Genomic DNA, 115343 nt, shown 5'->3' with positions numbered 1-115343 from the left:
CCGAGACCCGCAACGAGATCGTCATCGAGGGGTGGATCGACGACTCCGGTGCCGGCTCTGGCTCCGGCGACGACAGCACCGACTCCGACGCTGGTGACCCGGACGCCGGTTGGCGGGAGTATGCGTTCAAGGGCAAACCCGGTGACGTGCACCGGCGCGGTCCTATCATCGCGCCCTATCACCTGCGACTCGACTGGCTGATGTGGTTCGCCGCTCTCGGCGACTATCGGCAGTCCTGGTTCACCGAACTGGTGCGCAAGATCGGCGCTGGTGACGTGCAGATCCGCCGCCTCATGGGCACCGACCCCTTCGACGGCGCGACCCCGGAGCTCATCCGCGTCCGCGTCTTCACCTACCGCTACGCCGCCCGCGCCGAGCGCCGGGAGGCCGCAGCCGCCGGCCGGCCCCGACCGTGGTGGGTGCGCACGGACCCGCGCATCCTCATCCGCCCCATCGACCTGCGGAAGGGCTGAGCCGGCGGTCGGGGATCCTTCCGGAGCGCCGCCTCGGCGAGGGTCAGTCCACGCCGAGAGCCAACAGAACGATGAGGACGACGTTGAGTGCGATGATGAGCGCCGAGGCGGCCGCCGCGATGATCGTGATCCATCGCGCGTTCGCGAATTCGCCCATCACCCGGCGACTGTTCGTGAGCCTGACCAGTGGAATCATCGCGAACGGGATGCCGAGGCTGAGCACGACCTGGCTGAGCACGAGCGCCCAGGTCGGGTCGACGCCGATGGCGAGAACGATGAGCGCGGGGATCATCGTGAACGCGCGCTGCCACACGATCGGGATGTTCACCCGCAGCAGGCCCTGCATGATCGACGCACCCGCATAGGATCCGACGGCGCTCGAGGCCAGCCCCGAGGCGAGGAGTCCGATGCCGAAGAAGAGGCCTACGACCTCGCCGAGGTTGGCCGTGACGACCGCGTGGGCACCTTCGATGGTGTCGGTGCCGGTCTGGCCGCGCAGCGCTGCGGCGGCCAGCAGCAGCATCGCGATGTTCACGGATCCGGCGACGACGAGGGAGAGCACGACATCCCAGCGGCTGGCGCGCAGCAGCTGCCCGGTCGAGGCGGTCGCATTGTCACGATGACGATCGACCGACAACGCCGAATGGAGGTAGATCGCGTGGGGCATGACGGTAGCGCCGAGCATGCTCGCGGCCAGCACCACGGAGTTCGTGCCTTCGAGCCGTGGCACGATTCCACCTGCGGCTTGCCCCCAATTCACATCCCCGACGAACAGGCCTGCTAGAAAGCCGATGGCGATGATGACCAGGAATCCGATGATGACGAATTCGAAGGGACGCTGACCGCGAGTGGATTGGATCGACAGCAGGAACAGCGACACCACCCCGACGATGAGTCCGCCGAGCAGGAGCGGCAAGTCGAAGAGGATCTTCAGTGCGATCGCGCCGCCGATGACTTCGGCGAGATCGGTGGCGATGGCGACGACCTCGGCCTGCCCCCAGTATGCGAGGCGGGACCTCTTCCGAAGGCGATCACCGAGGATGCCCGACAGCGACTGCCCGGAGACGAGTCCGAGCTTCGAAGACAGGTATTGGACGAGAACGGCGATGAGGTTCGCTGCCACGAGCACCCAGACGAGGAGGTATCCGTACTCCGCACCGGCGGTGAGGTTGGCCGCGACGTTGCCCGGATCGACATACGCGATGGCCGCAACGAAAGCAGGACCGAGAAGGACTGCAGTGGAGATCTTCTTCCGGCCATGCTTCTTCAGTCCACGTTCGCGGGTGCGCACCGATGCTGAGGGGTCGACATTCATAAAGTTAAGGTACATTAACTTTCCTGTAGAAGGCAACACGACACCGGGCCTGGAAAGTGAACACGGAAGGACTTAAGGTTCGAGCATGGCCAGTGAACACGTTCAGCTGAGGTCCGGCAAGCGCCGGCAGACCGAGGATCGGATCATCGGTGCCGCCGCCGAGCTGTTCCTCGACCGCGGCTTCAAATCCACAACCGTTCGGGCGATCGCCAAGGCCGCGGAGGTGTCGGTGGGCCGAGTGATGGCGGTCGGTGACAAGGACGCCATCCTCGTCCGGTGCTTCGATCGGTGGATCGGGCAGCTGCAGGACGGGACCTACACACCATCGCCTCGGCGAGAGAGCCTGTCGGAGCGAGGGAGCTCGACGGCCGCAGGTTCGGTCGGAATGAGGGCCGGCGCTGGGGCAAGCCCCAGGGACACGGGCCCGTCCCGACCATCCTCGGCGGTGCAGCGTCATCTGCTCGAACTCTTCTTGCCCTTCCTCGAGTTCTTCGCCGAGCACGAGGACCTGTCACGGGACTACGCTGCGGCGATGATGCGGGTCAAGGGCGAGCCCGAGGCATTCAACACCCTCGCTGTGGATCTGCAGAGCCGGCTGAGCGAATCGCTGGTCTCGATCGGGATCAACGAGGACAATGCGCGGGCCAGCGCCGCAGCACTCTACGACTCGTACCTGGGCATCCTCTTCCGGTGGGCGGCGACGACGATGAGCCGCGACGACGCCGTCGAAGCGATGCTGGCCAGCATCGTTTTCCACACTCGCGTCAGAAGCTCGCTGTGAGGGATGCACGATGATCCTGCTGCCCGAACCGGTCTGGCCGGTCATCGTCCTCGCGGTCATCGTCTTCGGCGACGGCCTGCTCACCTTCCGTCCCCCGCGGGCGATCGCCGCCTGCCTCGACGGGGTCGGCTTCCCGCGGGAGTGGTGGTGGGTACTCGCCGTCGTGAAGTTCCTCGCCGCGGCCGGACTGGTGACGGGGATCTGGATTCCCGGGCTCGGCGCAGCAGCCGCGGCGGGCCTCGTCGTCTACTTCCTCTGCGCCGCTGCCGCTCACCTGCGAGCGAGGTATGTCGGTCGGGATTTCTGGCTCAATTGTCTGGGAATGCTCGTCATCTGCATCGCGGTGCTCGCGTTCTGCTTCCTCTGAATATCCCATGTCTCAGTCCGGAGAATTCTTCTCCCACATCCCGCACCTCGATCCCGTTTTGGCCTAGAGTCGAAGTACGGCACCGGCGCCTCCTTCGGCGCTGAGCCGTCCGGCAGAATTGCTGACCTGCTCGGTGATGGTGCCGAGCCACCCGGCAGAGGAGTGTGGACATGCCCGAATATGCCGACAGCAGTCGCACGCGCGACGAGACTCCCCATGAACGCCACGAGCGATGGGCCTGGATCCATGAGACGGCGGCGATGACCGGGTGGGATTTCTCCCCACTGGCCGGCCGCCTCGTCGCCGATGATCCGCCGTGGGACTTCGATCAGATCTGCCTCGATGCGATGGCCGAGTCGAGCAGATGCCTCGACATGGGCACGGGAGGCGGCGAGCGCCTCAGCGAACTCATCGATCGGCTCGACGAGGCCAGGCCTCCCGGCGAACCGTCGCCGACGATCTCCGCGGCCGAAGGGTGGGAGCCCAATGTTCCCCTGGCCGCCTCGACGCTGCAGGACTATGGCGTCGAGGTCACCCGGTACGACAGTGAGCATCACCCGGAGATGCCGTGGGGCGACGGTGAGTTCGACCTCGTGACGAATCGACACGAAAGCTATGACCTCGCCGAAGTGGCCCGTGTCCTCTCCCCGGGCGGGCTGTTCCTCACCCAGCAGGTCGACGGCACGGAGGCGCAGGAGTTCCGCGACCTCTTCGGCGGCGGGGTGGGCGATCTGCACCAGCAGCTCGAGCCGTGCGTCAGCGACGCCGAGAGTCAGGGTCTGTCGATCGAGGCGGCTCGCAAATGGCAGGGTACGATGCGCTTCACCGACGTCGAGGCGGTCATCGAATACCTCGCCTATATTCCGTGGGACGTTCCCGGGTTCGCCGTCAGGTCCAACCTCGATGTCCTCAGACGCCTGGCCGAATCGAGTGAGCCGATCACCGTCACCCAGAAGAGATTCCTCATCGTCGCCCACAAGCCCTGACTCGCGCTGCCTGCAGGGTGGTTTTCCCGACCCCACTCTTGGGATAGCAGGGTGGGGCGCCGCCTTTCTGCGACGATAGCGTCGAAGCATGACTTCGACGGACTTCTCGTACCCCCAGCCCACCGACGATGAGCTCGCGGCACAGCAGCCCCGAGTCCCCGCCCCTCCTGTCCATCCCGTCTATGCCTCGCCGCGGCCCGACGATCTGGCTGATGCGCACAACGGCGTCAACACTCGAATGGATGGCGCCGCCTCGGTGAAGTCGCCGGCGCTGGGCAAGGTGGCCGTGGCGCTCTCGATCGTCGCCATGGCCCTGAGCCTGGCCGCCTCGGTGATCCTGGGCGTGACCGTCGGGCCGTCCGAGGCCGCGTCCGGCTACTACTTCACGGACACACCGGATTGGTATCAGACCCTGGCGACCGTTCTCGTCGGAGTCCAGGGCCTGTGCACCTGCTTAGGTCTCACAGGCATCATCCTCGGCATCACGGCCGCGGTCACCGGGCGGGGCCGAACACCCGGCATCATCGCAATCGCAGTCGCAGCGATCGCTCCGTTCGTCTCCTTCGGCACTTTCGTCGCGCTGAGCTTCATCGCCGCCTGAGCGCCCGGCACTCCCCCGTCCCACCCACCGATAAACGGGTTGAGCGTCGAGGCACGCGTGTGCGCATGCGTTTCTCGGCACTCAACCCGTTTATCGGCGATCTGTCCGAATTCCGAACCATTTGTTGACACCACCTCTCCCACGTTGCACGATTGAACAAATCGATTTGGCCGCTGAGTTTCAGGCCGATCACGATGTGCCTCGAGGAGCAGTGCCATGCCCGCAACACCTGATCCGGACAAGTCCGACAGCACGGACACCGACGCATCCGGCACAGCCGTCCACCCTGTTGATCAGCTGCGGCCGATCCGCAATCTCATCCCGTTCGCCATCCAGCACGTGCTCGTCATGGTGGCGACCCCGATCTCGTCGGTGTTCCTCATCGCCACCGCACTGGGGCTGGACGCGCAGACCACCTCGGCGGTGCTGTCGGCGGTCTTCGTCTTCTCCGGTCTCGGGTCGATCCTGCAGTCGGTGGGTGTGTGGAAGATCGGCGTGCGACTGCCGTTCGTCATGCTCCCGGGCGGGGCCGCGACGATCCTGTTCATCACGATCGCGCAGGGCACCGATGTCGAGACCGCGGTCGGAGCAGTGCTGCTCACGGGAGTCTTCTACATCCTCGCGGTGACGCTGTTCGTCAAGGTGCTCAAGTTCTTCCCGCCGCTGGTCATCGGCATCATGGTCATCGTCATCGGCATCAACCTCGTTCAGGTCACCGGCAAACTCATGGTCGGCGAACCGGACTCACCGGACTTCGGCGACCCGCAGAACCTGCTGCTCGGCCTCATCACCATCCTCATCACCATCGCGTGCTTCCGGTTCTTCCGCGGAATGCTCGGCAAACTCTCCGTGGCCGTCGGGCTCGTCGGCGGCACCATCGTCGGCGCGTTCATGGGCGCGACCGACTTCTCCGGTCAGACCGACGGCCCGCTGTTCGCCGTGCCGACTCTCTTCCCTTTCGGTTCGCCGAAGTTCGATCTCATCGCCGCGATCCCCATGCTGCTGTGGGCGCTCGCATCGATGGCCGAGGCGACCGGACAGACGATCATCAACGGTGAGATCGTCGGCAGGAAGGTCGAACCCCACCGTGCGGTCCCCCGCCTCATCCGCTCCGACGGCATCATCACCATCCTCGGCGGCCTCTTCGGCACCCCCGCGATGGTCACCAGCGGCGAGAACGTCGGCATCGTCCGCGCCTCCGGTGTGCGCAGCCGCTACGTCACCGCGATCGCCGGCATCCTCCTCATCCTCATCGGGCTCAGCCCCGTCGCCCGCATCCTCAACGGAGTGCCTTCGGCCGTCGTCGGCGGCACCGCGGTGGTCGTCTTCGCCATCATCGCCGTCCTCGGCATCCAGATGCTTGCGAAGATCGATTTCAATCAGACGGGCAACCTCATCACCGCGACCGTCGGCCTGGCCGCCGGCCTCATGCCGGTGCTCCTTCCCGGAATGTACTCGAAGCTGCCGCAGACGGCATCGTCCCTGCTGGGAAGCGGTGTCGCCATGGCCGCGTTCGTCTCGGTGCTGCTCAACCTGCTCTTCCACCACACCGGCAAGCGCAACCGTCACCCGAAGGCCCGGACACCGATCGCCGACCCGAGCAAGCTCGACCAGCGACCGGCCGACTACCGGATCTGAGGTTCGGGATTGAGCCGGATCCCCGGCCTGAGTATCCTGCTCAGTCCCTGCTCCGGTCCGGTGATCGGCCGGCCGTCGAATCCCTGACGACGAGAACCGGACCGAATGAACCCGCCGAGGCGGCCGACCCCGTGTCGACCGTCGCGGCGGGTTTCACGTCGCCGCCGACCACGGCAGCGGATTCCGTGTCGCCCTCCAGGACAGCGTTCGGATTCGATGAGTGGCCGCCGTCGAGCACGGTCACGAGCATCTCGACCGCCGCACTCGAGATCGCCTCGAGGCCGAGGTCGACGGCGGTCAGCGGCGGAATGCTCGTGCGTGCGCGCAGACCGTCGTAGCGGGTGGCGATGAGCAGGTCGCCGCCGACCGTTCGACCGGATTCCTGTGCGGCTCTCACAGCGCCGGTGGCAAAGGTGTCGATGGGCGCGAGGACCGCATCGATGTCCGGATGTGCGGCCAACATCTCCTCGGCGGCGACGAAGGCTCCGTCTTCTCCGGAGGTCTCGTCCGCCTCGGCGATCAGCGGTGTGAATCCGCGGGCCGCAGCGGTCTCGGTGTAGACCTCACGGGCCGCGATCTGTGCTCCGCGCCGGCTGCGGCTGACCAGCAGCGCCGGCTGCTTAGCTCCCTGGTCGAGAAGGTGGTCGAGCAGCAGCTGAGCGGTTGTTCGGTGGTGGAGATCGATGCTCCACCTGCTGTCGGCTCCGGCGGGCACCGCTGCTCCTGTGGGCGCCGCCGAATCATTCGAACTCGGCCCGTCGATCGTGACGTAGGGGATGCCGCGGTCACGCAGCGCCTCGGCGAGGGAGTCGTCGACGGTCGGCTCCAGGAGGATCGCACCGTCGATGTCGAGCAGATCGACGGGGTCGGCCGCCTCGGTGGGCGGGGCGAGGACGAAGACGTAGCCTTCGAGCAGCGCAGTGCGCGCACATCCCATGGCCAGTTCGGTGAAGAATCCCAGCTGAGAGGGCCCGGCGGAGACAGCCGCGGGCATCGAGGACAGCAGGGCGAGAGTCTGCGACTTGCCCGAGCGCAGACTTCTGGCGCGGGCGCTGGGCCGATAGTTCAGACGTTCGGCAACCTCTTTGACCTTCGCCCGGGTGTCGGCATTGACCTTGCCCTGACCGCTGAGCGCATGGGACACCGTCGTCCGCGACACTCCGGCCTCACGCGCCACATCGGCGATCGTGACGCGGTGCGCGCGCGGGAGCTCGGTCATGGAATCACCCTACTTCACACAGCGGCGGGAGGCGGGCCGACAGAACCCAGGTCGCAATCGGACATTTCTCAGCCCGGAAAGTATCCGATGCTGACCCATATCTGCCGCGCCCGGCCCTCACGCCTGGACGATAACGATGATGCCGGAGACGATGGCGAAACCGAGGACGATATAGCGCAGCACCGGCCCGTCGAGGCGGTGGTGGACGTAGCGGGAGACGAACGAACCGACCGCGAGGAACGGCAGCATCCATGCCGTCGTGATCATCGTGTCCGCGGAGACCTGCCCGCTGAAGGCGAGCACGATGAGCGAGATGATCTCGCCGACGAGGAAGCACACGGCCACCGTCGACCGCAGCTCCGGCCCGGGGCTGTGCTGATAGGCCAGTGCATAGGGCGGACCGCCGATGCCGGTCGAGGTCTCCGTGACTCCGGTGACGAGCCCGACCGTCGCGAGCACCGGCTTGTTCGGCGTGAACTTCGGCGCCAGCAGCGCGACGACCGCGGCGATGAGTGTCGACCAGCCGATGAGCAGAGCGAGCTGGTGCAGGTTGACGATGACGAGGATCCACAGACCCGCGAACGTGCCGGCGAACCGTCCGACGCTGATCCATTTCACGCCGGTCCAGTCGATGTGTTCGCGTTCTCGCGCGGCGATGTAGAAGTTGAGCGGAATCATCAGCACGAGCAGCATCACCGGTATGAGGCTCGGATCGATGAACGTCACGACCGGGGCGAGGATCATCGCGAACCCCATCCCCGTCGATCCCTGCACGAACGCGGAGATGAGGACGACCGCGGCGATGATCGCGAAGGCGAGCATCGTCATCAGAGGTCACCCCTCGCCGAGGCGGTCCCGCCGTTGCGCGGAGCGTTCACCGAGGTGGGGCGGTCGTTGAACGACGCGGCTCCGTGTTCGACCATCCACCGTGCCCGATGGTCGGCCGCGTTCGGGTCGATGCGGGTGATCGGCGAGTTCTCCACGACTCGGCGGGAGACGTCCTTCGCTCGTTCGAGGAAAGCACGGCCGTCCCAGTCGACGGGCCAGCCGTGTTCGAGGCGCAGCTTGCCGTCGACGATGACCGCTTCGGTCTGGTCGCGGTTGGCCAGGCGGACGAGTTCCCACGGCACGTCCCAGGAGGGCACGAATTCCGGGGTGTCGATGTTGAGGACGAGCAGGTCGGCACGGGCACCGGGCGAGATCTCACCGATCTGCCCACCGAGTCCGACAGCGTCGGCGCCGCCGCGCAGACCCTGTTCGAGCCAGGTCCAGCCCCCGCCGGCCGAGGAGTCGATGACCTCCATGCCGCCGGTGAGGCGCTGCGCGGTCTCGGCCGCGTCGAGGAGTCGGAAGGCATCAGAACGGGTGCCGTCGGTGCCGAGCCCGATGCGCATTCCCAGCTCGTGCATGAGCAGTGCGGGCGCCACGGCGTTGCCCTTCCACGAACTCGCGACCGGGTTGTACGCGATCGCGCCTCCGGAGTCGCGGAGCAGCCGGATCTCGCGCGGAGTCAGCAGGGTGGCGTGCGCGGCCAGCAGCTCTGGACCGAGCGCCCCGAGGCGGGCGAGACGTTCGAGCGGGCGCTCACCACCCAAGATGAGGGAGCGTTCGACGGCGACGATGTGTTCGTTGAGGTGGGTCTGGAAGGGCACTCCAGCGTCCCGGGCCATCTGCGTGATCGCCACAAGTGCTTCGTCGGAGGCGACCTCGGGAATGGACACAGCCAGGGAGGGGTGGACGAGGGACTGTGCGCCCCACCGGCTCAGGTGGCGTTCGGCGGCGGCGACCACCTCGGCGAGGGTCGAGGTGCGCACTCCCCCACCCAGGTCGTTGCAGATGACGCCGAGCACGCAGCGCAGTCCGACATCGGTGGTGACGTCGGAGATCGCGGAGACATCGACGCTGGAGCGGGTGCCGGCGTCGGTGACGGTGGTGAAGCCGCCGCGCAGGGATTCCCAGGCGGCCAGCCGGGTGGCGACGTCGATGGCGTCGGCGTCCATGTTCGACTCCATCGGCACCCACACGCGTTGGAAGATCTCGGAGGGTTCGCCGAAGACGAGGGACTTGCCGAAGGTCTGGGTCAGGTGGTGGTGGGCATCGATGAACCCGGGCATGAGCAGGCGTCCGGGCAGATCGATGCGGACAGGTTCGGTGACTGCCCGGTCGCCCTCGGGATTCGGATCGGCGGCGTTCGCGTCGTGCAGCAGCGATGGGGCCGTGGCGGCCACCTCGGCGAGGGGACCGACGGCGAGGATCCGACCGTCGTCGACGAGCACCGCATGGCCGGCCTGCGCGCCTTCGGGCAGGAGCACTTTCTCCGGGACGAGGAGGGCAGGGGCCTGGTGGAGGCTGCGCAGCTGAGTCATGGGGTCCTTCGCGTTTCGAGGGCAGGGCCAAATCGATTTGGCTACGTTCAGTCTACGGTTGTCGGACGGTCCGGGTCAACGATTTTCCGGGGCGGATCGGCGTCTAGAATGAGGGGATGACGACGTTCCCGCTCTCCCCCGCCTCGGCGGATCATGGGCACCTGCACTGCGGGTATTTCGAGCGCGGGGAATGCCGCTCCTGCGCCCTCATCGAGACCCCTTATGGGCAGCAGATCACGGACAAGGAGACCTGGTGCCGAGAGATCCTCGCCGAGGCGGCTCCGCGAGTGTGGCTGCCGACCTTTTCCGGCGGGGTGCGGGACTTCAGGAACCGAGCGAAGCTCGCGGTCGGTGGGGAGTCCGGACAGGTGACCCTGGGCATCCTCGACCAGGAGTTCCACGGCGTCGATCTGCGTGACTGCGGAATTCAGGCCCCGGCGATCCGTGCGGTGATCCCGGTGCTTGCGGACTTCCTCGATGCCACCGGACTCGAGCCCTATGATGTCTCTGCCCGCCGCGGTGAGCTGAAGTTCGTCCATGTCACGGCGGCACCGTCGGGTGAGCTGATGATCCGCTTCGTCGTGCGCACCCAGCACGGTCTGGACGTGATGCGGTCGCGGAAGGATCGGCTGTTTGCGCTCGTCCCGGACGCGTCCGTGGTGTCGGTGAATCTGCTGCCCGAACACAAGGCCGTGCTCGAGGGCAGTCGCGAGGAGATGCTCCGCGGCGAATCGCTGCGGATGGATCTCGATCGGGTCGACCTACATCTGCGGCCGCAGTCCTTCTTCCAGACCAATACCGCTGTCGCCATCGGGCTCTACGGCCAAGTCGCCGAGTGGGTGGAGACTGTCGGCGCTTCGGACTTGTGGGATCTCTACTGCGGTGTCGGCGGGTTCGCGCTGCACTGTGCGGGGCCGTCACGTCGGGTCACCGGGGTCGAGGTGAGCGAGCAGGCGATCGAGTCGGCAAAGGTCAGCGCCGCCGAGCTCGGAATCGATGCCCAATTCCTCGCCGGCGACGCGACTGAGTTCGCCGAGGCTCACCTGGCGGACGCAGCCGATGCGACCGGTTCGGTCGACGCGACAGCGACTGCCGGTGCAATGGAACCGGCCGACCCTGCCGACGTCGAACGGCCGGACTGCGTGATCGTCAATCCGCCTCGGCGAGGGATCGGTGCACGGCTGTCGGCGGCGTTGGAGAACTCCGGTGTCGAGCACATCGTCTACTCGAGCTGCAATCCCGTGTCTCTGGCGAAGGACCTCGCGCGGATGCCCGCCTATGAGGTCGTCCAGGCGCGGATCTTCGACATGTTCCCGCATACAAAGCACCTCGAAGTCGCGGTCCTGCTCCAGCGGCGGTGACTAGTTACCTCACTAGGTTCAGTAAGCCATACCCATAGCAGACCGGACGTCAGCCAGCGTCTCTTCTGCGATGACGTTTGCGCGCTCATTTCCCTCTGCAAGTATGCGATCAATGACTGTCGGGTCCGCCTCGAGCTCCCGACGACGCTCACGATGGTCTGAGAGAAATTCAGTCACTGCCTCTGTGGCCAAAGCCTTGAGCGCGCCGGCACCGGAATCACCTACCTGCGAAGCAACATCTTCCGGCTGGGCGCCAGTGCAGACTGCCGTGGTCGCCAAGAGTGCAGATACCCCCGGCCGCGACACCGGTTCGTAGGTAATCTGTCGTTGAGAATCTGTCTGAGCCTTGCGGATGACTGCGGCTGTCTCATCTGCGCTCATTCCCAAGGAGATGGCGTTTCCGTAGCTCTTCGACATCTTTCTTCCGTCGAGTCCAGGCAGTTCGGGAGTGTGCGTCAACATTGCTTCTGGTTCGCGGAAGACTTCGCCATATCGTTCGTTGAATCGACGTGCGATTGTGCGGGTGATTTCGACGTGCGGCAGATTGTCCTTGCCTACCGGAACCAGATTGCCCTTGCAGAAGAGGATGTCCGCAGCCTGGTGAACTGGGTAGGTCAGCAGCAGTCCGCTCAGGGGGCGTTCCGAGGCTGCCAGTTCTGCCTTCACAGTTGGATTGCGCCGAAGTTCGCTGTCCGAGGCCAGACTGAGGAAGGGCAGAAGGAGCTGGTTGAGGGCAGGGACTGCCGAGTGAGTGAAGATCGTCGTCCGCTCAGGGTCGATACCAGCCGCGACGTAGTCCATAATCGCCTCGCGGACGTTGCTCTTCACATTCGCCGAGGTGTCCCTGTCCGTGATCACCTGATAGTCGGCAAGAACGACGAAGGTCTCGACCCCTAGGTTCTGAAGGTTGACTCGTTCGAGGATCGAGCCGAAGAGATGGCCGAGATGAAGCGGGCCCGTCGGGCGCTCGCCCGTGAGCATCCGGTACGTTTCCGGGTGCGTTTCGACTTCGCCGCGAAGCGTCGACATCCGTGCGAGGGTGGCGGCATAGGAATCCATGTGTGATCTCCCGATTGTGCTGTTATGCGGTCAGATTGGCACGGGTCGCACGGAGAGATTCCACAGAAGTTGCGGGCTGCCATGCAGCCCGCGGGTATGCGTCAGTCGGCTGCTGTGAGGAGCAGCCACCACCAGTTGAGTCCGGAAATGCGCATGGTCTCACCATACCGCTTAGAGAAGTCACCTAGAGCACAAGTGCACGGCCGACAGCGTGAATGCGCACGTAAGTCGAACCCTGAAGGTGCCTTACCCCCAGACTGCGCTCGCGAAAGTTGTTCCGCCTCGGTCTCACGGCTTGTATGCTCGTTTGCGATGACCGGACAGGCGAACAGCCGCTCACGGATCGGTGACCCGGTCGACAGCTGAGCCGCAGAGGCTACGAGCGTTCTGCTCGCGGCCCTCCACATGATGAAGCCGTTTTCCCAATTCTCGGTTCGCCATGCTCGACAACTCATCGGGTGATGAGCGAACCACAACCCTTTCGAAAAGGACGCCATCATGTCAGCAATGTTCAACCACACCATCGTCGCCGCAGCCGATCCAGCCGCCTCGGCGCAGTTCTATGTCGATATCCTCGAGGCCGAACACACCCAATCATGGGGGCCGTTCGCCAACATCATGCTCTCCGGCGGAGTCATGCTCCAGTTCGCCACTCCCCCGCCGGAATTCGACATTCTGCCCGTGCACATGGCCTTCCTCTGCTCGGAAGACCACTTTGATCGAGCTGTTGACCTGCTGAAACAGCGCGATCTCGACTACTGGGCGGACCCACAGCGCACTCGCCCGCAGGAGACGAACACCGAACACGGGGGTCGCGGGGTGTATTTCCTCGACCCGTCGGGAATGTATCTCGAGCTCATCACCCGCCCCTATCTCTGAGCACTCACGGCCCTCGCCGATCGCGAGAAGACTCACACTCTGCCGTTTCCGACCTCATCCATGTGGTGAATCGGCGACAAGCGCATAGACTCGTCAGTCGCACGGCCCCACGAACGACCCAGTTCGCGGGGCCTGTTGCGTAATCTGCCGATCCCACCTGCCGAACCGACGATCGCTCATACCTGCCACCGAGGCGGCCACGAGCACGGAGACCACGATGACGATGCTGAACTCACCCGCCCCCGAACCCGCCAGCAGCACTGCCGGCGGTTCCGACCGCTCAACTGCGTCCACCCCCTCGGGCGGGTCGGACGACCCTCCCCCTACCGCCGGGGCCGGGTCCGAACCCAACCGGGTCGGGACGGTCTTCGTCTGCGCGGTCGCCCTCGTCATAGCCTTCATGGTGTGGGCGGCGATCGCACCCGCTGCCCTGTCTGACATCATGACGCGGGCGATGACCGCGGTGTCCACCGGTTTCGGTTGGATCTACCTCGTCGTTCCGTTCGCCGCGATCGCGATGCTGGTGTGGTTCGCCGCCAGCCGCTTCGGTCGCCTCCGCCTCGGCTCTCAGGACTCCCGTCCCGAATACCGAACCATCACCTGGCTCGCGATGATCCTCGCGGCAGTTATGGGAATCGGCCTGGTCAGCTACGGGGTGGCCGAACCCATGTCGCATTTCATGGTCCCACCCCACGGACTGGCCGAGCCCGAGACCATGGACGCGGCGATTCGCGCGATGCAGTTCTCCTACCTCGACTGGGGATTCCAGGCCTGGGCGATCTTCGGCGTCTTCGGACTGGCGATCGGCTATTCCACTCACCGGATGGGTCGACCGGCACTCGTGTCCACGATGCTGCGCCCCGTGCTCGGTCGCTTCGTCGATGGGTGGGTCGGCAGCTTCATCGACATCCTCACGATCATCGCCACGTTGTTCGGAACGACGACGTCCTTGGGCCTCGGCGCCTCACAGATCGGCGAGGGACTCAACACAGTCCTCGGCGTCGATTCCACCATCATCCTGCAGATCATCGTCATCACCGTGCTCACACTCCTCTTCACGGGCTCCGCCCTGACCGGAGTGAGCCGCGGCATCAAGTACATCTCCCAGATCACACTGACCATGGCGACCCTGCTCGGGCTCTTCGTCTTCATCACCGGCCCCAGCGGCTTCGTCTCCAACCTGTTCGTCCGGTCAGTGGGCGCATTCGCCGGGGACTTCATCGAGCTCAGCTTCATGACGCCCACCAGCGCCGAGGACAGCGAATGGATGCTCGGCTGGACCTACTTCATGATGGCCTGGTGGCTCTCCTGGAGCGCTTTCGTCGGCATCTTCCTGGCCAAGATCTCGAAGGGCCGGACCATCCGGGAATTCGTCGCCGGAGTTCTGCTCGTGCCCAGCGCCGTGTTCTTCATCTGGTTCACCGTGATGGGCGGTTCGGCAATCAAATTCGACATGGACGGGGCAGGAATCGGTGAGGCCACTCAGGACAACCTCGACACTGCCTTCTTCAGCCTCCTCGACCAGCTGCCGCTGTCAATGCTGGCTTCGGTCTTCACGATCATCATGGTCATCCTGTTCTTCGTCTCCTCCGCGGACTCGAACACCTTCGTCCTCAGCTCACTGTCCTCGCGAGGGTCGTTCGCTCCCCGACGCCCGGTCATCGCGACCTGGGGCTTCCTCACCGGAGGCTGCGCGGTTGTACTGCTCCTCGTCGGCGGACTGCAGGCTCTGCAGCAGGCGGCGATGCTCTCGGCGGTTCCATTCACCGTCATCGTGGTCGTCCTCGGCATCGCACTGATCAAGGAACTGCGCAGTGACCACCAGATCGTCGAGGAGGTCGCCCGCGAACGACGAGTGCTGGGCCCACGTTCCTGAGCCGGCGCTCATGCGTCACGTCGACTCGGCGAGAACTCAGGCACTCAGGCAAGCCAGAGCAGCACCCTCACCGCAGCTTGGCGGTCACCTCGGCGGCGGCGGCCTTGACCTGGTCGACGATCGGATCGGTGTCCTCGGGCAGGGTCTCGGTGACGAACGAGAGGCCGATGGCCGCGATCGGGCGACCCAACACGTCGAACACCGGTGCCGCGAGCGTCGAGATCCCGGGCGTGACTTCGCCGTGTTCGATCGCGGTGCCGGTCCGTCGCTCCTGAGCGAGCACCGCATTGAGCGCCTTCACCGAGGTCGGGCCCTTGCCCGTGCGCGTAACGAACTCGGTCTCTGACTGCAGCATCGCGAGCACCTCGGACTTCGGCAGCTGAGCGAGGATCGCCCGCCCGGTCGCCGTGAGGTAGCTGGGCATGCGCACACCGGTGGCGGTGATGACCGCGACGGATTTCAGGGACTGCTCCTTGAGCACGTACTCCGTCTCCCAGCCGCGGATCACGGCCAACTGCGCAGTCGTCGCAGTATCCTCGGCGAGCTGCCGGACGATCGGCTGCGCCAACCGCTGCAAGGGGTTCGTCCGCAGGTAGGACGCCCCGAGCTCGTGCACGCCGGCTCCGAGCACATACCCGGATTCGGTGCGCGCCACGAGCCCGAGCTCCTCCAACACGGCGAGGATGTCATACGCACTCGACCGCGGGATCTCGAGCGACCGGACCAGGGCGCCGGCCGTGATCGATCGGTTCGACGAGGCCATATGCCGCAGGATCGCGATCGCCCGCCGCAGTGCGGGAACCTCAGCCACGACTCAGCCCTCCATCTCCAACGCGGCGAAAGCCTGCGCGTAGAGTTCGGCGATATCGCCGAGCTCGGTGTGCACTCCGTCGCGCACGCGGACCTTGCCGCCGCTGACGGTCAGATGCACATCGCTCGCGCTGGCCGTGAGGATGATCTGCTCGTCCAGCGACCCCATGGTGCGAATACTGTCGTTGCGCACGGCCACGAAGTCACAGGCCTTCCCCACCTCGAGCCCGCCGACGGGCAGGTCGAGGCTGCGCGCCCCGCCCGCGGTGAGCGCGGTGATGAGTTCGGCCGGTGAGAACCGTCCGCGCTGACCGGAGCGCAGCCGTTCCCCGGCTTCGAGTCCCTGGGTCTCCCGCAGGGCATCGAGGACGACGTGCTGATCGGAGCCCAGCGAGATCACTGCTCCGGCATCGGCGAGTTCACGGGCTGGTCCGATGCCGTCGGCGAGGTCCGCCTCGGTGCAGGGGCACATGACGATCGTCGACCGGGAGCCGCCGAGGATCGCGATGTCCTCCTCGCTCAGGTGGGTAGCGTGGACGGCCGAGAGCCGGTCGTCGACGACCCCCGAGCGCGCGAGAACCTCGGTCGGGGTGGCTCCGTACGCCTCCTGGGAGGCTTCGTTCTCCGCCGGCTGCTCGGACAGGTGGACGTGCACGGGCCCGGACAGTTCGGTGAACCGCTGCAGATTTGCCGCCGGGACCGCACGAATCGAATGGATCGCGGCTCCCACGTGGACGAAGCTCTCACCTGGGGTCTCAACGGGAAATTCGTCGGCAAAGGCGCCGATGAGGCCGGCATGCCGGTCCATGTATCCGTCGATCGTGCCGTCGCCGAATCGGGCCTGTTCGGCCGAGAGTTCGGAGTCGATGCCGCCGGTGAGGTAGCAGGTGTCGAGCAGTCGGATGCGGATCCCCGCCGAGGCGGCCGCCCGTGCCAGCGCTCGTTCCATTGCGTGGGCGCGGTGTCCGGCATCGTCGCTCGCGTCCCCGCGGGGACGCTCGGTGCCGGCTTCGGCGTCCCCGCGGGGACGCTCGGTGCCGTACGGCGTTCCGTCCTGCGCGTGGTGGACGTAGTGGAATTCGCCCACCGAGGTGTAGCCGCCGGCGAGCATCTCGGCGAACACTGCGCGCGCCACGGTCTCGTAGGCCTGCGGGTCGAGTTTCGCGGCGACGGAGTACATGACTTCGCGCCAGGTCCAGAACGTGCCGCCGTCACCATGAGTGCGGCCGCGCAACATCCGGTGGAAGGCGTGCGAGTGCGCGTTGACTCCGCCGGGCAGGACGAACCCGGACACCGCCTCGGCGTCGGATGGTGCGGTGTCGATCCCGGTCTCGACGGCGGTGAGAGTTCCTGTGTCATCGGCGCTCAGCAGGACTCCGTGAGCAACGGCTCCGTCGATCCAGGCGGATTCGCACCAGTAGCGGGTGCTCATTGCGCACCTCCTGTCGTCGGGCCTGCCGCATTGCCGTCGACCAGGGCGTTCTCGATGCCGAGTTCGCGGGCGAGCACCTTGACGAGCGCATCGACTCCGGCCCTCTGGTCGTCGACCTCGCAGGCCTCTTCGGGAGCGTGGGAGACGCCGGTCGGGTTGCGGACGTAGAGCATCGCCGAAGGCACATGGGGTGCGAGGATGCCCGCATCGTGGCCGGCGCCCGAGGGCAGCAGCGGCGCGTCCGGCAACACCGAGGTCAAGCGGGAGTTGAGATCGGCGGTGAAGTGAGTCGTCGGCGAGTAGGACTCCTGCGAGATCGTCACCTCGACACCTGAATCGGAGCCATGGTCCTGGGCGCGGTGGCTGATCGCCTCGAGCACCTGCTTGACGACCGCGTCGTCAGGGTGGCGGATGTCGAGCCAGAAACTCATGGACGAGGCAATGACGTTCGTCCCGCCCGGGTGGATGAGAGTGCGCCCCACGGTCGCCACGGCGCTCGCGTCAGTGGCGGCCGCTAGGGTCGGGATATCCCCGATCACGCGGGAAGCTGCGACCACCGGGTCGGCGCGATGGCTCATCGGCGTCGTACCGGCGTGGTTGCCCTGGCCGGAGAAGGCGAAGTGCCAGCGACCGTGGCCGATGATCGAGGAGCCGATGGCGACGGCCTGATCGGTGTTGATCAGACCGATGCCCTGTTCGACATGGAGTTCGATGAAGGAACCGATTCCGGCCAGCCGAGACTGGTCACGCCCGATCCGATCCGGATCGAGGCCATAGCCACGGGCGACGTCGGCGAAGGAGTCACCGGCGGCGTCCTTGAGACCGAGTGCACGGTCAGCGTCGATGGCACCGGTGAGCAGCCGCGAACCGAGGCAGGCGACGCCGAAGCGTGAACCTTCTTCCTCGGGGAACACAGCCAGCCCGAAGGGCCGGGTGGACTGTTCGAGTGCGCCGGAGTCCTTGAGAACGTCGAAGGCCGCCAGCGCCGAGGCGACGCCGAGGGGGCCGTCGAACTCACCACCCCCGGGCACGGAGTCGAGGTGGGATCCGGTAACGACCGCGTTCGCACCCTGCGGGGTGGCCCATGCCCAAGTGATGCCGTTGGCGTCGATCTCGGTATCGAGACCGCGGCGGGCCGCCTCGGCGAGGAACCACTCACGCAGGTCCCGTTCGGTGTCCGAGAATCCGGGCCGCTGGTAGCCCGGACCGAGGGTGTCGCGGCCGGTGTCCTCGATCTGGCTCAGCAGCGAGACGACATCGCTCATTAACAGTTCACTCCGTTCGAAATCGGTCGGGTCCGGTGATGTGTCGGCTCCGGTGCGGACGAGCCGCGGACCGCGGGGCGCGGGGCCAACCGATATGCGTGATCGGCCCGGCCCGGTGTCAGTCCTGGTGGGTGGTGGCTGCTGAGGTGCCCGAAGCCTCGGCGGCGGCTTCGAGGTTACCCAGCGCAGTGAACTCGGGATCGTTGACGGCCGGTCCGCCGTCTTCCGGCTGCCAGGTTCCGGCGGCGGAGGTGACGGTGTGGGTCAGCGGTGCGACCGACTCGGCGGTTGCGACCAGCGTTCCGTCCTTGACCTTCGCGATGGTTTCGGCGAGTTCGGGCGAGAGGAACCGGTCAGGGCCTGGTCCGGGAACGGTCTCACGGATCTTCGCGATCACGGCTCCGGTCACCGGTGCCGGTGCGGCGTCGCGCATATCGCAGGCACGGGAAGCTGCGTAGAGTTCGATGCCGACGACGGAGGCGAGGTTGTCGACGACCTTGCGCAGTTTGCGTGCGGCCGACCACCCCATGGACACGTGGTCTTCCTGCATGGCCGAGGACGGGATCGAGTCGACCGAGGCCGGTGTCGCGCCCCGCTTGGCCTCGGAGACCATGGCCGCCTGCGTGTAGTGGGCGATCATCAGTCCCGAATCGACGCCGGCGTCATCGGCGAGGAATGGAGTGAGGTTCTGGTTGCGGGCGACATCCATCATCCGGTCGGTGCGGCGTTCGGACATCGAGGCGACGTCGGCAGCGACGATGGCGAGGAAGTCCAACGCGTGGGCCAGTGGTGCGCCGTGGAAGTTGCCGTTCGATGACACCATTCCATTGGTGAGCACGACGGGGTTGTCGATGGCGGCGCGCAGTTCGCGTTCGGCGACCTGGGTGGCGAAGGCGACGGCGTCACGCGCGGCGCCGTTGACCTGCGGGGCGCAGCGCATCGAATAAGCGTCCTGGACGAGGTGGGTGGAGTCGCGGTGGCTGGCGGTGATGCCCGAGTCCTTGAGCGAGGCGAGCATGTTCGCTGCCGAGGCGGCCTGACCGTCGTGCGGGCGCAGTGCGTAGTGGAGCTCGGGGGCGAAGACGGCGTCGGTGCCGAAGAGCCCTTCGATGCTCATGGCCGCCGAAACGTCGACGGCAGTGAGCAGGTTCTCCAAGTCGGTCAGGGCCATGATGAGCATGCCGAGCATGCCGTCGGTGCCGTTGACGAGCGCGAGGCCTTCCTTCTCGGCCAATGTCACCGGGGTGATTCCGGCGGCAGCGAGGATCTCAACGGCTGGCCCGGCCACTCCGTCGGGCCCTTCGGCCACGCCTTCGCCCATGACGACGAGGGCACACGCCGACAGGGGCGCGAGATCGCCGGAGCAGCCGAGCGAGCCGTACTCGTGGACGACGGGAGTGATACCGGCGTTGAGCAGGTCGACGTAGGTCTGGAGGACTTCGGCGCGGACGCCGGCCCGACCGGTGGCGAGTGTCCGGGCGCGCAGCAACATGAGGGCGCGCACGACCTCGCGTTCGACGGGTTTACCGACGCCGGCGGCGTGGGAGCGGATGAGGGACTTCTGCAGCTGGGTGCGCAGTTCGGCGGGGATGTGGCGCTGCGCGAGCGCGCCGAATCCGGTCGAGACTCCGTAGACGGGCTTCTCCGCCTGAGCGAGGGCGTCAATGGCCTCGCGGTACTTGTTCACCCGGGCCAGGGTGGCTTCGGACAGGGAGACCTTCGCGTCGTTGCGGGCGACGTCGACCACCTCGGCGAAGGTCAGCGTATCGGGGTCGAGATCGATGAATGTGGTCATGAAGAGCCTTTCCTTGTGTTCGTCGTGGATGAAGTTCAGTCGCGGGGTCGATTGTCGACGATGAGCTCACCGCCGGAGTAGACGCGTTCGACCAGCTGCACACCGGGCCGGTAAGCCAGGTGCCGGTAGCTGGGTGCGTCGAGGATGGCCAGGTCGGCGCGGGCCCCCACTCCGAGGTGGCCGACATCGGTGCGCTGCAGGGCGTTGGCCCCGCCCGCTGTAGCTGCCCACACCGCCTGTTCGACGGTGAAGTGCATGTCCCGGACGCCGATGGCGATGACGAACGGCATGCTGTTGGAGAACCCTGACCCGGGATTGCAGTCGCTGGCGATCGCCAGCGACACCCCCGCGTCGACGTAGCGGCGGGCGTCGGGGTAGGGCTGGCGGGTGGAGAATTCGATGCTCGGCAGCAGGGTGACGACGGTGCCCGCCTCGGCGAGGACGGCGAGGTCCTCATCAGAGGCGAAGGTGGCGTGGTCGACGGACACGCAACCGAGTTCCGCGCCGAGCTTGAGCGCCCCGCCCTCGGTGAGCTGATTGGCGTGCAGCCGCGGTTTCATTCCGACGGCCTTTCCGGCTTCGATGATCCGCCGGGTCTGGACCTCGGTGAAGGCACCGGTTTCGCAGAACACGTCGATCCACTTCGCCTTACCTTCGGCCGCCGGGATGATCTCGTCGATGACGAGGTCGACGTAGCGTTCCGGCTCGTCCTTGAACTCCGGCGGGACGACGTGCGCGGCGATGAGGGTCGATTCCTCGGTGTGTCGATTGATGATGTCGAGGGCCCGGATCTCGTCGGGCACGGTCAGCCCGTAACCGGACTTGATCTCGAACGTCGTCGTTCCCTGCCGCTTGGCCTGATCGAGCAGGTGGACGAGGTTCGCCTCGAGCTCAGTCGCGGTGGCGGCTCGGGTCGCGGCCACGGTAGTGGCGATGCCCCCGGCCGAGTACTTCTGCCCGGCCATCCGGGCCGCGAATTCCTCGGACCGATCGCCGGCGAAGATGAGGTGGTTGTGGCTGTCGACGAAGCCGGGGATGACGGCTTTCCCACCGAGGTCGATCGTCTCAAGTCCGCCGAGGTCATTCGCCGAGGTGACTTCCCCGTTGGCGATGTCATCGTCGTTGAGGCCGGCGGTGCCGGTCTGGTCCTCGTGTGCAGCGAGCGCGGTGTCCGCCTGTGCGGACGGTCCCGACCAGATCACCCGACCGGCGTCGACGAGCAGAGCGGCGTCAGCGATCACGTCGAGTTCGCCGAGACGGTCGAGATCATTGACGACGAGTTCGCTGATCCCGGTGAATAGCTGCATGACGGTCGGCCCTTTCCGATCAAGTGTGGTTCAGTCCCAGTATGGACTGTCGGCGAACGGCAGTGAACGGCCCAGAAAGATATTCGTCCGATATTTCGGACAAAAATTCATGCGTTCCTGTCGGAACGGTCACCCTCGCTGTCGGGCACCGGAAGCACCTGACACCTGGGCAAAGTCGTGACCCGAAGGCTAGCCTGGCTCATATCCATCCCGATCAACGGATCGCGGAACACGGACCCGACCACCGAACACACGGATACGATCATCGGACTACGGATGAAGGAGACGAACGATGACCACTGACAGCCACCTCGGCGAGGGATATTCCACCCGATCGCTGGCCGGACGGACGATCATCATGAGCGGCGGCAGCCGTGGAATCGGACTGGCGATCGCTCTGCGCGCAGCCCAGGACGGGGCGAATATCGCGCTGCTGGCGAAGACCGCGGAACCCCATCCGAAGCTCGAGGGCACGGTCTACACTGCGGCCGAGCAGATCGAGGCGGCCGGCGGCAAGGCCCTGCCGATCATCGGTGACGTCCGCAGCGACGAATCCGTCGCCGAGGCGGTCGCGAAGACCGTTGAGGCCTTCGGGGGGATCGACATCGTCGTCAACAATGCCAGCGCTATCGACCTCTCCCCAGTCGAGGACCTGCCGATGAAGAAGTTCGATCTCATGAACTCGATCAACGCACGTGGCTCCTACCTTCTGGCCAAAACGGCCCTGCCGCACCTCCGAGCCTCGGACGCCGCGCATGTGCTCACGCTCTCCCCGCCGCTCAACCTCAATCCGGCATGGGCGGGCAGACACCTGGGTTACACGATGGCGAAGTACGGGATGTCGCTGGTCACGCTCGGGCTGGCCGAGGAGCAGCGCGAGGCCGGAGTCGCGGCGAACAGCCTGTGGCCACGGACGACGATCGCAACGGCCGCTGTGAACAACCTCCTCGGCGGCGAACAGCTCATGGCGCGCAGCCGCAAGCCCGAGATCATGGCCGAGGCGGCATGGGTGATCCTTACCAGCGGCCCCCGCGAGGTCACCGGCAATTTCTTCATCGACGACGAGGTGTTGGCGGCTCAAGGTGTCACGGACCTCTCGGCTTACGCCCATGATGCGTCGAAGCGCGGCTCCGTCGGTCACGGGCCCAACGACCTCGAGCTCGACCTCTTCCTCGACGAGTAGAGTTCGCGGCGCAGCCGATTACTCGCGGTCGACAATTCCCCGCGGCACACAAAAAGTCGAGCAGCACTGTTTCAAAACTGTGCTGCCCGACTTTTTTCGAGCTATTCAGCAGCCGGCCGCTCGACGCAACGCCGCGAACTGCTTACTGTGCGGCGGATTCCTCGTCGCGCTTGTCGAGCTCGGGGATCATCGGCACGCGCTGACCACGCTCGGCTGCGACTTCGGAGGCGCGCTCGTAGCCGGCGTCGACGTGGCGGATGACGCCCATGCCCGGGTCGTTGGTGAGCAGGCGGGCGAGCTTCTTCGCGGCCAGTTCGGTGCCGTCGGCCACGGAGACCTGGCCGGCGTGGATGGAGCGGCCGATGCCGACGCCGCCGCCGTGGTGGATGGAGACCCAGGTGGCGCCCGAGGAGGTGTTGACCAGGGCGTTGAGCAGCGGCCAGTCGGCCACGGCGTCCGTGCCGTCGAGCATGGATTCGGTCTCACGGTAGGGGCTGGCGACGGAACCGGAGTCGAGGTGGTCACGGCCGATGACGATCGGGGCCGAGATCTTGCCTTCGGCGACGAGCTGGTTGAATAGCAGGCCAGCCTGATGGCGTTCCTTGTAGCCGAGCCAGCAGATGCGGGCGGGCAGTCCTTCGAACTCGACGTATTCGTTGGCGGCGTCGAGCCAGGTGTGGAGGTGTTCGTTCTCCGGGAAGAGTTCCTTCAGCGCCTGATCGGTGACCTCGATGTCCTTCGGGTCGCCGGACAGGGCCACCCAGCGGAAGGGGCCGAGTCCTTCGCAGAAGAGGGGACGGATGTAGGCGGGGACGAAGCCGGGGAATTCGAAGGCGCGGTCGTAGCCGGCCTTGCGGGCTTCGTCGCGGATCGAGTTGCCGTAGTCGAAGACCTCGGCGCCGCGGTCCTGAAATTCGACCATGGCCTTCACGTGCTTGGCCATGGATTCTTCGGCGCGGATGGTGAACTTCTCGGCGTCCTGTTCGGCTTCGTCGTGCCATTCGTCGACGCTCACGCCGATCGGCAGGTAGGACAGCGGGTCGTGGGCGGAGGTCTGGTCGGTGACGATGTCGACTTCGGCGGCCTCGGGGCGGTCGAGGATGAGCGGGAGGATCTCGGCGGCGTTGCCGACGAGTCCGACCGACAGTGCCTGCTTGTTCTTCTTCGCTTCGATGACCTTGGCCAGTGCGGTGTCGAGGTCGGTTTCGACCTCGTCGAGGTAGCGCTTGCCCTTGCGGCGGTCGAGGCGGGTCTTGTCGACGTCGATGATGAGGCAGACGCCGCCGTTGAGGGTCACGGACAGCGGCTGGGCTCCGCCCATGCCGCCGCAGCCGGCGGTGATGGTCAGGGTGCCGGCCAGGGTGCCGTCGAAGCGCTTGCGGGCGATGGCGCCGAAGGTTTCGTAAGTGCCCTGGAGGATGCCCTGAGTGGCGATGTAGATCCAGGATCCGGCGGTCATCTGGCCGTACATCATCAGGCCCTCGGCCTCGAGCTCGCGGAAGTGCTCCCAGTTGGCCCAGTCGCCGACGAGGTTGGAGTTCGCGATGAGCACTCGAGGCGCCCATTCGTGGGTGCGCATGACGCCGACCGGTTTGCCGGACTGGATGAGGAGGGTCTCGTCGTCCTCGAGGTCGTCGAGGGTGCGCACGATTGCGTCATATGCTTCCCAGGAGCGGGCGGCGCGGCCGGTGCCGCCGTAGACGACGAGGTCTTCGGGACGTTCGGCGACCTCGGGGTCGAGGTTGTTCATGAGCATGCGCTTGGGTGCTTCGGTCTGCCAGGACTTCGCGGTGATCTCGGTTCCGCGGTCGGCGCGGATGACGCGGGACGGGTCGTGCTGGGTGAACGACGGCTTGGTGGTCATGGGATTCTCCTTGTCGCTGTGTCCGACGAGGCGGATGCTTGGCTGCCGCTTCGCCGTCGCGCCGAGGTGTGGGCTCCCCTGCGCTGTCGGCTCTGACTACACCATCCATTCTGACGACTGGAGCAGAATGCGGAAGTGGCCCGCATCAAGTTCCGTCCGACATTTCGGACATAGATGAATCGATGCCGGGTTCGCCGCTCCCCGAGACTCACGCAGCACTGATCGGTTCCACGCGCCACCCACACAGATTTCCCACCGAGGCAGCCCCGGCAGTTTCGTTCAGATCCTCGCCGACTCCTCGACAGCCGCGTGCGGGTGCCCTTCGACCTCCGCGCCATACTGCCCTTCGCCATCGTCCCCGCCGGCGACCTCCGCAACCGGCTGCACCGGCGAGATCCGGTAGCTGGCCGGAGTCCGGGCGAGCTTGATCGGCGAGGCAACTCCGCGGTAGCCGTCGCCCATCTCCACGACCATCTCACGGTGCGCGGTATGCGGGTGTTCGACCACCTCGGCGGCGTCGAGGATTGGGCCGGCAGGAACGCCGATGCTCATGAGCTCCTCGGACAGCTTCTCCGCCGAGGTCTCAGCCATGAGCGCTTCGAGCTCAGTGCGCAGCGCATCCCGGTTACCCAGGCGGGCGGCATTGTCGACGAACCGCGGGTCCTCGGCGAGCCCCGGAGCACCGAGGTGGCCGACGAGCTTGGCGAACTGTCCGTCGTTCCCAGCAGTGATGAACACCTGCCCGGACCCGGTCGCGAAGGCCGAATACGGGGCGATGTTCGGATGATCGTTGCCGGAGAGCTTCGGCGCACCTCCACCGCCGAAGAAGTTCGGCAGGTGCGGGTGCATCACGGAGATCCCGCAGTCGAAGAGCGTCGTCTCGACCCGCTGTCCGCGCCCGGACGACACGCGTTCCTGCAGCGCCATGAGCACGCCGATGGACGCGTTGAGTCCGGTGACCATGTCGACGGCGGGCATGCCGATGCGCATCGGCCCGGTCGATTCGTCGCCGTTGACCGACATCAGCCCGGACATCGCCTGGATGATCGCGTCGTACCCGGGCCGCCCGCCCAGCGGTCCGTCGTCACCGAAGCCGGTGATGGACGCGTGCACGAGACGCGGGTAGCGATTCGGAATATCCGAAACAGGGTCGAGCCCCCATTTCGCCAACGTCCCGGTCTTGAAGTTCTCGACGAGGACGTCGGCACCGGCCAGCAGCCCATGCAGCGCCTCCTGCCCCTCAACGGTGCGCAGATCGAGAGTCATCATCCGCTTGTTCCGGTTGATCCCAGCGAAGTAGCTCGACACCTCGGGCGCCACGAACGGCGGCCCCCACGTGCGCGTATCGTCCCCTGCCGGCGGCTCGACCTTGATGACCTCAGCCCCGTGATCAGCGAGGATCTGCGTGCAGTAAGGCCCGCCGAGGATGCGCGAGAGATCGACGACCGTGATCCCGGCGAGTGATCCCGCGCTCACTGCCCGCTCCCTCCGGAACGCGCAGTTCCATCCTCGGCGGACTGAGCTGCTCCACCTTCGCCGAGGAGGTCCTCCACAGCCGCGAACGCTTCGTCCCGACCCATGCCGGAGCCCTCGATGAGGGCGTCGAGAACCGCGTCATCTTCGACGATGGGGACGAGCGGGTTCTGCGGCATGAGTTTGTGGCGCAGCACCAGCGCAGCGATGACGATGCGCGACCAATCGCCGCGGCCGTCTCCGATCTGCGCACCTTCGGAGGCCATGATGGAAGCGCAGACGAGGTTGTACGTCGCGGTCGCGAGCTGGCGCACCCGCGCCTGCTCAACTCCTTCGGGAGTGTTTTCGAGCGCGTGCAGCAGCGTCGAACTCAGCGACTGGATCTGTGCTCGGAACGCGGTCGGGAGGTCGGCCGCCTCGGCGATGAGGGTCTCCAGATGCAGAAACAGCGGCTTGAGCGTTCCCGCCCGGTGGGCGGCACGAATGACGTCGAGGGCGACGATGTTCGAGGTGCCCTCCCAGATCGATCCGAGCTGCGAGTCGCGGAAGACGCGGGCGTCACCGTACTCCTCGATGTAGCCGACGCCGCCGCGGATCTCCATCGCATCGGCGGTGACCTTGCGGGCGTCGCGGGTGGCGCGGAACTTGATGAGCGGAGTGAGGATGCGCAGCACCGAGGCGGCTTCGGCGTCACCGGCATCGGCGCGGGCGAACACGGCGGCGGTGTGCAGGGAGATCGACAGCGCCTGTTCCGTCGTCGTCATGATCTTCGCGAGCTGGCGACGCTGCAGGGGCAGCTTGCTCAGGGTCGAGCCGAATGCCTCCCGATTGCGGCAGACGAACTTCGACTCCGCGAAGGCGCGGCGCATGAGACCGGCCGCGCGCACGGCGTTCGACAGGCGCGAGGAGTTGACCATATCGGCCATCTGCACGAAGCCGCGCCCGATGTCGCCGACGAGGTAGGCGGTCGCTCCTTGGAGGCTCATCTCGCCGCTGGGCATCGATTTGGTGCCGAGTTTGTCCTTGAGGCGGACGATCCGCATGGAGTTCGGCGAACCGTCTTCGAGAGTGCGAGGCAGGAGGAAGAGTCCGATGCCCTTGATTCCGGGCTTGGCTCCTTCGGGGCGGGCGAGGACCATGGCGAGGTCGGCATCGGCGTTCGAGCAGAACCACTTCTCGCCGGTCAGCGCCCAGGTACCGTCGCCGTTGTCGACGGCCGTGGTCGTCGCCCGGCCGACGTCAGAGCCGGCGTCCTGTTCGGTCATGAACATCGCACCCTGAGTCAGGGTGTCGACGTCGGTGCTGGTCAGTCCGTCGATGAAGCGGTCGACGAGTTCGGGTGAACCGTACTTGCGCAGAGTGCGGGTGAGCGAGTCGGTCATGTTCACCGGGCACAGCAATCCGAATTCCGCCTGCGTGAAGAGGTAGACGAATAGGTATTTGACGATCGGAGGCATCGGTTCGTCCCAGCCGAGGACGCCGGGCCGGTGGCTCATCGCGGCCAGGCCGAGTTCGCCGAAAGCGACTTCCTGAAGGCGACGGTACGCGGGGTGGATCTCGATCGACTGCTGGTCGGCGCCATTGCGGGTGCGGTGTTTGAGAACCGGAGGATTGACGTCGGCTTCGTGGGCAAGGTCGTCGAGCTCTCCGCCGAGGCGAGGCCCGAGGTCCTCGAACACCGGACGCAGATGCGCGAGCAGCTTCTCGTCGAGATAGAGCGGCAGCAGGTCGTTCAGCGACCGGTCGTCGGCGAATCGGTCGATGCCGTAGCTGTCCGGCACGGGTGTCATGGTCGTATCGGGCGACGGGATAGTCTCACGCAAGATAATCTCCTTTGATGGTTACTTCGACGGTACGCCCGAGAATCTGCGGCTGACAAAGATATTTCTCTTATCTCTGATAATCTTCAGTTATGGCAGAACCAAGCCTCAAACGCCTCCAGTACTTCATCGCCCTGGCTGAGCACGGCAAATTCCAACTCGCAGCCGATGCCGTCAACATCTCGCAGCCAGCATTGAGCGCCGAACTCAAACGGCTCGAGGACTTCGTCGGCAAACCGCTGTTCCACCGCAGTCCAGTGACGAAGCTGACTGCGGCAGGAGAGGCGCTGCTGCCCTATGCGAAGTCCGCCGTCGGCGCCGCCCACCGATTCAACGAGTACGCGGTAGCCGTGAACACCGGGGCTCCGACCTCGATCTCGATCGGCACCGTGGCCACGTTCCTCCACCGCGGCCTGCCGCAGACGATCACGGATTTCTCCGCCGAGCATCCGAACATCCTCGTCACCACGGAGGAAGCCACCTCGGCGGCGCAGTCGAACATGCTGCTCGGCCACGATATCGACATCGCCTGCGGGCACATGCCCCTCCAACACCCCGACCTCGCATGCACTCCGGCGGCCAGGGAGTCCTTCTGGCTGTGCGCTCCCGCCGAGTCACCGATCACCACCATCGCCGAGGCCGTCGACTCCCCGTTCGTCATCTTTCGCAAGAGTGCGTCCCCGATCTACCACGACAACGTCGTGGGAATCTGCCGCACGCACGGCTTCGAACCGCAGATCCACCATCAGACGGCCAGCTGGTCAGCCGCCGTCGAGATGGTGGCACACGGTCTCGGCGTCTCGCTCGTCCCTTCGCCGGTGGCACTGAGCTACCGCAGCGATGAGCGACTGACCTTCACGCGGGTCGGCACTCGCCCGAATGCCCCACAGGCCTGGATCACCGTCCGTAGGGAGGACCAGTCGTCGCTCATCGGCGACCTCGCCCTCGACCTCGTCGCCGCCTCGGAGTCCATGGCCGACCCCGTCGGCGACTGAGTGTCGCCTCGGCAAGGGATTCCCACGGCGAGCGCACCTGCGAGCGCAACTCGGCACTCTGATACTCGGAGGGGAACAATCTCTCCAAGATTCTTTCACGCGGCATCAGACACAGTTATCTCTGATCCGGATTACGCATCGGTAATCCCAGAAAATCAAGGACAGCCGGCTTCAATATCACCGCGGGTTATACAGGTATAACGAGAAAGTCTTTGCCGTGGCATCAGTGAGCAACTTACTGTGAACAAGCACCCATGCCACGTCAACGACGCTGGGCATCGGTAGGCGCAATGACGCTCCACCTGAGAGGAATCGCATGTCTGACTCGGTCAACACCGCGAAACGAGCCCGGAAAGCCGGAATCGCATCATTCATCGGAACCACCATCGAGTGGTACGACTTCTACATCTACGGCACCGCCTCGGCGCTGGTGTTCGGTCACGTATTCTTCCCCGACACCCTGCCGGCCGGCGTCGGCACTCTGCTCTCCTTTGTCACACTGTGGGCCGGCTTCCTGGCACGTCCGCTCGGCGGAATCATCTTCGGTCACTTCGGTGACAAGTACGGCCGGAAGAAGACGCTCGTCGTCACCCTTGTGATGATGGGCGCGGCATCGTTCCTCGTCGGCCTGCTGCCGGGATACGCGACCATCGGCATCGCCGCGCCGATCATCCTCACCTGCCTGCGCATCCTGCAGGGCATCGCCGTCGGTGGCGAATGGGGCGGCTCCGTGCTCATCGCCAGTGAGAACGCGCCGAAGGGCAAGGGGGTCCTGTACTCGGCCTTCGCCCAGCAGGGATCTCCGGCAGGAAACCTCATCTCCTCGGGCATGTTCTTCGCCCTCGCGCTTCTGCCGACCCCGCAGTTCCTGCTCTACGGCTGGAGGATTGCATTCCTCGCTTCGATCTTCCTCATCGTCATCGGCCTCGTCATCCGCCTCAAGCTCGAAGAGCCGGAGAACATGAAGGTCGTGAAGAAGAAGGACGCCGTCGTCAAGGTTCCCGCCATCGAGGCGATCAAGAAGCACTGGGTGCTCATCCTCCTCGGCGCCGGTTCGCTGCCGCTCATTCAGGTCACCTATCTCAAGACGACGTTCGCCACTGCCTGGGCCACGGACACCACCCACCCCTGGGCGTACAGTTCGTCGACGTTCCTCGGCGTCGTCACGCTCGCCCTCGTCGTGCAGTTCATCGTCCAGCCGTTCGGCGCGGTCATCCTCGACCGGGTCAAGGACATGCGCAAGGCGATCGTCTGGATCATCGTTCCGGAGTTCGTCCTCATGCCGCTCATGTTCTTCGCGATCGAACTGGGCCATCCCGGGATCGCCCTCGCAGCCATGGCCGCCGCAACTGTTCCGCACTCGCTGTTCTACGCCGGCATCGGCGGAATCATCGCCCGGGCGTTCCCCACTCGGGTCCGGTACACGGGAATCTCGCTGGCCTACCAGCTGTGCTCGATGACCGTGGGCGGCGGCACTGCGGCGGCCGCGCAATGGATGTACAACAGTTCGGATTCCATCATTCCGGTGGCGATCCTCAGCGCCAGCTATGCGCTCGTCTCCCTCATCTGCACCCTCATCCTGCTGAACAAGACCGGATGGAGGGCGAGCGAGAACTCGAAGGCCGAGGCCGCCGACGAGGCAGAGTTCGCCGAGGCTCTCGCCGCTGAGAAGGTGGAAGCAGCTGAGGCCGCATCTGACGAAGGCGCTCCAACGGACGGGCCTGGCACGAGCGACACAGCACCAAATGCCGACGCCACGAGCACGGATTCCAAGCCTGTTCCACCACGCATGCCCGTCACCCCCTGAGGTCTCTGAGGCCCCGACCTCAGCCCCTCTGGGACCCAGCCTCTACGACAATGCGGCCCCGAGTTCACTGCGAACTCGGGGCCGCATCACGTTGCATGGTCTAGGTGTATGAAGCCAGGACGTTGTCCCTGGGCGCAACCAGCCGAAGAAGGGAAACTGCGACCAGCAACGCCGTTGCTGTCGCGACGACAGCCACCAAAACAGGCCCAAGCGAACCCGGCATAACGCCGAGTGCGGCAGCAGCGAGGACTGGACCTGCCGCCGCACCGACGTTGAGCGCCGCTGTCGCGTACGACCCCGCCATAGTGGGCGCACCCGCCGCCGCATAGAGCACTCGCGTGATCAGCGTGCTCCCAACAGCGAACCCCAACACACCCTGAGCGAAAACGAGCCCGAGCAGGGCAACGGGGTTCGTCGCGAATATTGCCAACGCAAACCACCCGAGCACTAGAACACTTCCACCGCCTACGATGACGATTCGGGGCCGGGCATCCGAGAACCGTCCTGCAACGGTGACTCCGATGAAGGAGCCAGCGCCGAAAAGCATAAGCGCCCCTGACACCCACCACTGGCTCAGGCCGGCAGTATCAGTAACGATCGGGGCCAGGAAAGTCAGCGCGGAGAAAGTTCCGGCATTCACCAAGGCAGCGAGCAGCATCGTTAAGACCAGGCGTGGAGAGGCCAGCTGCGACAGCTCCGCCCGCAGCGAAGTAGAAGACGGCTCTTCCCGAGAGGCTTCGTCAGACTGATGGGTGAAACCCGCAGCAATGCCGACCGCAGCGGGGACGCACAGTAAAGCGATCGCCCAGAACGTCGACTGCCAACCGAGCGCCGTCCCCAGCAGAGCACCCGCCGGGACGCCGGCAACGGTTGCGACAGTGGTGCCCGCAAGCAGGACCGCCACGGCCCGACCTTTGGCATCCGGTGTCACGAGTTTCGTCGCCGCCCCCAGCGCAACCGCCAAGAAGCCCGCATTGACAACCGCAGCGATCACGCGAGTAATGAACAAGACAGTGAAGTCTGGTGAGATTGCTCCGACGACGTGGGACAGCGCGAACACGATCACGCATCCCAAAAGTGTCGCTTTCGCAGGGAGGCGACGAGTGAGAGCGGCCATCGCAGGTGCGCCGATCACCATACCTGCGGCGAATGCCGAGGTCAGAAGACCAGCAGTCCCCACGGAAACGCCGAAGGTTGTGGCAATGTCGGGCACGAGGCCAGCGAGCATGAATTCGGAAGTACCCATAGCGAAGACCGCCAGGGCAAGAAGATAAAGAACAAAAGGCATCGAGATAACTCCGAAGTGAGAGTACGAACAAAAGAACGTCTCGTCACCACGGTCAGCGCCCAAAAACTCCCGAAGGTCGTGCTGCGGGCAACACCGGACAGCAGAGTTAGGGGATCAGCGGAGGTGAGGGGCTGACGGCGTGACCGACAGCCCCTGAGTGTCCGATTCGGGGCTCGACATACGGCTCATCGTACCCGTCTGCGCCGCACCTCCCAAGAAGCATCAAAGACCGCATCGCCAGCAACTTCTAGGTACTGTCCACTCTGGACTGCCCACGTTCCTCGGTGAGCAATCCAGAGAAAGACGTACCGATTCAGCCGACTCCGGTCCCACCTACCGCAGGTAGAGCCGGACCGTATCGATCTCGTCGCGGAGTAAGCGGACTTCCTCGGCCGTCGGCGCCTGAGTCTGCTGGACATCCTCGGCGACGGCGAGGTCCCAACCGGTCGCCTCCTGCACCTGTTCGACCGTGACCCCGGGGTGCACCTCTGTGAGTTCGAGCTCGCCGAGGCGCTCACGTCGCCGCAGGATCCCCAACGGGGTGATGACGGTGGAGACGCCGAATCCGGGCGGCTGGATGAAGTCCGGCTGCTCAGCCGCGCGCACCGGCGAGGCGGAGGTCGTGAAGTCGAGTTCGGCGGGCAGCGCGGCCGGGTCATGGCGGCGGAGGACGACGAAGACCTCTCCTGCGTTGGCCATGATGTCCGCAGCCCCTCCGGAACCGGGCAGGCGCACCTTCGGCGAATCCCAGTCGCCGATGACCGTGGTGTTCAGCGAACCGTACCGGTCGACCTGAGCGGCTCCGAGGAAGCCGACGTCGACGTTCCCACCTTGGAGGACGTATCCGAACAGGGCATGCATGTTCACGACCGCCTCGGCGCCGGAGACGACGACGGAGTCCGCGATACCCTCGGCCATCGATTCCGGGTGCGCGCCGGCGACCCCGGATTCGTAGATGAGCTGGATGCCAGGATTGACCGTGCGGTGCGCCAGGTCGACGGCCAGCGTCGGCAGACCGACCCCGGCGAAGACGGTGCGGCTACGGGCGAGCATCTTCGCGGCCGCGCAGACGATGAGTTCGGTTTCGGTGAATTCCTTCGCCGAGGTGGTGCTCATTTCACGGTCCCTTCGTTGAGTAAGGCGCGGCGACCGTAATCGACTGTGCCGGAGGGGCGTGGAGCCACGCGCAGGCTCAACAGCCGGTCGGCGCCGATCGCCTGGAGGTATTCAGCATGGTCGTGGGTGCCGCGGACATGGGTGTCGAGCCATTCCCGGAGCCGAGCCGGGTCCTTCGAAATCGGCGTCCATTCGCGGTAGAAGGCGTTGTCACGGTCATAGGATCCCTGCACATAGGAGGGGTGTGCTCCGGTCGGGACCTCACAGACGGCGTCGACGGCGTGAGCCGGGATGAGGGTGCGGTTCGGGTCTGAGCGGACGACCTCGTCGTCGACGATCTCCTCGACGGTGACGATGACATGCTTCGCTGCGTAGACGGCTTCCTGCTGCGTGCCGGTGATGCCCCAGATCTGCACGTTTCCGTGCCGGTCGGCCCGCTGAGCATGGACGATCGTGACGTCAGGGTTGAGCGGCGGGACCACGTAGGTCTTCTTCCCCGAGTACGGGTCGACGACGGAGCGGATGTCCGGGTTGATGCCGGGGATATCCGAACCGACGAAGGAGCCGATCGGAGCGAAGGGCAACCTGGCGGCGCCGGCGTGATAGCGCAGGGTCATCGCGTGATGCGAGTACTCTTCGACCTCGAGCGGACGCGGGTCGGCGGATTGGATGCGACGCCGCACCTCGTAGAGGCTTCCGGCCGAACCGGAGGCGAAGAACGAGCAGACGAGGCGATCGACGCAGTCGGCGGCGATCATCATGTCGCTGAGCAGATCGGGGGTGAGCCGGCAGAAGGTGAGCCCGGAGATTCCCTGCCGGATGATCTCGTGCCCGGCGGCGAACGGGATAAGGTGGGAGAACCCCTCGAGCGCCACCGTGGCTCCGTCCTTGACGTAACGCTCAATGGCTTCAGGCAAACTGACGACTGTGTCACTATCCATGGTTCGCAGGCTATAGCAATTACCCAAATCTGCAAAATAGCCCTACCATTATTACTTTTTCATGCAATAATTAAGCCACTCGCCCAGCGGCCGCCTGACACAGGAGAATATTTTGGAGCTGCAGCAGATCCGCGCCTTCGTCGCCGTCGCCGAAGAACTCCACTTCGGTCGTGCCGCCGAACGCCTCGGCATGGCCCAGCCTCCGCTGAGCCGCACCATCCGGTCCCTGGAGACCGAGCTCGGAGCCTCACTGTTCCAGCGCACGACCCGTTCGGTCAGCCTCTCCCCCGCCGGTGAAGCCCTGCTCGAGCCGGCCAAGCACATGCTCGCCACTCAGCAGGCCGCCGTCGAATCCGTCCACCGCTCTTCCAGCGGTGAGGTCGGTCGCGTGCGCTTCGGCTACTCACATCCGTCCTCGCGCGACCTGGCCGCCACCCTCGTGGCGGCCTCACACGAACGCAATCCGGGCATCACTTTCCAGCTCGAGTCGACGGTCTATGCCGACGAAGGCCTCGAGCGGATCATGGACGGCACTCTCGACCTCGCGCTGGTCCGGTGGCGTCGGCGACCCCCGCTCATCGCCGGCCGCCCCGTGGCGATCGAGCGTCCATGTGTCGCCTTGCCGAGCTCTCACCGCCTGGCGAAGCGGAAGAAGATCGGCGTCAAGGAACTCGCCGACGAACCCTTTGTCCTCCTGCCCGCACGACCGAATTCGAACCTGCGCGAGACCGCCATGCGCCTGTGCCTCGACGCCGGGTTCAGCCCGCGCACCGTCCAGGAGGCCCCCGACTCGCAGTCGATCTCCGCGCTCGTGGCCGCCGGGATGGGCGTGACGATTACGTTCGATTCCGTCGCCGCCGGCTACGACTCGCGGATCGCCGCGGTTCCGCTCGATCTCCCGAACGAAGCCACCCAGCTCCACCTCGCCTACCGACTCGATCAGCAGGACGCCGCCCTGAACACGGTGCTCGATGTCGCCGAGGCGGTACTGCCGACCGTCCGCTGAGCGGCCTGGCCGCCGCAAGCCGGCCAGGCTGGCGAATCTTGCGAATCGAATCCAGCGACCCCGCATACCGTCACCGAGGCGACCCACCCACCAGTGCCGCGCCGTCACTATGAGGCCCATTCATTGAGACGCACCCTTGTCAGGCGCAATCCATTCGGATATGTTCATAAATGGGAAAGTATTAATACCAAATTCGGCAGTGATGCCGATCGTGTCGACGTTCCGGCCCCACAAGCGGGACGGTGCGACCGCAACCAAAGGGAGACTCCGTGTCCGAAGACATCGTCATCTGCGAACCTCTCCGCTCCCCCGTGGGCGGATTCGGCGGACAGTTCAAGGACGTTCCGCACGAGGAGCTCGGCCGTCAGGTCCTGAAAGCTCTGCTGGAGAAGACCGACCTGCCGGGTGAAGCCATTGAGGATGTCGTCCTCGGCAACTGCTATCCGCACATGGAGACCCCGGCGATCGGCCGCGTCGTCGCCCTCAACGCGGGACTGCCGATCACCGTTCCGGGCCGTCAGGTCGACCGTCGCTGCGGCTCCGGCCTGCAGGCGATCGCCGACGCCCACGCGATGATCTCAGCCGGTTTCGCGGACCTCGTCGTCGCCGGCGGCGTCGAGTCGATGAGCCGCGCACCGTTCTTCAATGAGGAGATCCGCTGGGGCATCAGGGGCGGCAACGTCGAGCTCAAAGACGGCCTCGTCCGCGGCCGCCTCACCGCCGGCGGCAATGACTACCCGGTGCCGGGCGGAATGATCGAAACCGCGGAGAACCTGCGTCGGGAGTACAAGATCTCGCGGGAGGACCAGGACGTCTACGCCGTTGAATCGCATCGTCGTGCCGCCTCGGCGACTGAGGAAGGGAAGTTCGCCGACGAGATCGTGCCGATCACGCTGCCGGCCACCCGGAAGACCCCTGAACAGGTCATCACGACCGATGAGCACATCCGTCCCGGATCGACGGTCGAGAAGCTCGCGAAGCTCAAGCCGATGCTCGGGAAGTCCGACGATGAGGCCACGGTGACCGCCGGCAATGCCTCGGGTCAGAACGATGGTGCCGCCCTGTGCATCGTCACCACCGCAGCCAAGGCCGCCGAGCTGGGTCTGCGGGTCTTCGCCCGCATGCGCAGCTGGGCCGTGGCCGGTGTGCCGCCGAAAACCATGGGCATCGGCCCGGTCCCGGCGACCGCGAAGGCACTGCAGCGCGCGGGTCTCGAACTCGTCGATATCGACCTCATCGAACTCAACGAGGCATTCGCGGCGCAGGTGCTCGCCTGCACGACCGAATGGAAGCTGTCCGAATCCGACTTCGCCGAGCGTCTCAACGTCAACGGCTCGGGCATCTCACTGGGCCACCCGGTCGGCGCGACCGGTGGGCGCATCCTCGCGACCCTGCTGCGGGAGATGGATCGCCGCGAATCGCGCTACGGCCTCGAGACCATGTGCATCGGCGGCGGTCAGGGCATGGCTGCGGTCTTCGAACGCGTGGCCTGACAGGACGGCCTCGCCTGAGGCTGATCGACTCGAGGAGCCAGCAGCTCACCGCAGGCCGAGTGAAGGGCCGTCCGCGTCTGTCGCGGGCGGCCCTTCACGCCGACTCAGGCCACCCCAGGGACGGACCGCCCGTCAGCGCTCGATCCAGTCCGACACCTCGGACGAAATCCGCGGAGACCCCGTTGTCTTCGCCCAGGTCAGCGCCGAGGATGAGGAACATGAACGCAACGAAGCAGCTGCTGACCGGGGTTCGGGTCGCCGATTTCTCCCGAGTCCTCGCCGGTCCCTACGCCACGGCGATGCTCGCCGATCAGGGCGCCGAGGTCATCAAGATCGAGATGCCCGGCCACGGGGACGATTCCCGACATCTCGGACCCTTCACAGATTCCGGGTCGACTTACTTCACCGGACTCAACCGCGGAAAGCGCTCGATCGAGGCCGATCTCAAGGACCCGGAAGACCACGCTCGACTGCTCGATCTCATCGCGAGCTGCGATGTCGTCGTCGAGAACTTCCGGCCCGGCGTCGCCGCGAAGCTCGGCCTGTCCTATGAGAACCTCAAGGCCGTCAAACCCGATATCGTTTACGCGTCGATCTCCGGCTTCGGACAGCACGGCACCCAAGCCAAACGCCCCGCCTACGACACGGTCATCCAGGCCCTGAGCGGCCTCATGGCCTCGACCGGCTTCCCCGACGGCTCCCCCACCCGAGTCGGCGAATCCATCGCCGACGTCTCCGCCGGAGTCTTCGCCGCCTTCGGCATCTCCTCGGCGCTCTTCCACCGCCAGACGACCGGCGAAGGTGCCCATATCGACATTCCGATGCTCGACGTCATGCTCGCCATGCAGCCGACGAACGCCTCCCTCCACTCCGCTGGATCCGCCCCCACCCGGGTCGGCAACCGCCACCCCGTCTCGGCACCGTTCGACACCTATCGCGCCGCCGACGGACTCCTCGTCATCGCCGTGGCCAACGACCGGCTCTTCGGTACTCTTGCCCAGACCCTCGGCAAGCCGGAGCTGGCCACCGATCCGCGCTTCGCCACCGACGCTCATCGGTCGGACAACGACGACGCGCTGCGCATCGAGATCGAAGAATTCACCACCGGGCGCACCGTGACCGAGCTGTGCGAGATCTTCGATGCCGCCGGAATCCCGAACTCCCCCGTCCTCGATTTCGCCGAGGCGGTCACCGGCCCCATCGGCTCCGATCGCGATCTCACTGCCACCGATCCCCGATCCGGGCACGCCTTCCTCGGCCACCCGCTCCTTGTCGACGGCACCCGCCCGGCGTCCGCGCTTCCGGCGCCCCGCCTCGGCGAACACAACGCCGACTTCGCCGCACCCACCGACGCACGCTGACCTGACCGGCTGGCCTCAACCTCGCCGAGGCGGCGCACTCCGCACGAATCCCCTGGCCTCTCAGTCAGGATTCCCCGATCCTCCTGGTCGGGACCCCGTCCAATTCCATCGAACCGATCCCCATTGCAAAGGAGCACTCTTATGGCCTTCGACATCACCGCCGATGAACAGGAACTCGTCGACGCCGTCGTCTCGATCAGCAAGGACGTCCTCGTCCCACAGGCCGCGGCCGCCGACGCGAACGAACGCGTCTCCGACGAAACCCTGAAGACCCTCGCCGAGGTGGGGGTCATGGGGCTCAACCTGCCCGAGGAATTCGGCGGGCCCGGCGTCGGTTCGGTGGCGATGAGCCAGATGGTCGCCGCCATCACCGAGGCGTGCGCATCGACCGCGTCGATCGTCACCGCACAGTTCCTCGCCACCGACTCGATCCTCCTCGGCGGCACCGATGCCCAACGCGAAGCGTGGCTGCCACGTACCGCTGCCGGCGAGGTCATCGGCGCTTTCGGGCTCACCGAGCCGGGTGCCGGTTCGAACCCGGCGGAGATGTCGACGAAGGCCACACGGGTCGACGGTGGTTGGCATCTCAAGGGCACGAAGTGCTTCATCACCAACGCCGGCTTCGCGGACTTCATCGTCGTCTACGCGAAGACCGACGTCGATGCTGGCCACAAGGGAATCAGCGCATTCATCGTCGACACGAAGGCCGCCTCGGCGGGGTTGGATTTCAATCCCCCGGAGAAGACGATGGGTCTGCGCGGCAGCCCTGTCTATGAGTTCGTCATCGACACCGTTGTCCCCGAGGATGCTCTGCTCGGCGTCGAAGGTGAAGGCTTCACAACAGCCATGCGCGTGCTCGACCGCGGACGCATCGAAGTTGCGGCAATGAGTCTGGGAATCGGCAAGGCCGCACTCGACGCTGCCGTGGATTGGGCTGGCGAACGCAAGATCAGCGGAAAGCCGCTCAACCGGCTCCAGGGCATCGCTTTCAAGCTCGCGGATATGTACACGAAGTACCGATCGGCATGGCTTCTGACGATGGACGCCGCCGAACAGCGCGACGCCGAGGTGGACTTCACTCGGTCATCGGCTACGGCGAAGCTCGCCGCCTCTGAGGCCGCCGCATTCATCGCCGACGAAGCACTGCAGATCCACGGCGGATACGGTTTTACCCGCGACTTCCCGCTGGAGCGCTATGTCCGCGATGCGCGGATTTACCGCATCTACGAAGGCTCATCGGAAATCCAGCGGACGATCATTGCACGCTCGCTGTCGAAGTGAGCGCTGGCTGGGTCGCAGGTCTGCGCTGAAGCTAGGGGCCACCTCGGCGATATTCCGATATCTCGGACAGAAAGTGTGATCCAGACCTCGTCGAGTGTTGCGCGTAGTGCCACACTGAACCAGGTCCATCAGTTCAAAGGAGACAATCATGGCTAGTACGACCAATTCGGGGATCGAGAAGCGGTCCATCGAGATGGTGCCTGACGCCGAGCGTCACGGAACGCCACGTTCCCAGTTCACTCTGTGGTTCGGCGCCAACACTCAGATCACCGCGATCGTCGACGGGGCTCTGGCCGTCGTCTTCGGTGCCGACGCGCTGTGGGCCATCATCGGCCTGCTCATCGGCAACATCATCGGCGGAATCGTCATGGCACTGCACTCCGCGCAGGGACCGCAGCTCGGCCTGCCGCAGATGATCTCCTCGCGTGCTCAGTTCGGCATCATCGGCGCGATCATCCCGCTCGTGCTCGTCGTGCTCATGTACATCGGCTTCGCCTCGACCGGTGCGGTCCTGTCCGGCCAGGCCGTCAACCTCATCATCGGAGTCCAGACCCCATGGGTCGGCATCGTCATCTTCGGTGCGCTCACCGCCCTGGTGGCCCTGCTGGGGTATAAGTACATCCACGTGCTCGGTCGGATCTCCTCGGTGACGGGCCTACTCGGGTTCCTGTTCATCACCTACTGCGTGCTCACACAGGTCGACGTCCCCGGTCTGATCTCGGGCTCGTCGTTCGCCTTCCCCGCCTTCCTCTCCGCAATCGCCCTGTCCGTGGGCTGGCAGCTGACCTACGGCCCCTATGTCGCCGACTATTCGCGATACCTGCCACGATCGACCCCAGCTTCGAAGACCTTCTGGTTCACCTTCGGCGGATCGGTCATCGGTTCGCAGTGGTCGATGACCCTGGGTGCGCTCATCGGAGCCGCCGCCATGACGGAATCCGGCAACCTGTTCGTCGAGAATCAGGTCGCCTATGTCGGCGACATCGTCGGCGGAGGGGTGTTCGCACTCCTCATCTTCATCGTCATCCTGCTGGGCAAGCTCACGGTCAACACGCTCAACGCCTACGGCGCGTTCATGTGCACGCTGACGATCCTCACCTCGTTCGGCAACAAGGCGACGATCCGTCGCTGGACCCGCGCGGTCTTCGTCATCGGCATCGTCACGCTCACCGTGCTCGTTGCGCTGCTGGCCTCGGCGGACTTCCTCGCGAACTTCAAGAACTTCGTACTCGCCCTGCTCATGGTCTTCACCCCATGGAGCATCATCAACCTCACCGACTACTACCTGATCTCGAAGGACCGCTTCGACATTCCCGCGTTCTATGACCGCAACGGCCGCTACGGCGCATGGAACTGGCGGGCGCTGGCGTCCTACGGAATCGGCGTCGTCGTCCAGATCCCGTTCCTTGCACAGTCCTTCTACACCGGACCGATGGTCGCAAAGCTCGGCGGCGCGGACATCTCGTGGCTCGTCGGCATCGTCGTCACCTTCGTCCTCTATTACGTGCTCATCCGCAACCGGGGAGTCGCCCCGAAGGAGACGATCTACCCCACCCTCGAGGAACTCGAGCGCAAGTGACCCTCACCCGCACCGAGGCGGCCCCGCCCTTTCCGGGCAGCTGACCTCGGCAGGGTGGCTCCACTCCTTCAACGGCCGCCGGTCGGCAGCAAACGCTGCCGACCGGCGGCCGTTGTCGTGTGTCCTGGAGAAGGATCAGCCCGCACGAAACACCGACTGTTTCCACATCGCCCAGGCGGCAAAGACCGTCCTCGGCAAAAGAGTTACCAATCAGTTCTACTATCGAGTAACGTGTGTGGTGCCCGTCACAATAAGGGCGTCCGATGAAGAGCATCCGCTGCCGACGACACCCCTGTCGCAGCGGTTCGCTCGCGGTCGCGGCCCGTTTCACCACGGCCCGCACCGACTCCACTGTCCCGCACCTTCTCACCGCCGAGAGACATGGCAGAACAGGACCACCGCCTATGAGCACGCCCAACACAGCACAGACCAGCACAGCACTGCCGACCACAACGTCACACAGTCCGCGTCGTCGCATTCAGGCCCTCAGCGCCGCAGCGATCGCCGGCCTCGCACTCACTCTGTGCACGACGACCGCGCCGGCCCAGGCCGCCGACATCGTCCCACAGACCGAATCCGAAGCCGAACAGTTCCTCGACGACCGTGCGGCTGAGGACCCGAGCACGCTCGACCGCGATTCCGTCCCCGAGGACATCAGCGTCGAACAGGCGAAGAAGGCTGTCGAGAGTTCCGATGAACTCACCACTGCCGACGTCGAATATGCCGCCGCACAGGAGGACCTTCCGGCCTCCGGAGTCCCCGAAGATTTCTATGAGACTCCGGACTCGCTTCCCAGTGAAGACGGTGCAGTGCTCAAGCAGGCCGACTCGGAGTTCTACCTCGATCCCGTGAAACTCATCAAGCATGACGCGAAATCGACGACGTTCATGTACAAAACCACCGACGAGCAAGGCACCGCCCGAGCCGCCACCGCCACTCTGCTCACCCCGAACGGCGCGAGCGGCCACGCCGAGGATGCCGTCGTCATCTCTCCGGGCACCCAGGGCATCGCCGACAAGTGCGCTCCCAGCCGGCAAATGGGCATGGGCACCGAATACGAAGGAATCTCCGTCGCCTCTGCCCTGGCCGCGAAGCATCCGGTTGTCGTCGTCGACTACATGGGCCTCGGCACTGAAGGCACCCATCACTACGTCAACCGCGTCGAAGAGGGACGCTCTGTCCTCGACGCGGCACGCGCAGTTCAGCAGGTCGACGGAAGCGAGATCGACGAGGAGACCCAGCTCCAACTGCGCGGATACTCGCAGGGCGGCCACGCCACGACGGCTGCTCTGGAGCTCCAGAAGGAATGGGCTCCCGAGCTCAACGTCGTCTCAGCTTCGGCCGGCGCCGTGCCGACCGATCTGTATAAGACCGTTTCCGACCTCTCGAGCGTCTATACGGCATTCGCGCTCTACGGCGTCGCCGGGTTCGCGGATCAGACCGGGGTCGATACGTCGGACTTCCTCAACGAGGAGGGACAGAAGGTAGTCGAAGAAACCTCGAACCAGTGCACCATCGAAGCGCTGCTCTCGACTGCCTTCACCGATGCGAAGACGCTGACGAAGAACGGTGAGTCATTCCAGGAGATCGTCGATGCGAACTTCACGGACGTCGCCGAAAAGCAGCGTCTGGGCAAGGCTGAAGTGCCTGATATTCCGCTGCTGGTCAACCACAGCCGCCTCGACGACGTCATCTCATTCGATCAGGGCAAGGAGCTCGCGTCGACCTGGTGCCGCGCCGGACACAAGGTCGCGTTCGAGGACAACCTCGGCCCCACACACATCGGCGGCTACGTCGCCGCGCTGCCCCGGGTCGAGACCTTCACCAGTCGCACTTTCGCGGGCAAAGCTCCCCTCGACAGCTGCTGGAGACTGTAACCTCCCAACTCGCCGAGGCGGCTGACTTCACGGAAGTAACCCCGCACCGAGGCGGCCCATCAGAATAGGATCACGTTTCCGAATGACGTGGCCCCAACCTCGCCGAGGCGGTCCACCCTTAACGGGTGGGCCGCCTCGGCGATATTCACATCATTTTCGCACGGCTCGCACCACTCACATCACGTACGAGAGGATCATTGACACGAGGGTCGCGACGACGACGGAGTTGAAGGCGAACGCGACGATGACGTTCGCGCGCACCAGGCGCCAGGCCTTCCTCGTCACGGCGCGGCCGGGCAGTGCGGCTGTCATCGTCGAAGACAGCGCGGAAAAGGTCAGGTAGTCGCCGAACTCGCGCGGGTCCTCCATGTCGAACTCGATCTGGCGTCCCTCAGCGCTGCCACCACCGCTGAGGTCGAGACGCATGAAATCGAGCGCGAACGAATACACCAGCACCGCCCACGAGGCGATGACGTTCACAATGCCGAGGCCTGCTGAGATGACGACGTTGCCGTCCGTGTCAGAGGTGACGAGGAAGATGTTGAGGAGGAACGCGAAGTAGGCGGCCATCGTCGCCCACGAGACCGCACCTCCCATGCCGAACCACTTCGACCACCACCTGCGGCGGTTCGCCATCGCCCACCGGGAATGGACGATGAGCTCGGTCTCGTCGAGGTCTCTCAGCCCTGCGTGGGTCCACAGCAGATAGGTCAGCGCGAAGAGCGGCCAGAAGACGAGGAAGAGATTGAACACCTCGAAAGGCAGGGCCAGCGGTGCCGCCACGGTCGCGCCCGAACCCAGCGGATCGAAGTCGAATCCGAGCACGAGGATGCCGCTGACGATGAGCGCCGGAACCCCCGCGATATTCGCACGCATATCGTCGGAGAGCGTGATCATCTGACTGTGCGTGGGTCTCATCGGCCCGGCTCCGGTTCGTTCGACGCGGCTGTTTCGAGTTCAGCCTAGTCGAGAGCGTGTACGCTTCGACCGATTTCCGAGCCAGACCGGCCGGGGTCCGGGCCAGACCATACGGGGCCCGAGTCAGACCAGCCGAGAGGCGAAGGCGAACAGATCGCGGTCGCCACCGGGGCGGCCGACCAGCTGCACCGCCTGTGGCCCTTCCCCAGATCCGGCTCCGGGCATCGGGATCGTCAATGCCGGCCAGCCGAGCACGTTGAACGGCATCGAATAGCGCATGAACTTCGCCGCCGTTCCGGAATCGATCTCGTCCCAGCGGACCACCGGGCCGTCGATGGCGGGAGTGAGCAGGAAATCCGCGGCGCCGAAGACCGTGAGTGATCGCTCGCGCAGTTCGGCGAGCGCTTCCACCTGCCTCCGGTATTCGGCCTCGCCGAGGTTCCTGCCGGACTCGATCTTCTTGGCCACGCCGGGTTGATAGTCTGCAGAGTGCTTCGCGAAGAGGTCCTTGTGGACCTCGAATGCCTCATAGAGGCGGATGAAGTCGTAGATCGGTGCAAGGTCGTCGAGGAGTTCGCCCATGACCTGCCCATTCGCCGAGGTGATCGTGAGTTCCGGAACCGACATGAGCAGGTCTCTCGCCCGGTCATCGCCATCAGGGAGGAGACTGACATCAATCGTCCGTTCGCCGCTGCCGGTGAGGTCGAACGCCTCACCTCGGCCAGGCGCCTCGCCGGAATCGTCCCCCGCGATCACGTCGAAGGCAGTGGTCAGCACGCCGAGGTCGGAGGCGAAGAGTCCGACGGTGTCGAAGGCAGGCGACAGCGGGAAGACTCCGTCGACGGGCACGAGGCCGAAGGTCGGTTTGAAACCGAACACGCCCTGGCAGGCTGCCGGCACGCGTACGGACCCGGCGGTGTCCGTGCCCAGCGCAAGTGGCACGGCACCTGCGGCGACGAGCGCGGCCGATCCGGAGCTCGAACCGGCGGTGCACAATGCCGGATCGACGGGGTTGATGACGCGACCGAATGCGGATTCGTCGCCGAGGATTCCGTAGGAGTATTCCTGACAGTTCGTCTTCGCGACCGGGATCGCGCCGGCAGCTTCGAGTCGGTCCACGACCGGCGCCGAGGCGGCCGCCGGGGCATCGCTGCGCACCGCCGATCCCATAGTCGTCGGGTAGCCGACCAGGTCGATGACGTCCTTGACCGCGAAGGGAATCCCTTCCAATCGCCGAGGCGGTTGCCCGGAATCCCTGCGATCGTTCGCTTCCGCGGTGAGGGCATTCGCACGGTCGACGGTCATCGCTGTGACGGCGTTGAACTGCGTTCCGGCACGCTCCACCTCGGCGATGGTGTGCTCATCCATCGGATGAGTCTGTCCGCTCGTCGGCTGCGACTGTCCGTCGGTCATCTGTCTGCTCCTGCTCACACGGCTACGGTCTCATTCTCATCGTCGACGTCGACGATCACTGCCGTCAGGTTAGTCGTGATTGCGATCGGTTAGGCGCAAGTCCGGCCCACGGGCGCAGCTGCTCGATCGCGGCGGCGACTGCGAAGGCGGCGCGGTCGTCATAAGGATGGCCAATGACCTGCACACCGGTGGGGATGCCGCAGTCCGCCATTCCCGAGGGCACGTTAACGATCGGCACGCGATTGCAGATATTGAACGGCATCGTCATATGCGCCTGCCAGTAGTGCTCGAGGCGGACGCCGGCCGTTCCACCGGAGCCAGCGATTGCACCGTCAGCTCCGCGTTCGCGGCCGACACCGTCGGTGCCGATCGTGATCCCGTCGAGATAGCTCGCATCGGCCTCCAGCCCCGCCACCGCCGAGGTGGGCGCCAAGAGCACATCGAATCCGTCTATGGCGGCTGCCAGTTCTGCCTGGATCTGTGCTTCCATGACGAGACCGTCATAGAACGTGCGGCGGGCGGCGACCGCCTCGGCGTCGGCCATGAATCGCAGCGTGTAATCGGCCAGGGTGTCCTCATGGCCGCGGGTGTCCGCGCGCATGGCGGGTGCGAGCAGGTGCCCGAAGTGCGTGAACGCGGTTTCGAAGATCCGCTCGGCCGTCCATGGCAGTTCGATCTCCTCGACGCGCGCCCCTGCCGATTCCAGCGCCGAGGCGACCGCGCGGGTATTCGCTTCGATGTCCTTCCCGACGGGAAAGTCCCCCAAGCGCACGCACAGTGCGACCTTGCGTCCGCGGAGTCGGTCGACCGCCGCGGCGGGGTCGAAGCCATCGAGGAAGCCGGGCGAGGCGATCGTCGCGTGATCGCTCGGATCGACGCCGACCATGACTTTGGCGAGCAGGGCGGCATCAGCGACGGTGCGCGCCATCGGCCCGTCCCCGCGGTACCAGTCGGCGGCCAAAGGCTGTGCGCCGGGGATCCGACCGTATGGGGCTTTGAACCCGACGGTGCCGGTGAACGCCGCGGGCAGCCTCGTCGATCCGGCGATGTCCGAGGCAGTGGCGAGAGGCGCGAAACCGGAGGCGAGAGCAGAACCTGATCCGCCCGAGGATCCTCCCGCAGAGAGGTCGGGGTTCCAGGGGTTGCGGGTCACGCCCCACATCGGCGAGTGCGTGATCGTCGCGCAGCTGAACTCAGGAGAGGTCGCCCTGGCGTGGATGTACCCGCCTGCGGAGCGGATACGCGAGACGATCGCGGCATCGTGTTCGGCGATGGTGTCGCGTTCGTGCAGCAGACCTTGGGTCAGGCCGCGGCCGGCGATCGCGTGCTTCTCCTTGGCGATCACGGGAAGTCCGAGCAGCGGACGGGCGGCGGCCGCCTCGGCGAGGTCATCGTCGGTGGCGTTCGTGTAGAACGTCTCGGCTTCCCGCGCCGAGGTGACCGCCTCTTCGACGACTTCGGTGACCGCATTGATGCGCTCATCTTCCGCGGTGATGCGGCCGATGAGAGCCTCCAGGTAGTCGACCGGGGAGAGCTCCTTGGAGCGGAAGGCGGCGAGCGCCTCGGTGGCCGACAGCGCCCAGGGTTCTGTCGTGGGGCTGGTCGGGACTGCGGCCGAGGCGGCGACGCTGGGGCGCGGGTCGACGTTGCTCATGCGCGCACCTCGGCGACGGAGGAACCGACCCAGACGGCACCGTCACGGACATCGGCGAGCTCACCGCGGACGAGTTCACCGGCCACCGAAGTGAGCACGCGGACGCCGCGGAGCATGTCGTCGTCGGTGGTGAACTCGCGCTCGCAGTGGGAGACGCCGTCGACGCTGGGCACGAACATCATCACGGCGGGCACGCGGTGATTCATCGCCACGGAATCGTGGCCGGCCATCGTCTCGAGACGTCGGATGCTCAGGCCTTCGTTGGCCACTGCCTTCTCGGCGAGTTCGACGCCTTCGGTCGGGAAGTGGCGCTTGTCGCGGATGTCGAAGTCACGGGCGTTGATGGTGATGTCGTGGGCACGGGCGATCTCGGCGATCTGCGTCTTCAGCGAGTTGCGGGCGGCTTGGACGATGTCGGGATCGGAGGATCGGAGGTCGGCGACCATGTGGACGCGGCGAGGGACGACGATCGGCGAGTTCGGTTCGACGACGTGCTGCCCGACCGAGGACACGAGGGCTTCTTCCTCGAACTCGCTGACCACCTCGGCGACGGCGAGGACGACCTTGGCCGCGGCGACGAGCGCGTCGTGGCGGTCGGCCATGGCTGTGGCCCCGGTGTGGGACTGTTCGCCGAGGACGTCGATGTCGAGCTTCTGCGTGTACCAGCTGGACTCGACGACGCCGATGTCCGTGGCTTCGCGTTCGAGGATTCGGCCCTGTTCGATGTGGATCTCGGCGTAGGTGATCGCCTCGGGCGGGGTGTCGGTGCCGGCATAGCCGATGGCTCGCAGCGCCTCTGCGACGGTGGTGCCTTCGAGGTCGGCGACGGAGAGCATCTCATCGAGGTCGAAGAGCCCGGCGTAGACGGAGCTGCCCATGATCGACGGGGCGAAGCGACCGCCTTCTTCGTTGAACCAGTTGACGACGGCGAGGTTGAAGGCGGGTTTCAGGCCAGATTCGGCGAGTTCCTCTTTGACGCGCAGGGCCGCGAAGAGGGCGGCGATGACTCCGTAGGCTCCGTCGAAGCGACCGCCGAGCGGCTGCGAGTCGAGGTGGGAACCGACGAGGACGTACGGGGCATCGGGAACGAACTCGAGGCACGCGAACATGTTCCCGATCGCATCGACGCGCACGTCGAAGCCTTTGTCCGTCGCCCACCCGCGCATCCAGTCGCGCGCCTGCTTGTCTTCGACCGTCAGCGCCTGCCGGTCGACGCCGTTGTTGTCGGTGGCACCGATGGTGGCGAGGAAGTGGAAGTCTGCGAGGAAGGCTGCGTCGGAGGATGGGGGTGCCTGTTGGTTCATTGCTGATCGCTTCTCTCATGAGGGTGGGTAGTGGTTTGCATGGGTCTGGGGCGCGGGTGGGGCTCGCACATCGCTTTTCGTTCAGTTCATCGCTTTTCATCCCGATGATCTGTACAGAATGTGATGTGAAAGTGGACGAAACTCGATGTCAATGCAGGCTCACCCCAGCCGTCCGCGGGTCTCGGGGAGGCGCGTGACGAAGATGAGGACGAGGCACACGGCGGCCGCAGCAGCCATGTAATAGCCGGGCGCGGTGTTGACGCCGGTGATGTCGACGAGCCACGTGCCCACGAACGGAGCCGTTCCGCCGAGCGCCGCGTAGGAGATGTTGTAGCTGATGGCCGCCGAGGTGAACCGCGTCTTCGTCGAGAAGCGCTCGCAGAAGAAGGTGTAGCAGCCGCCGCCGTAGCAGCAGAGCGCGAGGACGAAGATCGTCTGCCCGAGGAATGCCAGCCCCATATGTCCGCTGGTGACCAGCCCGAATGCCGGCACCGAGGTGACCGCGAGCAGGATCGCACCCGCGATGAGCATGGGCCGACGTCCGAATCGATCACCGAGGTGGCCGGCGATGGGCAGGAAGATCGTGTAGCTGGCCATGGCGATCGCGTTTGTCAGCAGCGACTGTTCGCGACTGAGGTCGCCCGTGGTCTGGATGTAGGTGACGAAGTACGCCGAGAGCATATAGAAGCCGAGCGCGGTGACGCCGAGGACGAAGAAGACCTGGAGCATTCCGACCCAGTTCTCGCGGAAGCTTTCGCGGATCGGGCTGAACTCCTTGGGCCGTTCGGCAGCGGTCTTCTTGAACAGCTCGGATTCGTCGGTCTTCGACCGGATCCACAGTCCGACGGCCGACAACGGCAGCGCCAGGAGGAACGGCACGCGCCAGCCCCATGAGTCGAATGAGGCGTCGCTCATCACCGTCGACAGCAGGAGGATGAGGCCGCCGGCGAACACCGAGGGCAGGGCGGTCGCAGCCAGAGTGATGTTGATCCACAGTCCGCGCTTGGCAATCGGAGCGTGCTCGTAGACGAAGGACGGTCCGCCGACGGATTCACCGCCGGCAGAGAAGCCCTGGCCGAGTCGGGCGAGGATGAGCAGGATCGGCGCGAACCACCCGACCGTGTCGAAACCGGGGAGGATGCCGATGAGGGCTGTGCAGGCTCCGACGAGGAAGATCGTGATGGTCAGGGTCTGTCGCCTGCCCACCTTGTCGCCGAGAGCTCCGAAGAAGAGTCCGCCGAGGGGGCGCATGACGAAGGCGACTCCGAAGGTCGCGAAGATGACCAGCAGACCGGTGATCCGGTCGCCGTCGGGGAAGAAGTACTCGGACAGGATCACCGCCGATAGACCGTACAACGTGAAGTCGTAGAACTCGACGAACTGGCCGATGCTGCCGCCCAGGAGCACCTTCCGCTGCATCTTCGTCGACGTGGTTCGCTGCTCGGTCGGGGCTGTGATGGACATCCGGGATCTCCTTAGGGCGCGGGGATGATTTCCACCATCTTTGCGATCCACAACACATTAGTCCAACAGATACTTTTGAAACTGGTCATGAGGAAAATCGATGAGAGGCCGAGGTGGCACCTCTCCGCGTAAGCCCCTGACCTCGGCGGCGGACCGCTTCCCCACCGACCGCCTTCCCCAGCACCAGCGCAGTCCTCGGCCCGCGGTTCGGGTCCTTCTGTCCGCTTCAGCCGCCTAGGTCCCGAGGATCTCCAAGGTCAGCTCGCAGAAGGCTCGCGCACGCTTGCTCAGCCTCAGCTCTTTCGGCCAGACGATGGCAAGGTCGATGCTCGGGAAGTCGTCCAGCAGCGGAACGTCCACCGTCTTCGATCCGATGTACGTTCCCGAGGACACGCTCTGGCTCAGCAGCGAGTACCCGTGCCCCATCGCCACGAACGACCGCACGGTTTCGTAGCCAGCAAAGGTGTGCCGCACGATCGGCTCGACGCCCGCGATCCGGAAGAGCTCGTCATAGTATTGAGTGCTGAACGGCAGATCCAGTTGGATGTAGTTTTCATCTGCGAGCTCTCGCAGGTGGATTGGTCGCGGCCGTTTCCCACCCCCGCCGAGGTGGTGATCGAGTGAGACGAGGACGTGCGGCTTCACGACGTCAATGAGGAAGCGATCGAAGCGATCGGTCATTCCCAGCGTGTAAGTCAGTGCGAGATCGCAGTCGCCGGCGATGACAGCGGCTTGCAGCTCCTGAAGGTTCGCCTCGAGGTAGTTGATCCGAACATCCGGGTAGCGCTTCTCGAATTCGCTGTGGATGAGCGGCAGGCGGGTGGGCGCGATCGGCGAGAAGACTCCGACAGTGAGGTCTCCACTGAGACGACGTGAGAGGCCCAACGCAGTCTCGCCGAGGTTGTCGGAGGCTTCGAGGAAAGGTGTGACCTCTGAGAGGAATCGCTTCCCGGCAGGCGAGAGCACCACCGAACGATTGCGCTGTCGGATGAAAAGGTCGAGACCGATGGTCCGCTCGAGCTGGGCCATCGCCGTCGAGATCGCCGACTGAGTGACGTTGAGCTGCTTCGCCGCCTCGGTCATGTTCTCCCGCCTGGCGACCTCCTGGAAGTAGCGCAGCTGCACCAGGGTGAAATCAAGGGCCATAGCTTCCCATCATCTCACTCGCAGCGATCCGCGTGCAGATCCAACCGCGCCGAGGCGGTTCTGTTCGAGCACTACCGACCGACCGTTCCCAGACGGCAGGCTGCAACCCTTCCCAGAAGGCAGGCTAGAACTCTTCCCGGCCGGCAGGCATCGCACAGACCATCCACTTCTACCGGGTCGGATCCAGTTCCGAGAATTCTCCCGACACTTCAGTCGTCACCGATCCCGAGTCAATGCCGACGAGTAAAGTGCCCTGAAACTGATCGAACTCCCAATAAACCACTCAAAAGCGTCCTTCACATTCAGCATGTCATTTCCAGTCGAATCTTTTTCGAAGATTCTATTGTCTTCTATTCTCTGACTGCCTACAATTGAGCTAAGAGACCTTCAATGACGAACGGAACTCAACAGCGATGACCTTCACCCCCGACCGCAAGCGACGCAAGTCAGGAAAGCGCGACCGCCGCGCCGCCGCTGACTCGCGCGGTGGGGCGAGCAGAAGACCGCCGACGAACATCACACCGGCAGACCTCGTGGGCACCTCTTCTCAGAATGCCCACGCACCCGAGGACACCGCGCAAGCACAACCCGAAGAAACATCGGACCCCGCAACACTGGCCGAACAACTCAAGGCGGCCGGGCTCGACCTCAGCGGCCACCACTTCGCCGAGGTGTTCGAGGCCCTTGACCCAGTTTCGACCGACGATGACGCAGCCATTGACAATGCGCCGATAGCCGACGACGAACAAATGGACGAAGACACGTCGGCTCTCGATGCCGGACAACCAAGCAAAACCGTCACGACCGCCAGCAGAGATAATTCGAGAGATACCGTCGATCCGGCGAAATCCACAGGGCTCGATCCGAACGCCAAGACTGACTCGACCGCACATGCAGACCCGACCTCATTGTTCGAAACAACCGAGCAGATCAGCTCAACCACGCAGCCCGCCTCCGCTGATCCTGCCAGCCCGGCCAACACAAGCGCCTCTGTCGCCGCTGAGCCTGAGGCTGGAACTGATTCTCAACGACCAACCTCGCTGCACCCGATCCTCACCGACGCCGCCTGGAACGACCTGGTTGCGAGCGCTCCCGAAATCACCGACTCGATCGCCTCCCTGACCGGACTGGTCGGAGGTCTTCGTGCATTCGACCGGCCGATGGGACCGAACGAGGCCCTGCAGGTTATCGATGGGGCCGAGGCGCTGCGTCGACTCAGTGAATCTCTGTCCACCCTGGCACTGGCCGTCTACGAACGCGTCGGCACGCCTAAGGACAGTGGTGCCAAGTCGACCAAGGCGCTCATCCAGGAACGCCTCAACCTCTCAGGGCGAGAAGCGAACCGCCGGGCAAGGCTCGCAGAGAATCTCGGCGGACGAGTCGCACTCGACGGACAACCCCTTGAGCCCGAACACCCGCTCGTCGCCGAGCAGCTCCACCTCGGCACCCTACCCGCGGAGCACCTCACCGTCATCGAAGACTGCCTCAAGGCACTGCCCGCGTGGGTGGACCACGAGACGAAGTCCCGTGTGGAGACCGACCTCGTGAAGTACGCGAAATCGGTGACTGTGAGCGAGCTCCGCGACATCTTCCGTCGGATGCTCGCTCTCATCGACCCCGATGGTGCCGAGCCGCTCGACCCCAGCGATCGTTCCGCCTACTTCATCACTGCCCGGCCCAAGCGCAATGGAGACTGGAGACTGGAAGGCATCCTCGATCCCATGGCGGGATCCGAACTGCACGGACTGCTGACCTCCAGGATTCAATCCGCGAAAGGCACCACATCGACAATCGCAGAACCCACCGACTCCGAGGCGGACGAAGGCGAGCGCGAAGACGCTCCCTCACTCGCCCCAAACGCCGGGCCAGACCAGACTCCCGGTAGTGGCGGCCTCGGCCAGACCTTCGACGAGCAACGGTTCGAACCTCTCGATGCCGTCCTTACCGGAGATCGTTTCGATGCACCTCCATGGGCTGTCATCGAGGCCACCGGAGACAACGAAGCCGAATCCGCGGATCCCGCTGCCAACCGTGCCGTTCCTGCCGGTCACGGGGTCCGCGCCAATGGTTCGGCCGTCGATCTCATGAGCGAGCAGCCCAGTGCGAAGGCCTGGATCTACGAACGTTTCGCCACTCTCATTTCGCGCATCAGCATGAAGGAAGCCGCCAAAGGTTCGCCTTACGCCCTGGTCGTCACAGCAAAAGCGTCCGACATTGCCAACGGCATCGGCGAAGCCACCACAGGCTCCGGCGACCGCTTCCCGATGGGCGACGTCGCTCGGCGCGGCCTCGATGGCACCGTCTTCTTCCACCTGATGGACGAAAAGGCTCGCACGGTGGAAGTCTGCACGGAACAGCGCTTCGCAAACAAGAAGCAGACCGCAATCGTCACCGCCAGGGATCGCGGATGCGTGTTCCCCGGTTGCGATGCACCGGCGGGGTGGTGCGACGTGAACCATGTTGTGCCGCACGCCCTGGGCGGCAAGACCGACATCAACAACATGTGCCTGCTGTGTTCCTTCCACCACCACCTTATGGACCGCTCCGACTGGGAAGTCTTCATGCTCGGCGACGGACGGCCGGCATGGCGACCGCCCGAAAGCACCGACCCTGCTCGCATCCCGATCCTGCACTCACGATTCATCACAGACGACATCATCGACGGCCTCTTCGGGACGTAGCGGCGCATGGCCATTCAATGGCGCCGCTGTGCCTCCATTCTGAAGTGAGCGCGAGTGGCCTTGTCGCGGCTGCCTTCACCCCACCGGACTCGTGCTTACGCGCTGGTCAGAGCGCAGGCGGCACAGCGATCGGCCCGAAAACGGTCCTCGCCGGTCAGAGACCAGACGCGGCATAAAGGATTCTCAGACGGGTGCAAATAGACTGGCCCCATGCACCTCGGCCCAGTGACTTCCAGCGCGACCGCGATTCCGCACGACATCTCGGCGGCAATCCCCAGTCCTTCCATCTCTAGCTTCCAACTCGGACCGCTGACGATCCACTTCTATGCGCTGTGCATCCTGGTGGGCATCATCATCGCCATTGTGCTGACGAACCGCCGCCTGACCAAGCGCGGTGTCGAGGACTGGCAGGTGCTCGACATCGCGACTCTGGCCGTACCGATGGCCATCGTCTTCGCCCGCATCTACCACGTCATCACGCACTACACCGATTACTTCGGCCCCGGCCGCAACCCGTGGAACCCGTTCGAACCCGGCTCGGTATGGGCGATCTGGGAGGGCGGCATCGCGATCTTCGGTTCGCTCATCGGCGGCACGTTGGGCGCGTGGATCATGTGCCGCCGCCTCGGCCTCAAACTCATCACTCTGCTCGATGCCCTGGCACCGGGTCTCATCCTCGCTCAGGCCTGCGGGCGCTTCGGCAACTGGTTCAATCAGGAGCTCTTCGGCCTGCCCACCACGTTGCCTTGGGGACTCGAGATCGATCCCGGCAACCCGGCAATCCCACTGGGCACTCCCCCCGGCACCCTATTCCATCCGACGTTCCTCTACGAGGTCATCTGGAACAGCCTCGGCGCTCTTGTCCTGCTCTACCTCGGCCGCAAGGTCTTCTTCCAGTGGGGACGCCTCTTCGCTGTCTATCTCATGTGGTACGGCGCCGGTCGCATCGTCTGGGAGTCAATCCGCCTCGACCCGAGCTTCGTCATCCTCGGCCTGCGTACGAACGTCTGGGGTGCAATCGGCGCCGTCGCGCTCGGTGCGCTGATCATGATCGTGCAGTGGAAACGCCATCCCGAACCCGAGGAATCGCCCTTCCTCCCCGGACAAGAACCCGAACCTGCGAAGGACTGACGGCACCCCTCGCCGAGGCGGCTCCCCTGCCCCGTCGTCTCGCGCGGTTCCCTTCCTTGACCGGACGATCCACTCTTTCTCCGGAAACGACCGGTCACCGATCACAGGCGACCAGGGCTGAGGTTCACTCAAGCTGAAATGCTGTCCCAGCCGAGGCAGGAGGGGCGGCACCCGCCGACTATCTACTGCAAAGTAACGTAGTCGTCATGCACTTCTTCCGTATGCTCCTGCACCTCTTCAGGTCCAAGCAGCGCTCTGCCCGCGACATTTGGGACACGTATTTCCTCCCCATGCGCGTCCACCTCGGCGAGATCGACATCTTCATGCATCTCAACAACGGCAAGTACCTGTCGATCATGGACCTGGGACGACTCGACATGATGGTGCGCAGCGGAGCATGGCAGGCGATGCGTGAGCGCGGGTGGACCGGCGTCGTCAGCGCCGAGACCATCAGCTTCCGCAAATCACTGAAACTCTGGCAGCGCTACAACCTCGAGACCAAGGTCTGCGGAATCGACGAGCGCACCGTGTTCTTCGAACAGCGCATGGTCGTCGACGGCGAGATCTTCGCCCGAGCCTATGTCGCCACTCGCCTGATCTCCGATGACCGGCCGCTCACCAGGGACGACCTCATCGAGGCCTTCGGGATGCCGGAGAACGAACCTGTGCTGCCGGAGTGGATCCACGATTGGCGCCGTGACAACGCGCTGCCGAGCACCCGCCGGCCTGCCTGGAGCAGCTGGACATAACTGAGCCGTCGTCTGGGCCGAGCTGTGGTCGGCACTGCACCGTGGTCCGCGTTGAGTTGCGGTCGGCACGGCGCCGCGACCCGGGCAGAGCCGTGGCCAGGACGGCGCCGCGGTCGACACCGAGCCGTGGTCGCGACGGCGCCGCAGCCCGGTACCACTGCGAGCAACCCCGCCGCACGAACTACCGCCCCGCCTCGATCCACTCCTTGAGGCGGCCGAGACCGGTTGTGATCGCGGTTTCGTCGATACCCGAATAGGCCAGTCGAATGTACGACCGGTCCTCACCGGGCTGCGGTGAACCGAAGTGCTCGCGAGTGCAGAATGAGACACCAGTGGCATGCAGTGCCTCGGTAGTGAAGTCCGCCAGGGTCGCGATTCCCTTCGCCTCCATCGCCTCGGTGACATCGGGGAAGACGTAGAACGTCGAGCCCGGCGTCGCCACGGACATGCCGGGAATCTCGTTGATGAGCCGGCACGTGGCATCACGCCTCTTGCGCAGCACCTCCAGCATCTGGCCGACCGGCCCCTGCGGTCCGCGCAACGCAGCGATCCCTGCCCACTGCACGTACTGGTTCGTGCAGGATTCGTCGTTGGTGTTCATCAGCGAGATCGCTTCGGCAACCTCCTTCGGTGCCACCGCGCAGCCGAGCCGCGAACCTGTCATCGCATACTTCTTCGAGAATGTGTAGAGGATGACGGTGCGGTCCCGCATTCCCGGCAGCGCGGCGATCGACTGGGACTTCCCGCGATAGCGCATCTCGAAGTACGCCTCGTCGGAGAGCACCCACAGGTCGAATTCCTGCGCGATCGCGGCGATGGCCTCACGCTCGCCCGGAGTCGATTCGGCGGAGATCGGGTTCTGCAGGTCGTTGTAGATGATGGCAGTGGTGTTCTCGTCGATCGATGCCCGCAGTTGGTCGAGGTCGATGGCGAAGCCGTCGGAGGTCGGAACATATCGGTAGGGCAGGGCCGTACCGCCGAGATATTCGATCTGGGATTCGTAGATCGGGAAGCCCGGATTCGGGTAGAGCACGCCTTCACCGGGGTTCATCACCGCTTGGAGGAATTTCGTGATCACGGGCTTGCCTCCGGTGGTCACGACCACCTCGGCGGGGTCGATCGTCATTCCGCGCCGCGAGCCGAGGTCATCGGCGAGCGCCTCCCGCAGTTCGGGGATCCCCGGTCCCGGGCAGTAGCCGGTCTTGCCGTCGCGGATGGCCTGCTCCATCGCCTCGACGATATGCCCGGCCAAGGGGAAGTTCAGGTCGCCGAGGTGGAACGGGAATACCTCGTTGCCCTTCGCCTTCCAATCGGCAGCGGCCTGGGCCACGCGGAAAGCGGTCTCGGTGCCGAGGTTGTCCAAGCGGCGAGCAGTCTTCATCGTCGACTCCTTCTTCGGGGTCCATCTCTTCGGGGCAGTGCTGAGGTGTCGGTGCTGAGGTGCCCGTGGGTGCTGCGCAAGGAGGGACGGAACCGTCCCGGGGCACGGTGCGCACCGGTTCACTCACGATAGAGCACCTGACCAGGGATTGTCAGCGGTGTCCGAGATTCATCCGACGGCGAGCGCGCTGCGTCCGGCAAGCAGACACCACAGACCGATGCCGAGGAACACCGGAGCGCCGAGGATGCCGCACCAGAAACTCGGCGCCGCGGTCCCGCGCGGCAGGATGAACGCCACCACCGCGACGATGGTCAGCAGCAGCCCCGCCAAATGAAGGACGGGCTGGCCGAAGACGACGGCGAGCGCGAAGAAGTGGATGCCGACGATCGCTAGGATGAGCGGAGCGATGTTCTCGGTCTGGCCGGCGCGGATGAGGAAGAAGCTCACCACCGCGGCGATGACGACCTCGGCCCAGAACACGATGAGGTAGAGCGTGAATGCGACGGTCCCGGTGGCTTGAATTCCAGCAGTCGTTGCAACACCCAACTTTCTACTGAGGTTCCAGTAAAGCACGGAGTCGTTCTGCCGGTGTATCCCAATCAAGTGTTTTCCGTGGTCGAGCATTGAGTTCTGCAGCCACGTTCTTAAGTTCCTCGGGAGCATGCGGGGACAGATCGGTACCCTTGGGAAAGTACTGGCGCAGGAGCCCGTTGGTATTCTCGTTACTCCCACGCTGCCAGGGACTCCCAGGGTCACAGAAGTAGACGTCCATGTTGGTTGCGGTACGAAACGCGACGTGTCCAGACATTTCCGCTCCCTGGTCCCACGTCAATGATCGCCGCAGAGTTTGGGGGAGTTCGCTGACGGTCTTCACGAGACCGTCTCGGACCGTTTCAGCAGTGTGGTCGTGGTCAAGATGGACAAGAGTTACGAACCGGCTGGATCGCTCGACGAGTGTTCCAATCGCGGATCTACTCTTCGTGCCGATGATGAGATCGCCCTCCCAATGCCCCGGTACGACACGGTCATCGGCCTCAGAAGGACGCTCGCCGATCGAGACCATCTCATCGACAAAACGCTCCGTCCTGTGTGCTGGATCTCGTCGGGGCTTGCGTACTGCCCGCCCGCGACGCATCAGCGCTGCGATCTCGCGTTTGAGGCCACCATGGCCCTGGACGTAGATCGACTGGTAGATCGTTTCCGTACACACACGCATTCCCTCGTCATCGGGGAAGTCTTTGACTAGCCGGTGGCTGATCTGTTCTGGTGACCATTTCTTGCCCAGCTTGCCCTGAATGTAGGAGCGCCGAACGATGTCGCATCCCTGCATCCATGTCTGCCAACGTATATGTTGGCAGACATGGAGTCACGGACCGGCGACCACGACACGGCGACGCCCGCCCCGGCCACCGACGATCAGGCCCGGGCCGCCCAGGCGCGCATCGCCGACGCTCTGGCCCAGATCGGCTTCGTGCTGCCCGGCACCATCACCGAGCGGATGAGGCGCTGCGGCAAGCCCAACTGCCGTTGCGCCCAGGACACGACCGCGCTGCACGGGCCCTACATCCAGTGGACCCGCACCGTCGCGGGCAAGACCGTCACCAAGCAGCTCAGCGCCGAGCAGTGGGCCGCTACCGGCCCTGGTTCGACGACGCCCGCCAGCTACGCCAGCTCCTCGCCCGCCTCGAAGCCCTCTCTCTGGGCGCGATCCATCAGGCCGAGGGGTGGGGGGCCAAAAGCTAACCCAGAAGTGCGGAACGCGAGGATTAACAGGAGTTCTCTTCGATTAAAAGGCAACACGATTAAAAGGCAACACGCCGGGCCCCGCCCACACCCCTCACAAGGCCGGACTTTGAAAAAGCCCTCAAAGCATCGGCGACAATCATTCGGCAGGGCATCAATCCGTCGAAGCGCGGTGTCTCACATTGGGACACACATGATATTCACCACACTCCTAAGATGAATCCATGCTACAGGCGAGCCCCACCCTCGGGATGCCCGCACACACCGGCGGGGAACGAGTCCCAGGCCCCGCCCTCACCGGAAGGACGTCATCATGACCGACACCACCACCCAGGACGCCCTGCGCGACCTCTACACCGACTGGTCCGCACTCATGGCAGCCAACCCGGAGATGCCCATACGTCTGTTTCGTTCGATCTTCGACGAATGGCACCAGCCCACCGTGGAGCCGGAGGACGTGACGTATCGTGAAGAGACCGTCGGGGGCGTACCGGGGATCTGGTGCCTGCCCACGGGTGCCGACGAGGCGCAGGTGCTGCTATTCACCCACGGCGGCGGGTTCTCCGTCGGTTCCGCATCCAGCCACCGCAAGCTGGCCGGACATGTGGCCAAGACTCTGGGCGCCGCCAGCTTCGTGCTGGACTACCGCCGCGCCCCCGAGCATCAGCACCCGGCCCAGGTCGAGGACGGCGTGGCCGTCTTCGACGCCCTCGTCGCCTCCGGCCGCCAACCTCAGGACATCACCACGATCGGTGACTCTGCCGGCGGCAACCTGGCGATCACCATCGCCCTGTCTCTCAAGGAGCGGGGTAAACCCGCCCCTGGCCAAGTCATCGCCTTCTCCCCATGGGTCGACATGGAAAACAAGGGCGAGACCCTCAAGACCAACAACGAGACCGATGCGCTTATCACCCCCGAGCTGCTGGCCGGCATGATCACCGGAGTCCTCGGGGACACCATCGATCCCGCCACCCCATTGGCCAACCCGCTCTACGCCGACTTCGACGGCTTCCCCCGTCTGTACATGAACGCCGGCAGCGCCGAGGCCCTCGTGGACAACGCCACCCGGATAGAGGAGCGTGCACGTGCCGCTGGCGTCGACGTGACCCTGTCCGTCGTCGAGGGCCAGCAGCATGTCTTCCCGTTCCTCGCCGGCCGCTCCGCCGTCGCGGACCAGGAACTTGCCCGCATCAAGGACTGGTACGCCCAGGGCCGCTGAGCCCCTTATCGTAACCTCGAGCAGACCACCCACCGGAGGAATCACTATGACCACCCAGAACCAACCCGAGACTCAGCTGGACCCACAGGTCGCCGATGCCATCGTGATCGGCGCCGGCTTCGGTGGCATCTACGCCGCCCACAAGCTGGCCAACGAACTCGGCTTGTCCGTGATCGGCTTCGACAAGGCCGACGGGCCCGGCGGAACCTGGTATTGGAACCGCTACCCGGGCGCCCTATCCGACACCGAGAGCCCCCTGTACCGCTTCTCCTTCGACCAGGAGATGCTGCAGGAGGACACCTGGGAGCACAACTACCTGACCCAGCCGGAGATCCTGTCCTATCTCGAGCGCGTGATGGACCGCTTCGACCTGCGCCGGCATTTCCGGTTCGGCGCCCAGAACGAGGTTACCTCGACCGTCTACCGGGACGAGTCGGGCCTGTGGGAGGTCACCACCGCGCGTGGTGACGTCTACCGCGCCCGGTACGTGGTCAATGCCGTGGGCCTGCTCTCCTCGGTGAACATGCCCCAGATCCCGGGCTTGGACACCTTCGCCGGCGAGGTGCTCCACACGGGTGCCTGGCCCGAAAGCCATGACTTGGCCGGCAAGCGCGTCGGAGTCGTCGGCTCCGGGTCGACCGGAAACCAGGTGGTCACCGCCGTCGCTCCTCAGGCCGCGCATCTGACCCACTTCATCCGCACCCCTCAGTACTCGGTGCCGACGGGCAAGCGGCGCGTGTCCGAGCAGGAGCTGACAGAGGTGAAGGACCACTATGACGAGATCTGGGCCCAGGCAAAGAACTCCTCCGTGGCCTTCGGCTTCGAGGAGCCCACCACCCCGGCCCTGTCCGTCTCCGAGGAGGAGCGTAACCGCGTCTACGAGGAGGCCTGGCAGCGAGGCGGAGGCTTCCGTTTCATGTTCGGCACCTTCGGTGACATTGCCACGGACGTGGAGGCCAACGAGACGGCTGCCGTGTTCATCCGCTCCAAGATCACGCAGATCGTCAAGGACCCGGAGAAAGCCCGCAAGCTGACCCCGCATGACCTCTATGCCCGCCGCCCGCAGTGCGACAGCGGCTTCTTCGAGGCCTTCAACCGGGACACTGTCGACGTCGTGGCACTGAAGGAGACCCCGTTCCAGGAGATCACGCCGCAGGGCGTGGTGACGGAAGACGGTAAGCTCCACGAGCTGGACGTGTTGATCTTCGCCACCGGTTTCGACGCGGTGGACGGCAACTACCGCCGGATGGAGATCCGCGGCCGCAACGGCCTGGAGCTCAACGAACACTGGCAGGGCCAGCCGAGCAGCTACCTGGGCGTGTCCACAGCCCACTTCCCCAACTGGTTCATGGTACTGGGCCCGAACGGTCCGTTCACCAACCTGGTGCCGAGCATCGAGACCCAGGTGGACTGGATCAATGACCTGGTGAAGCAGGCCGAGGACCACAACCTCAAGGCCATCGAGCCCACGGCGGAAGCCGAGGAGGAATGGGGCCAGATGTGCACAGAGATCGCCAACATGACGGTCTTCACCAAGGTGGACTCGTGGATCTTCGGCGCCAACATCCCGGGCAAGAAGCCTTCGGTGCTGTTCTACCTGGGTGGCCTCAGGAACTATCGCGACGTGCTGCAGGACATCCGGGAGAACGGCTACCGCGGATTCCGGCTGGAGCCCTCGTATATCCCGGCCGGTGCCTGACCGCCTGCCCTGGGGCAGGGCCGGGCCACGGGTGCCGCGGCCCGGACACCACACATCAGAGTGAATCGCCCCGGGGATAATAGAGGCAGGGAGATTGGAAGAAGGAGATTCTCTCTTGCCAGTGAAATACACCGACGAACTCAAGGCTCGTGCCGTCGAGCTCGTCATCCATGCCCAGGCCGATCCGGACACCGCGAACGGAGCGATCACCCGTGTCGCGAACGAGCTCGGCCTGAGTAAAGAGACCCTGCGAGTCTGGGTACGTAAGCACAAGGATTCCGGCAAAGCCACCCCGGCCGAGTCGGTCGACTTGGAAGTGGAGAACCGTCGGCTGCGGGCTGAGTTGGCTGAAGCGAAGCGGACCAATGAGATTCTGAAGAGAGCGTCGGCTTTCTTCGCGGCGGAGCTCGACCGCCCATCGAAGTGATCGTCGCCTTCATCGACGACAATCGTCACGAGTTCGGAGTCGAGCCAATCGTGCGCGCCCTGTCCGGGACTGCGGCACGGATTGCTGTGAGCTCGTATTACGCCTACAAGAAGCGTCAACCATCAGACCGGGCTCGTAGGGACCAGGCGCTGATGGTCGTCATCCAGGATGTCTATGAGGCGAACTACTCGTGTTACGGGGTGCGGAAGATGTGGAGGGCGATCAACCGCGAGTACGCCGACCGGTTCGGCCCTGTTGCTCGGTGCACGGTAGAGCGGTTGATGCGCCAGTTAGGCATCGACGGAATCCGGCGGAAGCGGAAGCGTCCGAAGACGGCCTCAGCACGTGCTGAGGAGTGTCCGGATGATCTCGTCGAACGTGAGTTCGCAGCACCGGCACCCAACTGTTTGTGGGTCGCGGACATCACCTATGTTCCGACGTCTGCTGGGTGGGTGTACACGACGTTCATCCTCGATGTCTTCCACCGGGAGATCGTCGGCTGGCAGGTGACGAACCATATGCGGGAGTCACTGGCCAGGGACGCTCTGACGATGGCTCTGGCTGCGAAATATCGGGCCGGTGAAGACGTCTCCGGGCTCGTCCACCACTCGGATCGCGGGGTGCAATTCCGGTCGATTCGCTATGGGGAGACCCTCGCCGAGTCCGAGGTCGTGGCATCGGTGGGGTCGCGTGGAGACTCGTACGATAACGCCATGGCTGAGGCGCTGAACTCGGTCTACAAGGCAGAGCTCATCGACCGGAAGGTGTGGTCGGGATTGATTGAGGTGATGGCGGAGACATCGAAGTGGGTGGCTTGGTACAACCAGTCCAGGTTGCATTCAGCGATTGACTACCGACCGCCGACCGAGGTTCATTCTGAATGGATCAACCAGTCCGCGACAGAGTCCGCGGCTGCTTAGGAAACCAAGAATAGGAGCCTCTACGAAACCCGGGGCTTGACAGAGGAGGGGGGCGTCATCACCGTGATGGCGCCCCGTTCAACCGCAGAAGGAGGACCTGGATGGGTGTCTACACGACCACCAATCCGGCCACGGGGCAAACCGTGGCGACGTATGAGGAGATCTCGGACGCCGAGCTGCAGGATGTGCTGGGCCGCAGCCACGCGGCTTACCAGTCCTGGTGCGTCACGGACCTGGCCGAGCGCCGGGCCGTTCTGGCCCGGGCGGCTGAGCTCCACCGGGAGCGGGCCGAGGAGCTGGCATCTCTGCTGACCCTGGAGATGGGCAAGCCCATCAAGCAGGCCCTGGCGGAGGTAGCCCTCGTGGCGTCGATCTACCAGTACTACGCTGACCACGTCGAGGAGTTCATGGCTGACGAGCGGTTGCCGATCTCCGGGCGGGGCACCGCGGTGGTGCGCACCGAGCCGATCGGTCCGCTGGTCGGGATCATGCCCTGGAACTTCCCGTACTATCAGGTGGCCCGGTTCGCGGCCCCGAACATCGCCCTGGGCAACACCATCGTGCTTAAGCACGCCCGCAACTGCCCGCAGTCCGCGCTGGCCACCGAGCGGGTCCTCATCGAGGCCGACCTGCCGGCGGGCGTGTACCAGAACGCGTTCATCTCCTCGGAGCAGGTCGCGGATGCGATCGCCGATGACCGCGTCCGGGGAGTGTCCCTGACCGGGTCAGAGAAGGCCGGGGCAGCCGTCGCCGAGGTCGCCGGGCGCAACCTGAAGAAGTGCGTGCTGGAGCTCGGCGGCTCGGACCCGATGATCGTCCTGGCTGACGCGAACCTGGATATTGCGGCGAAGGCCGCCGCCGGCAACCGGCTGTTCAATGCCGGCCAGGCCTGCACCGCCTCCAAGCGGTTCCTGGTCCACGCCAGCGTGTATGACGCGTTCGTGGAGAAGCTGACGGTGGCCATGTCCGCCTACGATCCGGCTGACCCGACGAGCCAGGACGCCTTGATGGGCCCGCTGTCCTCGGCCGAGGCGGCCCGGGAGATCGACGAGCTGGTGAGCGCCGCCGTCGGGCAGGGCGCTCAGGTGCTGCTGGCCGGTGGGACGGCCGAGGGCCAGGGGGCCTTCTACCGGCCCACCCTGCTGGCCGGGGTCACCCCCGAGATGAACCTGTACCGGGAGGAGGTCTTTGGCCCGGCCGGCGTCATCTACCGGTTCGAGACCGTCGACGAGGCCATCGAGGTGGCCAACGACTCGCCCTACGGGCTGGCCGCCAGCGTGTTCACCGAGGACATGGACCAGGCCCAGTACGTAACCGAGGCCCTGGAGACAGGCATGGTGTGGATCAACGACACCTCCAAGAGCTCCCCGGAGCTGCCCTTCGGTGGGGTGAAGAAATCCGGCTTCGGCCGGGAACTCTCCCGCTACGGGTTCAACGAGTTCGCCAACAAGAAGCTCGTGCGCGACCCTCGAGACTGAGCTCGCGCATCCGAGGCAGCGCTGGGCACGCCGCGGGGGGGGCCTCTATGGTTTTCGTCAAGCCGCTAAACGGTGGGTGGTTCCGCCGCGGGCATTGTCTGGTTCGTGGTAAAAGGTGCCATCACGCAACATCGCGTAGAGGGTGTCGAGACGTCGGCGGGCTAGGGCGATGATGGCTTGTTTGTGGGTCTTCTTCTCGGCTCTCTTCTTGTTGTAGTAGGCCTTCGACGGCGGATGAGACAGGGAAGCGAAGGCGCTGTTGAAGAGACTGGATTTCAGTCTCTTGTTGCCGCCGCGGTTGGCGAACTCCCCACGAATCGAGGTTCCGGATCGTCGGGTGGTCGGGGCGATGCCGGCGTAGGAGGCCAAATGTCCCGGGGTTGCGAAGTCCTTGCCGATGACCTCGGTCAGTATCCGGGCTGTGGTCCTGACACCGACCCCGGGCATCGAGGTCAGGACCTGGTGAAGAGGGTGAGCCTGCACAAGTGTCTCGACTTGGGCGTAGACAGTCTCACGCTGGGTGTAGAGCCCGATGAGCTGATTGGCCAACATCGGCACGATCGTGGCCGCGGCCCCGGTGCCGGCAACGACGACCGATTGGGCGTGCAGGGCTGCGAAGATCTCCTCAGTCACCGGTGCGGCCAGTCTGGGGTTGTGCTTAGCGATCCGGCGGCGCACATGCCCAGGCCCCGCTGTTGCCAGCGCGTGCGGGGTCGGCCACCGAGACAGGGCTTCTAAGACGCCTTGGTGATGGAGCTTCGAGCCGACGGCGTGCTCCAAGCCGGGGTGGATCTGGGTGAGCAACCCACCGCAGCCGGTTCCTGGCTGCGGTGGGTTGGGTCAGCAGGTCATCATCGAACCCGGCCAACACGGCCAGCTCAGCGATCTGCTCGTCACTGACAGCGATCTGGCGCAGAGCTGTGGGCATGGTGCGGGCGGTCTCGGCGATGATGTAGGCATCGCGGGCATCGGTCTTGGCCGAGCCGGCGTGGAGGTCTGCCACCCGTCGCATCGTCAACCCTGGCAGATAGGCGACGTCCACGGCATCGGTCGCGCGTGCGACAGCCACCGGCAGGGCGCCTATGGTGGCGGGTTGGTCGACGACCAGCAGTGCCTTGCCGTGTTCGTCGGTCAGCTGTCCCAGCAGTTGATGTAGCTGGGACTCGTCGTTGGGCAACGCCTTGTCATAGACTCGCTGACCGTCGTCAGCCAGCGCAGTAGCGTGGTGTTCGGATTTGCCGACGTCTAGACCGATGAACAGCGCATAGCTATCGAGGTCGAATGCGCTCATGATTCCCTTCCGTATGAGAGTGTCTGTCACCACCGGCGGCAGGTCACCGCCGTGGTCTGTGGCCAGTCCCGGCATGCTCATCGTGGCTGGTGAGCGAGGTCGGTGGGCGGTTCATGCTCGGCATCCACGTTAGAAAACTAGCCCTTTGCCTGCTGCTCGACAGCGAGGGTGGGGCGTCGTGCCTCTACCAGCGATCCACGATCCGCCGCGACCAGTCTCTGGGTGACAACACCCCCCTGATCATTGCTGCGACTGGGGGTAAACGATCATGTCCAAAGACCGGACCGGCCAGCCCCTTCATCCTCTTGGATTCCGAGACCACCTACAAGCTAACGGGGGGCCTTCCGAGACATTTGCATTCATGAACCCTCCCGGGAAAGAATCGCTGCCGCGGAACAGAGTCCGCGGTCGTAGTTGATCATGCCGAAACCGGACACAAGGCCGGCTTTCGCTTCGGTTACTGGTGCACCCGCAGGCATATCGGTCAGCTGTCTGAGCGCTTCGACCATTCCAAGGGTGCCACCTGCAGCACCAGCTTGGCCTACGGAGAGTTGTCCCCCGGAGGTGTTGTGGGGGAAGGATCCTTCAATTGTGAATTCGTTCTGCCGAACGAAGTCGGGGCCCTCCCCTTTGGCACAGAAACCAAGATCTTCAAACTGCAGCATGGAAATTACCGGGTAGTCGTCATATGTCTGGAGGAAATCCATGTCGTCGGGCCCGAGGTCGGCCATGCCCCACAACTCGTCGGAATCCATCTGCCACCCGCCCCGGAATTGTACGGGGTCGTGCTCAAAGCTGTTGTGTCGTTCTATGGTTCCACGCAGGTGGGTATAGCCGATGTCCAAGTCGCGGGCGATTTCTTCCCGCATGACTAGGAACGCGTCGGCGCCCGAGCAAGGCATCACGCAATCGAAAAGTTTGATTGGGTCGGCAATCGGTCGGGCTTCCACATAATCCTGCAGAGTTAATGGGGTCCGGAACAGTGCGTTGGGGTTGGATAAGGCATTTGTCCGTTGGGATACGGCCAGCTTTCCAAAGTCCTCCGCGGTGGCCCCGTAAGTGCGCATGTAGTAGTCAGTCAGCAGGGCGAAGCTCGCATTCGGTCCGGCGCCTCCGTATGGGTACGCACCGTCCTGGGCAAAGCGACTGAACGTGGTCACCAGGTCCCTGAAAGAACCTGGTTGGTTCACATCAGCGGCTACACAGGCAACAACGTTGGCATCTCCTGCTTGAACGGCTCTGGCGGCCCTTCGCAGACCGACGACTCCGGAGGCACCACCTAGGGATATGCCGTCGACCCACCGCAGGGACATTCCCATATGCTGGGCCACTCCTACTGGATTGTCTGGTGCCAAGGTGAACGATGCCAGGGAGAACCCGTCGATCTGCTCTTTGGCAAGCCCTGATTGGTCGACCAGCGCCTTTAGCGCCTTGCCTATCCACCAATGTACCGGGCGGTCAGAGAATCTCTGGTAGGGGACGGTTACCGGCACTGCTACCGCCACGCCGTCATAGTTCGCTCTATGAGATGCCATAGTTGATGTGGTTTCCTTTCGGAGAGGGTCCGAGGTGCCTCAGTGGGAAGTGAGCGCGTGGCCTGTGGTGGTGCCTCACGACTTGTGAGCGCGAGGCTTGCGGATCATTTGCTTCTTTGGAGTCGACTCATCGACGATTCCAATGCTGCCATGTTCAGATGCCGGGCCGCGGCCATCGACTCGGTTTTGCCTTGAGCGAGCTCGATCAAACTCATCTGGATCTGGTTGATCTGGCGAGTGAGATCGGCAGGGTTGACGCCAATGATTCGCGCCTGGATAGTCTCGGTTTGCTGTGTCGTGAGGAGACCGGAATCGAGGACCCGGTTCCACGGGGTCGCTGGCTTGTCATAGACGCGCCGACGACGACCGTCAGCGGTAGTGGAATATCCCACAGGTTTCTTCGTCGGGGTGAAGAAATTCAGCAGCATCGATACCACCGGCCATAGTCGTCCCAACAGCTCCAGTTCCTCGCTGGTGTCATAACGCCAGTAGAACGCGTGTTTACGGACGATGTGGTTGTTCTTCGACTCCACGGTAGCCTGGTCATTCTTCTTGTAGGGACGCGAACGTGTCTGAGCAATATCGCGTTCCTGGAGCCAGTCAGCGACCTCGTGGTTGATGAATTCAGATCCGTTGTCGGAGTCGAAGATCGAGAGTGGGAACGGAAACATTTCTTGGAGGTCGCCCACTGCTTGAACGATCCATTTCGCCGCGTTGTTGCGGATCGAGGCGTTCTCGGTCCATCCGGTGACCAGGTCCGTCATCGTCAAAGTACGAACGAATTCCCCGACGAACGTTGGCCCGCAGTGGGCAACGGTATCGGCTTCGATAACTCCGGGAACTGTCGGTGGTTCGTCGCCGACCTTTGATAGTCCGATCGAGTTCCGCAGCAGTGGTGAAGGCGTCGTTGTTGTGATGCCTCGCAGGCGCATCGATTGACGTGCCGGCAACAGGTAACGATCGATGGTTGCCGGGCTCATCGATTCCAGTTCCCTGATTGTCTCGGGAGTGGCGAAGGTGTGGTCGAGGTCGCCTGCCTCGTCCAACAGCGGTAGCCACAGTGGCAGCATCACCACGAGGTACTTTCCGCACGGCATGCCCATCAGGGCCCATACATGCTCAAGCAGGGCCCGAGAGTCGTCGGAGTAGGTTTTGGGTCTCAGGCGACGTTTGTCGACTTGCTCGTTCGGGTTGGGCAGTACGGGGCCGGTGAGCATTCGTCTGGCTGTGGATCGGCCCATCCCGGTCGTCGCGATCACCTCGTCGAGGATGCGACCACGGTCGGTCTTGGATGCTTTTCGGTAGGCGGTGTGGAGCTTGTTCGTGACGTGACGCCTCGCGGTCATCGGGATCTTGCCTTCCATGTCAGGCAAGCTTCCTCCCGTTTGCTGGGAGTTACGCGCTCAAAGTCTTTGAGGCACCAACCCCACCCACGCGCTCAAAGTCACTGAGGCACGTCGGCGGGTTGACAGGTTGGTACTCGCGACGCTAATGTGTTCTACAACACATCGTACATGTGTCACAGAGTAGAACCGCCGAGCCTGAGTTCTAATCCGAAGCGCGTGGACGACGTAAGTAGCCGCTCCCGAGGAGGGGCAGCGGTGGATGAGACTCCGATCGCCGGGAAGGGGACGGGATCTTCGTCGCACACGGTCACCTGCGGCTGAACGCGGCACAGGTCGCCGAGGAGATGAACCGAGGAGATGAACGAGGAGATGAACATTGCCGTACGGAGAATCGTCCGAGCTTTCACTGCTGAGGGACGCGGTGGCATCGGTGGCCGCCGACTTCGGCCCGGAGTACTTCCTCTCAGCGGCGCGCAACGGTCAGAAGACCGACGAGCTCTGGGCTGCGCTGGCTGAGCCCGGCTTCCTCGGGGTGAGCATCCCGGAGGAGTACGGGGGCGGCGGCGGCGGGATCACCGAGTTGACGGCAGTGGTCGAGGAGACCGCGGCAGCTGGCTGCCCGCTCGTCATGCTCATGGTATCCCCCGCGATCTGCGGCACCGTCCTCGCGCGCTTCGGCTCCACCGCCCAGCGGGAGACATGGCTGCCCGGTCTCGCCGACGGCTCCATCAAGATGGCCTTCGCCGTCACCGAGCCCGACGCCGGCTCCAACACCCATGCCATCACGACGACCGCAACCTGCGGCCCCGACGGCTGGACGCTGCGCGGCACCAAGTACTACATCTCCGGCGTCGACGAGGCTGCCGGCATTCTCGTGGTGGCGGCGACGCGTGACGAGTCCGGCCAGCCGCTGGGCACCTCGCTCTTCATCGTCCCGGTGGATGCCCCCGGCCTGCAGAAGACGCTGATCCCGATGGAGATCGCTGCACCGGAGAAACAGTTCACGCTGCACTTCGACGACGTGGCCCTTCCACCCGAGGCGGTCGTCGGCGATGTGGGCGGCGGCTTCCGCTCGGTCTTCCAGGGACTCAACCCCGAGCGGATCACCGGGGCGGCCGTCGAGACCGGGATCGGGCGCTACGCCCTGGAGCAGGCGGCCCGCTACGGCCTGGAACGCTCGGTGTGGGGTGCACCGATCGGCACCCATCAGGGCCTGTCGCACCCGCTGGCCGCCGCCAAGATCGAGCTGGAGCTGGCCCGCCTGATGATGTGGAAGGCCGCCGGCCTGCACGACGCGGGGGTGGACGCCTCCGAAGCCGCCAACATGGCGAAGTACAGTGCCGCCGAGGCGGCCCTGCGGTGCGTGGACCAGGCAATCCAGATGCACGGCGGGAACGGCCTGGCCAGTGAATACGCCCTCGCCCCCTATTGGGGCCTAGCCAGGCTCTTGCGGATCGCGCCGGTGAGCCGGGAGATGGTCCTCAACCACGTGGCCCAACACTCGTTGGGCCTTCCGAAATCATACGGAGGTAGCCGCTCGTGAATCTCGCCAGCATCCAGCAGACTCTGACCGCCGAGTACTCCCCGTGGGAGCGGCTGACACTCGCCGACCGCTTCGACCGGCTCGTCGAACGCTACGCCGACCGTCCGTTGGTCATGACAGAGGCCCGCGACTGGTCCTACTCGGAGGTGTCCAAGGCCTCCGAGTCCGTGGCCGCCGGCCTCCTGGCGCTCGGCATCCGGCGCCGCGAGCACGTCGCGATGATCATGGCGAACTACCCGGAGTACATCATTATCCGGCTGGCCCTGGCGCGGATCGGTGCGGTGGCCGTGCCGCTCAACTTCGGCCTGAAGGCCGACGAGAACGCCTACCTGCTGCGGCAGTCCGACTCGGTCTGTCTCATCACCATGGACCGCTACCGGGATCAGGACTACCTGGCCCAGCTGGACGAGATCGCGCCCGGGTGGCGCTCGGGCAGTCAGGACGGGCTGCCCCGCCTGCGCGAGGTGGTCGTGCTCCCCACCGGCACGGACAGCGAGGCCGTGCCACGCACCTACGCCGACGTCGTGGAGCTGGCGGCGTCCGTGCCGCCGGAGGACGTCTGGCAGCGCCAGCAGGAGTCGGCCTTCCCGGACGAGGTTGCCGACATCCTCTTCACGTCGGGCACGACGAGCCGGCCCAAGGGTGCGATGCTGACCCATGATATGCTGTGGCGCAGCGCTATGTCTACGGCCTACGGGCGGGGCTACGAAGACGGCTGGCGGCTGTTCGTCCCGATTCCACTATACCACGTCTTCGGCTACGTGGAGGGCCTACTCGGCGCCATGATCGTCGGCGGCGCGATCATTCCGCAGGTGCAGTTCGACCCCGCGCAGGCCTTGCGGCTGATGGCGGGCAAGCAGGCCACCGAGGCGCTCTTCGTCCCCACCATCCTCCTTACGCTGCTCAAACAGCCGGAGCTGGACAGCATGGACATGCCCGCCCTCCGCTCGCTCTTCTGCGCCTCAGCCCCGGCCCCCGTGTGGCTGTGGGAGAAGGCGAAGGATGTCTTCGGGCTGGAGGAGGTGCACACCGGCTACGGAATGACCGAGGTTAGCGCCGCCACCGTGGAGACCCGGCCCGGGGACCCGGTCCAGGTGGTGTCCAGCCGCGTCGGTGCCGTCCTCCCCGGGGGGCCCGGCGGGCTCGAAGAGTTCGGCGGCGCCAACACCCAGTACAAGACGGTGGACCCGATGACCGGGGAGGACCTGCCCGAGGGCGCCGAGGGCGAGCTGGCCTGCCGCGGCAACACCGTCACGCGGGGGTACTACGCCATGCCCATCGAGACGGCCGAGGTCATCGACAAGGACGGCTGGCTGCGGACCGGCGACCTCGGCCGGATCCATCCCGACGGTCTGATCGAGCTCACCGGCCGCAGCAAGGACCTCTACAAGCTCAACGGCGAGAACATCATCCCGCGGGAGATTGAGGACATGCTCTGTACCCACGAAGCCGTGGAGCAGGCTTTCGTCGTCGGGGTCCCGGACGAGCGCAGCGGCGAGATAGGGGTCGCGTTCATCGTGCCGCGCGCCGGGGCTACGGTCGATCCGGAAGATCTACGGGGGTACGTGGGCGAACGGCTGTCCCGGCACAAGGTTCCGCACTCGGTGCTGTTCCTCTCGCCGGAGGAGCTGCCCACGACGACTTCAGGCAAGGTGCAGAAGTTCCGGTTGCGCGAACGTGCCGTGAGTTCCCTCGGCCGGTCGGCGCTGGTCGAGCAGATGACCGGTGGCGGCGGGTCAAGGGCCGGGCAGTGACGGCTGCCATGCGTGCTCCTCACTTAGCCGGCCATTGGAGCGAGGCCGGGTCATGGTCGCCGGAGCGGGTCCAGGCCGTGCAGAGTCGGCGGCTGAGGGAGCAGATGGCGTATCTCCGTCGGCACAGCGAATTCCATCGACGCAGGTCTGAGGAGAGCGGCGTCCCCCTGGAGTGCGTCGAATCGGTACCGGACCTGACCCGATTCCCGTTCACCGAGAAGCAGGAACTCCGCGAGAGCCCGGCCCAACAGCCACCGCTGGGCTGGCATCGAGCAGCAGCTGCAGAGGACACCGTCCAGATCCAAGCATCCAGCGGCACGACCGGTAGCCCCTCTTACGTGGGCCTCACCTGGTCCGACCAGCAGGTCTGGAACGAGATGGGTGCGCACGCCTTCTATGTGAACGGCCTGCACCCGGGCGACCGCTCCCTGCATGCCTTCGGAATGAACAAGGGGTTCGTCGGCGGTCTGCCTCTAGCGCAGGTCCAGTGGCAGATGGGCGTGCGCGACATCCCGATCGGGACGGAGGCCGGTGCCAAGCGGATTCTGCACGCGACAGGCCGACCAGCGGGTATCGAGCCTGATCAGGTGCCCCATCGCCCAGGGCGGTATGCAGTGGGTTGGCGGGCGGAAATCGTCTCCGCCGTCGCGGAGACCGGTGTGCTCGGTTTCATCACCGCGCTGACCCAGCCAACCCCGGAGGCTCTGGTCAAGGAGATCGCCCGCACCCGAGACATGACGGACCATCCCTTCGGCGTCAACCTCACCATCCTGCCCGCCATCAACCCAACGCGGTGTACCGGCGGGCGATCGTCGGGACCGTCGGCAACGACCCCACCGACCACGTCGAAGTCTTCCGACCCGCTGGGGTCAAGGTCATCCACAAGTGCACGAGCGTGCGCCACGCCCTCAAGGCCCAGCGCGTCGGCACTCGACGCCGTGAGCATCGACGGCTTCGAGTGCGCCGGGCACCCGGGCGAGGAAGACGTCCCGGGGCTCGTGCTCATCCCACGGGGGGCCGAGGAGCTGAGCATCCCATTCATCGCCTCCGGCGGCTTCGCCGATGCCCACGGCCTAGTGACTGCGCTGGCACTCGGCGCGGACGGCATCAACATGGGCACCCGCTTCATGGCGACCGTCGAGGCGCCGATCCGCCAACGCGTCGAGGAGCGGATCGTCGGGACGAACGAGCGCGACACAGAACTCATCTCCCGAACGCTGCGCAACACCAGTCGCGTGGCCACTAACGGCATCAGCCGCGAGGCGATCACGAGGCTCTACACGGGAGCACAGTTCGAGGAGGTGCGCGATCTCGTCGCCGGGGCCCGGGGCCCGGGGCCGTCGGGTGTACGAGGAGGGCGACCCCGAGCTGGGCATCTGGACCATGGGGCAGGTCCAAGGCCTCATCCACGACGCCCCGACCGTCTGCGGGCTCATCGAGAGGATCGCGTCCGAGGCGGCTGAGCTCATCCGGGGCCGCCTTACCGGTATGGTTGCCACGGAGTATGACCGCGTCGCAGCCGTGACAAGTTGATGGCTCGGCTGCCAAGGACATCAGATCGAACGCCTGCGCCCCGCAGCCGACGGGGGGGGGGGAGCGCACCCCCGAACCAGCTCAAGCGAAGGGAGACATGATGACGAACGTCGCCGATAACCGCGCCGGGGTCCCGATGGAAAGCCAAGACGAGGTGCTGGTCGACCGCGAGGACGGGGTCCTCGTGATCACGATCAACCGACCGCACGCCCGCAACTCTGTCACCCGGTCGGCCTCCGAGGGGATAGCACGGGCGCTCGACGAGCTGGACGTCGACCGTGACCTGACGGTTGGCATCATCACCGGCGCGGGTGGCAACTTCTGCGCCGGCATGGACCTCAAGGCCTTCGCAGCACGCGGTGAGGACCCGAGCCTCCCTGGTCGAGGTTTCGTCGGCCTCACGGAGGCTCTGCCACGCAAGCCCCTCATCGCGGCGGTGGAGGGCTACGCCCTCGCGGGCGGGTGCGAGGTGGTGCTCGCCTGCGACCTCGTGGTCGCCGGTCAGGGTGCCAAGCTGGGGATCCCGGAGGTCAAACGCGGTCTCACGGCAGCCGCCGGTGGCCTGCACCGACTGCCCGAGCGGATCCCCCGGAACGTCGCCATGGAGCTGGCGCTGACCGGCGACATGATGACGGCCGAGCGGGCGTACCAGCTCGGCCTGGTGAACGAGGTGACGGAGGACGGCCAAGCGCTCATCGCAGCCAAGGCCCTGGCGGCCCGGATCGGGGGCAACGGTCCGCTGGCAATCGTCGCGAGCAAGCGCGTGATCGTCGACTACCCGACGTGGTCAACGGCAGAGATCTGGGAGCGGCAACGCGAGATCACGGACGTCATCAACGCGTCCGCCGACGCCAAGGAGGGTGCACGGGCTTTTGCCGAGAAGCGCCCGCCGCGCTGGCAGGGGCGCTGACATGGCCGGTGTTCGCCGCGAAGAAGTGGACTTCGCCGAGATCTACGACTGCTTCACGTTCGTTGTGCTGCGTTAGCTCGAGGAGGTGGGCTTCTGCGGCAGAGGAGAGTCGCCCGACTTCGTCAGCGGGGGTCGTATTGCCCTCGGTGGCGAGATGCTGATCAAGACGCTCGGCGGACCGCTCTCCTAGGCACACGTCGTAGGCATGAACCACGTCGTCGAAGCCGTCTCACAACTCCGCGGTGAGGCTGGCGACGCTCAGGTAAGCGATGCGCACATCGGGCTCGTGACCGGGTACGGAGACCTCAGTGACGGCTCCGTCGTCCTCTTGCGCAACTGACCGGCCAGCCATACACGGGATTCCCGTGACGAAGGAGAAGACGAGACATGGATACGACAACCACCATCAGGGTGGCGCCTCCCGCGCCGCTTCTTCCCGACAACCCGCTCTATGAGCTGAGCAGTACTTCGACAGTCTACGTGAGAGGCGCCTCACGGTACGAGAGTGCACCGAGTGCGACACGCGTCAGTGGCCACCGTGCGAGCTCTGCGGACACCGTCAAGGCTCCAGTTTCGTGCGGCGCCATGTGCCAACCACCGGCGAGGTCTACACCTACACGGTGATGTACCGACCCTTTCACCCCTGGTTTAAGGACCAGTTGCTGTACGGCGTCGTCGAGGTCGAGGATGGGATCCAGGTCATCGGCAGGTACGTCGGTGAGGATCCGGAAGATCTGACGTGCGGCCAGCGGATGGAGGCGGTGTTCGACGACCTGGGTGAGCACAGCGGATCGATCGCATGGCGACGGACCCGTGACCGTGCCCTGAGCTAACCAACCCGACCCCACCACCCAATGCCGGCGTCAGCCACCCACGGTGAACACCAATCAACACACCCCGGAATGGGGCCGAATCAAAGCATCACAATAGGGCCAAATGGGGTTGCCATACTCACGCACGCATGCCATTCACAATCAGGAGGGACTAGGAGTGGACACAATCAGCATCAAAGACAAGGCCGCGATCATCGGCGTGGGGCACACCGAGTACACTCGAGGCACGCACCGAACCGAAATCGAGCAGAGTCTGAGCGCGGCCATCGCCGCCTGTAGAGACGCCGAGATCGACTCCGCAAGCATCGACGGCGTCGTCATGGGCTGGCGCGATGAGCCCACCAATGAGGACTTCATCAACGCGCTCGGCATCAGGGATCTGAAATACCACGCTCACGTGCATATCGGAGGCGCTTCCCCCGCTGCTGCCGTCTTCAACGCTGCGTTGGCAGTGGCGACAGGTGTAGCGAGCCGAGTGGTCGTCGTCACGGGGTGGAATGCATTCAGCAGTCCGTCCCGCCTGAGTGAGGTCTCCGACCGTCCCACAGTCGTGAACGTCCCCGGTAAGGCGCTGCGAGAGAATCTCGAGGCCCCCCTCGGCCTGTTGGCGCCCATGCAGTGGTACAGCTTCCATGCCAACCGGTGGATTCACGACTACAACATAGACCGAGATGCCATGGCGACCGTGGCGCTGACAGCACGTGCACATGCGCACCTCAACCCACACGCGTTTATGAGGGATCGGCCTATGACGCGGGACGACTATTATGCCAGCCCATTGCTGGTTGAGCCCTTCCGGAAGTTCGATGTCTCGCTAGAGACGGACGGCGCTGCGGCTGTGGTAGTTTCCTCGGCGTCCTCGGCGAACACTAGCCGTCGCCCCATCTACATCGCTGGTGGCGCGGAGGGGCATGCAGACTCACCCGACGATCTGCTGAACCGCCCCGACCTGCTGGACATGGGGATTGGGCGAGCTGCACCGCGCGCTTTCGAGATGGCAGGAGTTGAGCCCAAGGATTTCGACTTCGCCGAACTCTACGACTGCTTCAGTTTCATTGTCCTGCGCCAACTCGAGGAGATGGGCTTCTGTGGTCGAGGGGAATCCCCCGATTTTGTGAAGGACGGTCATACCGCGCTCGGGGGCGAGCTTCCGATCAACACGCACGGTGGTCTGATGTCCGAAGCGCATGTTGCGGGGATGAACCACGTAGTCGAGGCGGTCCGGCAGCTGCGTGGAGAAGCCGATGAGCGGCAGGTACCCGGTGCCGAGCTCGGCCTCGTCACCGGGTACGGCGATTTCGGTGACGGCTCAGCACTCGTACTGCACAACTGAGGAAGGAACAAGAGATGAATCAGGAACTGACAGCCACAGTCAAGGGGGAGGTCGCCAACCTTCCTCTCCCGCTGAATGCTGAGGACCCGCTGTTCGCCCCCTATCTGAGTGCTCTTGCGAACGGTGAACTTCTCATTCGGCAGTGCGCGGCGTGCGATACCCAGCAGTGGCCGCCCCGACCCTTTTGCCGCAATTGCCAGTCCAGCGACTTCATTTGGGTCCAGGTCCTTCAAACGGGCACGATCGCGAGCTTCTCGATCGCCTACCGTGCCTTCCATCCGGGCTACCTCGATCGCCTGCCCGCCGGGACCGTGCTCGTCGATGTGGAGCCTGGCATTCGCATCGCGGGCCGCTGGACCGGGAAGCTGGATGAGATCAAGATTGGTGCAAGGGCCGAACTTGTCGTCGATGAGTGGGCCAAGCATGGCGTCTCAGCCGCTTGGGCGCCACCGCAAGCGAAATAGGCATTCCGGTTGGCGAAGTTCCTCCCGCACTTCGCCAACCCGAGGGCCCGGCAGACGTGGAGCAGGCAGAGAATGGTGGTGGACGGGCATGATGGATGGCGAATTGTCGCAGACCCCGCAGGACACCGAGCCGAATGCACTTTACGAGACTCTCTCTGATATCTCGGACCTGTTGGTTCCAAACGAGATCCTGGAAGCCATTACGGCGCGCGCTCGCTCGGCTATGCGTGCCGACCTGTGTTACTTCTCGCTGGTGGATCCTTCGAGCCATGACCACGCAGCGCGCATGCACAGTAACCGTGATCAGGAGTGGTTGCACGACGACTACGTCAGGCTGGAGCAGAATCTGGGGGTGGCCGGAAAAGTAGCCGCGACGCGTGAGGTCTTTGCGACGAACGACTATTTCGGAGATCCCTCGGTGCAGCACGAATCTACAATCGATGTAACTACTCAGCTGCGGGCCTTGATGGCCGAATCACAGCAGACGCATCGGGCGCAGCTTGCTGAACTGCAGGAGTCGCATCGAGCCCAGGTGGCCGAGATGCACAAGCTCAACGAGGTGTTGGCGGTGCGGGTGGCGCAGTTGGAGGCCCGGCTGGGGAAGAGCCCGCGGAACTCGGACAAGCCCCCTGCCAGTGAGGGCTACGAGAAGCCGGCCCCGAAGTCGAGGCGCAAGCGCACCGGCCGGTCCTCGGGCGGCCAACCCGGCCACAAGGGCCGCACCCTGTCCCAGGTCGCGGACCCCGACAGGGTCATCACCCACCAGCCGGACGAATGCGGTATGTCAAGTCCCGGGTTTTGTTGAGGCTGAACGGTTGTTCAGTATTTAGGCTGCGTTGGCGATGGTCTGGTTCTCGGCGAAATGAGCGGCCTCGATCTCGGCAGGGGTCTGGTAGTCGAGCATGGAGTGGAGGCGTTCGGTGTTGAACCAGTGGACCCAGTCCGCGGTCGCGGCCTCGACGTCGTCCCGGCCGGCCCAGGGCCCGTCGAGGTGGATCAACTCTGCCTTGTAGAGCGAGTTCAGCGTTATCTGGAGCCGTGTTCTGTTCAGGCTTGTCGTTGTTGGTGTTCGCGGTCAGCGACATGTCACTGACGACGGGTTCAGGGCTGTCGGGGTCCTGTGACGGCGCGTTCTTCGCTGAGGACGACGGCGAGACGTTCTGACCTGCACGTTGACGGGTCCATAGGCCCATGTTCAGGGCATCCAGGGCCAGGTCGGTGTACATCCGGGTCGAGGTCTGCCAGCCCACGATCATCCTGGCGAACACGTCCAGGATGAAGGCGAGGTAGACCCACCCGGACTCGGTCCGGACGTAGGTCAGATCCTATGCCGACCTCCGGACTATGCCGATCGCATCTGTGCTGGTGCGGGTCATCGGCACTTCTGAGGCCTGAAAGGTCGGCATAGTCGGGTAGTCGCGATCATGCTTCAGACACGAAAATGTCTGGAGGTGAGGTTCGTGACGAAGAGATCGCCGACGGCCCGGCCATACGCGGATCGGATTCCGCGGGTACCGGTGGGCCCCTTGGCACCAAAGATGCTTGCCGAATGCTCGGCATGGCTGGCCGCACAGGGGTACACGCCGGGGACCTCAGCAGGGATCCTGAACCTGTTGGGCCGCCTGAGCTTGTGGATGCAGCAGGTAGGCGCCGAGGCCGACGACCTCAGCCAGGAGTTGCTGGACCGGTTCATCGTCGCGGAGCGTTCACGCGACTTCGTGTGCACCACGGTGAAGCATTCGATGAGCACGATGCGCCGGTTCCTGGTCGATGCCGGCTATCTGGCCTTGATCGATGCCGCCGTTGGTCCGATGACGCCGGCCCAGGCGGCAGTCGCGCAGTGGGCTTCGTGGATGCGCGACCAGCGTGGTTTGGCCGAGAAGACCATTGCTGCCCGTTGTCATTACGCTGCCGGGCTCCTGGATGTGATCATGGTGCCAGACGGGAACGTGGAGTGGGGCCGGCTCGACGCGCCGGTCGTGAACGCCTACGTCGCTGAGCGTGGTCGTGGCTACGGCCTGGTTTCGCGTGCGCATATCGTCGATGCGGTTCGATGCCTGCTGCGGTGGGCGTTGAGCACCGGCCACCTGGACCGGGACCTGGCTCCCGGGATCCTCAAGCCTCCCGGGACCCGGCATGGACTGCCACGAGGCGTCAGCGCCGAACAGGTTACAGCGCTGCTGGCGGTGTGTGATCCAGCCACCGCGATCGGGGCCCGAGACCGTGCGGTCGTGATGATCCTGGTGCGGTTGGGCCTGCGTGCCGGGGAGGTCGCCCGCTTGAGCCTCGACGACATCGACTGGGCGAACGGACTGCTCAAGGTCACTGGCAAGGGCCGCGAGCACAGGCTGCCAATCCCGATCGACGTGGGCCAGGCCCTGGAAGCGTGGCTACGGCTTCGACCGGTCGCTTTGGACCGGGCAGTGTTCGTGAGGATGAAGGCACCGCGCGGGATGATGATGACCTCAGCGATATCGGGGATCGTCGCACGGCTCTCGGGCGTAGCGGGGATCGATCCGATCTACGCGCACCGGCTGCGGCACACCGCTGCGATGGACGTCCTGGCCACCGGCGGCACCTTGGCCGAAGCCAAAGAGCTGTTAGGCCATGCATACACCGTCACCACGATGGCCTACGCCAAAGTCGATCTGACGTCGCTGCGCGAGCTGGTCGTCCCATTCGGGCAGGTTCCGCGATGATGACACAGGATCCGACGCTGCGGGACCGCCTGGACGATTACCTGGTGATGCGCCGTTCCCTCGGGTTTCAGCTCAACGACATCGAGCGGCAGGTTGGGCTGTTCTGCACCTGGCTCGTGGCCCGAGGACAGACGCAGACCTTCAGCCTCGACGAGGCGGTGACATGGGCGCGACTCAATCCAGACGCGCACCCCTCGTGGTGGGCAACGCGCCTGTCGTTGGTGCGCCGCTTCGCGGCCTACCTCAACGCCAACGGTATCGAGGTCCCGGTCATCCCGAGCGGTCTGCTGCCAGCCAGGAAGCCCCGGGCGGTGCCTTTCATCTACAGCCAGGAAGGCGGTTTCAAGCTGTCGTTGCAACACCCGGTGATTGACCGTGTTCAGACAACAGCTTATCGAGTGCCTCAGCAGGTGTCGCCCACCCCAAACGTCTGCGTGGTCGACCATTGAGCTCAGCAGCAACTTTGTCGAGGTATCCCGGCCCCCATTTACGCAGGTTCGTGCTCTTGGGGAAGTACTGCCGCAACAGACCATTCGTGTTCTCGTTTGTGCCTCTCTGCCACGGCGAGTGAGGGTCACAGAAGTAGATATCTAACCCAGTGACCTCGCTGATACGCCCATGATCACTGAGCTCGCTTCCTTGGTCCCAGGTCAGGGACCGCTTCAACTGATCCGGCAGATCTCCCATCTTCGCGATCATCGCGTCAGCGACCTCTTCGGCACCGTGTCGACCCGGCAAATGCAACAGCATTGTGAACCCGGTGGCACGCTCGACCAGCGTCCCGATCGCGGATCCGGACTCGACCGTGCCGATGATGAGATCACCTTCCCAATCGCCCGGTACTGCCCGGTCCTCGACACTTTTGGGACGCTGGGAGATGTTGACCATGTTCGGGATCCGACCCCGGCGTTCCTCGCTCGTCCGGTGTGGTTTGCGCAGGCTCCTGCCGGTGCGTAGATGTGTGGCCAGTTCGCGTTTGAGCCCACCGCGTCCCTGGACGTAGAGAGACTGGTAAATCGTTTCGTGTGACACCCGCATCTCCGGATCCTCGGGAAAGTCCTCACACAACCGGTGAACGATCTGCTCGGGACTATGGTTGAGCTTTAATCGTGCCTGGACTTCACGACGTAGAGCAAGATTCGTCGCGAGTTTCCCGGGCCGGTGTCGGTGTCGTTTCCGGTCGGCATCGGCCTGGGACACACTGGCCCGATATGCCGGTCGGCTCGGCCGTACTGCCTCGGGAGCGCGGGGTGCGCGGGCCAGTTCCCGACTGATTGTCGACGGGTGACGACCGAGTCGTCGGGCGATGTCGCGCACACCGCGACCCTGACCTGTGTAGATCGCGATGTCTTCGCGTTCGTCGAGGGTGAGGTAGCGGGTGGAGTGTCCGTATCCGCGTGGTGGTTTCACACCTCCACGGTGACGGAACCACACGCGGCATGACGGTGCCGACGCGCCGATAGTTTCGGCGGCTTCTTCGATGTTGAGTCCAGCCCGGATCTGATCCCAGAACAAGGCTTTGACTTTCGTGGGCGTGGTTGGTTTCCCGCTGCGGGCCATAGCAGCTACCTCTCGTTCAGAGGTGTTGCGACGAACCCTTGAACCCAAGTGGTGAAAGCGCTGGGTTCCGACCAGTTGCCGATGGCGGTGAGAATGCTCGGCACTGCGAGTGTGAGGCCCGCGACTCCGAGACCGGCGAGCACGAGCCTCCAGACCAGTGCTCTGGGCGGTGCTGCCTGTGCCCAGCCTGACCAGATGAACGCGGCGAGGCCGAAGATCGCGCCGATCATGATGAGGTCGCGCGAGTATGCCACGTCGATCATCGTCGATCCCTTTCGTCCGTGCGGGCTGTCTTCGACACTACTCAACGAAGAGGATCCGCGCCCATGACGTTTTCCCGACTCCCTCGGCTCTGCGCGCCGCCGATGGTGCCGAGTTCGGCGAGTCTCGTCGTCACACTCGCCTCCCCCGCCGAGGATGTCGCCCCTTCCAGCCCCACCGATCCAACCGCGTCGGGCCCTCCCGCCGAGGCGGGCGAGACCTTCTGCCAGTCCTCGATCGGTTCGTGGCTGAGTGGGAATTCGTGGGTGTCGATCGGCTCCATTGCGCTCATGCGAACAGTGTAATCAGCGCAGCCACCCAAGTACCGCCGTGACGAAGAAATCAGTAGGCTGACGAGCTCGTTTCAGCACTCGATACAAAGCGGCGCAACTATTTACTTCACCTTGAGCGTGAGATAGAACTGTTTTCGTAGGCGACCGCATGGTCCGCCTCGAGTACAGGAGATGATCTGTGTCCTACTTCAATGGTGAAGCCTCGCACTGGCTGGCGGCCTCCCCCGCCGACGACGTCGACCCCGCCCCGTTGCCGCGCGAGAAACAAGATCTCGTCATCGTCGGCGGCGGGCTGACCGGCCTATGGTCGGCTTATTACGCCAGGCAGGCCCACCCCGATTGGGCGATCACCATCATCGAGGCCCGCCACATCGGCTACGGCGCATCCGGTCGCAACGGCGGATGGCTCTCTACCCTGCTGCCGGGCAATCGCACCAAGTTCGCCGAGGCGGTCGACCGTGCCCGGAAGGACGATCCCACCGGGCCGGTCGGCTCGGCGGGGCTCGACGGCGTGGCCAGCGTCAGCGCATTCCAGTCGGCACTCTTCGACTCCATCGACGAGGTCCTCGACGTCTGCGAGACCGAGGGCATCGATGCCCACCAAGTCCGCGGCGGTCATATCGACATCGCTCAATCGGAGGCCGGCTTGTCCCGGCTGCGCGATCTTGAGGCCGGCAATGAGCAGTTCGGATACGGGCCCGAGGATATGCAGTTCCTCGACGCCGAGGCGACTCGTGCCCGCATCAACGTCGACGGGGCGCTCGGCAGCCTCTACTTCCCCGGTACCGCCGCCATCGATCCTGCACTGCTCACCCGGGGACTCGGCCACGTGCTCAGGGAACAGGGCGTGACCATCTGTGAGGCCACCTCGGCGAGGCATATCCGAAAGAATTCGGTCGCCACGGACCGCGGGCCGGTGCACGCGGACACGATCTTCGTGTGTCTCGAGGGGTATTCGGACACGGTCGGCGGCGACCTGCCGGGCCTGCAGGGACGGCAGGTCATCCCGGTGTTCTCGTCGATGATCGCAACCGAGCCGCTGCCGGGCGACGCGTGGGCGTCGATCGGCTGGGAGGGGCGCGAATGCCTCGGCGACACGGCGCACACGTTCATCTATGCCCAGCGCACGGCTGATGGCCGGATCGCGCTCGGCGGCCGTGGGGCGCCTTATGCTTTCCGGTCGGGCCTGCCCGGTGACGGTGAGGTCCCCGCCGAGGTGGTCGACCTGTTGGCCGGGCGCCTGTCCTCGCTCTTCCCGGACCTCGAGTTCGAGGTTGCGCATGCCTGGCGCGGTGCGCTCGGGGTGACCAGAGACTGGTGCGCCGGCATCTTCTTCGACCCGACACAGCGCATCGGGGTGGCCCGCGGCTATGCCGGGCACGGGGTGACGGCGACTCATCTGGCGGCGAAGACCCTGCTCGATCGGGCCGCCGGGGCATCGACGCCCTTGACCGGGCTGCCGTGGAACGACCACTTCTCCGGACAGTGGGAGCCCGAACCGATTCGCTGGTTGGGCATCCGGTCGATGTACAAGATCTTCGGCCTCGCCGATGCGTGGGAGTCAGCGACCGGGGCGAAGAAGACGAGCCTGCTCGCCCGGTTCGGGTCCCGGCTGGCGGGGTTGCACGAGTAAGCGGGGCGGGGCTCCACCAGTCCTACCAGCTCCACCAGATCGGTGAAACTGCATCAGCTCGGTGCAGGGACCAAGCCGGCGCAGTTTCACCAAGCTGGATATCGAACCAAGGTGGAGCAGCGCATGGTGAACGCACGGCCGCCCCGGTCTCGCCTCGTGACCGGCTCATCCCGCACCCGAACGACAGGAGGACACTGACAGCATGACGGACACGCACCCTCGCATCTCCCCCATGGCCGCTTCCTACCCCGCCTCGAGCATCCGCAAGATGTTCAACCTCGCCCTTGACTTCCCCGATGCCGTGAAGCTCACCGTCGGCGAGCCGGACTTCACCACTCCGACGCACATCAAGGCGGCCGGCATCCGCGCGATCGAGAACGACAACACCCGCTACGTCGCCAATGCAGGCATCCCCGAACTGCGGCAGGCGATCGCCCGGAAGTACTCGAATCGGTGGAATCGCAGCATCGCCCCCGAGAACGTCATGGTCTCCTTCGGCGCGATGGAAGCGCTCACCTTCGCCCTCGACGTCACTGTCACCCCAGGGGATGAGGTCATCATTCCCGACCCGAGCTTCCCCAACTACATGGGTCAGGTGCACCGCCTTGGCGGGGTCGCCGTGTCTGTGCCCGTCACCGAGGACAACGATTTCAAGCTCCGCGCCGAGGATGTCCGCGCCGCTATCACGGACAAGACCGCGGCCGTGATCATCAACAGTCCGTCGAACCCTTTGGGTTCGGTCATGGATCGGGCCGACCTCGAGCAGATCGCTGCGCTGGCCGATGAGCACGGGTTCACCGTCATCTCCGATGAGGTCTATGACGAGATGGTCTTCGACGATGCCGTCTTCACATCCATCGCCGAGGTGAAACCATCCACCGCCGAGGTGGGGGCGGAGTTCGATCGGTTCCTGGCCATCGGCAGCTTCTCGAAGACCTATGCGATGACCGGTTGGCGGTGCGGTTTCGTCATCGGTTCGCAAGATTTCATCGCGCCGATGGCACTGCTGCAGGAGGGCCTGACCTCGAGTCTGCCCGGGTTCGTCCAGGAGGCAGCGGTCGCCGCAATCGAGGGACCGCAGACCGCGGTCGATGAGATGGTCGCTTCGTATGCCAGGCGGCGTGAGCTCATGGTCGAGCGCATCAACGCCATCGAGGGCTTGAGTCTGCTGCGCCCGGCGGCGACGTTCTATGCCTGGGTGAATGTGTCCGAGTGGGGATTGGACTCTTGGGAACTGGCGACCCAGCTGCTCGAGAAGCACAATCTCGCGACCATCCCCGGTTCGGCCTTCGGCCCGGCCGGCGAAGGCTACCTGCGTCTGACTTTCGCGGTGTCGGACGAGACCATCAACACGGCGTGCAACCGGCTGGAGGCCTTCGCCGCTGGCCGGTGATGCCAGGAGTGTTGAGCCACCGAGCGCTCAAGTTACCGTCGACCGCGCATCGCATTGCGTGAGCGGTCGGAGGGAAGATGCACGGTCGCTGATCCGCACCTCACTCCACCGCGGCGAGCGCTGAATTCCAGCTTCCGTAGAACTTCCGGACGGCCGCGGCCGAGGGCACCTCGCCCTTATGCTCGGCGGCGTATTCGGTGTAAGCCTTGTAGGTCGCGGCGGTCCCGCGTGATTCGCAGTCGGCGAGGAATTCGGCAATCGCCTTGTCGTACGCTGCTGAGTCGAAGCGCAGCTGCCCCTTGGCTCGGCCGATTTTGTTCGTCGCCAGCCCCGCCGCCTTGAGCGCTTCGTTCCAGGACCCGAACCTCTGCACCGCGGTCTGACTGGTCGGCGGCCAGATGGTCGCCCCCTGCGCTGAGGTCGCTCCGAGGCCGTCGAGCACCGTTTTGCGCAGCTTGTCGTACCCGCTCGCGGTCAGACTTGGGACCTCCGCCCGGCCGCGGACGTACGCAACTGCTGCAGCCACCTCGGCGAGGGTGGAAGTCACGGACGTCCCTGAGTTCTCGAGTTGGACGGTCAGTGCGGACTCCACCTCCGCGAGGGTCTCCCGGTCGCTGGGACTGAGCTTCGCCGGGTCGGCGCTCGCGGGGATCCCCGGCGCGCCGGTGGAATCGAGGCTGCGGGCGGTGACGAATAGCAGCGCACCGAGCACGGCCAGCGACGAGGTGTGGGTTCTCCCGGTATCAGACATTCATCCCATTGTACGATCCCAGATCCACGATCGCGCCGACAAACGGAAGCGGATGCACCCGATCACGGACGATCTCTCCGCCGGCGCTCAGCCTCAGCCTCCAAGCAGGGCGAGCGAACCGGTGGCGATGAGCGTGGTCAGGGTCGTCCAGGCGATGATCGCGATGCCCTGCCACAGCAGGATCCACGAGGTCTTCACACCGGCACTGACGAGGATCGTCGAGGTGATCTGGGTGGGAATCGCCAGCGGCCCGAGCAGGCTCGCACCGGGAACGCCGAAGCGGGTGAGGAACCTCTTGAACTTGACCCGCCCCTTGGACTCGGGCTTCCCGCCTTCACCGAGGTGGCCCTCCGTCACCGTGTCACCTGCGGTGGCAGCGGCGGGAGAATCAATCGACGATGGGCCGACGGGAGCATCGATCCCTGACCGATCGGTTGCAGCGGTCGACTGCGCAGGCTCAGCCGTCGCGGCGTCGGCGAACCCGCCTGCCCCGACGGCCGCGAGCTCTCGTTTTTCGCTCTGACGATTCACGACGGCGCGGCGGGCCCGAGCTCCGAGGAGCACGACGACGGTGACGCAGATGAAGTTGCCGACGGCCCCGGCGATGCCGGCTAGTACGGGATTCATCCCGGCCCAGACTCCGATGATCGAGGAGATCTCACCTTCGATGAAGGGGATCGCCCCGGCAGCCGCGATGATGAATGGCTGAAACAGGTCAGGAACCTGAGCGGCGAGACCTTGGAAGAAATCGATGATGGGGTTCACGGTGTCCTCCTGAACGTGATCGGCAGATCCCGGCCCGGAAGAACCGGATCTGATGGTTGATACGTTCAGTACAGACTGTGTTCTCAGAACAGGGTCAAGCCCTCATCGTCTGACCCAGCGAATCCTCAGTTATCTTCCCCAGCCGTTGTATTCGTCTCTCCGCCTCAGCCCCCTGCCTCAGCCCTCTTCCGCCGCGGCAACGTCCTTGATGAAGGCGATGAACCGCTCACGGTCGGCGTCCGGGATATCGAGATTCGGGAAGACAAAGATGAAGGAATCGTATTGACCGTGGTTCCGGTCAGACGCGCCAATTCGCTCGTGCTCCATCCCACGGTCAGGTCCTTCCGCCGATGCCGTGTGGTCCAGTGTCGATGAGGTCCTCGTCGACTCCCAACACCGCTCAGTCTAAGCGGACGGACTGACATGGCGAGCGGGAGAACCGACGTGGACGGTCCGATCCACGCGGACTACCGTGTAACCATGACAGCAGGATTCGATTCGGTCGAGGCCCTCGTCTTCGACATGTTCGGCACCGTCGTCGACTGGCGCAGCAGTGTGTCCGCCGAGGTGGCCGTGCACTTGCACGATCATGTTCCCGATTTCGTTCCACTTGAGTTCGCCGATGCCTGGCGCGCCGAATATCAGCCGTCGATGGAGCGGGTGCGCGATGGTGACCGGGAGTTCGTTCGTCTGGATGTGCTCCACCGGGAGAATCTCGAGACCGTGCTCAGGGGTCTCGACGTCGATCCGGACTCGATTCCCGCGCCGGTCCTCGACGAGACCAATCTTGCGTGGCACCGGCTCGATCCGTGGCCGGATGCGATCGCAGGATTGACCCGCTTGAAGGAGCAGTTCATCATCGCCCCGTTGTCGAATGCGAACATCCGGTTGGCTCTCGACGTCGCCAAACGTGCTGGTGTTCCCTGGGATGCGATCCTCGGCGCCGAGGTGGCGGGAGCCTATAAGCCGGACCCCGACGCGTATCTGCGGACCGCCGAAATCCTCGGTCTCGAACCGCATCAAGTCGCCATGGTCGCCGCGCACAACAGTGATCTCGCCGCAGCACAGTCCCTCGGGCTGCGCACGGCTTTCGTTCGTCGCCCCACCGAGCATGGACCCGATCAGACCATCGATCTCGAACCCACGGGGGACTGGGACATCATTGCCGAGGACTTCGAAGACCTCGCTGACCGGATCGTCTGACGCATCGCCTCGATCGGGTGCTGGGCCGGCAGTACCTGCAGAACGCCGATGCGCCTATTTCAACGGCTCCAACCCACACCACTCGGCGGTGAAGAGAGCGATGGTCTCCGTGATGTTGCGGACGGACTCAATGTGGACGCGCTCGTCGAAGGCATGGATGTCGAGGGATCGGGGGCCGTAGGTCAGAGTCGGCCTCGATCCGTAGTTCGTGTACACCCGGCCGTCGAGGTAGCCCGGCGTGGTGAACGACTGCAGGGGGAGGCCGAACACGTCCCGGTGGGCCGAGCCGAGGACGGCCTCAGCTTCTCCGCCTTCGTCGAGTCGCTATCCTGCGGTGAAGAAGCCGGTTCGCTCCAGGCGTGGCAGGCGACTGTCCTGACCGCGCCGGGCGATGCTCGCGTGCCGAACGTGCTCCTGAATCTCTTCCCACGCCTGTCCCGGGTCGAGTGTGCGCAGGTCGGCGATCACGTCATTTGTCGCGTCGAAGGCGTTGAAGCCCTTGCTCATCTCCGGGACATGACTCGGTTTCCCCTCGACACGAACGGTGAACCAGATGACTCCGACGTTGGTTCGAGGGCGGAGCAGTCCAATTCTCCAAGGGTCCGGTCGGAACGACATCCACATGACCTTGCAGGATCAGCGATCGGCCTTGCGAGACTGCCGGCCGATAGCTGCCTACGATGTTGAAGTCTTCGTCGTAGGGCACGTACCTCTGTCGGCTATTCTGCATTCCTCAACGAGGATCCGGAAGACCAGCCACATTTGCTGTCATTGGTTGCGCACCCCCTCCCCTCATTCGGAACCAGGGTATACCGTGGGCCACAGGGACGGGTCGACCGGCCCGTACTCCAGCCACCATCTGACGAAAGGTGACAAGCATGAGTGAGACGAGCATCAGCGCTTCCCGCACGATCGATGCCCCCGTAGAGGACATCTTCCGAGTCCTCTCCAATCCAGAACGTCATGCCGAGATCGACGGCTCGGGAATGGTCCAGTCGGATGACAAGACCGATCGCATCACCGAGACCGGCCAAGTGTTCACGATGAACATGCACTGGGACAAGATGGGCGGCGACTACAAGACCGACAATCATGTCATCGGCTTTGAGGAGAACAAGCTTCTCGCCTGGAAGACGGCACCGGCCGGTGAAGAGCCACCGGGTTGGGAGTGGGTCTGGGAGCTCAAGTCCCACAGCCATGACTCGACCGAGGTCTCCGTGACCTACGATTGGAGCGCTGTCACCGACAAGGAGGTGCTCAAGCAGGTCGACTTCCCGGCCGTCAGCGAAGAGGACCTCGAATCGTCCCTCGGCAATTTGGCAGCCGCGGTGTCCGGAGTCTGACGCCCCGCAGCAGCGCGTGCCCCCGGGCTGCTCACGCCTGATGAGGCTGATGAGGCGGCCCTGTTCGAGCTCACCGCAGTTCGTTCAGGGCCGTCTCCGCGCGTTGCCGGCGGTCTTCGACTGACATCTCCCACCAATACTCGCCGCGTTCGCCGAGGCCGTGCTTCGCGACATTCACCCTCTGTCTCGCCTCCGCGAGATCATTCTCAGCACCCCGCTTCTTCGCCTGCTTGACGGCATTCCTCGCAGCGCCGAGGTGACCCTTCAGTTCCTCGATGACGCTGGGTTCCAGTGTTGGGTCGGTTCGTCGCCACCGGCGTCCCTTTACGATCAGCCACCGCTCGTCATCATTGTCGCTGTTCTCGCTCATGCGACGAATATGCAGAACGGATGGCCGGAGGGATCGGTGAAGACATACAGCGGTTCGTCCTCATCGTGGGTACGCTCGACGCGCAGTTCGGCGCCCAGGCCTTCGGCTCGCTGCCTCTGTCGTTCCAGCGTGGTCCGGTTCGGCACCGTGAGGTCGAGGTGCATCTGCATGGGGATGTCCGTTGCCGGCCACGTCGTCGGTTTAAGGCGATCAACCAGTTGAAAAGCGAGCTTCCGGTTCCCACTCGCATCAGTGAGCACCAGCCAGTCAGGGACCTCAGGCTCGGCACTCGTCCCTGAACTGCGACCGTCGGTCGGTGCGTCTCCCGGGCGATAGACGTAGCCGAGCAGCTGCCGGTAGAACTCCGCGAGCATCCTCGGTTCGGTCGTATCGATGACTGTGTGCAAAAGCTCAGGAAGTCCAGTGTCCTCCGCCTCACCCGTCACTTGCGAGCCCTTCTCACCCGATTGCCCCGTCATTCGAGCTCCAACGGCGTGAGCACTGCGATCTTCCAACCAGCATCGGTGCGCACCAGCTGATACATGTTCCGCTCGTCGGGGGCTCCTCCCAGGTACTTCCACGTGAAGTCGGCCCAGATGCTGTGCTCGGACGATGACGCCACCGTGACATCAACGTCGACCTCGGTGACGCCCGAGTACTGCCCGAAAGCACTCGCGAAGAAGGTCTCTGTCTGAGCGGCATCAGTGACGAGGAGCCGCTGCCCCGGGAATTCGATGAGCGCCGGAACCGCGTAATGATCGGCGATCGTCGCGGCATCCCGATCGAGCAGCGCACGGGTATAGGCGTCGAAGAACTGTGTGTGAACCTCGCTGTTCTCATCCATGCGCCGACTGTACCGCTCGAGCCTGACACCGCCCCTGAGACTCCCGGGTGCAGCCACGGGACGCCCACCGATCCGGTGCGCGTCCCGATGCGACTGTCTCGGCTAATCGAGAGTTTCTGACTCAACTCATCGAGACGAGGATCTTCACCTCGTCGAGGCTCTTCGTCAGGCGCTCGAATCCGTCGCTGACGATATCGTCGGCGAGGATCTTCGAGGTGATGAACGGAGCCAGATCGACCTTGCCCGAACGGACGAGTTCGATCGCCTCGGCGTGATCATCGGCATAGCCGACGCTGGCACCGAGGGTCCGATCCTGCATCATCAGTTGGCTGGTTAGATCGACCTCGACCGGTTTGCCATGGATGGCGATGACCTGCAGGCGACCGGTGGCGCCGAGCACGTCGAGCAGCTGGCCGACGACGGGAGCGGCACCGGCGGCGTCGAACGCAACGTCGGCCATCGCACCCGAGGTCTGCTCCGACACTATCGCCTTGAGGTCTTCGCTCGTCGGGTCGACGACGACATCGGCGACGCCTGAGCTCTGCGCCTTCTCGCGACGGACCTGCGAGACCTCGCTGATGATCGTCTTCAGTCCCTTGGCCTTGAGTACGGCGGCGACGAGGAGGCCGATCGGTCCTGCTCCGCCGACTGCTCCGACCTGTCCCTCGGCGGCCGTCGTCTGCTTGACTCCGTGGAGCGCCACAGCGAGAGGCTCGATCATCGCCGCCTGGTCCAGCGGAATATCACCTACCGGGTGGACCCAACGGGATTCGACGACGATGTGCTCGCTCAGACCGCCGCCGAGGCCGGAGATGCCGATGAAGCCCATCTGCTCGCAGAGGTTGTACGCACCGCGCTGGCAGGCAGGGCAGGTTCCGTCGACCATCAGCGGTTCGACGACTACCGAGTCACCGACCGACAGACCTTCGACACCTTCGCCCAGCTCTTCGACGACACCGGAGAACTCGTGGCCGAGCACCACCGGAAGGGTCTCTCCCGATAGCGGATGGGCATCCTCGGTGGTGGGGGCGGGCGGAATCGGACCGTCATGGTACAGATGCAGGTCGCTGCCGCAGATTCCGTTGTAAGCAGGGGCGATCTTCACAGTTCCTGGGCGGGTTTCGGGCTCGTCGATCTCCTCGACTCGCAGATCCTCTTTGCCGTAATAGCGGACTGCTTTCATTATTGGACACTCCTTCGACTCGAGGTCGGTCGGAGCCGGAATGTTCCGATCGACCGTTCACTTCAGACCGTACCCCCGCCCCGTATCGCCGGCAAAGAAATCCCGGGGAAGGTGAGCAACGAGACAGTGGCCCCGACTCACCGAGGCGGCTCCGGACTCAAACACGCCAGTGGCTCTGGGGCTCCGGACAGTCACGCCGAGTGCCCAACCCACACTCGCACTTACGGGCAGGCGAAGACACGGTTCACAGCTCCATGTCACGCAGGACGAAGCGCTGAACTTTACCGCTGGGAGTCTTGGGCAATTCGTCGACGACGTGGACACGGCGCGGGTAGGCATGCGCTCCGTACGTCTCACGGACTGCCTGCTGCAGGCGGTTCACGAGTTCCTCAGCCGACTCCTCACGATCGACGACGACAAAGGCCTCGATGACCTCGCCGCGGATCTCATCCGGACGCCCGACGACAGCCGCCTCGACGATGGCGTCATCCGTGACGAGAATGCTCTCGATGTCGAATGGGGAGATGCGGTAGCCGGCCGCCAGGATCACGTCGTCATCGCGCGAAGCGAAGAAGAAGTTGGTTCCGTCGCAACGCCCGACGTCGCCGGTGAAATACCAATCGCCGTCCTCTGTGAAGCGCTCCTTCGTCTTCTCCGGATCGCCGACATAACCGGTGAACCACATCAGTGGACTGTCCGTGACGGACAGGGCGATCGCATTCCCGACCGTGCCGGCGACGAATCCAGGCAATGCCTGCCCCATCGAGTTCGGAGCTGCATCGGAGATGAGACGCTCATCCCATGGGTTGCAGATCGCCATTCCCTGCTCGGTCTGACCCCAATGGTCACGGACGGTCACACCCAGGGCATCCGGTGCCCAGTCGACGACATCGGAGGTCAGAGGTTCGCCCGCCGAGGAAGCCACGCGCAGCGATGGGTTCGCCCTTACTCCGTCCTTCTTCAGCGCCCGGTAAACCGTCGGTGCCGCGGCCACATTCGTCACCGCGAGCTCCTTGAACAGACGCCCGGTGGCTTCCGGGGAGAAGCGTCCGGCAAAGAGGATGTTGGGTTTCCCAACGGCCAAAGGACCGACGATGCCGTAGTAGAGACCATAGGCCCAACCGGGGTCCGCGGCATTCCAGAACACGTCCTTGTCCGTCACGTCGAGACCGTAGCGCATGTATGCGATGAAGGCGCCGATGGCTCGGCCGGGGACACCCACTGCTTTCGGGCTGCCGGAGGTTCCGGACGTGTAGAGCTGCAGGAACAGCCCGTCGCCACCGACTGCCTCGGCGGTGTCGATCGGCTCGTGAGCATCGATCGCGCGGTCGAGCTCGTCCCCGGTGGAGAGAACCGGAATGTCGATGCCGTCGAGCTTGACCTGCTGGTCGACGTCAGCAACGATGAGCGAAGCTTCGGCTCCATTGACGCGGACAGCGATCGCGGGACCTGCGAATGCCGTGAAGAGCGGGACTTCAATGGCCCCCAGCCGCCACAGCGCCACCAGCACGATCGGAAGCTGCACCGTCTTCTCCATCAGCACCCCCACGCGCGATTCGCGTCCGACGCCGAGTTCCTGAAGGTGGCGAGCCAGCCTGCGCGAACGATCCGACAGTTCTCCATAGGTCAGCCGCTGGGGTTCGAAGCGATCATCGACGCAGATGAATGCGGTGTCGTCGGCCGGGTGAGCATCGCAGAGGACGTCCGCGACGGACAGGGCCGCGCTTGAATATGTCTCCTTGAGGTTCTCCACCTCAGCTGCGATCTCCGGGTGCGACTGCCACGGTGCCGTCGCGGTCTGACGTGATTCCTCGGCGTTGCCTGCGTTCGTATCGTCCATCTGCACTCTCCTTTGGTGTCTGCATGTGGGAAGTTGAGTACACCGAAAAGTCCGGAGCACTCGCGGTTCCAGTCTTTGCTGGCCCCTGATTGAGGCCATCGTAGATAATGGACGGTGAACTTCACTACCCTCCAAAGAGGGGTTCGACGCGAAGATTCTGAACGAGAACAGGGCCCTCACCCGATAGGAGCAGCGACCGTGACCACGATTCGAGCCGACCGGATTCGACGCTCGCTCGATACCATCCGAAAGCAGACAGGCGTGTCCCTGTCCTTCGGCGGTGAGGTCACTGGGTCTCGCGGCCTTGCGCTGCGTCACTTCTCCGGTCATACGGTCGGCGCACTGCCCGGAGTCGAACTGGCCTATGACGCGGGTCTCGGGGGACGGACCGTTGCCCAACGCCGCCCGATGGTCCTCGGAGACTACGTCGAGTCCAGAACGATTTCGCATCAGTACGACACGGTGATCAAGGCAGAGAGTCTGCGTGCCATCGCCTCCGCCCCGGTCGTCATCGACCGTGAGACATCTTTGGTCCTCTACGTCGCCTTCCGCAACGACAATTCCATCGCCGATCGCATCATCTCCACGCTCATGGATGAGGCCCGCGCCCTGGAACACGATCTCCTCATCGCCGATCGGCATGAAGCCGATGATGCTGCCGGACCCCTACGCGCCCGGCTGCGGCGCGCACATGCCGAACTCTGCGAACTCAGCACCGTCATCGACGATCGCGAGCTGCGGGATTCCCTGCGCCCCATCGCCGATAACCTCAGCGGATCGATACTCGACGCAGGTGACGGGCAGACCGTCCTGACCGCCCGAGAAACCGATGTGCTCACACTTGTTGCTACTGGGCTGACCAATCAGGAGATCGCAGACCGCCTGTCTCTCACTCTGCTCACCGTCAAGGCCTATATGAAGGCGATCATGGCCAAGCTCAATGCCCGCTCACGAACCGCGGCCGTCACCAGCGCCCAAGCCCGCGGGCTGCTGCTCTGAACCGAACCGGGAGCAGAATGCCCGCCGCAGGATGTCCTGCCCGACGCGGCCGCCGCCACGCCCCATGTCACCGCGCAATGAGAAGATGGCTAGGTGCCCGAGACCTCCCCGACCACCGGTTCCGCCATCCCCGCCGATTGGCGTGATGCCTTCGCCCCACTCGCCGAGGCGGCTCCGCACTCGCATACGCCTCTGGCCTCGATGTTCGGGTCGTGACCGAGTCGACGCGGGCGCGCGGGATCGCCCTCGCCGAGGAGGACTACGTCTTCCTCATGGATCCGTGGTGGAACCCCGCCTCGGAGAATCAGGCGATCGACCGGGCGCACCGGATCGGTCAGACGAAGAACGTCATGGTCTACCGCTACGTCGCCGAGGGCACAATCGAGGAGAAGGTGCTCGCCCTGCAGAAACGCAAGGCCGAACTCTTCGACGAACTCATGTCCGATTCCGGCACCTACGAGGGTCGCGGCCCTGGCGGTCAGGCCTTCAGCCAGACTGTGACCGCTGCGGATATCAAGGGGCTGCTCGAGGGGTAGGAGCTCTGCAAGGATCAGCAGCCTTGCGAAGTGCCACTCACCTACGTCTGGTCGCTCCCCCACCGACCCCGTCAGACCATTGAGACGACCATGTCAGGCCATTGAGAGGAAGAGCTTCTCGAGTTCTTCTGTGCGCACTTCGTCCTCGTCGCCTTCGAGGCATTCCCGCAGCGCCGTCGAAATAATGAGGAATCCCGCCCGATCGAGGGCCTTCGATACCGCAGAGAGCTGATGGATGACGTCGCGGCAGTGGCTTCCGTCCTCAACCGCGGTGATCACCGCGCCGAGCTGCCCCTGCGCCCGGCGCAGTCGGTTGAGAACCTTCTTCTGCGCATCGGGATCGGCGAGCATCCTCTCACCCGGGTCGCAGTCTGCCCCTGTCGGCTCAGTCGGGGACGTGTCGCGTTCGCTCATCGTCGTCCTTTCACGTTCACTGCTTTGACTTCGACTATACCCCTATGGGTATATTTATCTACATACCCCATGGGGTATGTAAACCCAATAATATCTAGGCCAATAGTGGCCGAAGAAGGAGTCAGATATGTGTCGAGCAGCGACGTGCCGAGTGTGCGGAAAGACCACATGGGCAGGATGCGGACAACACATCCAGTCAGTGAAGAGCACCGTTCCGGCCGGCCAGTGGTGCAACGGCAAGCACACTCAGGCCGAAAAGGATGCGGCTCGAGCTGCCAAGCCCGGCTTCTTCGCCCGTATCTTCGGCCGCTGACCCCGCGACAGTCCACCCACCCCTCGGTCACGGAAAGAGGGCTCCATGCTCCTCGAGCGCATATTCGATGCCGATCTCGCCCACGCCAGCTACCTCACCGTCTGCCAAGCCGCCGACCAGCGGAGCTTCGACAAGTTCCCATACATTCTCAACTACACCGGAGAAATCACAACTGAGTCAGAAACTGTCCGCTCCAGCCGACCACAAGGACATTTCCTCTGCCTCAACGACTGACGGCTTTCCAGGGGAGCTGCAGCAGATTCAACCGTCGATTTTCAACGCGCGCAGCTTCCGATACAGAGTCGTCCGTCCAATTCCGAGCAGCTCAGCTGCACGCGCCTTATTCCCTCCCGCGTCCGCAAGCGCAGACTCGATCGCGCTCCGTTCTGATCGTTCGTAACGACTCAGAGAAGCTCGTGTCGCTCGCTGAATCTGCTGGGGAAGGTGGTCCACGTCGATGGCTCCACCACCGGCAGCATGGTCTGCCGATTTGAGGGTTTCGATGAGCTCTGTGACGTTACCTGGCCAATGCCACGCCATGAGTGCACGGAGCGCGGCAGAACTGAATTTCAGCGGCGAGTCTCGAAGAAGGATCTCCTCCCCAAGGGATCTGATGAAATGCGGGAGCGCAGTCGGCACCTCCTCGAGAGACGGAACCTCAACCTTCGGCACAATAGTCCTCGCCTCACTGAAGCGGAGTTCTTCAGCACAATCGGTGAGCTCCACCAGGAAGAGCAGCTGACGGTCTGTCCCGCGCCTATTCTCTCTGTCCCAGACGTCGACCAATCGCGACCGGTCTCTTCGACTCAGCATATGAGAGTCACCGACGACCACGCTGTGCCCCGCTGCAAGCGCCCGCTCAACCTCAGCAACAATTGTCTGCTCTCCGGGCCTCTGATCGGGGTCAGGACAATCTTCTGCGCGCATTCCTCGGCGACCCGGCACAGACTCGATGAGCATCGGGGCCTTGCCCGTCTCTGCTGTGATCCAAGCGGTCGCCTGGTACCGGCGACCCGCCCCCGGCCGACCGCTCACTTGAACGACGCCGCCCTGCGCCACTGCCTTTCCCAAATCACGACGAACCGAGACATACGCGTCACTGCTCTGCCTGGTGATCTCGTCAGCTTCATCTCTCCATCGAATATCGAAACCTCGTTTTGCCCCTTTCCAAATTCCATCGTCTCTGTTCGCCCTTGCTTTGCCGCCGAATGGCTGATCAGCTGAAAGCCGATCTATCGACTCTGTCTCACCCTGACTGACAAACTCAATTGCCCAGATCGAATCGTAGGCGTGACCGCTGCGGCCGAGCACACGAACGATCCCGACACCGGGCACTGGCACATCAAACGATCCCGCGCCTGATCGGTTCCTCTGGATGCAGTCCCAAATGACTCCATGTTCCTCCGGCCCGATATACGGAAGTACCGCCTGACCAGCCATGACAATCTGAGAACTCACCACAGCGACTTGATGGCCTGCACTTCGCCAACGCCTGTACATGCGTGCCAGCTCTAGCGCGTGGGAATCAGCCTGGACCTCAATTTCATCGCTGATCTGCCGTGCCAACTGCCTTGTCATAGAAAGCATGAGTTCGTTAGCTGACCGGGACGGCGCGGCCAATGAAATCGATCCCATGATCCGCCCGGTGAGCGGATGTCGCAGTGGCGCTCCGGCACAAGTGAGATCAGACAGTGACTCATTGAAATGAGCAGCACCGTGAACGTAAACGGCGTCTTGAGATTCGACCGGCGTGCCCAACCCGTTCGTCCCCAAGCTGGTCTCCGAAAAGTCGAATCCCTCGGCTGCGTGCACACGGTCAAGCAGCCGCATCGATTGAGCTGAAGTGCCACGCCGGCCTAGTATCCACCCCTGGTGATCGGCCAGAACGATCGTCATGTTCGCATCTGCCAGACTCGCCTGCCACTGGTCGAGAACGGGATTGGCCACGCGCAGCAGAGTCGCCTCAGGGTCGATTTCGGTGACCAGCCTGGGCTCCGCGTCCGGTTGCACTTTCAACGAGGCAGACCGACGCCAGCTTCGCTCAATCTCGTTAGGCACAAGGTCAGAAGAGAAGCGCACATCGTGCAATCCGATCCTGAGCAGATCTTCGCGAGCCTTCCTGACTTCGTCGTTCGAGTTGGCTATCACTTTCGTCCTTGTATCCACGTCTGCAATCAGACTTCGGTCAGCACCCGGGAAATTCGGGGTCGACATCGACCATTACACCGTGATCCAGGTCACTACATATTAAGGGTTGCCCCCTCCCAGTGTCCCCAACCAGGGAAGACCGATCGTGTTTCATATCGGAACACTCCCTCATTCGACGGGATTTCTAGCATGGTACACACACCCCTCGAGCAGAGGCAGCGCGGCCGTCCTGAACCAGGTTTGGCTGCGCCCCTGCCAACGCTCGAGGTCCAGCCCGAAAGGTCGCCAAAAGGGTGACCAACTCACACGAAGGAGTGCGTACAGTGGCCGCTACCAATATTCCGCAGGATATCCTCAAAGATCTCTACGCCGAGTGGGATTCTCTGATGGCAGAGAACCCTGCGATGTCTATGAGGATGCTTCGATCACTATTCGACGAATGGCACCAGCCGACATCCGAGCCTGAAAACGTCACTTACAAAGAAGACGCTGTCGGAGGCGTAAGCGGAATCTGGTGCCTTCCGGCCGGTGCCGACCATTCTCGCGTCCTCCTCTACACTCATGGCGGCGGATTCGCAGTCAGCTCTGCATCCAGCCATCGCAAGTTGGCCGGCCACGTCGCCAAGGCACTCGGCGTCACTGCCTTCGTCTTGGACTACCGGCGCGCCCCGGAACACCCTCATCCCGCCCAGGTCGAAGATGGGGTTGCGGCCTTCGAAGGTCTTGTCGCATCTGGAGTATCGCCGGACCGCATCACCACGATTGGTGACTCTGCAGGCGGCAACTTGGCGATCGCCATTCCGCTTGCGCTCAAAGAGAAAGGCGGCCCGCTCCCCGAGAGTGTCATCGCGTTCTCCCCGTGGCTCGATATGGAAAACCTCGGTCAGACTCTGAGCACCAACAATGATACGGATGCGCTCATCACGCCGGAGCTCCTCGAAGGAATGATCGCCGGCGTCCTCGGAGAGTCGGTCGACCCGAAGACACCTCTTGCCAATCCTCTCTATGCCGACGTCACGGGCTTTCCTCGCATCTACATCAATGCAGGAAGCGTCGAGTCTCTCGTCGACAATGCAACGCGGTTCGCTGATCAGGCCACGCAGGCCGGTGTCGACGTGACGCTGTCTATTGCTGAGAATCAGCAGCATGTCTTCCCGATCGCGGCCGGCCACAGCGACGTTGCCGACGAAGAAATCGTCCGCATCAGCAAGTGGTATGCGTCCGCCTGAACCTCCCTGCTTGATATCTCGAAATCTCTGCCATCCAGCGTTCATCTGTCCTGGCAGTTCCGAAATATCGCCCGCCGGCTGTATCCGCCGGCCATCAAAACTGAAAGAGCAAACACCATGATCGAAACACATTCCGAAGCTGCAGAAACAACCGTCACGGAAATCGATGCGGTCGTCATCGGGGCCGGGTTCGGCGGGATCTACGCGGTCCACCGACTCGCCAATGAAATGAACATGAGCGTCATCGGCATCGAAAAAGCTGGAGGACCTGGAGGCACTTGGTACTGGAACAGGTACCCCGGAGCCCTGTCAGACACAGAGAGCTTCGTCTATCGATTCTCCTTCGACAAAGACCTGCTGCAAGAGGACACCTGGGACGAGTCGTACCTGACTCAACCTGAGATTCTTGAGTACCTCAATCGGGTGGTGGACAGGTACGATCTGCGCCGTCATTTCACCTTCGGAGTTGAGGCTACGTCAGCAGTATTCGACGAGAACACAAGTCGTTGGACTGTGACGACGGACTCCGGCGCCGTCTATCGCGCGAAGTACATCGTCAATGCCGTGGGACTCCTGTCGAAGATCAACACTCCCGACATTCCCGGCGTGGATGATTTCGACGGCGAACTGCTTCACACCGGGGCCTGGCCCGAGGGCATCGATCTCTCACAGAAACGAGTAGGAGTCATCGGCTCAGGATCGACGGGCACTCAGGTCGTCACCGCGCTCGGCAAGGTCGCCAGCCACCTCACCCATTTCATTCGTACGCCTCAATATTCGGTTCCGGTAGGAAAACGCCCTGTCTCTGACGCCGAAATCGCGGAGACGAAACGCAATTTCGACGCCATCTGGGATCAGGTATACAGCTCGAATGTCGCTTTCGGCTTCGAAGAGTCGACGACGCCGGCATCGTCGGTGTCAGAGGAGGAGCAGCGCCGTGTGTTCCAGTCAGCATGGGAACGCGGCAATGGCTTCCATTTCATGTTCGGCACGTTCTCTGACCTGGCAGTCGACGAAGAGTCGAATGAGGCCGCAGCAGCGTTTATCCGTTCGAAGATCGCAGAGACAGTGACAGATCCGGAAACGGCCCGCAAACTGACCCCTCAGGGCCTCTATGCTCGCCGCCCGCTCTGCGATGACGGTTTCTACCAGACCTTCAATCAGGACAATGTCGATGTCGTCGCGCTCCGCGAAACACCGATCAGCAAAATCACGGCAGATGGCATCGTCACCGACGACGGCACATTGCATGAGCTGGACGTCATTGTCTTCGCCACTGGATTCGACGCTGTCGACGGCAATTACCGAAAGATGGAAATTCGCGGGCGAGGCGGCAAACATATCAACGACCGCTGGGATGGTCATCCGGACAGCTTCCTCGGTATCGCATCTGCAGAATTCCCGAACTGGTTCATGGTGTTGGGCCCCAACGGTCCATTCACGAACCTGGTTCCCAGTATCCAGACGCAGGTGGAGTGGATCACTGATCTGATCGGGTACGCAGAGGAACATGGCATCTCCTCGATCGAGCCGAAAGAGGAAGCCGTCGAGGAATGGACAGACACCTGCACAACGATTGCCAACGCGACAGTTTTCGCAAAGGTCGATTCGTGGATCTTCGGCGCAAACATTCCCGGGAAGAAGCCATCGGTCCTCTTCTATCTCGGCGGATTGGGCAACTATCGCGCCAAGCTCGATGAGGTTGCCAAGAGTGGATACAGCGACTTCGCCATCAAATACGAGCCCGTATCACAGTCGGCCTGAGGCAGAGCATCATCCCTGACTCGCCCGGCCGAATTCGAAGTGGTCGCAGAATCCCTGGTGCCGAGGCGGTTGCACCGCCTCGGCACCACCAGATGCGACTTCACCGAGAGGCGACGACGGATGCCAGAACAATGTCCGCAGAAGGAACAGAGGACAAGATATGAAAGCCTTTGCTATTGAGAAGATCTCGAGTCCTGTCTCGGAGATCGAGTTGAGCACCCCTACCCCGGTGGATCACCAAGTGCTGCTGAAAGTTACACACTCGGGTATCTGCCACACCGATACCCATGTTCAAGCCGGGGGTTACGATCTCGGTTCCCGGGGCTTTATGTCCATGACGGACAGAGGGTTGACCCTTCCCGCAGTGATGGGGCATGAAACCGTCGGAGAGGTCATTGCTGTCGGCGATTCTGCAGATGAGTCACTTATCGGGGAGAAGCGGCTGGTCTTTCCCTGGATCGGCTGCGGAGAATGTGGCCGGTGCCTGGCCCATCAGGAGAACTACTGTGACAGCAGCCAAGCACTCGGGATCTTCCGACCTGGCGGTTTCGCCGAAGAGATACTCGTACCCCATGAAAAATACCTTGTCGATATCACTGGTCTCGATGCTGCTTGGGCAGCCACGCTCGGCTGTTCAGGAGTCACTTCATATTCCGCAGTTCGGAAGGCACGAGAGTTTGCGGCCCCTGACGAAACAATCGCCGTGATCGGTGCCGGTGGGGTCGGACTGATGGCAATCGCGATGCTCAGCGCCGTAGGTCACCGGAATATCGCAGCCGTTGATGTCAACGATGAGAATCTCCGGGCGGCGCAGAAACTGGGTGCCACGACAATCGTGAATTCTTCCGATGGCGAAGGATCCGCAAAGCTCAAGAGCCGGGCCGGCGGACCCGTCAGCGCAGTGATCGACTTCGTCAACACCGGCGAAACAGTGACTTTGGGATTTGACGCACTGACCAAGGGCGGCATCTGTGTGCTCGTCGGATTGTTCGGCGGGGAGTTCGTCATGCCGACTGCTGTAACAGCGCTCAAAGCCCTCACCGTGCGAGGTAACTACGTGGGCAGTCTCGACGAGCTGAAAGACGTCGTGCAGCTCGCGAAGCGCAGCGACCTGCCGAAGATCCCCATCAGTCCCCGACCTCTGAACGCCGAAAGCATCAACTCTGGACTGGACGACCTTCGCGCCGGAAAAGTGCGAGGGCGGATAGTGCTCCATTCGAACTGACGACGCTCAACGGCACAGCAGGAGACGACTTCTCCGGCGCGCCGCGGGCGCCAGCGTCATCTCATCCGACTCGGTCGGATCCGCCAGGGCCGTGTTATACAAGTCCGATTTCGCTGTCGTCGCGAGCCCAACCAGTGGCAGCTTGTTCCGCATTGGAACAGCGGCGGCATGCACCACAGCCCTAATGTTTTTCACACCTGCAACCGGCATTCTTCAGAGAGGACACCAACGTGGCTGTCTACAGCACTATCAATCCGGCGACCGGACGGACGCTCGCCACTTTCGACGAGATCTCGGATTCCGCATTACAGTCGATCATCGCCTCCAGTGAGGAGGCCTACCACTCGTGGCGCACCAGAGAGACAACCGATCGAAAGACGATCCTCGCGCGAATCGCACAACAGCACCGCGACTCCAGCGAAGAACTGGCAAACCTCATCACAATGGAAATGGGCAAGCCAGTCGCACAAGCCCGCGGCGAAGTGGAGCTGTCCGCACAGATCTACCAGTATTACGCCGACAACCTCGATGAGCTCCTCGCCGAGGAGCATCTGGAGATATCAGGATCAGGGACCGCAGTGGTACGCACGGAGCCCATCGGCCCGCTGATTGGGGTCATGCCCTGGAATTTTCCCTACTATCAGGTTGCCCGCTTCGCCGCACCAAACATTGCATTGGGCAATTCGATCATCGTCAAGCATGCTCGCAACTGCCCCCAGGCTGCACAGAAGATCGAGGAGACGCTGACTTCTGCGGGGCTTCCCAAAGGCGTCTACATCAATGCATTCATCTCCTCGACGCAGGTCGCAGATGCCATCGCCGACCCCCGGATACAGGGAGTATCGCTGACAGGGTCCGAACAGGCCGGCGCCGCAGTCGCCGAAGTCGCCGGTCGCAATCTGAAGAAGTGCGTACTCGAACTCGGAGGTTCGGATCCGCTTCTCGTCTTCGACGACGCCGATCTCGAAGAGGCTGCTCAGGCTGCAGCGGCGAACCGCCTCTTCAATGCAGGTCAAGCCTGCACTGCCACCAAACGGATCATCGTCCACACGGCCGTGTACGACGACTTCGTCTCAATGCTCGCCGAGCGTATGACGGCGTTCGAGCCGTCCGACCCCACGATGACCGAGACGAATCTGGGACCGCTGTCCTCTCAGCAAGCGGCAGCCGAACTCGACGAGATCATCGGACAGGCAGTATCTGCGGGAGCTTCGGTCGTACTTGAGGGCGGCGCTGCCGAAGGAAACGAAGCATTCTACTCACCCACGCTGCTGGCCGACGTCGACCCGACGATGGATGTCTACAATACGGAACTCTTCGGGCCAGTCGGAGTCGTCCATCAATTTGAGACTGAAGAGCAGGCCATTGATTTGGCCAACGACTCCCCATACGGTCTCGCCGCCAGCATTTTCACCGAAGACATGAGTCGGGCAAGTCGTGTGACCGGCGCTCTGGAGACTGGAATGGTGTGGATCAACAGCACGTCGAAAAGCTCACCTGAACTGCCATTCGGCGGCGTCAAACGGTCTGGGTACGGCCGAGAACTGTCCCATTACGGGTTCAACGAATTTGCCAACAAAAAGCTGGTCCGCAATACGCGGGTCCAGGACTAACACATAAGAAGGGAACCGATCATGAGCTTAAGACTCGAGGGCAAAGTCGCCATCGTCACCGGCGGAGCGCAGGGAATGGGGCGCACACATTCACAGCTCTTGGCCGAACACGGAGCAACAGTCTTCGTCACTGACGTCAACGACACCGGCGGCGAGGAAACTGTCCGCCTCATCGCAGACGCCGGCGGCCAAGCCTCCTTCGTCCACCATGACGTTTCCGAATCCTCAGACTGGGACCGAGTTGTCAAACAAGTCGTGGATGCTCACGGACGAGTAGATGTCCTCGTCAACAATGCCGGCGTCCTGGCATTCAAATCGCTTCAGGACACGACAGAAGCGGAGTGGGATCAGATCATCAATATCAACGCCAAGGGAACCTTCCTCGGCTGTCGGGCCGTCCGGCCCGCGATGCAGAATTCCGCCGCTCCGTCGATCGTCAACATCTCGTCGATGTACGCGATCATCGGCGCGCCCAATGCAGCTGCCTATGAAGCATCGAAGGGAGCAGTCAGATCGCTCACCAAGGCTGCTGCCGTCGATTTCGCAGACTCGGGCATTCGGGTGAATTCTGTTCACCCCGGAGTGATCGACACGGCCATGACGAGTGACATCCTCGCCGACCCTGACGGCGCCAAAGCCCTTCTGGGACCGACCATTCTCGCCCGTGCTGCACAGCCTGAGGAAGTGTCCAACTGTGTCCTCTTCCTTGCGTCGGACGAATCTTCGTTCATGAATGGGTCCGAAATGGTCGTCGACGGCGGGTACATCGCGCAGTAGTACCGCGCACCTGCAACACAACAGAATGCGAATTGCGCTGATCGGTGATTTCGGCTCGAGCTCGTTCTACAGCGAACCGAGTCCGATGTCGCCGATCAGCGCATCAGTTTCACTTCGCCAGATACCAGCACGGACGATCCTTCCGACATCCCGACGTCCAAGCAGGCCCTTACCCTGCCCCACGCCTCGTGTCACCGCGCAATGAGAAGATGGCAAGGTGCCCGAGACCTCCCCGACCCCCACCGCCCTCCCCGCCGATTGGCGTGATGCCTTCGCCCCACTCGCCGAGGCGGCTCCGCACTCACACACACCCGTGGCCTTGGGATTCGAGCTCGTCCAGGTCATCCCCCGCACTTGGTTCGAAGCTCAGCACTCCGTCCTCCTCGACAAGGACGACGTCACCCCGGGCGCGAATCCGAGCCTCGCGATCCGTCCGCTCATGCTCAGCGAGTCCGGCAACTGGGTGAAGAAGTCCCTGACCTGGCGCACCATCGACCGCATGGCCCGGCAGTTCGACATCGACCCGGCCCACCAGGAATGGTTCACCCAACTCGCGGGACTGCGCACCCGCGGGAAAACGGACTTCACCCCCGACGGGGCGCCGTACCACCTCGGCGATTTCCGCACTCCCCTGCTGTGGGATCACTTCACGCAGGGGACGAAGCTCGGCATCGAATTCGTCGGCATCAATCCGGATATGATCGTCCGCATCGGGCACAGCGCGAAGGCCGCGATCGATATCCGCCGCAGCCAGAACCGCCTGCAGGTGCAGACGCGGGCAACGATCGACGAACGCGAATACGCCCCCGGACTGATCAAACCCATCTGGACGCACGGCTTCTTCGGCATCGACATCACCAGCGGTTTCACTGTCACCCTCGCCCCCGCGGAGACCCCGACGAAGGAATCCGCGCTGCCCGTGCTCCAATCCCCCGGGCCGATCACGATCCCCGCGGCCGAGGCCGAAGAGTTCTTCGAGGAGTACTACCCGCAGCTGCGCTCCAGCGCCGAGGTCATCAGCAGCGACGCCACCGTCACCTTCCCCCAATACGGCCGCCCCCGCCTCGTCGTCTTCGCCGCCTTCGGCGCCGGCGACAAACTCTCCTTGCGCTGGTACTGGGAATACCAGGGGCCCCGCCGCACCTTCCCCGTCATCGACCGATTGAGGCTCAGCGCCGCCTCGGCGAGGGAATATGCGGAGCAACGCGAACTCGACTTCGAAGATGCCGTCGTCGCTGAGGTCGACAAGCTCCTTGCCGACACCCACGAAACCGGCTCCGCTCTACCGGGCATCAAGGACGTCGAACTCGACGACGCGGACACCGCGGACTTCGTCGTCAACGTCCTGCCCGGGCTCGAAGAGATCGAGCACGTCAAGGTCATCACGCGCGGGAAGAAGCAGCCCTACCGGGAGCTCGGCAGAGAACCGAACGTGAAGATCACCTCGGTCGAGTCGGAGAAGAACGACTGGTTCGACCTCGGCTTCCAGATCAGCATCGACGGCCGCCCGGTCCCCTTCGTCAAGCTGTACAAGGCCCTGGCGGCCGGGACGAAGAAGATCAAGCTCTCCGACGATTCGTTCCTGTCGCTGAACAAGCCCATCTTCGACAAGCTCAAGGCCCTCCTCGCCGAGGCGGACCTCATTCCCGAATGGGAACCCGGAGCACCGAAGATCTCCCGGATGCACGTGGGCCTGTGGTCGGATTTCGAGGACCTCGCCGACGAGTCAGAACCCGCCGTGACCTGGCAGGAATCGGTCCGCGCATTGGCCGACCTCGAGCACCTGCCCGCCACCGAGGTGCCCGACCTGAACGGTGCGAAGCTGCGCCCGTATCAGGTGCAGGGCTTCCGGTGGTTGGCGCTGCTGTACCGGTGCCGCCTCGGCGGAATCCTCGCCGACGACATGGGCCTGGGCAAAACCCTGCAGACGCTCGCACTCATCAAGCACGCGAAGGCGAGCACCCCCTTCCTCGTCGTCGCTCCCACCTCAGTGGTCCCGAACTGGGTGAAGGAGGCCGCCGCGTTCACCCCTGACCTCGACGTTCGCGTCGTGGCCGAGTCGACGCGGGCACGTGGGATCTCCCTCGCCGAGGTGGCTCGCGGTGCCGATGTCATCGTCATGTCGTACGCGATGCTGAGGTTGGAGGAGACTCCGATCTCGCGGATGGAGTGGGCGGGCCTCATCCTCGACGAGGCCCAGTTCGTGAAGAACTCCTCCGCACAGACGCACCTGGCGGCGAAGGAAGTACGGGCACCGTTCCGGCTCGCGCTGACCGGAACACCGCTGGAGAACTCGCTCAAGGACGTGTGGGCGCTGTTGTCGATCACGGCACCCGGACTGTTCCCGTCACCGCACCGGTTCGAGGAGGAGTACGTCCGACCGATCGAATCGGGTGAGAACCCGGGACGGATGCAGAGGCTGCAGCGGAGGATCCGCCCATTCATGATGCGTCGGACGAAGGACCTCGTCGCCGCGGATCTGCCGGAGAAGCAGGAGCAGGTCATCTCCGTCGAGCTCAATTCGGCGCACCGGAGACTCTACGATCGGATTCTACAGAAGGAGCGGAAGAAGATCCTCGGCTTCATCGACAGCGAATACGACAAACAGCGGTTCATCGTCTTCCGGTCGCTGACGCTGCTGAGGATGCTCGCACTCGATCCGTCCATCGTCGATGCCGAACATGCCGAGGTTCCATCGTCGAAGCTGGCTGCGCTCTTGGAACGGCTCGACGATGTCATCGCCGAAGGCCACCGGTCGATCGTGTTCAGCCAGTTCACGTCGTTCCTGTCCAATGTCGCTGCCGAGCTCGATCGCCGCGGCATCCCCTATGTCGTCCTCGACGGAACGACGCGGAATCGCGGGGCCGTGGTTGATGCGTTCCGCTCGGGTGAGGCGCCGGTGTTCCTCATCAGCCTCAAGGCCGGCGGGTTCGGGCTCAACCTCACCGAGGCGGACTACGTCTTCCTCATGGATCCGTGGTGGAATCCTGCCTCGGAGAATCAGGCGATCGATCGGGCACACAGGATCGGGCAGACGAAGAACGTCATGGTCTATCGCTACGTCGCCGAAGGCACGATTGAGGAGAAGGTGCTCGCCCTGCAGAAGCGCAAGGCCGAACTCTTCGACGAGCTCATGTCGGATTCCGGCACCTATGAGGGTCGCGGACCCGGCGGCCAAGCCTTCAGCCAGACCGTGACCGCCGCGGACATCAAGGGGCTGCTCGAGGGGTAGGGGCCTTAGGCACGTGCCCCGTCACACCCCTCCGTCCTCATCAGGCCATTGAGAGGAAGAGCTTCTCGAGCTCTTCAGTGCGCACTTCGTCCTCGTCATCCTCGAGGCACTCCCGCAGTGCCGTCGAGATAATGAGGAATCCCGCCCGGTCGAGTGCCTTCGACACCGCCGAGAGCTGGTGGATGACGTCTCGACAGTGGCTTCCGTCCTCCACAGCGGTGATCACCGCGCCGAGCTGCCCCTGTGCCCGGCGCAGTCGATTGAGGACCTTCTTCTGCGCGGCAGGGTCGGCGAGCATCCGCTCTCCCGGGTCGCCCTCTGCGTTCGCCGGCTCAGCCGGGGACGTGTCGCGTTCGCTCATCGTCGTCCTTTCACGTTCTCGATGTTGACATCAACTATACCCCTAAGGGTATATTTACTGCATACCCCCTTGGGTATATGGAATTGATGACGAACCGGCCCGCTATGGCCGAAGAAGGAGACAGCTATGTGTCGAGCAGCGACGTGCCGAGTATGCGGAAAGACCACGTGGGCAGGATGCGGGCAACACATCCAGTCGGTGAAGAGCACGGTCCCGGCCGGCCAGTGGTGCAGCGGCAAGCACACCCAGGCCGAAGAGGATGCGGCCCGAGCGGCCAAGCCCGGGTTCTTATCCCGCCTCTTCGGCCGCTGACCCGGCGGCAGACCAAACACCCGTCGACCCCGGAAAGAAGACTCCCATGCTCCTCGAACGCATCTTCGACACCGACCTCGCTCATGCCAGCTACGTCATAGCCTGCCAGGCCAGCGGGGAGGCGATCGTCGTCGATCCCCGCCGGGACATCGCGGTCTACCGCGGCTTCGCCGACCGCCATGGACTGACGATCACCGCCGTCACCGAGACCCACATCCACGCCGACTACCTCTCCGGCACCCGCGAACTCGCCGCCGCCACCGGCGCGACGATGTACGTCTCTGGCGAAGGCGGACCCGACTGGTCCTACGGGGCGGGCTTCGACGACGCGGTGCGCCTGCACGACGGTGACGAGATCGCCCTCGGCAACATCACCCTGCGCGCCTCGCACACCCCCGGCCACACTCCCGAGCACCTGTCGTTCCTCGTCACCGACGGCGCCCAGGCCGACGCGCCGGGGTTCATGCTCACCGGCGACTTCGTCTTCGTCGGAGACACCGGACGCCCAGACCTCCTCGACGAGGCGGCCGGCGGCTCCGACACCCGCTTCGCCGGTGCCCGCGACCTCTTCGCCAGCCTCCGCGACCGCCTGCTCACCCTCCCCGACTACGTGCAGATCCTGCCCGCCCACGGCGCGGGAAGCGCCTGCGGCAAAGCCCTGGGGGCCATTCCGACGACCACCGTCGGCTACGAGCGCGCCTTCGCCTGGTGGTCGCCGTTCCTCGAGAGCGGCGATGAGCAGGGCTTCGTCGACGAACTGCTGTCCGGGCAGCCCGACGCCCACGCCTACTTCGCCAGGATGAAGACCGAGAACCGGGAGGGCCCGTCTCTCCTCGGCGAGCTCGCCGAGCTCGAGGAATTCGACGCCGGTCGAGTGCAGGAGAGGATCGAGGACGGCTCGGCGGCTTTCATCGACACCCGTCCGACCGCGGATGTCCATGCCGGCACCCCGGCCGGGGCCCTGCACATCCCGGGACCCGGAAAGGCCGCGAGCTTCGGCGCCTGGGTCTTCGACCCGGCCGCGGAGTCGACGCCGATTGTCGTCCTCGCAGACGACGCCGGGCAGGCGGCGGAGTTCCGGGATCATCTCATCAGGGTCGGCATCGACACAGTTGCAGGCTACGCGACCTCGCTTGCCGGAATGGATCTGCAACCGGTCGAGCTGGTCGCCCCGGCGAACCTGGCAGACGCAGCCGACATCCGCCTCGTCGATGTCCGTTCGAAGATCGAGCACGCCGGCGGCCACATCCCCGGTGCGACCCAACTCAGCGGCGGCCGCGCCCTGTGGGAACTCGACCGCCTGCCGAGCGAAGGCCGGATCGTCACCTACTGCCAGAGCGGCACCCGCAGCAGCATCACCGCCAGCGCCCTGCGCCGTGCCGGATACCAGGTAGCCGAGCTCGCCGGCTCCTACGACGCCTGGCGGTCGCTCGAGTCCTGATCCGGAACAGGGAGCTGCCGGCCCTGCGCGAGCCGCTTACCCCTCCCGGTCGGGGATGATCGGAAGCTCGGTCGTCACCTCATCCCGGGGAACCGCCTCGGCGCTGGTCGCGGTGTTGTCCACGGAATCATCGGCGGGCATTCCGGTCAGCCGTTCGGGGTGGAGGATCTCGCCGAGCTCGTCCCGTTCGAGCAGCCCGTGCTCGACGACGAGATCGGCGATCGGTTCGTTCTTCGCCAGAGCTTCCTTCGCGAGCTTCGCTGCGGCGACATAGCCGATGACCGGGGCCAGAGCCGTGATGACGGTGACCGAACGGTCGACAGTGTCTTCGATGTGCGCCTCGTTGGCGGTGATGCCGTTGACGCAGTTGACGCGGAAGGTCTGTGCCGCACGCTCGAGCCACGTGATCGACTGGAACAGCGAGTGGGCGATTATCGGTTCGAAGGCGTTGAGCTGCAGCTGCCCGCCTTCGACGGCCATGGACACGGTGACGTCGGCGCCGGCCACGGAGTACGCGACCTGGGACACCGCCTCGGGGATGACGGGATTGACCTTGCCGGGCATGATCGACGATCCGGCCTGGCGGGCGGGCAGGTTGATCTCGCCGATGCCTGCCTGGGGCCCCGAGGACAGCAGGCGCAGGTCGTTGGCGATCTTCGACATCTTCAGGGCGCTGCGCTTGAGCGCACCGGAGAAAGTGATGAAGACGCCGGTGTCGGAGGTCGATTCGACGAGGTCGCCGGCCGTCTTCAGGTCGAGCCCGGTGATCTCACGCAGGTGCTTGATGACCGCTTCCTTGTACCCGACCGGTGCGTTGATTGAGGTGCCGATCGCGGTGGCGCCCATGTTCACCTCGCCGAGGAGGGCGACGGCTTCCTCGAGGCGCTGGACGTCTTCGCGGAGGGTGGTGGCGAAGGCGTTGAATTCCTGGCCGAGCGTCATCGGCACTGCGTCCTGCAGCTGGGTGCGCCCGACCTTGACGATATGAGCGAACTCGCGGCCCTTCGCGGCGAAGGCATCAGCGAGGAGTCGAAGCTCGCCGAGGAGGTTCTGCAGTGAGAACGCCAGCGCGATCTTGATCGCGGTCGGGTAGGTGTCGTTCGTCGACTGGCTGTGGTTCGTGTGGTCGTTGGGGTGGATGAACGCGTAGTCGCCCTTGGAGCGGCCGGCGATCTCGAGGGCACGGTTGGTGATGACCTCGTTGGCGTTCATGTTCGTCGAGGTGCCGGCTCCGCCCTGGACGACGCCGACGGCGAACTGGTCGTGGAGTTTGCCTGCCTTGATCTCTTCGCAGGCGGCGTCGATGAGGTTCGCGCGCTGGTCATCGAGAGCCCCGATCTCGGCGTTGGCGCGGGCTGCGGCCTGTTTGACGCAGGCGAAGGCACGGACGAAGTCGGGGTAGACGGAGATGGGGCGCCGGGCGATGGGGAAGTTCTCGTTCGCTCGAGCCGTGTGCACGCCCCAGTACGCGGTGTCGGGGATCTCGAGGCTGCCGATCGAGTCGGTCTCGGTGCGGGTGGGGAGGTTCGGGTTCGCCGCGGTCGGCGAGGTGAGGGGAAGGGAGGCAGTGTTGGGCGTTGCGGAGGCGTTTGGCTCAGTCATAGTGATTTCAGAGTCTCACATTTTCCGTGCCGACCGAAGCTGGCTTCGGCAGGTCCGGACGGGCGGGTTGTTTCCCGAGATGAAGCGGGATCGTTCGGTTGGTTCCGTGCCGCTTGCGGCCCGATTCGTCCCATCGCTCGCCGAGGCGGCCGAACGTTTGGTCGACACGTTCCCGCCCCGTGTCGCCAGGTGGTTCAGCTCGCGAAATCTTCTGCAGCGATCCGCTCGTTAGTACGCACGTTCCAGAGAGCTGACAGGCTCTCGAGAACGAACTCTCGATCCATTCTGAAAAGTCCGTCTGTCAGTTCGAGCTGAAGCGTCTTGGTCTGTTCTCCAGTCTCACCCTGATGAGAGGTTCCTGGAGCCAGCAGCAAAGCAAACATCGTTTGCCTGTGGAACTGAATCAGACGTTCACTACCGCACGAAACCACAAGAGTATGCAGAAATTTCGGCAGGCTCCCCGAACTGGCTTTCCTCAATTCACGTAGATCATAGTCATTCTCGAGAATCCTTTTTACTGCACTGCGCTCGAAGAACTCCAGCAGACTCAGCAGCTCCGGCACATCTGACTGTTCGACTATGCGCACTTTCAATGCGGCATGTGCGTGCCTGACAAGTAGTCCGTCGAAAATCAATCTCTCAAGGGCGTTGCGAGCACTCGGCCGAGCCACTCCGTACTCGGCTGCCACACCTGTTTCAGCGATCGCGTCGCCGGGCTGATATTCTCCTGAAAGGATCCTGCCACGAAGATGAGTCGACAGATCATCCGCAAGTACTTTCCCCCGCCGTTTCATCTGGTTGGTCATCTCCTCAGTGCCAAAGCGATTCAATAATCAGGATACGTTGGAGGCGGGTGTAGACCAATCTTGGAAGATGAGTTCTCTGTACCCGCACGTCTCGGAATGAAGGCGTTCCTGGCTCGTCGCTGGGCGGTATTCATCGTTGCATATGTCGGTTACGCCGCCTGCTATTTCGTCCGGAACAACCTCGTGGTCGTCAGCGACCTCATGACCAAAGAACTTGGATGGTCGGCGGTGGCGATCGGTTCAATCTTGACTGGCTTCGCCATCAGCTACGGCATCGGCAAGTTGATCATGGGCGTCATTGTCGACCACCTTCGACTTCGGCATTCATTCGCGGGGGCGTTAGCCATCAGCGCGGTCCTTTGCATCTTGATGTCATTCCAACGCGACCCTGCAGTCTTCTGCCTTTTCCTTGTCGCCATCGGCCTCGTCCAAGGAGCGTGTGCACCTGCCGCACTGGCGACTATTGGAGCTTGGTATCCGGCCTCTCAACGCGGCAGCCGTATCGGAGTCTGGAACACTTCGCAAAATGTCGGCGCTGGCACTCTGGCAGTCATAATCTCAGCCAGCCTTGCGTTCGCTGGCCCTTCCCAGTGGCACATTGCGTTTTGGCTTCCCGGACTCATAGCACTGGCTTGTTCTGGACTCATATTCTTCGTCGGTGGAGACCGACCTTGGCAAGAGGGGATGCCCACCCTCAAAGAGCTGTATGGCTCAAGAGCACTCCCGGAGGTCCAGGTTCCAGCCGATGTCTCCTACTGGAGACTCGTGCGTGTGCACGTTGTCGGCAATCGCACCCTCCTGCTCCTGGCGACTCTCAATACCCTCCTCTATGTCCTCCGTTTCGGCATACTCAGCTGGATCCCGATATTCGGGTCGGACGTACATGCGATGTCTCCGCACCAGACATCCGTGGTCATCACGATGTTCGAATGGGGAGCAGTACCGGGAGCACTGATATTCGCCTGGATCGCGCTCAAACATCCTTGGCGTGTCACTATCCCTGCCGCAGTGGGAATCGCAGTGCTGTCGCTGCTCATTCTTGCCTACGCCTTTGCAGGAACGCCCGTTTCGGTGGCGGCCCTCGCACTCCCAATGGGAGCTCTGATTTACGGCCCGCAGATCATCATCAATGTGCTCACGGTCCAGTTCGTATCGCCTCGAGCCGTTGGCGTAGCAATCGGCTGGGTTGGCCTGGGCGGCTACCTGGTCGGTGCCGCCCTGGCCAACCTCTCGTTGCCCCGAATCGCAGAATCGATCGGATGGACTTCAGGCACTGTCGGCCTTTCAGTCGTCGGTCTCGCCTGCGTCTTCATTTGCATTCGACTTCGCCGAGCCGAACGCAACGCCGCTGTCTAGTAATACGTCTTAGGCTTTGACGATCTTCTTCTCGTAACGTCCAAGGAAAAGGTAGATTGCAGCACCGGCAAGTGCGATCAGACAGAGCACGGTGAAGCTCGCTCCCCAGCTCAGCATCTCTGCAAGTATCGGCATAACCAGGTTCGCAGCAAGTTCGCCGACTATGTATCCAAAGAGACCCACGAACCCGACGGCCACGCCCGCAGCTTTGAGAGGAACAACGTTCAGGGTCAAGATGTTCACGATGAGCTGCGGGCCATAGATCAGACCGCCCATGAGTCCGGTCACAATCAGCAATACCGGGTAGCTCTCATTTCCCATGTAGATGAAGATCAGCGCTGCCAGCAGCAGCAGGCCGACACAGCCGACGATCGCCTGCTTGTTCGGCGCCTTGATCGCGATCCAGGCGAAAATGAAGCACCCTGGAATCGCCACCCACTCCAACATCGAAAATGCTGTCAGGTACTGGCTTTCGCTGAAGCCCATCTCTGTTCCGAGGAATGCAGGAATCCAGTTCGTGATGCCGAACCGCAAGAAGTAGAGAATCGCGTTGATCAGACCGATCAACAGCACCACTGGCGACGTCAGAACGAAGCGGACAAAGATCCGCATGTACCCTTCATCGGGCGCGACTTCGACCTGAGGCTCGCCGAACTCTCCATAAATGGTGGATAGGCGATCTTTGCCTTCGTCTTCAGGGCGATCTCCGCCCTTCTTCCAGAACCAGAAGCTCAGAGCCAGAACCAGCGCACCGGGGATGAGGAATCCCACCCAGGTATTTCCGGGACCAACGAGGGTGACGAGCCAGGTGATCAGCAAAGGAAGTCCAGCACCTCCTGCATTTTGTGAAGTGTTCCAGATCGCGATCCCCGAACCACGCGATTTGTTCGGATACCAATTCGCAATCATCGCCATCGAAGACGGCGCAAGTGCACCCTGGACGACGCCGAGCATGAGCATCAGAATAAACAACAGCACGAAGTTGTGAGTGAAGCCAAGACCGATGCAGATCAGCGCTGAAGCTGCAAGACAGCCAGCGAAAATCTTTCGCAAACTAACACGGTCCGCAACTGCGCCCATACCGAACTTCGCGAATCCGTATGTGATGGTGAATGCCGTCAGAATGATGCCGACTTGGGTTAAGCTCCAGCCATTTTCCAGACGAATGCTCTCACTCTGGAGCTTGAAGTTGTTTCTCACAAAGTAGGCACAGACGTAGCCAACATAGGCAACTAAAAACACCACCTTGCGTCTCGATAGGTACGACCTGAAGCGTTCTGGATGGGCACTCCGATAGAGCTCCGCGGCTTCTTCCTGGCTCCCGGGCGAGCCCGCCGACCGTGCCTGCTGATCAGACATGATGATTCTCTTTTCACTCGACAACTCTGTCTCTCAACGTCTGCTTTGGATGACGCTCTCACTGATTGTATAGCAATCTTAAGTAGTGTCTGACAAAGCGATATGCGATGGACGTATGGCCAACGGCTAGACGAATGAGTGTTGGATGTTACGCCCTGGAGGGAGGCACCCTGTTGAACCTCGTCTGGGCATACTCCGAGTCAAATCATGAGCAGTCGCAGCTGAGGACGATCGGTCGGCTCGCGACGCGAGGTCATTTCTGGAAGTAGAATTCCGAGTGCGCTTCGCAACGAGGGTTGAAAGCGGCCCCGCATTCCGGACAGGCGTCGACCGTTTTGTAGGCGCTGATCGTCAGCTCGGTCCAGCAGTTTCCGCAGAGGATCGCGGGCTGGTCCCACCTCTCGCGCGGCCATTGCTGTGCGGGATGATCAGCAGTCTCCGAGTGGCACAGGTGGCAGGGATAATAGCGGTCGCAGCAGGCGAAGCGGATCGCGATGATGTCGAGGTCGGTGGCGTAGTGGACGCACCTAGTGTAATCGTCGACCGTCGTGCCGAAGACCTCCGGAGATGGCGTCATTGCTCGCCTGTCCTTCCTGCACGTCACGACCAGGGCTGGTCTTAGTCCGTTCCAGCTTAGCGGCAGTGGTTCGGCTCTCGGCCAGCTGATTAGCCCAGTAGAGTGGAATCCCCGACCAGATGAGGATCCATGCCGCAGATTGACGACTACGTCCACCCCTTCGCCGAGGTGGCGCTGAGCAACGTCACCCGTGCATATCCGTTCGCCTCCCATCATCTGGCGCGGAGTCTGGCCGATATTGTGCCGGCGGTGGAGAAGCACCCTGCATTCGCGAACTCCTATGACTGGCATTCGAGCGTGCACATGCACTACCTCCTGGCGTCGCTGTTGGAGACCGAGGAGGCCCAGCGCGCTGATTGGCGTGAAAGGGCGTTAGAAGTTCTGACTTCGCATTTGAGTGAAGAGAATATCCTCGCCGAGGCGGCTTTCCTCCGTGAGAATCCGTCGTGGGAGCGGCCGTATGGCTGGGCCTGGGCGGTCGAGCTCAATCGGGTGCTGAATGCCAGCGCCGTTTCGGAGCTTCGTGCGCTCGGCGCGAACACTCAAGTGCTCGCGTACACGGTCTTCGATCTTGCATCGACGTGGCTGCCCAAAGTGGCCGCGCCAGTCCGGCATGGGGTGCACTCGAACACCGCATTCGGGCTGCGTCGGATTCTTT

102 protein-coding genes, 5 pseudogenes and 1 other annotated feature (2 of these 108 only partly in view) are annotated in these 115343 nt (G+C 64.0%); of the genes and pseudogenes, 57 read left to right on the top strand and 50 right to left on the bottom strand.

Features of this window, described 5'->3' with window-relative positions; genetic code table 11:
* On the top strand, positions 1-473 hold the 3' end of the coding sequence (locus L1F31_RS02100) for a lipase maturation factor family protein (protein WP_265419050.1). 1123 nt of this gene lie to the left of the window's left edge; the window shows 473 of its 1596 coding nt (coding positions 1124-1596); its start codon lies beyond the left edge, outside the window; it ends in the stop codon at positions 471-473.
* Between the two features lie 43 nt (positions 474-516).
* Here the strand turns inward: L1F31_RS02100 and L1F31_RS02095 are convergent, their stop codons facing one another.
* Positions 517-1803 carry an Nramp family divalent metal transporter gene (locus L1F31_RS02095; RefSeq protein WP_265419049.1) on the bottom strand — a complete coding sequence of 429 codons (1287 nt, stop codon included), beginning with the start codon at positions 1801-1803 and terminating at the stop codon, positions 517-519.
* Between the two features lie 70 nt (positions 1804-1873).
* Between L1F31_RS02095 and L1F31_RS02090 the strand changes: the two genes are divergently transcribed.
* From L1F31_RS02090 to L1F31_RS02070, 5 genes are all read left to right on the top strand, one after another.
* Positions 1874-2569 (top strand): TetR/AcrR family transcriptional regulator, encoded by a 696-nt coding sequence (locus L1F31_RS02090; protein WP_265419048.1) that lies wholly within the window; start codon positions 1874-1876, stop codon positions 2567-2569.
* A gap of 10 nt (positions 2570-2579) precedes the next feature.
* Positions 2580-2936 (top strand): DoxX family protein, encoded by a 357-nt coding sequence (locus L1F31_RS02085; protein ID WP_265419047.1) that lies wholly within the window; start codon positions 2580-2582, stop codon positions 2934-2936.
* A gap of 170 nt (positions 2937-3106) precedes the next feature.
* Positions 3107-3922, top strand: coding sequence for a class I SAM-dependent methyltransferase (locus L1F31_RS02080; protein WP_265419046.1), 816 nt, complete (start codon positions 3107-3109; stop codon positions 3920-3922).
* Between the two features lie 88 nt (positions 3923-4010).
* The gene (locus L1F31_RS02075) at positions 4011-4523 is read left to right on the top strand and encodes a hypothetical protein (protein WP_265419045.1); all 513 of its coding nucleotides are present in this window, start codon (positions 4011-4013) and stop codon (positions 4521-4523) included.
* A 216-nt stretch (positions 4524-4739) separates the two neighbouring features.
* The gene (locus tag L1F31_RS02070; RefSeq protein WP_265419044.1) at positions 4740-6161 is read left to right on the top strand and encodes a uracil-xanthine permease family protein; all 1422 of its coding nucleotides are present in this window, start codon (positions 4740-4742) and stop codon (positions 6159-6161) included.
* 40 nt (positions 6162-6201) lie between these two features.
* Here L1F31_RS02070 and L1F31_RS02065 read toward each other — a convergent pair whose 3' ends face one another.
* The 3 genes from L1F31_RS02065 to L1F31_RS02055 form a co-directional block, all read right to left on the bottom strand.
* On the bottom strand, positions 6202-7380 hold the full coding sequence (locus L1F31_RS02065; protein ID WP_265419043.1) for a LacI family DNA-binding transcriptional regulator: 1179 nt from the start codon (positions 7378-7380) through the stop codon (positions 6202-6204).
* Positions 7381-7497: 117 nt separating this feature from the next.
* The gene (locus L1F31_RS02060) at positions 7498-8208 is read right to left on the bottom strand and encodes a sulfite exporter TauE/SafE family protein (protein ID WP_265419042.1); all 711 of its coding nucleotides are present in this window, start codon (positions 8206-8208) and stop codon (positions 7498-7500) included.
* On the bottom strand, positions 8208-9746 hold the full coding sequence (locus L1F31_RS02055; protein ID WP_265419041.1) for an amidohydrolase family protein: 1539 nt from the start codon (positions 9744-9746) through the stop codon (positions 8208-8210). The genes L1F31_RS02060 and L1F31_RS02055 overlap by 1 nt, the downstream gene beginning before the upstream one ends.
* A 116-nt stretch (positions 9747-9862) precedes the next feature.
* On the opposite strand from L1F31_RS02055, the gene L1F31_RS02050 reads away from it, so the two are divergent.
* Positions 9863-11107, top strand: coding sequence for a methyltransferase domain-containing protein (locus tag L1F31_RS02050; RefSeq protein ID WP_265419040.1), 1245 nt, complete (start codon positions 9863-9865; stop codon positions 11105-11107).
* 18 nt (positions 11108-11125) lie between these two features.
* On the opposite strand, the gene trpS is transcribed toward L1F31_RS02050, so the two are convergent.
* The gene (gene trpS / locus L1F31_RS02045; RefSeq protein ID WP_265419039.1) at positions 11126-12166 is read right to left on the bottom strand and encodes a tryptophan--tRNA ligase; all 1041 of its coding nucleotides are present in this window, start codon (positions 12164-12166) and stop codon (positions 11126-11128) included.
* 498 nt (positions 12167-12664) lie between these two features.
* Between trpS and L1F31_RS02040 the strand changes: the two genes are divergently transcribed.
* The gene (locus tag L1F31_RS02040; RefSeq protein WP_265419038.1) at positions 12665-13045 is read left to right on the top strand and encodes a VOC family protein; all 381 of its coding nucleotides are present in this window, start codon (positions 12665-12667) and stop codon (positions 13043-13045) included.
* 217 nt (positions 13046-13262) lie between these two features.
* Entirely contained in the window at positions 13263-14921 is a 1659-nt protein-coding gene (locus tag L1F31_RS02035) for a BCCT family transporter (RefSeq protein ID WP_265419037.1), read from the top strand.
* Positions 14922-14988: 67 nt separating this feature from the next.
* Here L1F31_RS02035 and L1F31_RS02030 read toward each other — a convergent pair whose 3' ends face one another.
* The 5 genes from L1F31_RS02030 to hutI all read right to left on the bottom strand — a co-directional run bounded on the left by L1F31_RS02030 (position 14989) and on the right by hutI (position 21530).
* Entirely contained in the window at positions 14989-15732 is a 744-nt protein-coding gene (locus L1F31_RS02030) for an IclR family transcriptional regulator (protein ID WP_039211444.1), read from the bottom strand.
* Between the two features lie 3 nt (positions 15733-15735).
* Positions 15736-17163, bottom strand: coding sequence for an amidohydrolase family protein (locus L1F31_RS02025; protein ID WP_265419036.1), 1428 nt, complete (start codon positions 17161-17163; stop codon positions 15736-15738).
* Positions 17160-18428: an allantoate amidohydrolase gene (locus L1F31_RS02020; protein WP_265419035.1), complete on the bottom strand. Its 1269-nt coding sequence runs from the start codon at positions 18426-18428 to the stop codon at positions 17160-17162. Before L1F31_RS02020 ends, L1F31_RS02025 begins: the two co-directional genes overlap by 4 nt.
* 118 nt (positions 18429-18546) lie before the next feature.
* Positions 18547-20223, bottom strand: coding sequence for a histidine ammonia-lyase (hutH, locus tag L1F31_RS02015; RefSeq protein ID WP_265419034.1), 1677 nt, complete (start codon positions 20221-20223; stop codon positions 18547-18549).
* Between the two features lie 35 nt (positions 20224-20258).
* Positions 20259-21530 carry an imidazolonepropionase gene (gene hutI, locus L1F31_RS02010; protein WP_062860632.1) on the bottom strand — a complete coding sequence of 424 codons (1272 nt, stop codon included), beginning with the start codon at positions 21528-21530 and terminating at the stop codon, positions 20259-20261.
* Between the two features lie 292 nt (positions 21531-21822).
* Here hutI and L1F31_RS02005 point away from each other — a divergent pair, with 292 nt between their 5' ends.
* Complete coding sequence (locus L1F31_RS02005) at positions 21823-22713, top strand: SDR family oxidoreductase (RefSeq protein WP_062860631.1); 891 nt, start codon at positions 21823-21825, stop codon at positions 22711-22713.
* Between the two features lie 142 nt (positions 22714-22855).
* Here L1F31_RS02005 and hutU read toward each other — a convergent pair whose 3' ends face one another.
* The 3 genes from hutU to L1F31_RS01990 form a co-directional block, all read right to left on the bottom strand.
* On the bottom strand, positions 22856-24577 hold the full coding sequence (hutU, locus tag L1F31_RS02000) for a urocanate hydratase (protein WP_265419033.1): 1722 nt from the start codon (positions 24575-24577) through the stop codon (positions 22856-22858).
* A 279-nt stretch (positions 24578-24856) separates the two neighbouring features.
* Positions 24857-26053, bottom strand: a complete 1197-nt coding sequence (locus L1F31_RS01995; RefSeq protein WP_265419032.1) for a CaiB/BaiF CoA transferase family protein — start codon at positions 26051-26053, stop codon at positions 24857-24859.
* A complete protein-coding gene (locus L1F31_RS01990; protein ID WP_265419031.1) occupies positions 26050-27873 on the bottom strand; it encodes an acyl-CoA dehydrogenase family protein in 1824 nt (607 codons plus the stop codon). The genes L1F31_RS01995 and L1F31_RS01990 overlap by 4 nt, the downstream gene beginning before the upstream one ends.
* 89 nt (positions 27874-27962) lie before the next feature.
* On the opposite strand from L1F31_RS01990, the gene L1F31_RS01985 reads away from it, so the two are divergent.
* Together L1F31_RS01985 and L1F31_RS01980 are read left to right on the top strand one after the other, a co-directional pair.
* Positions 27963-28865: a LysR family transcriptional regulator gene (locus tag L1F31_RS01985; protein ID WP_265419030.1), complete on the top strand. Its 903-nt coding sequence runs from the start codon at positions 27963-27965 to the stop codon at positions 28863-28865.
* A 316-nt stretch (positions 28866-29181) separates the two neighbouring features.
* The gene (locus L1F31_RS01980; RefSeq protein ID WP_265419029.1) at positions 29182-30672 is read left to right on the top strand and encodes an MFS transporter; all 1491 of its coding nucleotides are present in this window, start codon (positions 29182-29184) and stop codon (positions 30670-30672) included.
* A 100-nt stretch (positions 30673-30772) separates the two neighbouring features.
* On the opposite strand, the gene L1F31_RS01975 is transcribed toward L1F31_RS01980, so the two are convergent.
* The 3 genes from L1F31_RS01975 to L1F31_RS01965 all read right to left on the bottom strand — a co-directional run bounded on the left by L1F31_RS01975 (position 30773) and on the right by L1F31_RS01965 (position 33993).
* Positions 30773-31960 carry a Cmx/CmrA family chloramphenicol efflux MFS transporter gene (locus L1F31_RS01975; protein ID WP_265419028.1) on the bottom strand — a complete coding sequence of 396 codons (1188 nt, stop codon included), beginning with the start codon at positions 31958-31960 and terminating at the stop codon, positions 30773-30775.
* A gap of 333 nt (positions 31961-32293) precedes the next feature.
* Complete coding sequence (locus tag L1F31_RS01970) at positions 32294-33076, bottom strand: CoA-transferase subunit beta (protein WP_265419027.1); 783 nt, start codon at positions 33074-33076, stop codon at positions 32294-32296.
* The gene (locus tag L1F31_RS01965; protein WP_265419026.1) at positions 33073-33993 is read right to left on the bottom strand and encodes a CoA transferase subunit A; all 921 of its coding nucleotides are present in this window, start codon (positions 33991-33993) and stop codon (positions 33073-33075) included. The genes L1F31_RS01970 and L1F31_RS01965 overlap by 4 nt, the downstream gene beginning before the upstream one ends.
* Before the next feature lie 136 nt (positions 33994-34129).
* Here L1F31_RS01965 and L1F31_RS01960 point away from each other — a divergent pair, with 136 nt between their 5' ends.
* The 6 genes from L1F31_RS01960 (at position 34130) to L1F31_RS01935 (ending at position 42614) form a co-directional block, all read left to right on the top strand.
* Entirely contained in the window at positions 34130-35023 is an 894-nt protein-coding gene (locus L1F31_RS01960) for a LysR family transcriptional regulator (protein ID WP_265419025.1), read from the top strand.
* Positions 35024-35292: 269 nt separating this feature from the next.
* Positions 35293-36516: an acetyl-CoA C-acetyltransferase gene (locus L1F31_RS01955; protein ID WP_265419024.1), complete on the top strand. Its 1224-nt coding sequence runs from the start codon at positions 35293-35295 to the stop codon at positions 36514-36516.
* 218 nt (positions 36517-36734) lie between these two features.
* Positions 36735-37877 carry a CaiB/BaiF CoA transferase family protein gene (locus tag L1F31_RS01950; RefSeq protein WP_265419023.1) on the top strand — a complete coding sequence of 381 codons (1143 nt, stop codon included), beginning with the start codon at positions 36735-36737 and terminating at the stop codon, positions 37875-37877.
* A 141-nt stretch (positions 37878-38018) separates the two neighbouring features.
* Complete coding sequence (locus L1F31_RS01945) at positions 38019-39158, top strand: acyl-CoA dehydrogenase family protein (RefSeq protein WP_265419022.1); 1140 nt, start codon at positions 38019-38021, stop codon at positions 39156-39158.
* Positions 39159-39306: 148 nt separating this feature from the next.
* Positions 39307-40737 (top strand): purine-cytosine permease family protein, encoded by a 1431-nt coding sequence (locus L1F31_RS01940; RefSeq protein WP_265419021.1) that lies wholly within the window; start codon positions 39307-39309, stop codon positions 40735-40737.
* A gap of 404 nt (positions 40738-41141) precedes the next feature.
* Positions 41142-42614 carry a lipase family protein gene (locus L1F31_RS01935; RefSeq protein WP_265419020.1) on the top strand — a complete coding sequence of 491 codons (1473 nt, stop codon included), beginning with the start codon at positions 41142-41144 and terminating at the stop codon, positions 42612-42614.
* A 174-nt stretch (positions 42615-42788) separates the two neighbouring features.
* Here L1F31_RS01935 and L1F31_RS01930 read toward each other — a convergent pair whose 3' ends face one another.
* The 6 genes from L1F31_RS01930 to L1F31_RS01905 all read right to left on the bottom strand — a co-directional run bounded on the left by L1F31_RS01930 (position 42789) and on the right by L1F31_RS01905 (position 50513).
* Complete coding sequence (locus L1F31_RS01930; protein WP_265419019.1) at positions 42789-43511, bottom strand: DUF1345 domain-containing protein; 723 nt, start codon at positions 43509-43511, stop codon at positions 42789-42791.
* A 144-nt stretch (positions 43512-43655) separates the two neighbouring features.
* Complete coding sequence (locus L1F31_RS01925; protein WP_265419018.1) at positions 43656-44945, bottom strand: amidase; 1290 nt, start codon at positions 44943-44945, stop codon at positions 43656-43658.
* Positions 44946-45009: 64 nt separating this feature from the next.
* Entirely contained in the window at positions 45010-46599 is a 1590-nt protein-coding gene (locus tag L1F31_RS01920; protein WP_265419017.1) for an amidase, read from the bottom strand.
* Positions 46596-47903 (bottom strand): M20 family metallo-hydrolase, encoded by a 1308-nt coding sequence (locus L1F31_RS01915; RefSeq protein ID WP_265419016.1) that lies wholly within the window; start codon positions 47901-47903, stop codon positions 46596-46598. The genes L1F31_RS01920 and L1F31_RS01915 overlap by 4 nt, the downstream gene beginning before the upstream one ends.
* Positions 47904-48062: 159 nt before the next feature.
* Positions 48063-49367 (bottom strand): MFS transporter, encoded by a 1305-nt coding sequence (locus L1F31_RS01910; RefSeq protein WP_244195304.1) that lies wholly within the window; start codon positions 49365-49367, stop codon positions 48063-48065.
* A gap of 234 nt (positions 49368-49601) precedes the next feature.
* Positions 49602-50513: a LysR family transcriptional regulator gene (locus L1F31_RS01905; RefSeq protein WP_101545950.1), complete on the bottom strand. Its 912-nt coding sequence runs from the start codon at positions 50511-50513 to the stop codon at positions 49602-49604.
* A 413-nt stretch (positions 50514-50926) separates the two neighbouring features.
* Between L1F31_RS01905 and L1F31_RS01900 the strand changes: the two genes are divergently transcribed.
* From L1F31_RS01900 to L1F31_RS01890, 3 genes are all read left to right on the top strand, one after another.
* Positions 50927-53194 (top strand): DUF222 domain-containing protein, encoded by a 2268-nt coding sequence (locus L1F31_RS01900; RefSeq protein WP_265419015.1) that lies wholly within the window; start codon positions 50927-50929, stop codon positions 53192-53194.
* A gap of 210 nt (positions 53195-53404) precedes the next feature.
* On the top strand, positions 53405-54325 hold the full coding sequence (gene lgt, locus L1F31_RS01895) for a prolipoprotein diacylglyceryl transferase (RefSeq protein WP_265419014.1): 921 nt from the start codon (positions 53405-53407) through the stop codon (positions 54323-54325).
* 206 nt (positions 54326-54531) lie between these two features.
* Complete coding sequence (locus L1F31_RS01890; RefSeq protein ID WP_265419013.1) at positions 54532-55074, top strand: acyl-CoA thioesterase; 543 nt, start codon at positions 54532-54534, stop codon at positions 55072-55074.
* A gap of 181 nt (positions 55075-55255) precedes the next feature.
* Here L1F31_RS01890 and L1F31_RS01885 read toward each other — a convergent pair whose 3' ends face one another.
* The 3 genes and pseudogenes from L1F31_RS01885 to L1F31_RS01875 form a co-directional block, all read right to left on the bottom strand.
* Entirely contained in the window at positions 55256-56455 is a 1200-nt protein-coding gene (locus L1F31_RS01885) for a pyridoxal phosphate-dependent aminotransferase (RefSeq protein ID WP_265419012.1), read from the bottom strand.
* Between the two features lie 168 nt (positions 56456-56623).
* Positions 56624-57001 carry a hypothetical protein gene (locus tag L1F31_RS01880; RefSeq protein ID WP_265419011.1) on the bottom strand — a complete coding sequence of 126 codons (378 nt, stop codon included), beginning with the start codon at positions 56999-57001 and terminating at the stop codon, positions 56624-56626.
* 4 nt (positions 57002-57005) lie between these two features.
* A pseudogene (locus tag L1F31_RS01875) lies at positions 57006-57761 on the bottom strand (IS30 family transposase); the annotation flags it as partial.
* A 42-nt stretch (positions 57762-57803) separates the two neighbouring features.
* Here L1F31_RS01875 and L1F31_RS19030 point away from each other — a divergent pair.
* From L1F31_RS19030 to L1F31_RS01850, 6 genes are all read left to right on the top strand, one after another.
* Positions 57804-58418 carry a DUF6788 family protein gene (locus tag L1F31_RS19030; protein WP_429860940.1) on the top strand — a complete coding sequence of 205 codons (615 nt, stop codon included), beginning with the start codon at positions 57804-57806 and terminating at the stop codon, positions 58416-58418.
* 93 nt (positions 58419-58511) lie between these two features.
* On the top strand, positions 58512-59417 hold the full coding sequence (locus L1F31_RS01870) for an alpha/beta hydrolase (protein WP_265419010.1): 906 nt from the start codon (positions 58512-58514) through the stop codon (positions 59415-59417).
* Between the two features lie 103 nt (positions 59418-59520).
* Positions 59521-61116: a flavin-containing monooxygenase gene (locus tag L1F31_RS01865; RefSeq protein ID WP_265419009.1), complete on the top strand. Its 1596-nt coding sequence runs from the start codon at positions 59521-59523 to the stop codon at positions 61114-61116.
* 121 nt (positions 61117-61237) lie between these two features.
* Positions 61238-61543 carry a transposase gene (locus L1F31_RS01860; RefSeq protein WP_265419008.1) on the top strand — a complete coding sequence of 102 codons (306 nt, stop codon included), beginning with the start codon at positions 61238-61240 and terminating at the stop codon, positions 61541-61543.
* Positions 61504-61632 (top strand) — a sequence feature (AL1L pseudoknot). It overlaps the preceding gene by 40 nt.
* Positions 61540-62463 carry an IS3 family transposase gene (locus tag L1F31_RS01855; protein WP_346732475.1) on the top strand — a complete coding sequence of 308 codons (924 nt, stop codon included), beginning with the start codon at positions 61540-61542 and terminating at the stop codon, positions 62461-62463. Its footprint overlaps the feature before it by 93 nt. Before L1F31_RS01860 ends, L1F31_RS01855 begins: the two co-directional genes overlap by 4 nt.
* A gap of 101 nt (positions 62464-62564) precedes the next feature.
* Positions 62565-63941, top strand: a complete 1377-nt coding sequence (locus tag L1F31_RS01850) for an NAD-dependent succinate-semialdehyde dehydrogenase (protein ID WP_265419007.1) — start codon at positions 62565-62567, stop codon at positions 63939-63941.
* 57 nt (positions 63942-63998) lie between these two features.
* Here the strand turns inward: L1F31_RS01850 and L1F31_RS01845 are convergent.
* From L1F31_RS01845 to L1F31_RS01835, 3 genes and pseudogenes are all read right to left on the bottom strand, one after another.
* Positions 63999-65232: pseudogene (locus tag L1F31_RS01845) on the bottom strand (IS110 family RNA-guided transposase).
* A gap of 359 nt (positions 65233-65591) precedes the next feature.
* Positions 65592-66767 carry a thiolase family protein gene (locus L1F31_RS01840; protein WP_265419006.1) on the bottom strand — a complete coding sequence of 392 codons (1176 nt, stop codon included), beginning with the start codon at positions 66765-66767 and terminating at the stop codon, positions 65592-65594.
* A 104-nt stretch (positions 66768-66871) separates the two neighbouring features.
* Positions 66872-68131: a DDE-type integrase/transposase/recombinase gene (locus L1F31_RS01835; RefSeq protein ID WP_265419005.1), complete on the bottom strand. Its 1260-nt coding sequence runs from the start codon at positions 68129-68131 to the stop codon at positions 66872-66874.
* Between the two features lie 358 nt (positions 68132-68489).
* On the opposite strand from L1F31_RS01835, the gene L1F31_RS01830 reads away from it, so the two are divergent.
* The 9 genes and pseudogenes from L1F31_RS01830 (at position 68490) to L1F31_RS18955 (ending at position 77288) form a co-directional block, all read left to right on the top strand.
* Positions 68490-69656 (top strand): acyl-CoA dehydrogenase family protein, encoded by a 1167-nt coding sequence (locus L1F31_RS01830; protein WP_265419004.1) that lies wholly within the window; start codon positions 68490-68492, stop codon positions 69654-69656.
* Positions 69653-71410, top strand: a complete 1758-nt coding sequence (locus tag L1F31_RS01825; RefSeq protein ID WP_265419003.1) for a class I adenylate-forming enzyme family protein — start codon at positions 69653-69655, stop codon at positions 71408-71410. The genes L1F31_RS01830 and L1F31_RS01825 overlap by 4 nt, the downstream gene beginning before the upstream one ends.
* Positions 71411-71514: 104 nt before the next feature.
* On the top strand, positions 71515-72873 hold the full coding sequence (locus tag L1F31_RS18930; RefSeq protein ID WP_283255785.1) for a nitronate monooxygenase: 1359 nt from the start codon (positions 71515-71517) through the stop codon (positions 72871-72873).
* Between the two features lie 167 nt (positions 72874-73040).
* The gene (locus L1F31_RS01815; protein ID WP_265419002.1) at positions 73041-73853 is read left to right on the top strand and encodes a crotonase/enoyl-CoA hydratase family protein; all 813 of its coding nucleotides are present in this window, start codon (positions 73041-73043) and stop codon (positions 73851-73853) included.
* A 1-nt stretch (position 73854) separates the two neighbouring features.
* Positions 73855-74193: pseudogene (locus tag L1F31_RS19025) on the top strand (thiolase C-terminal domain-containing protein).
* Between the two features lie 247 nt (positions 74194-74440).
* Positions 74441-74686 (top strand): Zn-ribbon domain-containing OB-fold protein, encoded by a 246-nt coding sequence (locus L1F31_RS01810; protein WP_265419001.1) that lies wholly within the window; start codon positions 74441-74443, stop codon positions 74684-74686.
* Between the two features lie 157 nt (positions 74687-74843).
* Positions 74844-76019 (top strand): thiolase C-terminal domain-containing protein, encoded by a 1176-nt coding sequence (locus L1F31_RS01805; RefSeq protein WP_265419000.1) that lies wholly within the window; start codon positions 74844-74846, stop codon positions 76017-76019.
* Between the two features lie 14 nt (positions 76020-76033).
* Positions 76034-76483, top strand: coding sequence for a Zn-ribbon domain-containing OB-fold protein (locus tag L1F31_RS01800; RefSeq protein ID WP_265418999.1), 450 nt, complete (start codon positions 76034-76036; stop codon positions 76481-76483).
* 88 nt (positions 76484-76571) lie between these two features.
* Positions 76572-77288 carry a DUF6444 domain-containing protein gene (locus tag L1F31_RS18955; protein ID WP_429860939.1) on the top strand — a complete coding sequence of 239 codons (717 nt, stop codon included), beginning with the start codon at positions 76572-76574 and terminating at the stop codon, positions 77286-77288.
* Between the two features lie 21 nt (positions 77289-77309).
* On the opposite strand, the gene L1F31_RS01790 is transcribed toward L1F31_RS18955, so the two are convergent.
* Entirely contained in the window at positions 77310-77507 is a 198-nt protein-coding gene (locus tag L1F31_RS01790; protein ID WP_265420483.1) for an integrase core domain-containing protein, read from the bottom strand.
* A 154-nt stretch (positions 77508-77661) separates the two neighbouring features.
* A pseudogene (locus L1F31_RS01785) lies at positions 77662-77805 on the bottom strand (DDE-type integrase/transposase/recombinase); the annotation flags it as partial.
* Between the two features lie 216 nt (positions 77806-78021).
* Between L1F31_RS01785 and L1F31_RS01780 the strand changes: the two are divergent.
* On the top strand, positions 78022-79182 hold the full coding sequence (locus tag L1F31_RS01780; protein WP_265418998.1) for a tyrosine-type recombinase/integrase: 1161 nt from the start codon (positions 78022-78024) through the stop codon (positions 79180-79182).
* Positions 79179-79631, top strand: coding sequence for a hypothetical protein (locus L1F31_RS01775; RefSeq protein ID WP_265418997.1), 453 nt, complete (start codon positions 79179-79181; stop codon positions 79629-79631). Before L1F31_RS01780 ends, L1F31_RS01775 begins: the two co-directional genes overlap by 4 nt.
* On the opposite strand, the gene L1F31_RS01770 is transcribed toward L1F31_RS01775, so the two are convergent.
* From L1F31_RS01770 to L1F31_RS01760, 3 genes are read right to left on the bottom strand one after another with little or no spacing between them, the layout of a single operon-like run.
* The gene (locus tag L1F31_RS01770; protein ID WP_092105344.1) at positions 79525-80742 is read right to left on the bottom strand and encodes an IS30 family transposase; all 1218 of its coding nucleotides are present in this window, start codon (positions 80740-80742) and stop codon (positions 79525-79527) included. The two genes, L1F31_RS01775 and L1F31_RS01770, sit on opposite strands and share 107 nt — an antisense overlap.
* A gap of 5 nt (positions 80743-80747) precedes the next feature.
* Positions 80748-81005, bottom strand: a complete 258-nt coding sequence (locus L1F31_RS01765; RefSeq protein ID WP_265418996.1) for a hypothetical protein — start codon at positions 81003-81005, stop codon at positions 80748-80750.
* Between the two features lie 41 nt (positions 81006-81046).
* The gene (locus tag L1F31_RS01760; RefSeq protein ID WP_265418995.1) at positions 81047-81295 is read right to left on the bottom strand and encodes a hypothetical protein; all 249 of its coding nucleotides are present in this window, start codon (positions 81293-81295) and stop codon (positions 81047-81049) included.
* Positions 81296-81474: 179 nt separating this feature from the next.
* On the opposite strand from L1F31_RS01760, the gene L1F31_RS01755 reads away from it, so the two are divergent.
* Together L1F31_RS01755 and L1F31_RS01750 are read left to right on the top strand one after the other, a co-directional pair.
* A complete protein-coding gene (locus L1F31_RS01755) occupies positions 81475-82929 on the top strand; it encodes an NAD(P)/FAD-dependent oxidoreductase (protein ID WP_265418994.1) in 1455 nt (484 codons plus the stop codon).
* Between the two features lie 202 nt (positions 82930-83131).
* A complete protein-coding gene (locus L1F31_RS01750; RefSeq protein ID WP_265418993.1) occupies positions 83132-84322 on the top strand; it encodes a pyridoxal phosphate-dependent aminotransferase in 1191 nt (396 codons plus the stop codon).
* Positions 84323-84422: 100 nt separating this feature from the next.
* On the opposite strand, the gene L1F31_RS01745 is transcribed toward L1F31_RS01750, so the two are convergent.
* From L1F31_RS01745 to L1F31_RS01735, 3 genes are all read right to left on the bottom strand, one after another.
* A complete protein-coding gene (locus L1F31_RS01745; protein WP_258041828.1) occupies positions 84423-85073 on the bottom strand; it encodes a homing endonuclease associated repeat-containing protein in 651 nt (216 codons plus the stop codon).
* A 93-nt stretch (positions 85074-85166) separates the two neighbouring features.
* Positions 85167-85838: a small multidrug efflux protein gene (locus L1F31_RS01740; protein ID WP_139906669.1), complete on the bottom strand. Its 672-nt coding sequence runs from the start codon at positions 85836-85838 to the stop codon at positions 85167-85169.
* 177 nt (positions 85839-86015) lie between these two features.
* Complete coding sequence (locus L1F31_RS01735) at positions 86016-86165, bottom strand: hypothetical protein (RefSeq protein WP_167444002.1); 150 nt, start codon at positions 86163-86165, stop codon at positions 86016-86018.
* Positions 86166-86318: 153 nt separating this feature from the next.
* Here L1F31_RS01735 and L1F31_RS01730 point away from each other — a divergent pair, with 153 nt between their 5' ends.
* Entirely contained in the window at positions 86319-87041 is a 723-nt protein-coding gene (locus L1F31_RS01730) for a haloacid dehalogenase type II (RefSeq protein ID WP_208635000.1), read from the top strand.
* Between the two features lie 54 nt (positions 87042-87095).
* Here L1F31_RS01730 and L1F31_RS01725 read toward each other — a convergent pair whose 3' ends face one another.
* Both L1F31_RS01725 and L1F31_RS01720 read right to left on the bottom strand, forming a co-directional pair.
* Positions 87096-87311: a hypothetical protein gene (locus L1F31_RS01725; protein WP_101545965.1), complete on the bottom strand. Its 216-nt coding sequence runs from the start codon at positions 87309-87311 to the stop codon at positions 87096-87098.
* A 54-nt stretch (positions 87312-87365) separates the two neighbouring features.
* Positions 87366-87548, bottom strand: coding sequence for a hypothetical protein (locus L1F31_RS01720; protein WP_139906668.1), 183 nt, complete (start codon positions 87546-87548; stop codon positions 87366-87368).
* A gap of 371 nt (positions 87549-87919) precedes the next feature.
* Between L1F31_RS01720 and L1F31_RS01715 the strand changes: the two genes are divergently transcribed.
* Positions 87920-88384, top strand: coding sequence for an SRPBCC family protein (locus tag L1F31_RS01715; RefSeq protein WP_139906667.1), 465 nt, complete (start codon positions 87920-87922; stop codon positions 88382-88384).
* Positions 88385-88454: 70 nt separating this feature from the next.
* Here the strand turns inward: L1F31_RS01715 and L1F31_RS01710 are convergent, their stop codons facing one another.
* The 5 genes from L1F31_RS01710 to L1F31_RS01690 all read right to left on the bottom strand — a co-directional run bounded on the left by L1F31_RS01710 (position 88455) and on the right by L1F31_RS01690 (position 92621).
* The gene (locus L1F31_RS01710; RefSeq protein ID WP_139906666.1) at positions 88455-88754 is read right to left on the bottom strand and encodes a biopolymer transporter Tol; all 300 of its coding nucleotides are present in this window, start codon (positions 88752-88754) and stop codon (positions 88455-88457) included.
* Positions 88751-89233, bottom strand: a complete 483-nt coding sequence (locus L1F31_RS01705) for a VOC family protein (RefSeq protein WP_180987777.1) — start codon at positions 89231-89233, stop codon at positions 88751-88753. The genes L1F31_RS01710 and L1F31_RS01705 overlap by 4 nt, the downstream gene beginning before the upstream one ends.
* Positions 89230-89598, bottom strand: coding sequence for a DUF6841 family protein (locus L1F31_RS01700; RefSeq protein WP_139906665.1), 369 nt, complete (start codon positions 89596-89598; stop codon positions 89230-89232). The genes L1F31_RS01705 and L1F31_RS01700 overlap by 4 nt, the downstream gene beginning before the upstream one ends.
* Positions 89599-89719: 121 nt before the next feature.
* Positions 89720-90781, bottom strand: a complete 1062-nt coding sequence (locus L1F31_RS01695) for a 2,3-butanediol dehydrogenase (RefSeq protein WP_139906664.1) — start codon at positions 90779-90781, stop codon at positions 89720-89722.
* 244 nt (positions 90782-91025) lie between these two features.
* Positions 91026-92621: an AMP-binding protein gene (locus L1F31_RS01690; RefSeq protein ID WP_139906663.1), complete on the bottom strand. Its 1596-nt coding sequence runs from the start codon at positions 92619-92621 to the stop codon at positions 91026-91028.
* A gap of 198 nt (positions 92622-92819) precedes the next feature.
* On the opposite strand from L1F31_RS01690, the gene L1F31_RS01685 reads away from it, so the two are divergent.
* From L1F31_RS01685 to L1F31_RS01675, 3 genes and pseudogenes are all read left to right on the top strand, one after another.
* Positions 92820-93620: a helix-turn-helix transcriptional regulator gene (locus L1F31_RS01685; protein WP_139906662.1), complete on the top strand. Its 801-nt coding sequence runs from the start codon at positions 92820-92822 to the stop codon at positions 93618-93620.
* Positions 93621-93713: 93 nt separating this feature from the next.
* On the top strand, positions 93714-93836 hold the full coding sequence (locus tag L1F31_RS01680) for a hypothetical protein (protein WP_258041827.1): 123 nt from the start codon (positions 93714-93716) through the stop codon (positions 93834-93836).
* Between the two features lie 20 nt (positions 93837-93856).
* Positions 93857-94156 (top strand): annotated as a pseudogene (locus L1F31_RS01675) (helicase-related protein); the annotation flags it as partial.
* Between the two features lie 93 nt (positions 94157-94249).
* Here the strand turns inward: L1F31_RS01675 and L1F31_RS01670 are convergent.
* Positions 94250-94507 (bottom strand): metal-sensitive transcriptional regulator, encoded by a 258-nt coding sequence (locus L1F31_RS01670; RefSeq protein ID WP_139909648.1) that lies wholly within the window; start codon positions 94505-94507, stop codon positions 94250-94252.
* A gap of 190 nt (positions 94508-94697) precedes the next feature.
* Here L1F31_RS01670 and L1F31_RS01665 point away from each other — a divergent pair, with 190 nt between their 5' ends.
* Both L1F31_RS01665 and L1F31_RS01660 read left to right on the top strand, forming a co-directional pair.
* Complete coding sequence (locus tag L1F31_RS01665) at positions 94698-94883, top strand: hypothetical protein (RefSeq protein WP_139906660.1); 186 nt, start codon at positions 94698-94700, stop codon at positions 94881-94883.
* Between the two features lie 45 nt (positions 94884-94928).
* Positions 94929-95117 carry a hypothetical protein gene (locus tag L1F31_RS01660; protein WP_139906659.1) on the top strand — a complete coding sequence of 63 codons (189 nt, stop codon included), beginning with the start codon at positions 94929-94931 and terminating at the stop codon, positions 95115-95117.
* A 27-nt stretch (positions 95118-95144) separates the two neighbouring features.
* Here L1F31_RS01660 and L1F31_RS01655 read toward each other — a convergent pair whose 3' ends face one another.
* Positions 95145-97031 carry a sigma-54-dependent Fis family transcriptional regulator gene (locus tag L1F31_RS01655; protein ID WP_180987776.1) on the bottom strand — a complete coding sequence of 629 codons (1887 nt, stop codon included), beginning with the start codon at positions 97029-97031 and terminating at the stop codon, positions 95145-95147.
* A gap of 323 nt (positions 97032-97354) precedes the next feature.
* On the opposite strand from L1F31_RS01655, the gene L1F31_RS01650 reads away from it, so the two are divergent.
* The 6 genes from L1F31_RS01650 to L1F31_RS01625 all read left to right on the top strand — a co-directional run bounded on the left by L1F31_RS01650 (position 97355) and on the right by L1F31_RS01625 (position 106871).
* Entirely contained in the window at positions 97355-98260 is a 906-nt protein-coding gene (locus L1F31_RS01650; RefSeq protein WP_258041826.1) for an alpha/beta hydrolase, read from the top strand.
* Between the two features lie 117 nt (positions 98261-98377).
* Entirely contained in the window at positions 98378-100024 is a 1647-nt protein-coding gene (locus L1F31_RS01645) for a flavin-containing monooxygenase (RefSeq protein ID WP_180987775.1), read from the top strand.
* Between the two features lie 160 nt (positions 100025-100184).
* Positions 100185-101249, top strand: coding sequence for an alcohol dehydrogenase (locus L1F31_RS01640; RefSeq protein WP_139906657.1), 1065 nt, complete (start codon positions 100185-100187; stop codon positions 101247-101249).
* Positions 101250-101479: 230 nt separating this feature from the next.
* Complete coding sequence (locus L1F31_RS01635) at positions 101480-102862, top strand: NAD-dependent succinate-semialdehyde dehydrogenase (RefSeq protein WP_139906656.1); 1383 nt, start codon at positions 101480-101482, stop codon at positions 102860-102862.
* Positions 102863-102883: 21 nt separating this feature from the next.
* Positions 102884-103639, top strand: a complete 756-nt coding sequence (locus L1F31_RS01630) for a glucose 1-dehydrogenase (RefSeq protein WP_265418992.1) — start codon at positions 102884-102886, stop codon at positions 103637-103639.
* A 217-nt stretch (positions 103640-103856) separates the two neighbouring features.
* Positions 103857-106871, top strand: a complete 3015-nt coding sequence (locus L1F31_RS01625; RefSeq protein WP_265418991.1) for a DEAD/DEAH box helicase — start codon at positions 103857-103859, stop codon at positions 106869-106871.
* A gap of 40 nt (positions 106872-106911) precedes the next feature.
* Here L1F31_RS01625 and L1F31_RS01620 read toward each other — a convergent pair whose 3' ends face one another.
* The gene (locus L1F31_RS01620; protein ID WP_062239904.1) at positions 106912-107169 is read right to left on the bottom strand and encodes a metal-sensitive transcriptional regulator; all 258 of its coding nucleotides are present in this window, start codon (positions 107167-107169) and stop codon (positions 106912-106914) included.
* 189 nt (positions 107170-107358) lie between these two features.
* Here L1F31_RS01620 and L1F31_RS01615 point away from each other — a divergent pair, with 189 nt between their 5' ends.
* Entirely contained in the window at positions 107359-107544 is a 186-nt protein-coding gene (locus tag L1F31_RS01615; protein ID WP_139906653.1) for a hypothetical protein, read from the top strand.
* 46 nt (positions 107545-107590) lie between these two features.
* Positions 107591-108985: an MBL fold metallo-hydrolase gene (locus L1F31_RS01610; protein ID WP_139906652.1), complete on the top strand. Its 1395-nt coding sequence runs from the start codon at positions 107591-107593 to the stop codon at positions 108983-108985.
* Positions 108986-109021: 36 nt separating this feature from the next.
* Here L1F31_RS01610 and L1F31_RS01605 read toward each other — a convergent pair whose 3' ends face one another.
* Together L1F31_RS01605 and L1F31_RS01600 are read right to left on the bottom strand one after the other, a co-directional pair.
* Positions 109022-110587: an aspartate ammonia-lyase gene (locus L1F31_RS01605; RefSeq protein WP_265418990.1), complete on the bottom strand. Its 1566-nt coding sequence runs from the start codon at positions 110585-110587 to the stop codon at positions 109022-109024.
* 194 nt (positions 110588-110781) lie between these two features.
* Positions 110782-111393: a GntR family transcriptional regulator gene (locus L1F31_RS01600; RefSeq protein WP_265418989.1), complete on the bottom strand. Its 612-nt coding sequence runs from the start codon at positions 111391-111393 to the stop codon at positions 110782-110784.
* A gap of 60 nt (positions 111394-111453) precedes the next feature.
* On the opposite strand from L1F31_RS01600, the gene L1F31_RS01595 reads away from it, so the two are divergent.
* Positions 111454-112749: an MFS transporter gene (locus L1F31_RS01595; RefSeq protein WP_265418988.1), complete on the top strand. Its 1296-nt coding sequence runs from the start codon at positions 111454-111456 to the stop codon at positions 112747-112749.
* Between the two features lie 9 nt (positions 112750-112758).
* Here L1F31_RS01595 and L1F31_RS01590 read toward each other — a convergent pair whose 3' ends face one another.
* Together L1F31_RS01590 and L1F31_RS01585 are read right to left on the bottom strand one after the other, a co-directional pair.
* Complete coding sequence (locus L1F31_RS01590) at positions 112759-114108, bottom strand: MFS transporter (protein WP_265418987.1); 1350 nt, start codon at positions 114106-114108, stop codon at positions 112759-112761.
* Between the two features lie 253 nt (positions 114109-114361).
* Entirely contained in the window at positions 114362-114685 is a 324-nt protein-coding gene (locus tag L1F31_RS01585; protein WP_265418986.1) for a CHY zinc finger protein, read from the bottom strand.
* A gap of 129 nt (positions 114686-114814) precedes the next feature.
* On the opposite strand from L1F31_RS01585, the gene L1F31_RS01580 reads away from it, so the two are divergent.
* Positions 114815-115343 carry the 5' portion of a DUF2891 family protein gene (locus L1F31_RS01580; RefSeq protein WP_265418985.1) on the top strand. 329 nt of this gene lie beyond the right edge of the window, so only the first 529 of its 858 coding nucleotides appear in the window; it begins with the start codon at positions 114815-114817; its stop codon lies off the right edge, out of view.

It is taken from the genome of Brevibacterium spongiae (genome assembly GCF_026168515.1).
GTDB lineage: Bacteria > Actinomycetota > Actinomycetes > Actinomycetales > Brevibacteriaceae > Brevibacterium > Brevibacterium spongiae.
The sequence above is the reverse complement of the archived record's forward strand: the minus strand, read 5'-3'. Positions and strand labels throughout refer to the sequence as shown.

Coding starts and splice junctions, on each gene's coding strand:
- L1F31_RS02095 (WP_265419049.1), bottom strand. CDS start 1,803: ATGTACCTTAACTTTATGAATGTCGACCCCTCAGCATCGGTGCGCACC.
- L1F31_RS02090 (WP_265419048.1), top strand. CDS start 1,874: ATGGCCAGTGAACACGTTCAGCTGAGGTCCGGCAAGCGCCGGCAGACC.
- L1F31_RS02085 (WP_265419047.1), top strand. CDS start 2,580: ATGATCCTGCTGCCCGAACCGGTCTGGCCGGTCATCGTCCTCGCGGTC.
- L1F31_RS02080 (WP_265419046.1), top strand. CDS start 3,107: ATGCCCGAATATGCCGACAGCAGTCGCACGCGCGACGAGACTCCCCAT.
- L1F31_RS02075 (WP_265419045.1), top strand. CDS start 4,011: ATGACTTCGACGGACTTCTCGTACCCCCAGCCCACCGACGATGAGCTC.
- L1F31_RS02070 (WP_265419044.1), top strand. CDS start 4,740: ATGCCCGCAACACCTGATCCGGACAAGTCCGACAGCACGGACACCGAC.
- L1F31_RS02065 (WP_265419043.1), bottom strand. CDS start 7,380: ATGACCGAGCTCCCGCGCGCGCACCGCGTCACGATCGCCGATGTGGCG.
- L1F31_RS02060 (WP_265419042.1), bottom strand. CDS start 8,208: ATGACGATGCTCGCCTTCGCGATCATCGCCGCGGTCGTCCTCATCTCC.
- L1F31_RS02055 (WP_265419041.1), bottom strand. CDS start 9,746: ATGACTCAGCTGCGCAGCCTCCACCAGGCCCCTGCCCTCCTCGTCCCG.
- L1F31_RS02050 (WP_265419040.1), top strand. CDS start 9,863: ATGACGACGTTCCCGCTCTCCCCCGCCTCGGCGGATCATGGGCACCTG.
- trpS (WP_265419039.1), bottom strand. CDS start 12,166: ATGGATTCCTATGCCGCCACCCTCGCACGGATGTCGACGCTTCGCGGC.
- L1F31_RS02040 (WP_265419038.1), top strand. CDS start 12,665: ATGTCAGCAATGTTCAACCACACCATCGTCGCCGCAGCCGATCCAGCC.
- L1F31_RS02035 (WP_265419037.1), top strand. CDS start 13,263: ATGACGATGCTGAACTCACCCGCCCCCGAACCCGCCAGCAGCACTGCC.
- L1F31_RS02025 (WP_265419036.1), bottom strand. CDS start 17,163: ATGAGCACCCGCTACTGGTGCGAATCCGCCTGGATCGACGGAGCCGTT.
- L1F31_RS02020 (WP_265419035.1), bottom strand. CDS start 18,428: ATGAGCGATGTCGTCTCGCTGCTGAGCCAGATCGAGGACACCGGCCGC.
- hutH (WP_265419034.1), bottom strand. CDS start 20,223: ATGACCACATTCATCGATCTCGACCCCGATACGCTGACCTTCGCCGAG.
- hutI (WP_062860632.1), bottom strand. CDS start 21,530: ATGCAGCTATTCACCGGGATCAGCGAACTCGTCGTCAATGATCTCGAC.
- L1F31_RS02005 (WP_062860631.1), top strand. CDS start 21,823: ATGACCACTGACAGCCACCTCGGCGAGGGATATTCCACCCGATCGCTG.
- hutU (WP_265419033.1), bottom strand. CDS start 24,577: ATGACCACCAAGCCGTCGTTCACCCAGCACGACCCGTCCCGCGTCATC.
- L1F31_RS01985 (WP_265419030.1), top strand. CDS start 27,963: ATGGCAGAACCAAGCCTCAAACGCCTCCAGTACTTCATCGCCCTGGCT.
- L1F31_RS01980 (WP_265419029.1), top strand. CDS start 29,182: ATGTCTGACTCGGTCAACACCGCGAAACGAGCCCGGAAAGCCGGAATC.
- L1F31_RS01975 (WP_265419028.1), bottom strand. CDS start 31,960: ATGCCTTTTGTTCTTTATCTTCTTGCCCTGGCGGTCTTCGCTATGGGT.
- L1F31_RS01970 (WP_265419027.1), bottom strand. CDS start 33,076: ATGAGCACCACCTCGGCGAAGGAATTCACCGAAACCGAACTCATCGTC.
- L1F31_RS01950 (WP_265419023.1), top strand. CDS start 36,735: ATGAACGCAACGAAGCAGCTGCTGACCGGGGTTCGGGTCGCCGATTTC.
- L1F31_RS01945 (WP_265419022.1), top strand. CDS start 38,019: ATGGCCTTCGACATCACCGCCGATGAACAGGAACTCGTCGACGCCGTC.
- L1F31_RS01940 (WP_265419021.1), top strand. CDS start 39,307: ATGGCTAGTACGACCAATTCGGGGATCGAGAAGCGGTCCATCGAGATG.
- L1F31_RS01935 (WP_265419020.1), top strand. CDS start 41,142: ATGAGCACGCCCAACACAGCACAGACCAGCACAGCACTGCCGACCACA.
- L1F31_RS01930 (WP_265419019.1), bottom strand. CDS start 43,511: ATGATCACGCTCTCCGACGATATGCGTGCGAATATCGCGGGGGTTCCG.
- L1F31_RS01925 (WP_265419018.1), bottom strand. CDS start 44,945: ATGACCGACGGACAGTCGCAGCCGACGAGCGGACAGACTCATCCGATG.
- L1F31_RS01920 (WP_265419017.1), bottom strand. CDS start 46,599: ATGAGCAACGTCGACCCGCGCCCCAGCGTCGCCGCCTCGGCCGCAGTC.
- L1F31_RS01915 (WP_265419016.1), bottom strand. CDS start 47,903: ATGAACCAACAGGCACCCCCATCCTCCGACGCAGCCTTCCTCGCAGAC.
- L1F31_RS01910 (WP_244195304.1), bottom strand. CDS start 49,367: ATGTCCATCACAGCCCCGACCGAGCAGCGAACCACGTCGACGAAGATG.
- L1F31_RS01905 (WP_101545950.1), bottom strand. CDS start 50,513: ATGGCCCTTGATTTCACCCTGGTGCAGCTGCGCTACTTCCAGGAGGTC.
- L1F31_RS01900 (WP_265419015.1), top strand. CDS start 50,927: ATGACCTTCACCCCCGACCGCAAGCGACGCAAGTCAGGAAAGCGCGAC.
- lgt (WP_265419014.1), top strand. CDS start 53,405: ATGCACCTCGGCCCAGTGACTTCCAGCGCGACCGCGATTCCGCACGAC.
- L1F31_RS01890 (WP_265419013.1), top strand. CDS start 54,532: ATGCACTTCTTCCGTATGCTCCTGCACCTCTTCAGGTCCAAGCAGCGC.
- L1F31_RS01885 (WP_265419012.1), bottom strand. CDS start 56,455: ATGAAGACTGCTCGCCGCTTGGACAACCTCGGCACCGAGACCGCTTTC.
- L1F31_RS19030 (WP_429860940.1), top strand. CDS start 57,804: ATGTTGGCAGACATGGAGTCACGGACCGGCGACCACGACACGGCGACG.
- L1F31_RS01870 (WP_265419010.1), top strand. CDS start 58,512: ATGACCGACACCACCACCCAGGACGCCCTGCGCGACCTCTACACCGAC.
- L1F31_RS01850 (WP_265419007.1), top strand. CDS start 62,565: ATGGGTGTCTACACGACCACCAATCCGGCCACGGGGCAAACCGTGGCG.
- L1F31_RS01840 (WP_265419006.1), bottom strand. CDS start 66,767: ATGGCATCTCATAGAGCGAACTATGACGGCGTGGCGGTAGCAGTGCCG.
- L1F31_RS01835 (WP_265419005.1), bottom strand. CDS start 68,131: ATGGAAGGCAAGATCCCGATGACCGCGAGGCGTCACGTCACGAACAAG.
- L1F31_RS18930 (WP_283255785.1), top strand. CDS start 71,515: ATGGCGTATCTCCGTCGGCACAGCGAATTCCATCGACGCAGGTCTGAG.
- L1F31_RS01815 (WP_265419002.1), top strand. CDS start 73,041: ATGATGACGAACGTCGCCGATAACCGCGCCGGGGTCCCGATGGAAAGC.
- L1F31_RS01800 (WP_265418999.1), top strand. CDS start 76,034: ATGAATCAGGAACTGACAGCCACAGTCAAGGGGGAGGTCGCCAACCTT.
- L1F31_RS18955 (WP_429860939.1), top strand. CDS start 76,572: ATGATGGATGGCGAATTGTCGCAGACCCCGCAGGACACCGAGCCGAAT.
- L1F31_RS01780 (WP_265418998.1), top strand. CDS start 78,022: ATGCTTGCCGAATGCTCGGCATGGCTGGCCGCACAGGGGTACACGCCG.
- L1F31_RS01775 (WP_265418997.1), top strand. CDS start 79,179: ATGATGACACAGGATCCGACGCTGCGGGACCGCCTGGACGATTACCTG.
- L1F31_RS01770 (WP_092105344.1), bottom strand. CDS start 80,742: ATGGCCCGCAGCGGGAAACCAACCACGCCCACGAAAGTCAAAGCCTTG.
- L1F31_RS01765 (WP_265418996.1), bottom strand. CDS start 81,005: ATGATCGACGTGGCATACTCGCGCGACCTCATCATGATCGGCGCGATC.
- L1F31_RS01760 (WP_265418995.1), bottom strand. CDS start 81,295: ATGAGCGCAATGGAGCCGATCGACACCCACGAATTCCCACTCAGCCAC.
- L1F31_RS01750 (WP_265418993.1), top strand. CDS start 83,132: ATGACGGACACGCACCCTCGCATCTCCCCCATGGCCGCTTCCTACCCC.
- L1F31_RS01745 (WP_258041828.1), bottom strand. CDS start 85,073: ATGTCTGATACCGGGAGAACCCACACCTCGTCGCTGGCCGTGCTCGGT.
- L1F31_RS01735 (WP_167444002.1), bottom strand. CDS start 86,165: ATGGAGCACGAGCGAATTGGCGCGTCTGACCGGAACCACGGTCAATAC.
- L1F31_RS01730 (WP_208635000.1), top strand. CDS start 86,319: ATGACAGCAGGATTCGATTCGGTCGAGGCCCTCGTCTTCGACATGTTC.
- L1F31_RS01720 (WP_139906668.1), bottom strand. CDS start 87,548: ATGAGCAAGGGCTTCAACGCCTTCGACGCGACAAATGACGTGATCGCC.
- L1F31_RS01715 (WP_139906667.1), top strand. CDS start 87,920: ATGAGTGAGACGAGCATCAGCGCTTCCCGCACGATCGATGCCCCCGTA.
- L1F31_RS01710 (WP_139906666.1), bottom strand. CDS start 88,754: ATGAGCGAGAACAGCGACAATGATGACGAGCGGTGGCTGATCGTAAAG.
- L1F31_RS01705 (WP_180987777.1), bottom strand. CDS start 89,233: ATGACGGGGCAATCGGGTGAGAAGGGCTCGCAAGTGACGGGTGAGGCG.
- L1F31_RS01700 (WP_139906665.1), bottom strand. CDS start 89,598: ATGGATGAGAACAGCGAGGTTCACACACAGTTCTTCGACGCCTATACC.
- L1F31_RS01695 (WP_139906664.1), bottom strand. CDS start 90,781: ATGAAAGCAGTCCGCTATTACGGCAAAGAGGATCTGCGAGTCGAGGAG.
- L1F31_RS01690 (WP_139906663.1), bottom strand. CDS start 92,621: ATGGACGATACGAACGCAGGCAACGCCGAGGAATCACGTCAGACCGCG.
- L1F31_RS01670 (WP_139909648.1), bottom strand. CDS start 94,507: ATGCTCGCCGATCCCGATGCGCAGAAGAAGGTTCTCAACCGACTGCGC.
- L1F31_RS01665 (WP_139906660.1), top strand. CDS start 94,698: ATGTGTCGAGCAGCGACGTGCCGAGTGTGCGGAAAGACCACATGGGCA.
- L1F31_RS01660 (WP_139906659.1), top strand. CDS start 94,929: ATGCTCCTCGAGCGCATATTCGATGCCGATCTCGCCCACGCCAGCTAC.
- L1F31_RS01645 (WP_180987775.1), top strand. CDS start 98,378: ATGATCGAAACACATTCCGAAGCTGCAGAAACAACCGTCACGGAAATC.
- L1F31_RS01640 (WP_139906657.1), top strand. CDS start 100,185: ATGAAAGCCTTTGCTATTGAGAAGATCTCGAGTCCTGTCTCGGAGATC.
- L1F31_RS01630 (WP_265418992.1), top strand. CDS start 102,884: ATGAGCTTAAGACTCGAGGGCAAAGTCGCCATCGTCACCGGCGGAGCG.
- L1F31_RS01620 (WP_062239904.1), bottom strand. CDS start 107,169: ATGCTCGCCGACCCTGCCGCGCAGAAGAAGGTCCTCAATCGACTGCGC.
- L1F31_RS01615 (WP_139906653.1), top strand. CDS start 107,359: ATGTGTCGAGCAGCGACGTGCCGAGTATGCGGAAAGACCACGTGGGCA.
- L1F31_RS01610 (WP_139906652.1), top strand. CDS start 107,591: ATGCTCCTCGAACGCATCTTCGACACCGACCTCGCTCATGCCAGCTAC.
- L1F31_RS01605 (WP_265418990.1), bottom strand. CDS start 110,587: ATGACTGAGCCAAACGCCTCCGCAACGCCCAACACTGCCTCCCTTCCC.
- L1F31_RS01600 (WP_265418989.1), bottom strand. CDS start 111,393: ATGACCAACCAGATGAAACGGCGGGGGAAAGTACTTGCGGATGATCTG.
- L1F31_RS01590 (WP_265418987.1), bottom strand. CDS start 114,108: ATGTCTGATCAGCAGGCACGGTCGGCGGGCTCGCCCGGGAGCCAGGAA.
- L1F31_RS01585 (WP_265418986.1), bottom strand. CDS start 114,685: ATGACGCCATCTCCGGAGGTCTTCGGCACGACGGTCGACGATTACACT.